The sequence below is a fragment of the Sutcliffiella sp. NPDC057660 genome, from assembly GCF_042800035.1.
In the GTDB taxonomy this organism is placed as follows: domain Bacteria; phylum Bacillota; class Bacilli; order Bacillales; family Bacillaceae_I; genus Sutcliffiella_A.
The window spans coordinates 31,566-146,908 of sequence record NZ_JBHVHV010000010.1 but is presented as its reverse complement, the minus strand read 5'-3'; the positions used below and the strand labels follow the sequence as shown (position 1 = coordinate 146,908).

At 44.0% G+C, this 115,343-nt stretch carries 109 protein-coding genes, 1 other RNA gene and 3 other annotated features (1 of these 113 only partly in view); of the genes, 95 read left to right on the top strand and 15 right to left on the bottom strand.

Annotated elements, in window-relative coordinates:
* The 6 genes from lon to ACFVAD_RS13250 all read left to right on the top strand — a co-directional run.
* Positions 1-807, top strand: partial view of an endopeptidase La gene (lon, locus tag ACFVAD_RS13275; protein ID WP_386640677.1) — the 3' end only. 1,518 nt of this gene lie to the left of the window's left edge; only the last 807 of its 2,325 coding nucleotides appear in the window; its start codon lies off the left edge, out of view; its stop codon occupies positions 805-807.
* A complete protein-coding gene (gene yihA / locus ACFVAD_RS13270; protein ID WP_386640675.1) occupies positions 804-1,388 on the top strand; it encodes a ribosome biogenesis GTP-binding protein YihA/YsxC in 585 nt (194 codons plus the stop codon). Before lon ends, yihA begins: the two co-directional genes overlap by 4 nt.
* 283 nt (positions 1,389-1,671) lie before the next feature.
* Positions 1,672-2,454 (top strand): transporter substrate-binding domain-containing protein, encoded by a 783-nt coding sequence (locus ACFVAD_RS13265; RefSeq protein WP_386640673.1) that lies wholly within the window; start codon positions 1,672-1,674, stop codon positions 2,452-2,454.
* 85 nt (positions 2,455-2,539) lie between these two features.
* On the top strand, positions 2,540-3,202 hold the full coding sequence (locus ACFVAD_RS13260; RefSeq protein ID WP_386640670.1) for an amino acid ABC transporter permease: 663 nt from the start codon (positions 2,540-2,542) through the stop codon (positions 3,200-3,202).
* Between the two features lie 11 nt (positions 3,203-3,213).
* The gene (locus ACFVAD_RS13255; RefSeq protein WP_386640666.1) at positions 3,214-3,945 is read left to right on the top strand and encodes an amino acid ABC transporter ATP-binding protein; all 732 of its coding nucleotides are present in this window, start codon (positions 3,214-3,216) and stop codon (positions 3,943-3,945) included.
* Positions 3,946-4,361: 416 nt separating this feature from the next.
* Positions 4,362-4,505, top strand: coding sequence for a hypothetical protein (locus tag ACFVAD_RS13250; RefSeq protein ID WP_386640663.1), 144 nt, complete (start codon positions 4,362-4,364; stop codon positions 4,503-4,505).
* Here ACFVAD_RS13250 and ACFVAD_RS13245 read toward each other — a convergent pair whose 3' ends face one another.
* Positions 4,506-4,988 carry a LiaF transmembrane domain-containing protein gene (locus tag ACFVAD_RS13245; RefSeq protein WP_386640660.1) on the bottom strand — a complete coding sequence of 161 codons (483 nt, stop codon included), beginning with the start codon at positions 4,986-4,988 and terminating at the stop codon, positions 4,506-4,508. It lies immediately after the preceding gene.
* A 236-nt stretch (positions 4,989-5,224) separates the two neighbouring features.
* Here ACFVAD_RS13245 and hemA point away from each other — a divergent pair, with 236 nt between their 5' ends.
* The 8 genes from hemA (at position 5,225) to ysxE (ending at position 14,099) form a co-directional block, all read left to right on the top strand.
* Positions 5,225-6,595, top strand: coding sequence for a glutamyl-tRNA reductase (gene hemA, locus ACFVAD_RS13240; RefSeq protein WP_386640657.1), 1,371 nt, complete (start codon positions 5,225-5,227; stop codon positions 6,593-6,595).
* 15 nt (positions 6,596-6,610) lie between these two features.
* On the top strand, positions 6,611-7,444 hold the full coding sequence (locus ACFVAD_RS13235; RefSeq protein ID WP_386640655.1) for a cytochrome C assembly family protein: 834 nt from the start codon (positions 6,611-6,613) through the stop codon (positions 7,442-7,444).
* A 28-nt stretch (positions 7,445-7,472) separates the two neighbouring features.
* Positions 7,473-8,405 (top strand): hydroxymethylbilane synthase, encoded by a 933-nt coding sequence (gene hemC / locus ACFVAD_RS13230; protein WP_386640652.1) that lies wholly within the window; start codon positions 7,473-7,475, stop codon positions 8,403-8,405.
* Positions 8,405-9,160, top strand: coding sequence for a uroporphyrinogen-III synthase (locus tag ACFVAD_RS13225; RefSeq protein ID WP_386640648.1), 756 nt, complete (start codon positions 8,405-8,407; stop codon positions 9,158-9,160). The genes hemC and ACFVAD_RS13225 overlap by 1 nt, the downstream gene beginning before the upstream one ends.
* Positions 9,161-10,141 carry a porphobilinogen synthase gene (hemB, locus tag ACFVAD_RS13220; RefSeq protein ID WP_386640645.1) on the top strand — a complete coding sequence of 327 codons (981 nt, stop codon included), beginning with the start codon at positions 9,161-9,163 and terminating at the stop codon, positions 10,139-10,141.
* A gap of 87 nt (positions 10,142-10,228) precedes the next feature.
* Complete coding sequence (gene hemL / locus ACFVAD_RS13215) at positions 10,229-11,518, top strand: glutamate-1-semialdehyde 2,1-aminomutase (protein WP_386640642.1); 1,290 nt, start codon at positions 10,229-10,231, stop codon at positions 11,516-11,518.
* 133 nt (positions 11,519-11,651) lie between these two features.
* The gene (gene spoVID, locus ACFVAD_RS13210) at positions 11,652-12,806 is read left to right on the top strand and encodes a stage VI sporulation protein D (protein WP_386640639.1); all 1,155 of its coding nucleotides are present in this window, start codon (positions 11,652-11,654) and stop codon (positions 12,804-12,806) included.
* A gap of 255 nt (positions 12,807-13,061) precedes the next feature.
* Positions 13,062-14,099, top strand: a complete 1,038-nt coding sequence (ysxE, locus tag ACFVAD_RS13205) for a spore coat protein YsxE (protein ID WP_386640636.1) — start codon at positions 13,062-13,064, stop codon at positions 14,097-14,099.
* 208 nt (positions 14,100-14,307) lie between these two features.
* Here ysxE and ACFVAD_RS13200 read toward each other — a convergent pair whose 3' ends face one another.
* Together ACFVAD_RS13200 and ACFVAD_RS13195 are read right to left on the bottom strand one after the other, a co-directional pair.
* The gene (locus ACFVAD_RS13200) at positions 14,308-15,609 is read right to left on the bottom strand and encodes a protoglobin domain-containing protein (RefSeq protein ID WP_386640633.1); all 1,302 of its coding nucleotides are present in this window, start codon (positions 15,607-15,609) and stop codon (positions 14,308-14,310) included.
* A gap of 148 nt (positions 15,610-15,757) precedes the next feature.
* Complete coding sequence (locus ACFVAD_RS13195) at positions 15,758-15,946, bottom strand: hypothetical protein (RefSeq protein WP_386640630.1); 189 nt, start codon at positions 15,944-15,946, stop codon at positions 15,758-15,760.
* Between the two features lie 186 nt (positions 15,947-16,132).
* Positions 16,133-16,369, top strand: a binding site (T-box leader).
* Positions 16,370-16,619: 250 nt separating this feature from the next.
* Between ACFVAD_RS13195 and ACFVAD_RS13190 the strand changes: the two genes are divergently transcribed.
* From ACFVAD_RS13190 to ACFVAD_RS13175, 4 genes are all read left to right on the top strand, one after another.
* Positions 16,620-19,262, top strand: a complete 2,643-nt coding sequence (locus ACFVAD_RS13190) for a valine--tRNA ligase (protein WP_386640627.1) — start codon at positions 16,620-16,622, stop codon at positions 19,260-19,262.
* 76 nt (positions 19,263-19,338) lie between these two features.
* Positions 19,339-20,640 (top strand): bifunctional folylpolyglutamate synthase/dihydrofolate synthase, encoded by a 1,302-nt coding sequence (locus ACFVAD_RS13185; protein WP_386640624.1) that lies wholly within the window; start codon positions 19,339-19,341, stop codon positions 20,638-20,640.
* 112 nt (positions 20,641-20,752) lie between these two features.
* A complete protein-coding gene (locus tag ACFVAD_RS13180; RefSeq protein WP_386640621.1) occupies positions 20,753-22,489 on the top strand; it encodes a sensor domain-containing diguanylate cyclase in 1,737 nt (578 codons plus the stop codon).
* Between the two features lie 175 nt (positions 22,490-22,664).
* On the top strand, positions 22,665-25,589 hold the full coding sequence (locus ACFVAD_RS13175) for a VWA domain-containing protein (protein WP_386640618.1): 2,925 nt from the start codon (positions 22,665-22,667) through the stop codon (positions 25,587-25,589).
* A 42-nt stretch (positions 25,590-25,631) separates the two neighbouring features.
* Here ACFVAD_RS13175 and ACFVAD_RS13170 read toward each other — a convergent pair whose 3' ends face one another.
* The 3 genes from ACFVAD_RS13170 to ACFVAD_RS13160 are packed head-to-tail and all read right to left on the bottom strand — an operon-like array spanning position 25,632 to position 28,719.
* Complete coding sequence (locus tag ACFVAD_RS13170; protein ID WP_386640615.1) at positions 25,632-27,386, bottom strand: hypothetical protein; 1,755 nt, start codon at positions 27,384-27,386, stop codon at positions 25,632-25,634.
* An 18-nt stretch (positions 27,387-27,404) separates the two neighbouring features.
* The gene (locus ACFVAD_RS13165) at positions 27,405-28,046 is read right to left on the bottom strand and encodes a PilW family protein (protein ID WP_386640612.1); all 642 of its coding nucleotides are present in this window, start codon (positions 28,044-28,046) and stop codon (positions 27,405-27,407) included.
* Positions 28,030-28,719, bottom strand: coding sequence for a type IV pilus modification PilV family protein (locus tag ACFVAD_RS13160; RefSeq protein ID WP_386640609.1), 690 nt, complete (start codon positions 28,717-28,719; stop codon positions 28,030-28,032). The genes ACFVAD_RS13165 and ACFVAD_RS13160 overlap by 17 nt, the downstream gene beginning before the upstream one ends.
* Before the next feature lie 101 nt (positions 28,720-28,820).
* Between ACFVAD_RS13160 and ACFVAD_RS13155 the strand changes: the two genes are divergently transcribed.
* The 30 genes from ACFVAD_RS13155 (at position 28,821) to pheA (ending at position 54,837) form a co-directional block, all read left to right on the top strand.
* Complete coding sequence (locus tag ACFVAD_RS13155; protein ID WP_386640607.1) at positions 28,821-29,198, top strand: hypothetical protein; 378 nt, start codon at positions 28,821-28,823, stop codon at positions 29,196-29,198.
* Positions 29,199-29,232: 34 nt separating this feature from the next.
* Positions 29,233-30,636: a VanW family protein gene (locus ACFVAD_RS13150; RefSeq protein WP_386640604.1), complete on the top strand. Its 1,404-nt coding sequence runs from the start codon at positions 29,233-29,235 to the stop codon at positions 30,634-30,636.
* Positions 30,637-30,669: 33 nt separating this feature from the next.
* Complete coding sequence (locus tag ACFVAD_RS13145; RefSeq protein ID WP_386640600.1) at positions 30,670-32,337, top strand: GspE/PulE family protein; 1,668 nt, start codon at positions 30,670-30,672, stop codon at positions 32,335-32,337.
* Between the two features lie 8 nt (positions 32,338-32,345).
* Positions 32,346-33,395 carry a type IV pilus twitching motility protein PilT gene (locus ACFVAD_RS13140; protein WP_386640597.1) on the top strand — a complete coding sequence of 350 codons (1,050 nt, stop codon included), beginning with the start codon at positions 32,346-32,348 and terminating at the stop codon, positions 33,393-33,395.
* The gene (locus ACFVAD_RS13135; protein ID WP_386640594.1) at positions 33,388-34,596 is read left to right on the top strand and encodes a type II secretion system F family protein; all 1,209 of its coding nucleotides are present in this window, start codon (positions 33,388-33,390) and stop codon (positions 34,594-34,596) included. The genes ACFVAD_RS13140 and ACFVAD_RS13135 overlap by 8 nt, the downstream gene beginning before the upstream one ends.
* A gap of 98 nt (positions 34,597-34,694) precedes the next feature.
* A complete protein-coding gene (locus tag ACFVAD_RS13130) occupies positions 34,695-35,192 on the top strand; it encodes a type II secretion system protein (RefSeq protein WP_386640591.1) in 498 nt (165 codons plus the stop codon).
* A gap of 9 nt (positions 35,193-35,201) precedes the next feature.
* Entirely contained in the window at positions 35,202-35,945 is a 744-nt protein-coding gene (locus ACFVAD_RS13125) for a prepilin peptidase (RefSeq protein ID WP_386640588.1), read from the top strand.
* Between the two features lie 24 nt (positions 35,946-35,969).
* A complete protein-coding gene (pilM, locus tag ACFVAD_RS13120; protein WP_386640585.1) occupies positions 35,970-36,950 on the top strand; it encodes a type IV pilus biogenesis protein PilM in 981 nt (326 codons plus the stop codon).
* 2 nt (positions 36,951-36,952) lie between these two features.
* Entirely contained in the window at positions 36,953-37,627 is a 675-nt protein-coding gene (locus tag ACFVAD_RS13115; protein ID WP_386640582.1) for a PilN domain-containing protein, read from the top strand.
* Positions 37,624-38,349, top strand: a complete 726-nt coding sequence (locus ACFVAD_RS13110; protein WP_386640579.1) for a pilus assembly protein PilO — start codon at positions 37,624-37,626, stop codon at positions 38,347-38,349. Before ACFVAD_RS13115 ends, ACFVAD_RS13110 begins: the two co-directional genes overlap by 4 nt.
* 163 nt (positions 38,350-38,512) lie before the next feature.
* Positions 38,513-39,643 carry a hypothetical protein gene (locus ACFVAD_RS13105; protein ID WP_386640577.1) on the top strand — a complete coding sequence of 377 codons (1,131 nt, stop codon included), beginning with the start codon at positions 38,513-38,515 and terminating at the stop codon, positions 39,641-39,643.
* Positions 39,644-39,812: 169 nt separating this feature from the next.
* On the top strand, positions 39,813-40,370 hold the full coding sequence (locus ACFVAD_RS13100) for a Maf family protein (RefSeq protein ID WP_386640574.1): 558 nt from the start codon (positions 39,813-39,815) through the stop codon (positions 40,368-40,370).
* 57 nt (positions 40,371-40,427) lie between these two features.
* On the top strand, positions 40,428-41,123 hold the full coding sequence (gene radC / locus ACFVAD_RS13095) for a RadC family protein (RefSeq protein ID WP_386640571.1): 696 nt from the start codon (positions 40,428-40,430) through the stop codon (positions 41,121-41,123).
* A gap of 194 nt (positions 41,124-41,317) precedes the next feature.
* Positions 41,318-42,334 (top strand): rod shape-determining protein, encoded by a 1,017-nt coding sequence (locus ACFVAD_RS13090; protein ID WP_386640568.1) that lies wholly within the window; start codon positions 41,318-41,320, stop codon positions 42,332-42,334.
* A gap of 17 nt (positions 42,335-42,351) precedes the next feature.
* Positions 42,352-43,257 carry a rod shape-determining protein MreC gene (mreC, locus tag ACFVAD_RS13085; protein WP_386640565.1) on the top strand — a complete coding sequence of 302 codons (906 nt, stop codon included), beginning with the start codon at positions 42,352-42,354 and terminating at the stop codon, positions 43,255-43,257.
* Positions 43,254-43,775, top strand: a complete 522-nt coding sequence (gene mreD / locus ACFVAD_RS13080; RefSeq protein WP_386640562.1) for a rod shape-determining protein MreD — start codon at positions 43,254-43,256, stop codon at positions 43,773-43,775. Before mreC ends, mreD begins: the two co-directional genes overlap by 4 nt.
* Before the next feature lie 97 nt (positions 43,776-43,872).
* The gene (gene minC / locus ACFVAD_RS13075; RefSeq protein WP_386640560.1) at positions 43,873-44,592 is read left to right on the top strand and encodes a septum site-determining protein MinC; all 720 of its coding nucleotides are present in this window, start codon (positions 43,873-43,875) and stop codon (positions 44,590-44,592) included.
* Positions 44,593-44,595: 3 nt separating this feature from the next.
* On the top strand, positions 44,596-45,393 hold the full coding sequence (gene minD / locus ACFVAD_RS13070) for a septum site-determining protein MinD (RefSeq protein ID WP_386640557.1): 798 nt from the start codon (positions 44,596-44,598) through the stop codon (positions 45,391-45,393).
* Positions 45,394-45,520: 127 nt separating this feature from the next.
* Positions 45,521-46,501, top strand: coding sequence for a glycerophosphodiester phosphodiesterase family protein (locus ACFVAD_RS13065; RefSeq protein ID WP_386640554.1), 981 nt, complete (start codon positions 45,521-45,523; stop codon positions 46,499-46,501).
* Positions 46,502-46,567: 66 nt separating this feature from the next.
* Positions 46,568-46,753: a hypothetical protein gene (locus ACFVAD_RS13060; RefSeq protein ID WP_386640553.1), complete on the top strand. Its 186-nt coding sequence runs from the start codon at positions 46,568-46,570 to the stop codon at positions 46,751-46,753.
* 241 nt (positions 46,754-46,994) lie between these two features.
* Positions 46,995-47,768, top strand: a complete 774-nt coding sequence (locus tag ACFVAD_RS13055; RefSeq protein WP_386640550.1) for a peptidoglycan DD-metalloendopeptidase family protein — start codon at positions 46,995-46,997, stop codon at positions 47,766-47,768.
* Complete coding sequence (locus tag ACFVAD_RS13050) at positions 47,761-48,630, top strand: M50 family metallopeptidase (RefSeq protein ID WP_386640547.1); 870 nt, start codon at positions 47,761-47,763, stop codon at positions 48,628-48,630. The genes ACFVAD_RS13055 and ACFVAD_RS13050 overlap by 8 nt, the downstream gene beginning before the upstream one ends.
* Positions 48,631-48,654: 24 nt before the next feature.
* Complete coding sequence (locus ACFVAD_RS13045) at positions 48,655-50,112, top strand: Rne/Rng family ribonuclease (RefSeq protein ID WP_386640544.1); 1,458 nt, start codon at positions 48,655-48,657, stop codon at positions 50,110-50,112.
* 47 nt (positions 50,113-50,159) lie between these two features.
* Positions 50,160-50,247, top strand: a sequence feature (ribosomal protein L21 leader region).
* A 15-nt stretch (positions 50,248-50,262) separates the two neighbouring features.
* Positions 50,263-50,571, top strand: coding sequence for a 50S ribosomal protein L21 (gene rplU / locus ACFVAD_RS13040; RefSeq protein WP_204416111.1), 309 nt, complete (start codon positions 50,263-50,265; stop codon positions 50,569-50,571).
* Positions 50,572-50,586: 15 nt separating this feature from the next.
* Positions 50,587-50,913: a ribosomal-processing cysteine protease Prp gene (locus ACFVAD_RS13035; protein WP_386640540.1), complete on the top strand. Its 327-nt coding sequence runs from the start codon at positions 50,587-50,589 to the stop codon at positions 50,911-50,913.
* A 12-nt stretch (positions 50,914-50,925) separates the two neighbouring features.
* Positions 50,926-51,216: a 50S ribosomal protein L27 gene (gene rpmA / locus ACFVAD_RS13030; RefSeq protein WP_204416109.1), complete on the top strand. Its 291-nt coding sequence runs from the start codon at positions 50,926-50,928 to the stop codon at positions 51,214-51,216.
* Between the two features lie 232 nt (positions 51,217-51,448).
* The gene (locus ACFVAD_RS13025; RefSeq protein WP_386640537.1) at positions 51,449-51,988 is read left to right on the top strand and encodes a Spo0B C-terminal domain-containing protein; all 540 of its coding nucleotides are present in this window, start codon (positions 51,449-51,451) and stop codon (positions 51,986-51,988) included.
* 131 nt (positions 51,989-52,119) lie between these two features.
* On the top strand, positions 52,120-53,403 hold the full coding sequence (gene obgE, locus ACFVAD_RS13020; RefSeq protein WP_386640534.1) for a GTPase ObgE: 1,284 nt from the start codon (positions 52,120-52,122) through the stop codon (positions 53,401-53,403).
* Between the two features lie 79 nt (positions 53,404-53,482).
* On the top strand, positions 53,483-53,926 hold the full coding sequence (locus tag ACFVAD_RS13015; RefSeq protein ID WP_204416106.1) for an ACT domain-containing protein: 444 nt from the start codon (positions 53,483-53,485) through the stop codon (positions 53,924-53,926).
* Between the two features lie 44 nt (positions 53,927-53,970).
* On the top strand, positions 53,971-54,837 hold the full coding sequence (gene pheA, locus ACFVAD_RS13010; protein ID WP_386640530.1) for a prephenate dehydratase: 867 nt from the start codon (positions 53,971-53,973) through the stop codon (positions 54,835-54,837).
* A gap of 49 nt (positions 54,838-54,886) precedes the next feature.
* Here pheA and ACFVAD_RS13005 read toward each other — a convergent pair whose 3' ends face one another.
* Entirely contained in the window at positions 54,887-55,423 is a 537-nt protein-coding gene (locus tag ACFVAD_RS13005) for a transcription repressor NadR (RefSeq protein ID WP_386640867.1), read from the bottom strand.
* A 16-nt stretch (positions 55,424-55,439) separates the two neighbouring features.
* On the bottom strand, positions 55,440-56,573 hold the full coding sequence (locus ACFVAD_RS13000) for an IscS subfamily cysteine desulfurase (protein ID WP_386640527.1): 1,134 nt from the start codon (positions 56,571-56,573) through the stop codon (positions 55,440-55,442).
* A gap of 150 nt (positions 56,574-56,723) precedes the next feature.
* On the opposite strand from ACFVAD_RS13000, the gene nadB reads away from it, so the two are divergent.
* The 14 genes from nadB (at position 56,724) to yajC (ending at position 70,616) form a co-directional block, all read left to right on the top strand.
* Positions 56,724-58,286, top strand: coding sequence for an L-aspartate oxidase (gene nadB / locus ACFVAD_RS12995; protein ID WP_386640524.1), 1,563 nt, complete (start codon positions 56,724-56,726; stop codon positions 58,284-58,286).
* A 14-nt stretch (positions 58,287-58,300) separates the two neighbouring features.
* Positions 58,301-59,140, top strand: a complete 840-nt coding sequence (gene nadC / locus ACFVAD_RS12990; protein WP_386640522.1) for a carboxylating nicotinate-nucleotide diphosphorylase — start codon at positions 58,301-58,303, stop codon at positions 59,138-59,140.
* 66 nt (positions 59,141-59,206) lie between these two features.
* Positions 59,207-60,310, top strand: coding sequence for a quinolinate synthase NadA (nadA, locus tag ACFVAD_RS12985; protein ID WP_386640519.1), 1,104 nt, complete (start codon positions 59,207-59,209; stop codon positions 60,308-60,310).
* A 148-nt stretch (positions 60,311-60,458) separates the two neighbouring features.
* Positions 60,459-61,952 carry a SafA/ExsA family spore coat assembly protein gene (safA, locus tag ACFVAD_RS12980; RefSeq protein ID WP_386640516.1) on the top strand — a complete coding sequence of 498 codons (1,494 nt, stop codon included), beginning with the start codon at positions 60,459-60,461 and terminating at the stop codon, positions 61,950-61,952.
* Positions 61,876-62,916, top strand: coding sequence for a hypothetical protein (locus ACFVAD_RS12975; protein WP_386640514.1), 1,041 nt, complete (start codon positions 61,876-61,878; stop codon positions 62,914-62,916). The genes safA and ACFVAD_RS12975 overlap by 77 nt, the downstream gene beginning before the upstream one ends.
* A 32-nt stretch (positions 62,917-62,948) precedes the next feature.
* On the top strand, positions 62,949-63,689 hold the full coding sequence (nadE, locus tag ACFVAD_RS12970; RefSeq protein ID WP_386640511.1) for an NAD(+) synthase: 741 nt from the start codon (positions 62,949-62,951) through the stop codon (positions 63,687-63,689).
* 97 nt (positions 63,690-63,786) lie between these two features.
* Positions 63,787-64,530: a YhcN/YlaJ family sporulation lipoprotein gene (locus ACFVAD_RS12965; protein WP_386640508.1), complete on the top strand. Its 744-nt coding sequence runs from the start codon at positions 63,787-63,789 to the stop codon at positions 64,528-64,530.
* An 895-nt stretch (positions 64,531-65,425) separates the two neighbouring features.
* The gene (locus ACFVAD_RS12960; RefSeq protein WP_386640506.1) at positions 65,426-65,992 is read left to right on the top strand and encodes a BofC C-terminal domain-containing protein; all 567 of its coding nucleotides are present in this window, start codon (positions 65,426-65,428) and stop codon (positions 65,990-65,992) included.
* A gap of 259 nt (positions 65,993-66,251) precedes the next feature.
* Positions 66,252-66,866, top strand: coding sequence for a Holliday junction branch migration protein RuvA (gene ruvA, locus ACFVAD_RS12955; RefSeq protein ID WP_386640503.1), 615 nt, complete (start codon positions 66,252-66,254; stop codon positions 66,864-66,866).
* 18 nt (positions 66,867-66,884) lie between these two features.
* Positions 66,885-67,886, top strand: a complete 1,002-nt coding sequence (gene ruvB / locus ACFVAD_RS12950; protein ID WP_386640864.1) for a Holliday junction branch migration DNA helicase RuvB — start codon at positions 66,885-66,887, stop codon at positions 67,884-67,886.
* Positions 67,883-68,083, top strand: coding sequence for a DUF2905 domain-containing protein (locus tag ACFVAD_RS12945; RefSeq protein WP_386640861.1), 201 nt, complete (start codon positions 67,883-67,885; stop codon positions 68,081-68,083). The genes ruvB and ACFVAD_RS12945 overlap by 4 nt, the downstream gene beginning before the upstream one ends.
* Before the next feature lie 37 nt (positions 68,084-68,120).
* On the top strand, positions 68,121-69,149 hold the full coding sequence (queA, locus tag ACFVAD_RS12940) for a tRNA preQ1(34) S-adenosylmethionine ribosyltransferase-isomerase QueA (RefSeq protein ID WP_386640500.1): 1,029 nt from the start codon (positions 68,121-68,123) through the stop codon (positions 69,147-69,149).
* A 21-nt stretch (positions 69,150-69,170) separates the two neighbouring features.
* Positions 69,171-70,310, top strand: a complete 1,140-nt coding sequence (tgt, locus tag ACFVAD_RS12935) for a tRNA guanosine(34) transglycosylase Tgt (RefSeq protein WP_386640498.1) — start codon at positions 69,171-69,173, stop codon at positions 70,308-70,310.
* 42 nt (positions 70,311-70,352) lie between these two features.
* Positions 70,353-70,616, top strand: coding sequence for a preprotein translocase subunit YajC (gene yajC, locus ACFVAD_RS12930; RefSeq protein ID WP_386640496.1), 264 nt, complete (start codon positions 70,353-70,355; stop codon positions 70,614-70,616).
* Positions 70,617-70,670: 54 nt separating this feature from the next.
* Here yajC and ACFVAD_RS12925 read toward each other — a convergent pair whose 3' ends face one another.
* Complete coding sequence (locus ACFVAD_RS12925) at positions 70,671-71,060, bottom strand: TIGR04086 family membrane protein (RefSeq protein ID WP_386640494.1); 390 nt, start codon at positions 71,058-71,060, stop codon at positions 70,671-70,673.
* A gap of 142 nt (positions 71,061-71,202) precedes the next feature.
* Here ACFVAD_RS12925 and ACFVAD_RS12920 point away from each other — a divergent pair, with 142 nt between their 5' ends.
* Positions 71,203-72,483, top strand: coding sequence for an ArsB/NhaD family transporter (locus ACFVAD_RS12920; RefSeq protein WP_386640492.1), 1,281 nt, complete (start codon positions 71,203-71,205; stop codon positions 72,481-72,483).
* 126 nt (positions 72,484-72,609) lie between these two features.
* Positions 72,610-73,266 carry a DUF421 domain-containing protein gene (locus ACFVAD_RS12915; RefSeq protein WP_386640490.1) on the top strand — a complete coding sequence of 219 codons (657 nt, stop codon included), beginning with the start codon at positions 72,610-72,612 and terminating at the stop codon, positions 73,264-73,266.
* A gap of 484 nt (positions 73,267-73,750) precedes the next feature.
* Here the strand turns inward: ACFVAD_RS12915 and spoVB are convergent, their stop codons facing one another.
* Positions 73,751-75,307: a stage V sporulation protein B gene (spoVB, locus tag ACFVAD_RS12910; RefSeq protein WP_386640487.1), complete on the bottom strand. Its 1,557-nt coding sequence runs from the start codon at positions 75,305-75,307 to the stop codon at positions 73,751-73,753.
* 156 nt (positions 75,308-75,463) lie between these two features.
* On the opposite strand from spoVB, the gene ACFVAD_RS12905 reads away from it, so the two are divergent.
* From ACFVAD_RS12905 to dtd, 8 genes are all read left to right on the top strand, one after another.
* Positions 75,464-75,745: a post-transcriptional regulator gene (locus ACFVAD_RS12905; protein ID WP_386640484.1), complete on the top strand. Its 282-nt coding sequence runs from the start codon at positions 75,464-75,466 to the stop codon at positions 75,743-75,745.
* 196 nt (positions 75,746-75,941) lie between these two features.
* On the top strand, positions 75,942-78,194 hold the full coding sequence (gene secDF / locus ACFVAD_RS12900) for a protein translocase subunit SecDF (RefSeq protein WP_386640482.1): 2,253 nt from the start codon (positions 75,942-75,944) through the stop codon (positions 78,192-78,194).
* Between the two features lie 113 nt (positions 78,195-78,307).
* Entirely contained in the window at positions 78,308-79,201 is an 894-nt protein-coding gene (locus ACFVAD_RS12895; RefSeq protein WP_386640479.1) for a cation diffusion facilitator family transporter, read from the top strand.
* Between the two features lie 26 nt (positions 79,202-79,227).
* Positions 79,228-79,527, top strand: a complete 300-nt coding sequence (locus ACFVAD_RS12890) for a LapA family protein (protein WP_386640476.1) — start codon at positions 79,228-79,230, stop codon at positions 79,525-79,527.
* Positions 79,528-80,216: 689 nt separating this feature from the next.
* Positions 80,217-82,562 (top strand): single-stranded-DNA-specific exonuclease RecJ, encoded by a 2,346-nt coding sequence (recJ, locus tag ACFVAD_RS12885; RefSeq protein ID WP_386640473.1) that lies wholly within the window; start codon positions 80,217-80,219, stop codon positions 82,560-82,562.
* A 14-nt stretch (positions 82,563-82,576) separates the two neighbouring features.
* Positions 82,577-83,089 (top strand): adenine phosphoribosyltransferase, encoded by a 513-nt coding sequence (locus ACFVAD_RS12880; RefSeq protein ID WP_386640470.1) that lies wholly within the window; start codon positions 82,577-82,579, stop codon positions 83,087-83,089.
* A 334-nt stretch (positions 83,090-83,423) separates the two neighbouring features.
* On the top strand, positions 83,424-85,619 hold the full coding sequence (locus ACFVAD_RS12875) for a RelA/SpoT family protein (RefSeq protein WP_386640467.1): 2,196 nt from the start codon (positions 83,424-83,426) through the stop codon (positions 85,617-85,619).
* Between the two features lie 16 nt (positions 85,620-85,635).
* Positions 85,636-86,076, top strand: a complete 441-nt coding sequence (dtd, locus tag ACFVAD_RS12870) for a D-aminoacyl-tRNA deacylase (RefSeq protein WP_386640463.1) — start codon at positions 85,636-85,638, stop codon at positions 86,074-86,076.
* A 128-nt stretch (positions 86,077-86,204) separates the two neighbouring features.
* Here the strand turns inward: dtd and ACFVAD_RS12865 are convergent, their stop codons facing one another.
* Positions 86,205-87,974, bottom strand: a complete 1,770-nt coding sequence (locus ACFVAD_RS12865) for an N-acetylmuramoyl-L-alanine amidase family protein (protein ID WP_386640460.1) — start codon at positions 87,972-87,974, stop codon at positions 86,205-86,207.
* A 134-nt stretch (positions 87,975-88,108) separates the two neighbouring features.
* Between ACFVAD_RS12865 and ACFVAD_RS12860 the strand changes: the two genes are divergently transcribed.
* From ACFVAD_RS12860 to ssrS, 4 genes are all read left to right on the top strand, one after another.
* A complete protein-coding gene (locus ACFVAD_RS12860; protein WP_386640457.1) occupies positions 88,109-88,285 on the top strand; it encodes an RNA polymerase subunit sigma-70 in 177 nt (58 codons plus the stop codon).
* Between the two features lie 119 nt (positions 88,286-88,404).
* Positions 88,405-88,671 (top strand) — a binding site (T-box leader).
* A gap of 86 nt (positions 88,672-88,757) precedes the next feature.
* Positions 88,758-90,038, top strand: coding sequence for a histidine--tRNA ligase (gene hisS / locus ACFVAD_RS12855; RefSeq protein WP_386640454.1), 1,281 nt, complete (start codon positions 88,758-88,760; stop codon positions 90,036-90,038).
* Between the two features lie 3 nt (positions 90,039-90,041).
* Complete coding sequence (gene aspS / locus ACFVAD_RS12850) at positions 90,042-91,814, top strand: aspartate--tRNA ligase (RefSeq protein ID WP_386640858.1); 1,773 nt, start codon at positions 90,042-90,044, stop codon at positions 91,812-91,814.
* Between the two features lie 65 nt (positions 91,815-91,879).
* Positions 91,880-92,071, top strand: a non-coding RNA gene (ssrS, locus tag ACFVAD_RS12845) — 6S RNA.
* 356 nt (positions 92,072-92,427) lie between these two features.
* Here the strand turns inward: ssrS and ACFVAD_RS12840 are convergent.
* Complete coding sequence (locus tag ACFVAD_RS12840; RefSeq protein ID WP_386640451.1) at positions 92,428-92,778, bottom strand: sunset domain-containing protein; 351 nt, start codon at positions 92,776-92,778, stop codon at positions 92,428-92,430.
* Between the two features lie 198 nt (positions 92,779-92,976).
* Between ACFVAD_RS12840 and ACFVAD_RS12835 the strand changes: the two genes are divergently transcribed.
* Positions 92,977-93,744, top strand: coding sequence for a tRNA threonylcarbamoyladenosine dehydratase (locus tag ACFVAD_RS12835; RefSeq protein WP_204416055.1), 768 nt, complete (start codon positions 92,977-92,979; stop codon positions 93,742-93,744).
* Between the two features lie 59 nt (positions 93,745-93,803).
* On the opposite strand, the gene ACFVAD_RS12830 is transcribed toward ACFVAD_RS12835, so the two are convergent.
* On the bottom strand, positions 93,804-94,481 hold the full coding sequence (locus ACFVAD_RS12830) for an RsfA family transcriptional regulator (protein ID WP_386640448.1): 678 nt from the start codon (positions 94,479-94,481) through the stop codon (positions 93,804-93,806).
* 196 nt (positions 94,482-94,677) lie between these two features.
* Here ACFVAD_RS12830 and ACFVAD_RS12825 point away from each other — a divergent pair, with 196 nt between their 5' ends.
* A complete protein-coding gene (locus ACFVAD_RS12825; protein ID WP_386640445.1) occupies positions 94,678-95,025 on the top strand; it encodes a VOC family protein in 348 nt (115 codons plus the stop codon).
* A gap of 262 nt (positions 95,026-95,287) precedes the next feature.
* On the opposite strand, the gene ACFVAD_RS12820 is transcribed toward ACFVAD_RS12825, so the two are convergent.
* Positions 95,288-96,556, bottom strand: coding sequence for a replication-associated recombination protein A (locus tag ACFVAD_RS12820; protein WP_386640442.1), 1,269 nt, complete (start codon positions 96,554-96,556; stop codon positions 95,288-95,290).
* 313 nt (positions 96,557-96,869) lie between these two features.
* Here ACFVAD_RS12820 and ACFVAD_RS12815 point away from each other — a divergent pair, with 313 nt between their 5' ends.
* The 6 genes from ACFVAD_RS12815 to recD2 all read left to right on the top strand — a co-directional run bounded on the left by ACFVAD_RS12815 (position 96,870) and on the right by recD2 (position 103,722).
* Positions 96,870-97,544, top strand: a complete 675-nt coding sequence (locus ACFVAD_RS12815; protein WP_386640439.1) for a YczE/YyaS/YitT family protein — start codon at positions 96,870-96,872, stop codon at positions 97,542-97,544.
* Positions 97,545-97,576: 32 nt separating this feature from the next.
* The gene (gene cymR, locus ACFVAD_RS12810; protein WP_386640436.1) at positions 97,577-97,993 is read left to right on the top strand and encodes a cysteine metabolism transcriptional regulator CymR; all 417 of its coding nucleotides are present in this window, start codon (positions 97,577-97,579) and stop codon (positions 97,991-97,993) included.
* A gap of 35 nt (positions 97,994-98,028) precedes the next feature.
* Positions 98,029-99,177, top strand: coding sequence for a cysteine desulfurase family protein (locus ACFVAD_RS12805; RefSeq protein ID WP_386640434.1), 1,149 nt, complete (start codon positions 98,029-98,031; stop codon positions 99,175-99,177).
* Positions 99,178-99,441: 264 nt separating this feature from the next.
* Positions 99,442-100,557: a tRNA 2-thiouridine(34) synthase MnmA gene (mnmA, locus tag ACFVAD_RS12800; RefSeq protein ID WP_386640431.1), complete on the top strand. Its 1,116-nt coding sequence runs from the start codon at positions 99,442-99,444 to the stop codon at positions 100,555-100,557.
* 90 nt (positions 100,558-100,647) lie between these two features.
* The gene (locus tag ACFVAD_RS12795; protein WP_386640429.1) at positions 100,648-101,301 is read left to right on the top strand and encodes a tetratricopeptide repeat protein; all 654 of its coding nucleotides are present in this window, start codon (positions 100,648-100,650) and stop codon (positions 101,299-101,301) included.
* Positions 101,302-101,319: 18 nt separating this feature from the next.
* Entirely contained in the window at positions 101,320-103,722 is a 2,403-nt protein-coding gene (recD2, locus tag ACFVAD_RS12790; protein WP_386640427.1) for an SF1B family DNA helicase RecD2, read from the top strand.
* Positions 103,723-103,768: 46 nt separating this feature from the next.
* On the opposite strand, the gene ACFVAD_RS12785 is transcribed toward recD2, so the two are convergent.
* The gene (locus tag ACFVAD_RS12785) at positions 103,769-104,323 is read right to left on the bottom strand and encodes a hypothetical protein (protein ID WP_386640425.1); all 555 of its coding nucleotides are present in this window, start codon (positions 104,321-104,323) and stop codon (positions 103,769-103,771) included.
* A 173-nt stretch (positions 104,324-104,496) separates the two neighbouring features.
* Between ACFVAD_RS12785 and ACFVAD_RS12780 the strand changes: the two genes are divergently transcribed.
* The 11 genes from ACFVAD_RS12780 (at position 104,497) to ACFVAD_RS12730 (ending at position 114,941) form a co-directional block, all read left to right on the top strand.
* Entirely contained in the window at positions 104,497-104,970 is a 474-nt protein-coding gene (locus ACFVAD_RS12780; protein ID WP_386640422.1) for a PRC-barrel domain-containing protein, read from the top strand.
* A gap of 19 nt (positions 104,971-104,989) precedes the next feature.
* The gene (locus ACFVAD_RS12775) at positions 104,990-105,181 is read left to right on the top strand and encodes a hypothetical protein (protein WP_386640856.1); all 192 of its coding nucleotides are present in this window, start codon (positions 104,990-104,992) and stop codon (positions 105,179-105,181) included.
* 22 nt (positions 105,182-105,203) lie between these two features.
* Positions 105,204-105,359 (top strand): YrzQ family protein, encoded by a 156-nt coding sequence (locus tag ACFVAD_RS12770; protein ID WP_386640419.1) that lies wholly within the window; start codon positions 105,204-105,206, stop codon positions 105,357-105,359.
* Positions 105,360-105,723: 364 nt separating this feature from the next.
* Positions 105,724-106,614, top strand: coding sequence for a nitrilase-related carbon-nitrogen hydrolase (locus ACFVAD_RS12765; protein WP_386640416.1), 891 nt, complete (start codon positions 105,724-105,726; stop codon positions 106,612-106,614).
* Positions 106,615-106,738: 124 nt separating this feature from the next.
* Positions 106,739-108,106 (top strand): NAD(P)-dependent oxidoreductase, encoded by a 1,368-nt coding sequence (locus tag ACFVAD_RS12760; protein ID WP_386640413.1) that lies wholly within the window; start codon positions 106,739-106,741, stop codon positions 108,104-108,106.
* Between the two features lie 33 nt (positions 108,107-108,139).
* Positions 108,140-109,426 (top strand): NAD-dependent dihydropyrimidine dehydrogenase subunit PreA, encoded by a 1,287-nt coding sequence (gene preA / locus ACFVAD_RS12755; protein ID WP_386640410.1) that lies wholly within the window; start codon positions 108,140-108,142, stop codon positions 109,424-109,426.
* 15 nt (positions 109,427-109,441) lie between these two features.
* Positions 109,442-110,866, top strand: coding sequence for a dihydropyrimidinase (gene hydA / locus ACFVAD_RS12750; RefSeq protein ID WP_386640407.1), 1,425 nt, complete (start codon positions 109,442-109,444; stop codon positions 110,864-110,866).
* A gap of 132 nt (positions 110,867-110,998) precedes the next feature.
* Positions 110,999-112,465, top strand: a complete 1,467-nt coding sequence (locus ACFVAD_RS12745) for an NCS1 family transporter (RefSeq protein ID WP_386640405.1) — start codon at positions 110,999-111,001, stop codon at positions 112,463-112,465.
* A gap of 15 nt (positions 112,466-112,480) precedes the next feature.
* Positions 112,481-112,705, top strand: a complete 225-nt coding sequence (locus ACFVAD_RS12740; RefSeq protein ID WP_386640403.1) for a hypothetical protein — start codon at positions 112,481-112,483, stop codon at positions 112,703-112,705.
* Between the two features lie 71 nt (positions 112,706-112,776).
* Complete coding sequence (locus tag ACFVAD_RS12735; RefSeq protein WP_204416023.1) at positions 112,777-113,010, top strand: hypothetical protein; 234 nt, start codon at positions 112,777-112,779, stop codon at positions 113,008-113,010.
* Between the two features lie 320 nt (positions 113,011-113,330).
* A complete protein-coding gene (locus ACFVAD_RS12730; protein WP_386640399.1) occupies positions 113,331-114,941 on the top strand; it encodes a PucR family transcriptional regulator in 1,611 nt (536 codons plus the stop codon).
* Positions 114,942-115,343 lie beyond the last annotated feature (402 nt).

The following is a 115,343-nucleotide window of genomic DNA, read 5'->3' as shown; positions in this document are numbered from 1 at the left end:
CCAAGACAGGCGAAAGAGCATGGGCTTGAGAAAAACCTGCTCCAGATCCGTGATGAAGCAATTCTTTCCATCATCCGCTACCACACGAGAGAAGCGGGAGTCCGTAGTCTGGAGAGACAGCTGGCCTCAATTTGTAGAAAAGCAGCTAAGATTATCGTATCTGGCAGCAAGAAACGTGTCATCATCACCAATAAGAATCTACCCGAATTTTTAGGGAAGCCAAAATTCCGTTATGGGCAGGCTGAGCTTGAGGATCAGGTTGGTGTAGCGACCGGATTGGCTTATACTACTGTTGGAGGAGATACTTTATCCATTGAAGTCTCTTTATCCCCGGGTAAAGGAAAGCTGCTCTTAACAGGGAAGCTTGGCGATGTGATGAAGGAATCTGCACATGCGGCATTCAGCTTTATCCGCTCCAGGGCGAAAGAGTTGAATATCGATCCTGATTTTAACGAGAAAAATGATATCCACATACACGTTCCTGAAGGAGCAGTACCGAAAGACGGACCTTCCGCAGGTATCACCATGGCAACAGCCCTCATCTCCGCTTTGACTGGAAAACCGGTCCGCAAAGAGGTGGGAATGACCGGAGAAATTACCTTAAGAGGACGGGTGCTGCCAATCGGCGGACTAAAGGAGAAATCTTTAAGTGCGCATCGAGCAGGACTTAAGACAATAATACTACCAAAAGATAATGAAAAAGATTTGGATGATATTCCAGAAGGTGTGCGGGAAGATTTGACGTTTGTCTTAGTATCACATCTAGATGAAGTGTTGGAACACGCATTAACAGGAGAGACACAATGAAAGTAACACAAGCAGAAATTGTAATCAGTGCCGTAAAACCAGAACAGTATCCTAGTGACCTTTTGCCGGAATTCGCCTTGGCAGGCCGTTCCAATGTAGGGAAATCATCGTTCATCAACAAGATGATCAATCGGAAAAACCTTGCGAGAACTTCTTCCAAACCGGGTAAAACACAAACATTGAACTTTTATCTGATAAATGAAATGCTTCATTTTGTGGATGTACCTGGTTACGGATTCGCTAAAGTGCCAAAATCTGAACGTGACGCCTGGGGCAGAATGATGCAGACTTATTTGACATCACGCGAGCAGCTTCGTGCTGTTCTGATGATAGTCGATCTGCGTCATCCGCCTTCCAAGGACGATGTTACGATGTATGACTACCTGAAGCACTATGATCTTCCGGTAATCGTTATTGCAACGAAGGCGGATAAGATTCCAAAAGGGAAATGGCAGAAGCATAAGAAGGTAGTAAGAGAAACCTTGGACATGGATCAGGAGGATGAGGTAGTTTTATTCTCTTCTGAAACCGGCCAAGGCAAAGATGAAGTGTGGGGTATTCTTCAAAAGAGAATGAAATAACATGTGAAGCGGTAGGACATTAGTCCTGCCGCTTTTTTTGTATTCCATTTTAAATTTTTTAAAAAGTTATAAAATATAGGTTTATTCAGAATTGTTGAAAGGGAATAGAGAGGATACGGGAGTATGTGGGAGCATCTCTATGTTACATGGGAGGTAGTCATTGCTTTCGAGGGAATATACAGAATTATTAAACGATACCCTCTCAAACCGCATTTGTGGCAGTTTTGTGAAAATGCTACGATTTAACTAGTACATAAAAAAACGTCAAGGGGGATTCAGTAAATTGAAAAAGAGAATATTATTAGTGGTTTTATTCTTATTATCTACTATTCTAGCAGCTTGCGGAGGTGGAAAGACCACATCAGATGAAGGGTACGAACTAGTGGACGACGGTAAGTTTACATATGCAGCTTCCGGAGAGTTCAAACCATTCAGTGTTACGGATGGATCAGGTAAGATGAGCGGCTTTGATATTGAGGTTGCAGAAGCGGTTGCAGAAGAACTGGGTCTTGAACCTGTTCAGAAAAAATATACATTTGCGAGTATCGTGGAAGGTGTGAAAAGCGGCAGGTTCGATGCTGCCGTGGCAAGTCACACCATTACACCGGAGCGTGCCGAGGCAGTGGATTTCTCCAGCCCTTACTACTATTCCGGTCCACAGATTTTTGTTCGTCCAGACAGCGATATTCAAACCTTGGATGATTTGAAGGATATGGAGGTAGCCGTATCGAGAGGATCCACTTATGCGGATATTATGGAAGGTGTCTCTGACAATGTCGTGAACTATGATAGTGATGTTGTCGCATTGGAGGCTCTGAACAATGGCCGTCATGATGCAGTTGTAACAGATTTTGTCACCGGGAGGGAAGCAATCGGTGCCGGAATGGAACTTGAAGGTCGTGAGCTGTTGGAAAGAAGTGAACAGGCAATCGGTATCGCCAAGGGCAATGAAAAGCTTCTTGAAGCGGTAAACAAAGCATTGGAAACATTGCGTGAAAACGGAAAGCTTAAAGAAATCAGTGAGAAGTACTTCGGAGAAGATATCACAACAGAGCCTAAAGAGTAAATGAATTCTTACTTTATTTGATCTAGATGTGTGGTGTCTATATACACCACACATTTTTTAAATCGCCAGAAGGAGAGTGAAAAATATGCCAAGCTTTGCGCATTTTATAGAAGTATTTATGGGTTCTTATGACATGTTCCTTAGAGGAATGCTCAAAACCCTGCAGATTACAGCAGTATCCATCTTAATTGCACTTTTTATCGGTCTATTTTTTGCCTTTTTAAAGATATCCAAAATCAAAGTTCTTGAGTGGATAGCAAACGCGTATATCTATCTGGTCCGTGGAACACCTTTGATTGTTCAGATCTTCGTAATTTACTTCGGGTTGGTGGAGTATAACATCTCGGCATTCTGGTCGATTTCCCTGGCATTGGCTTTTCATAATGGGGCATACATAGCAGAAATTTTCAGAGGTACGATTCAATCCATTGATAAAGGTCAGATGGAGGCAGGGCGTTCCCTCGGTATGACTAGACAGCTGACCATGAGACGCATCATCTTGCCACAGGCCGTCAGAAGAGCTCTTCCCCCACTTGGGAATCAGTTTATTATCGGTCTGAAGGATTCCTCACTAGCGGCATTCATCGGATTCTATGAACTATTTAACGTTGCCCAGACACAAGGGGCAAACACATACGATGTCATGACCTACTTATTGGTTGTTGCCGTTTACTACTTAGTTCTTGTTGGATTGATTGGAATTATCGTAAATATGCTGGAACGAAAATTCTCAGCGAGCGACAGATAGGAGGATAACGGATGAATACAAAGATTGAAGTGAATAATCTAAACAAGTCATTCGGTTCCTTGCATGTACTGAAGGATATATCGATGACAGTAAATAATAAAGAAGTGGTGTGCCTTATCGGGGCTAGTGGTTCGGGTAAAAGTACCCTTCTTCGATGCATGAACTTCCTTGAATTGAAGGACAGCGGAAGCGTTGTGATTGACGGGAAAGAAGTGGATGTCAAAAAGGACAACCTGAACAAGGTCCGTCAAAAAGTGGGAATGGTGTTTCAACATTTCCATCTGTTTCCACATAAAACAGTTCTGGAAAATGTCATGGAGGCACCGATTCAAGTGGAAGGGCTGAAAAAAGCGGAAGCGAAAAAGATTGCATCCGATCTTTTGGCTAAAGTTGGCCTTTCCGAAAAAGAGAACGTGTATCCGAGCAAGCTCTCTGGTGGGCAGAAGCAGCGTGTTGCAATTGCAAGGGCGCTTGCCATGAGACCGGAAGTGATGCTCTTCGATGAACCTACATCTGCACTTGATCCAGAGCTTGTAGGAGAAGTGTTAAAGACCATGAAAGAGCTTGCCGAAGAAGGAATGACGATGGTCGTAGTAACGCATGAAATGGGATTCGCGCAGGAAGTGGCCGATAGAGTGGTCTACATGCATGACGGAAAAATTGTCGAGGAAGGTTCCCCGGATCAGCTTTTCAATAATCCAGAGAATCAGCGGACAAAGGAATTTTTGGACGCGGTACTATAAATCTATAAATCATCACAGAAAAGACCTACAACAATGTTTTGGAAAATTGTCGTAGGTCTTTTTTTGAGGCTCTTTTCATAAAGATTGTTGTTTTTAAGTTTAGGGCTGGGCTAAAGATAAGGTGTCAACTTTAAACTCCCTGTTGGTCTCCGTTCCAGGCGTTCGCTTTCCGCGGGCGGTCTCGGGAGCCTCCTCGGCGCTTTGCGCCTGCGGGGTCTCCCTTGACACGCTGCTCCCGCAGGAGTCTCACTCCTTGCACTCCAACCAACAGGGGTAATAATAGTATAAAATTTATCTTCCTAAAGTTTGAAAAATTGAACTTTATCTCATTTTTTCATTTCAGTAGAGCAAATAATGTTAAAAAACTGAGTTGATTGTAGCGGAGGACACTTGACTCCTGCGGGAGAGTAGAGGGCATGGGAGACCCCACAGGCGAAGCCGAGGAGGCTCCCATCCGTCCCCGCGGAAAGCAAGTGTCCGGAGCGGAAGTCAACGGGCTACATTTGATGCTTACACTTTATCTATATAGCAACAATGAATGCGAAAACAGCCTTTTCTGACTACTTCTTTTTGAATATGAGATAGGCGCCGATAAGGATGAGCACCGCTGGCCAGAAAGTATGTAAGGCGGAAAATCCGTTTTCCACGATTCCGAGCATCTCCATGAGGGTATTGGAAAATAGAAAGAAGCTTGCGATTACAGTCAGCACGACACCTTCAAACAGTCCATTTTTTGTTTTTTGGGAGCGGAGAATAAAACCGATCCCCACGATGAGAATAATAACAGCAAAGTGATCAGGCCAAAATGCCATTTGACCTTTCAGATGAAAATGCAGGCCGACACCCAGGAGCACAAAGCCTGGTAGAATGTTAGCGGGATCGTTCTGCTTGTAAGCTTGTAATAATAATGCAAACCCTGTAATAACGAGAATGGTCGGCCATGTAAAGGTTCCCTGCCATAGTTCGATGTTCATCTGTTCCAATAGGAAATATGCTCCGAATAAGAGCAGGAGCAATCCCGGCAAAAAGCTGTTCTTCTTCATGTTTTCCTCCTTGAAATCAAGCCTGAAACCTTGATTATGCGTAGAATTTCTGTTAATGTACAAGTTGGTGAATAAAAGAATTGTAATGTTTGTAATATATAAGAGAAATGTATTTATTCAGAACGGGTATATTACTTAAAAATGGCAACCATTTGTTCACATTTTAACAGATGTTTCGCCAAACAGTCATGTTATAATTTTTATAGATCATAATTTTCCTGGGGGTGTACGGACAAGTGCATATTATAGTAGTCGGCGTTAATTATAAGACGGCCCCTGTTGAAATCCGTGAAAAATTAACTTTTAATTCAAGCGATCTTGATAAAGCGATGATAGCATTAAAGGATCGCAAATCCATTTTGGAAAATATCATCGTTTCTACCTGTAATCGTACGGAAGTATATGCAGTAGTCGATCAGTTGCATACTGGACGTTATTATATCAAATCTTTCCTTGCTGAATGGTTCGGTTTGGACAAGGAAGAGTTTTCTCCATACTTGAACATCTATGAAAATGATGGGGCAATCGAGCATTTGTACCGGGTTTCCTGTGGATTGGATTCCATGGTACTTGGGGAAACCCAGATTCTTGGACAAATCCGTACAAGCTTCCTCTCCGCTCAAGAGAATCATACAGTGGGGACCCTTTTCAACCAGCTTTTCAAACAGGCTATCACACTTGCAAAGAGGGCGCATTCCGAAACGGAGATCGGTTCGAATGCAGTTTCCGTCAGTTATGCAGCGGTGGAGCTTGCAAAAAAAATCTTTGGTGATCTAACAGATAAGCATGTATTAATTTTAGGCGCAGGTAAAATGGGAGAACTCGCCGTCCAGAATCTTCACAGCAACGGGGTAAAGAAGGTTACGGTCATCAACCGTACATTGGAAAAAGCGGAAAGCTTGGCAAATCGATTTGAAGGAAAAGCGAAATCGATTAAAGAGCTATCCTGTTCGTTGGTAGAAGCGGATATCCTTATCTCTTCTACCGGAGCTAAAGACTTTGTCATTACAAAAGAGGACATGATCTATGTCGAGAGGATCCGCAAAGGTCGTCCATTGTTCATGGTGGACATCGCAGTTCCACGCGACCTCGATCCTGAACTCGATCAACTGGAAAGTGTATTCCTCTACGATATTGATGATCTTCAAGGAATTGTCCAAGCCAATCTTTCCGAGCGCAAAAAAGCGGCAGAAGAGATTGAACTGTTCATTGAAGAGGAAATTGTCGAGTTCAAGCATTGGTTGAATACGTTAGGAGTGGTCCCCGTCATTTCGGCTTTACGCCAGAAGGCTTTGGACATCCAGTCAGAAACGATGCAAAGCATCCAAAGAAAGCTTCCTCATCTGAGTGAGCGTGAAATCAAGGTGCTGAACAAACACACGAAAAGCATCATCAACCAGATGCTCCGTGATCCGATCCTTCGTGCAAAAGAGCTCTCTGCTGAGCCTGATGCACAAGATTCTCTAGAATTGTTTACTAAAATCTTTAATATTGAAGAAGCGGTACAACAAGAGGTCCAAACACAGTACTATGCTGTGAAAAAGGAGAAAAGCACGAGTGCTCCCGTGGGCATTCCGCTTCCTCATGCAGCGACGTTCCAGTCGTAAGAGAGGCCTGAAAATATGCTAGAGATGACAATTGCAAGGCTATATGAGTTTACCATCATTCTTTATGCCTTGAGTGTACTGCTATATTTCATTGATTATCTTCATAATAACCGGAAGGCCAACAAAACGGCCTTCTGGTTACTTGCAATTGTTTGGGTGCTACAAACAATTTTTTTATTTCTGCGCATGATTGATACGGGAAGGTTTCCGATTCTCACCATCTATGAGGGAATGTACTTCTACACCTGGGTACTCATTACTTTCTCCCTTATTATCAACCGGATACTACGGGTAGACTTTATCGTATTCTTTACCAATGTAATAGGGTTCCTTGTCATGGCACTACATACCTTCACCCCCATTCAGCACGAATCACAGGTGGTGGCACAGGCTCTTGTTTCGGAGCTTTTGATCATTCATATCACGATGGCCATTCTTTCTTATGGTGCATTCTCGCTATCCTTTGTCTTTTCGCTTCTCTACATCCTGCAGTACAATCTGTTAAAGCGGAAAAAGTGGGGAAAACGGCTCCTGCGAATACAGGACCTGTCCAAGCTTGACCATATGAGTTATGTACTGAATGTCATCGGTGTTCCAATGCTGCTTCTCTCCTTGATCTTAGGCAGCATCTGGGCCTCCGTGAAGCTTTCAGAGTTTGTGTGGTACGATGCAAAGGTGCTTGGTTCCTTCCTGGTCATTACCGGATACAGCTATTATTTTTATCAGCGTTTGGCCAAGGGGATAACAGGCAAGGCTATTGCTAACTGGAATATAGCCGCTTTTTTAGTGATACTGATCAATTTTTTCCTGTTAAGCAGACTATCAAATTTCCATTTTTGGATTCTATAGAGAACCCGATATAGGGTAAGGAGGATATATGAGAAAAATCATTGTAGGTTCTAGAAGAAGCAAGCTTGCGTTAACACAAACGAATTGGGTGATTGATCAGCTGAAAAGCCTTGGTGCCCCGTTTGATTTTGAAGTGAAGGAAATTGTGACAAAAGGGGATCAGATCCTTGATGTCACCTTATCCAAAGTAGGAGGCAAAGGCCTTTTTGTAAAAGAGATTGAACAGGCGATGCTCGATTGTGAGATCGATATGGCTGTCCACAGCATGAAGGATATGCCGGCAGTTCTTCCAGAGGGGCTGACAATCGGTTGTATTCCTTTCCGCGAGGATCATCGGGACGCGTTCATCTCCAAAGACCATGTTAAATTCGAAGATCTACCTAGCGGTTCGATTGTAGGCACGAGCAGTCTTCGCCGTGGAGCGCAACTATTGGCAAAGCGCCCAGACCTTGAAATCAAATGGATCCGTGGAAACATTGATACTCGTTTGGCGAAGCTTCAGAATGAGGATTATGATGCGATTATCTTAGCGGCGGCTGGACTTGCCCGTATGGGATGGTCAAAGGATGTAGTAACAGAATTCCTTGATGAAGACCTTTGCTTGCCGGCAGTCGGCCAAGGTGCCTTATCCATCGAGTGCCGCGAAAATGATCATGAACTACTGGAAACGTTAAAGCTCTTCACCGATTCCGTGACAGAAAAAGCTGTCGTGGCAGAGCGTGCATTTCTTCATAAAATGGAAGGCGGATGCCAGGTGCCGATCGCAGGCTTTGCATCTGTAAGCCAAGAAGACATGGTTACTCTTACTGTACTGGTTGGAGCTCCCGATGGTTCTGTCCTTTACAAAGAAAGAATTACAGGTACAGACCCGATCCAAGTCGGTCTTGAAGCAGCACAAAGCTTAACAGATCAGGGTGGAAAAATGCTGATTGACCAGGTGAAGAAGGAGCTTGATCAATAATGGACCGTACTTTGCCTTTAGCCGATAAACGCATTCTTATTACAAGAAGCAAGGAGCAGGCATCGTACTTTTCCAAGCAAGTGCAGAAACTCGGAGGGACCCCATTGGAAGTCCCTCTTATTCAATTTTCACTGCCGGACAATAAAGAGGAGGTTTCAGCCGAGCTTGAAGACGCGGCAGCTCATTATGATTGGCTTGTGTTTACAAGTGTGAATGGCGTGAATCACTTTTTTGACTTACATACTGAACCGTTAACGAATAAAATAGCTGCTGTCGGGTCGAAAACGAAGGAAGCATTAGCGGAGCGAGGATATGAGACAAAACTTGTTCCATCATCCTACTCGGCTGAGAATCTGATAGAAGAGATTTCACATAGGCTGGATCCGGAACGGGATACCCTAGCATTAATCCAAGGAAACCTCGCCCGGCCTGTATTGCGTGAAGAACTGCTCCGTTTAGGGTACAATGTTAAACAGATAACCGTGTATGAAAATAAGCCGATATCCCTTACAAAAGAGGATAGAGAGGCTGTTGTGCAGCAGGACCTTGATCTTATTACTTTTACAAGCCCTTCAACGGTTCACAACTTTAAAAAGGCATTTGGTTTGCTTGACGTTCCAGTGGCGGTGATTGGACCAATAACGGAACAAGCAGCGGTACAAGCTGGCTTCACTGTGGCGGTAAATCCGGAAGTATACACCATCGATGGATTAATGAAAGAGATCATCACTTATTTTCAAAAGGAGGATACGTAAATGAAAGACTTACAATTTGCTCGTCATCGTCGTTTAAGAAGCTCGGATAATATGAGAGCGCTGGTAAGAGAAACGCACCTAAATAAAGAGGACTTGATTTATCCCATTTTCATCGTGGAAGGGGAAAACATCAAAAAAGAAGTACCATCCATGCCTGGCGTCTATCATCTTTCCTTGGACCTGCTGAATGCAGAGATGGCGGAAGTTACGGATTTGGGAATCAAATCCGTGATTGTGTTTGGCGTTCCTAATGAAAAGGACGAAGTGGGAACACAGGCCTATCATGACCATGGAATAGTGCAAAAGGCGATTGCGCAGATCAAGGAAAGCTTTTCAGAACTAGTTGTCATCGCGGATACATGCTTGTGCCAATTCACAAGTCACGGTCACTGTGGGATTGTGGAGGAAGGCCAAGTGCTGAACGATCCTACGTTGGATCTGTTGGCCCGTACGGCTGTCAGCCAAGCAAGAGCAGGAGCCGACATCATCGCGCCATCCAACATGATGGACGGATTTGTTGCGGCTATCCGACATGGCCTCGATGAAAACGGCTTTGAACATATCCCTGTCATGTCCTATGCGGTTAAATTTTCTTCTGCTTTCTACGGACCATTCCGTGATGCGGCTCACAGCTCCCCTCAATTCGGAGACCGCAAAACCTATCAGATGGATCCTGCCAACCGTCAAGAGGCACTGCGTGAAGCGGAATCCGATATCATGGAAGGTGCAGACTTCCTGATTGTGAAGCCTGCTCTATCCTATTTGGATATCATCCGTGATGTGAAAAACAATTTTAATGTGCCTGTTGTGGCCTACAACGTAAGTGGAGAATACTCGATGATCAAGGCAGCGGCCCAAAACGGCTGGATCAATGAAAAAGAGATCGTGATGGAAATGCTCGTAAGCATGAAGCGAGCTGGCGTGGATCTGATCATCACCTACTTCTCCAAAGATGTTGCACGTTGGTTGAACGAAAACTAAAGGATAGAGGAAAGCGGTTCTGCCTGTGAGAACCGCTTCCGAATAAAAATGAATAATCCATTCGATAGAAAGAAAGGATGACGAAAAATGAGAAGCTATGAAAAGTCAAAGCAAGCGTTCCAAGAAGCAGTAAAATTAATGCCAGGTGGGGTAAACAGTCCGGTACGTGCATTCAAATCCGTTAATATGGACCCGATCTTCATGGAGCGCGGCAAAGGCTCCAAAATTTATGATGTGGATGGAAACGAATACATAGACTACGTCCTTTCCTGGGGTCCGCTTATCCACGGACATTCCAACGACAGAGTAGTGGAAGCTATCAAAAAAGTAACCGAGTCCGGTACAAGCTTCGGTGCGCCGACCCTGATTGAAAATGAGCTGGCAAAGCTTGTCATCGAGCGTGTGCCATCCATTGAAGTGGTTCGTATGGTAAGCTCAGGTACTGAAGCGACGATGAGTGCCCTGCGGTTAGCTCGCGGCTTTACTGGCCGGAATAAAATCGTGAAATTCGAAGGCTGCTATCATGGGCATGGCGATTCCTTGTTGATTAAAGCGGGATCTGGAGTTGCTACACTTGGATTGCCGGACAGCCCTGGTGTTCCGGAGGGTGTTGCCATGAATACCATCACGGTTCCTTACAATGACCTCGAAAGCATCAAATATGCATTCGAGCAGTTCGGTGAAGATATCGCTGCCATCATCGTAGAGCCTGTTGCAGGTAATATGGGTGTGGTACCTCCACAGCCAGGATTTTTGGAAGGACTGCGTGAAGTAACCGAGAAAAATGGTTCCTTGCTGATCTTTGATGAAGTGATGACCGGATTCCGTGTCGACTATCATTGTGCACAAGGATATTATGGCGTAACGCCTGATTTGACCTGTCTTGGTAAAGTAATCGGTGGTGGTCTTCCGGTTGGTGCGTACGGCGGGAAAGCCGAAATCATGGCCCGAGTGGCTCCAAGCGGCCCTATCTATCAGGCAGGTACCCTTTCCGGAAACCCGCTTGCCATGACTGCAGGCTATGAAACCTTGGCACAGCTGACACCGGAAACGTATAAAGAGTTTGCCAAAAAGGCGGACAAACTGGAAGAGGGCATCCTTGCACTCTCCAAGCAATACGATGTTCCATTGACAGTCAACCGCGCTGGTTCGATGATCGGCTTCTTCTTCACAAACGAAGAAGTAACCAACTATGAAAAAGCGAAAACATCCAACCTGGACTACTTTGCGGCATTCTACCGCGAGATGGCGGACAACGGCGTATTCCTGCCGCCATCCCAATTCGAGGGTCTATTCCTATCCACCGCACATAGTGATGCGGATATCGAAAAAACACTCGAAGCAATTGAAAAGTCGTTCGCGGCTATAAAGAAATAAAGTAATGTACGAAACCCGTCTCCGTGGTAGGAGGCGGGTTTTTTTGACCAAAAACTTATCATATTCCGTCATTTCCTCACATACACCTTTATTGATATAGTAAATTTTTTCAGGTGTGAAAGGAGGAACCCCTTTGTCTTCAGAACAACAATCGTGCTTGCGGTTTTCAGTAGAAGAGTCTGTATGGTTTCAAAAGGGACAGGAAGTAGCGGAGCTCATCTCCATCGCGTTGGATCCAGATATTCAAATCCATGAACAGGACCAATATGTTTCCATCAGGGGAGCTTTATTATTATCAGGAGAGTATCATGCTTTTATGAATGAGGAGGAAGAGGAGGATTATCGTCCTTTTACTCAGGCAAGAGTGGTGCAGGAGGTGGAGGAGCGGGAGGATGGGATATTCGCGTTGAAGCATCGTTTTCCGGTGGATATCACCATCCCGAAAAACCGGATTCAAAGCCTTGATGAGATTTATGTGTCGATTGAATCATTTGACTACAGTGTGCCTGCTCGCGGCTGCCTGCAGCTGGATGCGGAGCTTTCCATTTCCGGGATCTATGGGCATCAGCAAAGTGCACCAGTAGTGGAGGAGTTTGAGCAAGAGGAGGAAGACGGGGAGAATGCTTTTGAAGTGGAGGAACAGTCGGAGCTAGAACCGATGTACCGAAGTGCTCGTTCTGAATTGGATGCGGAAAACGAAGACTTCCACTATGATGCAGAAGAAGATGATGAAGAGGAAGAAATACTCAATCAGGATGAAGTCAATGCAAATACGCAATACAGCTACAATGATTCAGGGGAATATGAGCCGTTTGAAGTGGAGGCAAGAAAGAGTGCTGTAATTGATGAATTGGACTTTCATGCAGACAACTCCTATTATCAGGACGATGAGGTCTATACGGAAGATCCATTTTCGCCGATTTATGCACTTCAGTCTTCTAAACAAGAAGTGGAAGAGGAAGAGGAGGATCCCCAGAATCTTGCATCCTTCTTCGAAAAAAGAAAGCAAAAAGAGAAAGTTGTGGAACAGACTTATCACGAGGAAGAGACAGAAGCGCGTGATGAAAACTCCTTGTCCTTGACGAAGATTTTTGCAGAAGAGGACGGAGAAGAGTTTACGAGGTTGAAAATATGCATCGTGCAACAAGGGGAGTCCATTGACCATATTGCGGAAAGATATGACGTGACCATCCAGCAGCTTATCCGCATCAATCGTCTGTCCACGGAGGACAATGTAAATGAAGGCCAGTTATTATACATCCCTGCGAAAGCAAAAGCAAAATCCTAGTCGGTTAACATAAAACTTTTCAAAGTGGTGAGGGAGGGGGGACCTTTCTCACTTCTTTTGTAGTGCAAGTTCAAAAAGGAGGATAAAAAGAGCAAAGAAGTTCGAGGATGCGAAGGCTCGAGCACCGCAGCGTATGATTTGTAATGTTGCGGAGCGGAGAGGCAAGCAGACGAAGAAATTCTATAGCTTTTTACCGGACTTTTTGAACATCCTCTTTTAGAGATTACTAACCTCAAAAGGAAAGAGAGTAATGTCATGATGACTCAAGTTTATAATCTCGATGAACTGTTAAATCAATACGGGGTTACGGCAGAATATGTGGAAAAACATGGCGAGGTATGGAGGGTTGCCACCAAGAACGGCACATTTGCCCTGAAGAAAATCAGAAAAGAGCATGCCTACCCACTGTTCATGAATATACATTCATTGTACCGGCGAGGAATAAAGACAATTGTTCCGATCTATCAGACGAAGCAGGGCTATTACTTTGTAGAAAATTACTCGGATGCCTACTATTTGATGCCATGGATCGAGGATCAGGAGGAAAGGGAACTGGACTTCAAGGATAGTCTCATGTTCAAAGAGCTAGCCAAACTGCATAGCATGACGGTGAAGGAAAAGGAATATGAGGAAGAGCAGATAACCACCTTCTATGACCGACTATCAGGGGAATGGACGAAAGAGCAGGAAGAGCTGGAGAAGTTTGTGGATGAATGCGAGAAAAAGACGTATATGTCGCCCTTTGAACTGATGGCATGTACGTATGCTCATGAGATCTCCCTGGCCCAAAAGTTTTCCCTGCAAAAGCTGGAAGGCTGGCAGGAGGAAATCAAAGAAACGAAAAAGCATCGCGTGTCCATGAATCATGGCAGGGTTTCCTTTCATCATTTTGTAAAAGATACGGAAGGAAGAGGCTATTTTATCAGCTGGGAACGGGCGAAACAGGGTCCTCCTGCCAATGATCTCATCTCCTTTTATCAGCGGTATCTGCGCACCTACCCGTTATATTGCGATGACTGCATCGACTGGTTCTATGAATATCAGAAAGGCTTCAGTCTGCAGGGGCATGAAAAGAACTTGACCTTAAGCTATCTTTCTCACCCAAAAACGTTCATGCAAACGATCCAACATTTCCAGCAGCCGAGCACCCGGCAAAGAAAACAAGTATCAGAAAGGGAGCTTGTCAAAAGGCTGCAAGGCAGCTATTGGATGGCGAAGAATATTGAGTATGTAGCAGGCAGGATCAATCAGATCGAAGAGCAGAAAAAAAATCAAGAGGCCCACACCGGATAAAAGGTGGGGCCTTCTTTTACTTAGGCTCTTTTCACAAAGTTTGATGCTTGTGTCCGTAAAAAATCGGCTTTTGGATTTTTTACAGCATTTCTCACTTTAAAATTCATAGAGAAAATAAATCTATTACACGGGAAAAGAGCACGAATGCAAGTAATATTACGTGTTTAAGTTAGATATGTAGAAGGAACAATGTATGCGAAAAAAGCCTTTATTTGTCGATTGCTTTTTTCAAAAGGGAATCCGTCAGGGCAGAGAGATTGGTAGTTGTAGCATTAATCTCTTTGAATGCCGTCACGATGCTATCAAGATCCTCTTTATTTTTATTGAAGCGATCCACATAGTTGTCCATTTCCATCTTGACTGTAATAAGTCCGCCCTTAACTTGCTGGATGTTCTGCTGGGACTGCCCGGTAACTTTGTGCATGGAGTCCATGAGGGTGGTTACATTCGAGATCTGCTGGTCACTCTTATCAATGAGCACCTTGATTTTGCTGCTCAGGTCCTTGGAGCTTTCCGCAAGCTTTCGAACCTCGCTTGCCACTACGGCAAATCCTCTTCCTTCGTCGCCTGCACGAGCCGCTTCGATCGATGCATTCAAAGCAAGGAGATTGGTCTGATCAGCGATATTGTCTATTCCCTGAGTCATGGTGATGATCTCTTCAGACACGTTTTTCAAGATATGCATTTCCTCTAGGGATTGGGTGACCTCACGCATGACCTCACCGAAATTATTAACCATTCTTTCCATCTGTTTTTCGTTTTCATGGGTAAGGTTCAGCAGGTTCTTGCTGCTTTTTTGGGTCAGATCCGTTTCCTTAAGAACGGTTTCTGCCTTTAAAGTGACCGTCTGGATCGTCTCCTCGGTGTCGCTGACCGTAATTGCCACTTCTTCACTCATTTTTGTCAGCTCAGTTTGAAGTGTACGATTGGCCTTATTCGCCTCCTCGAGCAGGTCGATCCTGACATGGATATATTCCTCTACGACAAGCTGGGAATCAAGGTTCGTAATATGTGTAAGAGCAGTTATAATCGTCACCAGTTTTTCAGGAGAGTCCTGGAACCACTCGACGACCTTTGGAAGCAGAAGGGTCTGGATCGCTGAGTAGGTTGCCAAGAACCAGGTCACTGGAAGGTGGACACCGTTATGGGTTTGTCCGATTCTCTTTCTCATTTTGAAAAATTCCTCATCAAGCTCTCCACTTAATAAGCTTTGAAAATAGTGACGGAATACAGTTTCCAATCTTTCTTTACTAGAGTTGTTGGATGCAACACGTCTCAATGGCGGCTGTTTATATAAATGCTCGAGCACTTGGCGAAGTACGTCATCAAGAATGGAAAAGACCGCAGGCTTCGCATCCTTTAGTGCTTGAAGATGTTCTTTTGTAAAGCCCATATAATAAAGGCGGCTGGAAAGTTCCTCATCGTAAAGGCGAACTACTGACTGACTGGAGGGAAATTGCATGTTTGCCGAATAGGGTGGCGTTTTCTGTTTTTGCAAAAATGATAGCATGGTATTCTCCTTCGAATAGAAAAATGGTAAAAAATTCTTATATTTATGTATAATTATGGCGGTTCTTAGGGAAATATGCTACAAATAATATGCTGGATTCAGAAAAAAGAGACGATTGGCAACAAGGTCCAACGTCTCGCTTGGTTTTTTAGATCCATTCCAGGTGAAAACATATGGCTATGACAATGCAGATCGCCAGAATTAACACATCAAAAGTTGTTGGGAGAAAAATGGTCCGTATACCCTGAAAAATGCAGATGGGAATAATGAATTGCGCACAGACAGCTCGAACCTGTCTTAACCATGGCGGCAGGGAATAGGGGTTATACTTTCGCATGGATGTACCTCCTCTAAGATGAAGCTGACCAATACTCACTATATAAACACCTTATGATTTACATTGAAAAATAGTGCCCAATTTCGCACAATTATTTTCTTTTATGAATATCTTAATAAAAAGTTGGAGAAGCTTATTGACTATTAGATGCTTTATTTTGTAACATAGAAGGACAATAAAATTAAATGAAATACAGTGACAGGGAAGAGTACAGCACTCGACTCCTTTAGAGAGAGAAACCATCTGCTGAAAGGTTTCTTAGGAAGGTCAGTCTGGAAGGTCGCCCTCGAGTAGTTTCAATGAAATAACAGTAGTTGAAACCGGTGCAGAGCCGTTAGCAAGCTTTGAGTGTACAGGGGATAGTCTATCTATTTCTTGTAAAAAAAGGTGGTACCGCGAAACTTAACTCCTTTCGTCCTTTTATTTGGATGAAGGGAGTTTTTTATTTTTTTAGATTTGTTAAATAAACAAAAGTGTTGTTTTTTTGAATACTAGCTGTTGATTGGAGCAATAGGCGAAGACTCCTGCGGGAGATAGCGGTAGGCTTGAGACCCCGCAAGGCGAAGCATGAGGAGGCTCAAGCACCGCCCCGCGGAAAGCGCAGCCTAGTGCGGAAGTCAACAGCGGCGTTTACCAGGCTTTATTTTTCTATAAATGATGAGGAGGAACAAGGATGGAAATGAAAGAAGTTAATCTTCCGACTAAATACGATCCGCAAACAATTGAAAAAAACCGTTATCAATATTGGCTGGATGGCCGTTTCTTTGAAGCGACCAATGACCAGGAGAAAACACCTTATACGGTAGTTATCCCACCGCCAAACGTTACAGGCAGACTGCACCTTGGGCATGCATGGGACACGACACTTCAGGATATCGTGACACGCATGAAGCGTATGCAGGGCTTTGACGTACTGTGGCTGCCTGGTATGGACCATGCCGGTATCGCAACACAGGCTAAGGTCGAGGAAAAGCTTCGCAGCCAAGGCATCTCCCGTTATGACCTGGGCCGTGAGAAGTTCGTGGAAGAAACATGGAAATGGAAAGAAGAATATGCCGACCACATCCGCCAGCAATGGTCCAAACTGGGTCTTGGACTTGACTATAGCCGCGAGCGCTTCACACTTGATGAAGGCTTATCAAAAGCGGTTCGAGAAGTATTCGTAACCCTTTACAAAAAAGGCCTGATCTACCGCGGCGAATATATCATCAACTGGGATCCTGCGACGAAGACGGCATTATCCGATATCGAGGTTATTCACCAGGACGTTCAGGGTGCCTTCTATCATATGAAATATCCTCTGACAGATGGCTCCGGACATATTGAAATCGCGACAACCCGTCCTGAAACGATGCTTGGTGATACTGCAGTAGCGGTTCACCCGGAAGACGAGCGCTACAAGCACCTGATTGGCAAAAACGTAACATTGCCGATTACTGGCCGTGAGATTCCGATCGTGGCTGACGACTATGTAGACATGGAATTCGGTAGTGGTGCGGTGAAGATCACTCCTGCACATGATCCGAACGATTTTGAGATCGGGAACCGCCATAACCTGGAGCGCATCCTAGTAATGAATGAAGATGGCAGCATGAATGACAAGGCTGGAAAATACTCACGTATGGACCGCTTCGAGTGCCGTAAGCAGCTTGTAAAAGACCTGCAGGAGGAAGGCGTTCTTTTCAAAATTGAAGAGCATATGCACTCCGTTGGACATAGTGAAAGAAGTGGAGCGGTTGTCGAGCCATACCTTTCCACTCAATGGTTCGTTAAAATGCAGCCGCTTGCCGACAAAGCGATCGACCTTCAAAATCAGGAGGACAAAGTAAACTTTGTACCGAACCGTTTTGAGAACACTTACCTGCGCTGGATGGAAAATATCCGTGACTGGTGCATTTCCCGTCAACTATGGTGGGGTCACCGGATTCCTGCCTGGTACCATAAAGAGACCGGCGAGGTTCATGTAGACCACGAGCCACCGGCAGACATCGAAAATTGGGAACAGGATACAGATGTATTGGATACATGGTTCAGTTCCGCACTATGGCCGTTCTCCACAATGGGCTGGCCGGAAACGGAATCACCGGACTATCAGCGCTTCTACCCGACAGATGTATTGGTGACAGGCTATGACATCATCTTCTTCTGGGTATCCCGAATGATCTTCCAAGGACTGGAGTTTACCGGCGAACGTCCATTTAAGGATGTACTGATCCATGGACTTGTTCGTGATGAGCAGGGACGCAAGATGAGTAAATCCCTTGGCAATGGTGTCGATCCGATGGATGTTATCGAAAAGTACGGAGCGGATTCCCTTCGTTATTTCCTTTCTACAGGAAGCTCGCCAGGTCAGGATCTTCGCTTCAGCTTCGAGAAAGTGGAGTCCACCTGGAACTTTGCAAATAAAATCTGGAACGCTTCCCGCTTTGCCCTCATGAACATGGGAGATATGAAGTTTGAGGATATCGACCTGAGTGGTGAAAAATCAGTAGCGGACAAATGGATCCTTACCCGCTTGAACGAAACGATTGAAACCGTAACAAAGCTTGCAGATAAATATGAATTCGGTGAAGTGGGCCGTGCCCTTTATAACTTCATCTGGGATGACTTCTGTGACTGGTATATCGAAATGGCGAAGCTTCCGCTTTATGGAGAAGACGAAGCGGCGAAGAAGACAACTCGTTCCATCCTTGCATACGTTCTGGATAACACGATGCGACTATTGCACCCATTCATGCCATTCATCACAGAGGAGATCTGGCAACAGCTTCCTCATGAAGGTGAATCCATCACGGTTGCAAAATGGCCGGAAGTTCGCAGTAACTTGACTGATAAAGAAGCGGCAGCAGATATGCGCCTGCTTGTTGATATCATCCGCAGCGTACGTAATGTCCGTGCCGAAGTGAACACGCCGATGAGCAAGCAGGTCAAATTGCTTGTTAAAGCGAAAACAGAAGAGATCGCAGGGAAGCTTGAGCACAACCGTTCCTACTTGGAGCGCTTCTGTAACCCTAGTGAACTGACGATCGGTACGAACGTTTCCTTGGATGAAAAAGCGATGACAGCAGTTGTAACGGGAGCAGAGCTGATTCTTCCATTACAGGGCCTCATCAACATCGATGAAGAAATCGCCCGTCTTCAAAAAGAGCTTGGGAAGCTTGATAAAGAAGTGGAACGTGTACAGAAGAAGCTTTCCAACCAAGGCTTTATCGCGAAGGCTCCAGAGAGCGTGATCGAAGAGGAGAAAGCGAAAGAAAAGGATTATGTGGAAAAACGAGAGGCTGTTCAGGCTCGCATTGATGAACTGAAGGGCTAAGAATGTAAAAGTGAAGGCGAATCCGTATCGGGTTCGTCTTTCCTTTAGAAATAAACCGCCAGAAAGGAACTGAAAAATGATCCATACATATGAAGAAGCTTTAGATTGGGTCCATTCGCGATTGCGTTTTGGAATCAAGCCCGGCATAAAAAGAATGGAATGGATGATGGAAAAGCTCGGTCATCCCGAACGGAAATTTAAGACGATACATGTTGCAGGTACAAATGGCAAAGGCTCCACTGTAACCTATATTCGTCATATTCTTCAAGAGGCAGGCTATAAGGTGGGTACTTTCACCTCTCCATATATCGAACAATTCAATGAAAGAATCAGTGTGGATGGAATTCCATTTTCAAATGAGGACCTGGTGAAGCTTGTAAATCTGATCAAGCCTCTGGCAGATGAACTGGAAAACCATGAGCTTGGAAGCCCCACCGAATTCGAAGTGATTACAGCCATGAGCTTCTACTATTTCAGGCATATGGCAGAAGTGGACATCGCCGTGTATGAAACAGGTCTTGGCGGTAGATTCGATTCTACAAATATCATCACCCCGCTCGTATCCGTCATCACCAACATCGGTCATGACCATCAGGCGATCCTAGGGGACAGCATATCCGAAATTGCTTTTGAAAAAGCAGGGATCATCAAACATGGCGTTCCGGTAATTACCGCGGTGTCCCAAGAGGAAGCAAGAGGAGTTATTGTTGAAGTTGCAAAAGAGAAAAAGGCTCGTCTCTATCAGCTATCGCAAGAGCTGAAAATCAGCAAATACGAAGCAACAGTACAAGGTGAAAGCTTTTCTCTTTACACACCGTTTGGAGACTTGGAGAAGCTCAAGATTTCCATGAAAGGTCGCCATCAGGTGGATAATGCTTCACTTGCAGTCATGGCATGTGAGTATGTGAAAAACTATTATTCCTTCTTTATTGAAGAGGAGCACATCCGCCAGGGGTTGGAAAAGGCGTTCTGGGCTGGAAGAATGGAAGAGATCTCGCATAACCCACTTGTGGTGCTGGATGGAGCACATAATAAAGAAGGAATAGAAAAGCTCGCTGAAACGGTAAAGGGTCGATACAAGGATAAACATGTTCATATCCTGTTCACGGCATTATCCGACAAACCATTGGATGAAATGATCAGCCTATTGGATGAAGTCGCCGATACCATCACTTTTACTTCCTTTGATTTCCCTCGGGCAGCGGGTGCAGAGTTTCTCAGTGGAAAAAGTAAGCACCCTAGAAAAAGAGCGGTTGAATCATGGAATGGTGCTTTGCAATCCATCCTTTCAGGGCTTGGTAAGGACGATTTACTGCTCATAACAGGGTCCTTGTATTTTATTTCAGAAGTAAGGACTAATTTCACAGAAAACGGGTAATGAAATTAAGGGAGAATTATCCTATTTTTGTTGTGACAAAGTTTAGAAAATTTGATAAAATTACATTATTGCATTATTTTTTGAAAAATCAGGTAGGAAGGGAGGGGTAAGTATGGCACCCCATGTAGTAAGTGGGACGATGAAAGCAGCGATTTGGACATGCTTCTTTTTGTTTTTTCCTTTGATTCTTTGGATAGGATATAAACTTTCTCCTATAGTTATAGAGGAAATGCCCTTACTTCATCTCGTAGGGTTTGCAATTCTGCTGATCATACTTGCCCTCATCCCGATAGTGGTAGGTGAGGTCCCGCTGTTTCTGACTCAGGGAGTGTCTCTGGCAATCCTGCTATCCTTTGGCCTTTTTGCGGAAATGGTCCTAACGCTCATATCCGTCATAGCGCTGATGTTAAAAATACGGGTGAGCAAGGATAACCTTCTTAGAATACCAATAAATCTATTAATGTTTTCTACGATCTCTCTTATTTGCGGAGCTGTCTATTACGCACTTGGCGGAGGACATGGGGACACAAGACTTCTGCAGCCAGGTGTAATCGTACCGATCCTTTCCCATGAATTGATGTATTTCACACTGAACTCCATTGCCTTGTATATGATACAAGTATCAATCTATAAAAGGAAAAGCAGTTTTATAACTCCTGACACCAAGTGGGAAGCGGTAACCAGTATAATTGTGTTGCCCGTTGGACTGATTCTCTATGTGCTTTATGAGCAGTTAGGTATCGTTGCCATATTCTACGTAGGTCTGCCATTTGTCGTATTGACGATGATCCTCCAGCTCTACCATTCCAGCCAGAAGGTGAACAAGTACCTCCAACAGGCAGCAGGGGTCGGCCATCAGTTGACAGAACGCCTTGATACGCAAGGGGTGCTGGATGTATTCCTGGACAAGGTCTCAACCTTGTTTCCTGTGGACTATGCTGCCATTGTTGATGTAAACGGGGAAAACACCTTGAAAATCCTCCGTGTAATCGACAACCAGAATTTTGTGGCAGTCAATACCGAAATGAATATAGATAACGAGGAACTTTTGTCCTATATATTAAAACGGGGAAAAAGCCAATGCTATATTACGAGAAAGGAATGGAAGCATTTTTCAAACACGCATCTGCATCCTTCCCTTCAAAGTGTCATGTGCGTCCCGGTATCTCGAAATCAAAAGATTGAGGGAATCGTCGTACTGGCCAGCACCACTAAAAGGTCGTATGATAAATCCCAGCTGATGATTGCGGATATCCTGGCCTCGTACTTCGGGGTAGCAATGGAAAAGGCCCGCCATTATCAAGAGACAAAGCGAAAAAGTGAACGTTGTGCCCTGACGAAACTTTATAATTATCGCTATTTTGAAAGTGTACTGGAAAAAGAGTATGCCAGCTTGGACAAAGGGGATCTTTCATCATTATCCCTGATTCTTCTGGATTTGGATCACTTCAAGAAAATAAATGATTTATACGGCCACCAAAGCGGTAATGAAATACTGAAGCAAGTGGCAGATCGACTTGTAGGGATCGTAGGGGAAGCTGGCACTGTTGCAAGATACGGGGGAGAGGAATTCGTCATCCTGCTTCCAGATATGGACAGAGGAAAATGCTTTGAGCTTGCAGAAAGAATCAGAGTCAACCTTGCCAACAGATCCTTCGCGTTGAAGCAGCACATCCGGGATTCCCATACCGTCCAGCTTGTCAAAGTTACTGCAAGTATCGGCTTTGCGACAGCACCTGATGATGCAGAGGATACACTGGATCTTATCCGCCATGCAGACCGTGCGATGTATGTCGGTGCGAAGCAGGCTGGGAGGAATAAGGTGGCGGAGTATAGGAAGACGTCTTGAAAAGAAGGAGCTATTCCGTAATGGAAGAGTTCCTTCTTTTGTGTCGTAATAACATAAATTAAGCTGAAAAAAATGTAGAAAGTAGAAAAAATTACAAATAATATTGTAGTTTTTAAGACATGTTCTGATATAATTGTAGCTATATAGGAAAATGTAACTAGAAGGGTAGGTTAAGATGAGAAAGATAAGCAAATTTCTAATAGGAATAATGGTCATACATATTATGCTTACTGGTTTAGCCCCATCATCGGCCCTCGCAAACAGTCCAACCAACCAAGATCAACTCTCATTATCAATAAATAAAGTGGAACCGGCACGAAAAGAATTGGTTCTTCAGCAAGAAGGAAATAATAATGTAGCCAGAACTTCCCTGAATTTTGAAGTGATGCGGAATGGAATGCTTACCGAAAATCCAAGGAAGCCTTTGGATGTGGTTTTTGTTTTTGATAGATCCGGTTCCATGAAAGAGAAAATTGATTCTAGCACAACAAGACTCGATCGTGCTGTTCAATCGATGAAAACTGCTGCTGCTGTTTTTGAGACAGCAAACATAAATAGAAATCAAAAGGACAGATATGGCCTGGTATTGTTCAATGATGAAGTGGAAAGTAAATTTGTAAATGGCAGTGAATTGACAACTGATTTTTCAAAACTATTAACATCAATAAATAATATACAAGCAGTTGATGGAACTAACTATAATGATGCTTTGATTAAGGCTGAGGAAATTCTAAAGAAAAATAAAGATGCCAGCAGAGACCAGTTAATTATTTTCCTTACAGACGGTGAGCCGACTATATTAAAAACATATGATATGCCGGAAGGGAAATATGCCGAAGCGGAAGTAGAACGGTACAGATGTGGTTTCTTTAATTTATTTTGGTGTACTCGAGTCGATTATGGCAAGGATTATCCTTATGAAAATCTAAAAAACCATAAAGAGGATACTATTACTAATTTTTCTGTATATACCGATAACTCCTCTGGAATCTCGAAACAAACATTTAAATTTAATAATAAAACATTAGGTTTTAAAGATCATGCAAAGGTATATATTGAGAATCATACAGAAAAAACAGCAGCTAAAATAAAGCAAAGTCAAATTTTAATTTATCCGGTGGGCTTTGGAGAAGCTAACAAATCATACTTGGATAAATTAGCAAGTGTAAATCCAAGCGGCCTACCAATGACCAAAGTAGCCACAGGTGATAATCTGAATCATATTTTTGAAGAGTTGATCAAAGATATTGATACACCTAAATTGGAAAAAGTGCAATTAGAAGTAAAATTACCATCAGGTGTTAACGCTGTGAATGCAGAGGGTATTAGAGTGGAATCAGGCAAAGCAATTGTTACACCGCCACTGGGTTCAGTGAAATATGAAGTCGGACAGGCACCTGGTCTTGTTCAATTTCCAAATCTTCCAGTGTCGTTCACCAAGGAAGGTGTTTATGATTTTGAAGTTCTATTAAAATACCAGAATATCTTTGGGGTAGAAAAGACTGTGCCGTATCCTAAAAAAGTTTCTGTAACAGTACAGAAGCATATTGCTCCAACCTTCGTACTGAAACTAGGATATGAAACTGATGCCATCGTCAGCAACAATAGCATTAAACTGCAAAAGTCCAATATTATGGAAGAAACTCATGATAAGATGAATCTCACATATACTTTAAATCCAGTGGCAAGTCTGCCAATTGGAAATAAGGGAACTTTAAAAGATATTGTTTTAAAGCAGGTAATACCAGCGGGTCTTAAAGCTTCGTTAACAGGAAATATGACAGAAACTGTATTGGAGGATGGAAGCAGCATTGTAACCATCCCGATTCAAAAAATTGACTATGAATCTAAGAATACAGGCATGTCATTTTCCAAAAATGAAGTAAAGCTATCACTTGAAATTAAGGGTGAGTACGGTTTAAGAGGCCAACCGATACCAAGTCCAACTGTTGAATTTATGGACAGTGGAATGCAAAATGAGAATAGAAATGCCACGGTCACGACAAGATTTTCAGAATTGGTAGATTTCACGGTTAAACTTACGGATATTGATATGAAAGCACATGAAGAATACAGGGGAAATAATATTGGAACTATTGGAAAGTATATTAAAAGCTCTGATCAGTTGATTGCAATCACTTCACTTAAAGGGCCGGATAATAATCAGATTCAATTACCAATAAAAGCGATGGAGTTCGGAGAAAGCAAGAATAGTATTATTATCACCTATAAAGATAATGTCACCAGCACAATATGGTTAAAGCCTAGTATCGCTGTCAAATTAAAAGATAGTAACGAAATTCTACCAAAGGAACCTAACGGAAACTATGAACTGAAGCAACAGGCGTTTGTAGTCTTTGATTCTATTGTTCAGGGTGAGGGGAGCGTATATGAAGTACAATCCAAACGTCCTGGGCAATCACGATATTCTGATTGGACGACCATAAATCCAGTTCCATATCAGTATGAAGTCAAAGAGACAGGTGTTACAAAGCTGAATGTGAAAGCTAGTGGAGGTTTTGTAAGAGGTGCCTACGAAGAAGAAATTACGATTAATTACAGCGAGTTTGATTTATCCTATGAAAAAGAGATGTATGTCGGCACAACCCAGCTCATTAAAGTCCTTGGATTTTTGACAGGACTTGTCATGGAATGGAGCTCGTCGGATGCAAGTGTAGCTTCAGTGGATAAGAATACCGGTGAAGTGACTGCAAAAAAGGCTGGAGATGTAACCATTACCTCCAGCATCAAGGGATTGCCTATTAAAAGGGAAGCTAAAATTAATGTAATTAATTTACCTGCGTATTCCCTTGTTTTCCAAAAGCCGTTTTACAAAACGAAAGTAGGACAGCCCCTCAATCTTCAAGGGCAAGTGCATTTTACCCCTGACCATCTGAACGGGAAAAAGAAAGTGGAGGTTATCTGGGAGTCCAGTGATCCTAATATTTACACTATTGACCAAGATGGGAAAGGGGAAGGAGTAGCAAACGGGATTGTGGTAGTGACTGTGACCTCCATAGAAGACCCTGAAATAACAGCTTCCACCATAGTAAAGGTTGGAGATGGAGACAGCGATAATACAAACAATTTCAGATGGTAATATACAAAGGGTGTCCCATTAAAGGGGCACCCTTTGTATATATTAATTAATTTCAGCATCATCGACGATCACTCTAAGCCTGTCTGCCACGGGTAATCTGGAAACTTGGCTTACCAGTACGTTAGGATCATGAACAACCTGGAATCGAGTTTTTTTATTGTTTTGGTCTACTGATATACTTGGTTCAAGATTGAAGGTGGATGGACGGATATTACCGCGTATCGCATTAATTTCGAGATTCTTCTTAGCGAAAACGCCGCCATTTATGTGAAATCTTGATCCAACCCCATATAAAACTGCGCTATCATCTGTATAGAAGAACGCTTTTAGTGGTGGTACACTTTCATTCGTCATGTCATAAATGTTCTGATTTTCCAATTCAAAAGAGAAGGGAGTAAACTCATTAATTCTTGTAATGGTAAGTGTTCCTTTGGAGAATAGTACAAGTTGTTTATCATCCTCGATTCCTAGAATGTTGGTGTTGGAAATCATGCTTTCACCATACGAATAAATCGTGGCATCAAATTTCACAGTATCATTTTCGGAAGCTCCAATAGACTCCTCATTACCCTCAATAATAATATCTCCATGAACGACCACGGTTCCTTTAATATTGATGGGCGTGTTATTCGAATTTATGATAAGATCCCCTAAGACTGTCATGTCCTCATTAATCTCAATGCTGTTATTTGCTCCGGTAGTTAACGATAGATCACCAGCAATCACCATTTTACGGTTTAATTTCAAAGGCTTTAAGCTGCTGTTTATTTCTAAGTTTTCATGAAAAATAAATTTTGGAGATTGGTTAATAACACTGTCATCCAGCAACAAATTATCATCCAATAAATTCAATTGCTCTTTATCAGGCTGTTGGGTAAGTGTTTCTACGACTTTTTTCATGACTTTCGTTGATGAGTCCTGCCGATTATCTGTTGTCAGATCGTCTTCAACAATAAGTGGGTTTGCATATTCTGTTCCAAGCAGAAGTTCATTGATTTTATCCAAATAAGTCTGATCAAAGTTCACTTCTGAAAAATCCACTTCACGGGAGAATACATCAGGTTTGCGATCTAAGTAGAAAAAGCTCGGCAATACTTGGTCCTGCTCCAAGGTTGCCGAATTAATCTCAATAGGCCCTCCAGTAGATATATCCCATAAAGTTAATGTATGAAGGACATTAACGTTACCATCCACAGCAAGAAATGGTGTTTTGGAGGTGGAGTTTCCGGATGCATCAATGAAATCGGCTTGATTTTTGACGAAAAAATCATTCGCGATAATATCCCCATCTACATTCGGGGAACCATTGATATGCAGCTGGCCATCGTTTTTGCCTTTTCCAAATGATCCCAAGGAGTAATCAAGGAAGCTTGGTGCAGGGGAAATGATAATTCGCTTACTGATTACTTTTCTAGAAGTATCATCTCCGGAAGTGATAGAAAAACGGTAGATTCTTGTAAATAAATCATTGTAATCGGTAATATAGTTCTTTGTTATATCTTCTCCATGGAAATCCGTTAGTTTATTTAGTTCCCCAAGTAGAGTGTCAAGCTCTCCTTGATAGGACCCATTCTTCAGCGCAGCGGTATCAAGCTCTATGGTTGTGACTTTTTCTTTAAACTGTGTTGTAACATAATCCAACTGCTCCTTGCCGGAATAAACATTCTCATAGCGATCCAGTTGGATTTGAGTTCTCAAAGCTCCTCCCAACGCAACTGTAAGAATGGAGATGCCTAATATCATAAAGATGGATACTGTGATCAAAACAACTAATAGACTTGCTCCCTTTTCATTCATATAAGCACCTCATCTAAATTAAAAACCGAATTCACTTTTGAACTCTATCGGTTCAACGTAAAGCCTATTATCTTCTTGACTGTATATTTCGTGAGCAATTCTGAATTGGACGGTTATCACTCCACCATTACATAAATCCTTGCTTCTGGATGTACAAGACAACGTGAATATCGGGCTTTCTACACCATTTCTTTCAATCGGAATAAGTAGAAAATTTTCCTCGTTTATCTTCATATCCTTTTTTTCAGCTATAGGCTTTTTGACAGAGAGATAAAGATTCATACCCTGATTAGATGGCGCATCCATAATTTTAATAACGGAATGGCGTTTCACATCTACATTGTTTGAGCTGTAGGTGACGAAATCTTTGTCATTGACGGTTAACTCATTCAATACGGCGATTGAAAGTTCGTTGCTGCTTTCGTTGAAGAATACATCTGATGGTTCATGTGAGTAGAACTCATTAAGAACAGTAGCTACAATAAAATCCGCCTCTTCTTTCAGTTGACTTTCGATTGCAATTTTTTTATAGAGGTTTACGCCGGTTATAAATACTCCATAAATGGAACTAAGAGCAATTCCACTGATGACGATAGCAGCCAATAGTTCATAGAGAGTGAGACCTTTCTCGTTTTCTTTCAATCTATCGAATAGTTTCATGTGATAAAACTCCTTGAATGACAATGTCTTCCCGGTCTTCGTTCCAATTGAGTATCACAAATACTCTTAGAAGGTTCTCTTTTGTATAATCACTTGGTTCAGATAGGGTGTTTGTATCATAATTAAGAAAGTAGTTCCTGACACTTTCAGGGACATGAGCGAGTGTTGGGTCATTTTTGGAAAATAACTCCTGCAATTCCAATATGTCTTCATGTTTATTATATTTTGTTACAAAAATACTGACTTTCCTGTCATCTTCGTAGGTTATATTGTTAATGAGCGGTATAAGAATGGATAAGCAACGTGAAGAATCATCAAATAAGGGTACATTATCAATACTGGACAAATCTGAGGAGGATGGACTTTTTGTCAATATGGTGACTTTGTCTGTGCAATGATCAGAACCAATCTCCACTAGGTACGGACTATTTGGATTTGTTGTTGATTCGTGCATCAAATAACCTTCCATTTTGGAAAAATCCTGTTTTTCCACATAGTTCATGACGTTTCTGGCAACCTGTGTAGCCACTGTTTTTGATTCATTTTCTTTCACATAGCTAAAACTATTTTGAAAAAAACTCATCATCCCGATCACTACGACAGAAAGTATGGTCATGGATATTAATACTTCCAATAATGTGAATCCGCTATCTTCTTTAAAAAGTTTTTTCATCTATGATTCTCCTATTTCAAATTACCTATATTTATTATACAATAACAATATCTTACTTACTTCTACAAATTTTGTAAAAAATATAGAAAAGTGGTGCAAATTTGCTTACATACTTAGTTGGCTTACTTGTTTTTTTGATATTCTTTGCAATTTTATTTAAGTTTTCCTTTGGATTCAGCCTTAGGGGAAGGATAACAATCGCATCTATCATTCTAGTTGTAAGTGCGGCAAGCTTTTCCGTACAAGAAATTTTCACTCCATGGCATTCACTCTTACTAATCATTCTTCTGCTTTTACTAGCTACGATATTTCTTCAGAATCGATCCTTTTTGTACCAAGACACAACAACTGAAAAAAATAATGCACCATATTTGGAAAATAGTGAAGTTCCAATGAAGGATTCCTCTGATCAGATGCCTGTGACCAGGGTTTCAAGAAAAAAATTGGAAAAGCTGTCCGATGATTTGACTTTAAAATAATGGAAGATAGAGAGTTCAGTAATCTGGGGGGAAAATGATGCGAGGTCTGAAGCTTTTCGCAGTGATGATTGTAGGTACTCTACTTGTGTTTTTAGCAGGGCAATTTGGTCCATCTCTTGTTGAGAACAAGTTAGTAGCAAAGAAATTTCAGAGTGAAACATTAATAGGAACGGAATTGGTTGAAAATAAGTCCCGGACTGAAGCGATTAAAGAGCTTGAAGAGGCAGTGGAAGCTTGGAAAAATAAGGGGACCATCTATCTGGAATGGTCTGGTGATCTTTCTTCCATAGAAAAGTCTGTTTTTGAGTTCCATATTGAAAAATCAGTGGAAGAAGCGATTGATGGCAATGGGAATAACCTCATCGTAGACCTGCCAGATTCCGTTTTCCTGAAGGAAGTGGAAGAAGTTACAGGTGGCACTGAGATGAATTCTGAGATTGACCTGGAAAAGCTTAAAAATGATATTGTCTCAGTTGCATCCAAATTGATCAAAGAAGACCAAAGCTTTTCTATCTCAGATTATCTATTAGAATCCGCCAATGGAAATGTGACACTTCATGAAGTGTCCATAAAAGCAGAAGGGAAACTATTGGAGGAGTTAGATTCAGTTACTACAATCGTATTAGATCCAAATGGAAGCTTCTCATTTGAAGCATGGTTAACAGAAGAAGGAATTTCATTAAGTGCAGATAGTGGCAGCATATTAGCTTCTGTTCTCTACCAATTGGCTTTGCCGACGAATATAGATGTTGTGGAAAGGCATATCTCGAAGGAATTACCGGGATGGGCTGAAGCAGGATACGAAGCCTCGTACAATAAAGGGGTTATGGATCTGAAGCTATTTAATCCAAACAATTTCCCTCTAACAATAGAGCTTAGTAGATCCATTTCAAGCATTACAGGCAGCCTTACTGGTCAAGAATTACCCTTCGTCTATGAAGTTATTGAAGAAAAGATGGAAACTTACGAACCTAAAAAAATTGTCCAATATTCCCCACTGGTAAAACTGAATCAGAAGCAAGTAAAGGAGCAGGGGAAAGCTGGAGTATATGCTGTAATTGTAAGACAGATCTCTGACAGTGATGGTAATGTTATGGAAACAAAGCAGATTGCTCAGGATTTTTATGCACCCATTCATAAGGTGGAGGTACACAGTTTATCCAATCCGGTTGCAACCACCCCTGTCAGCCCTACCAATCCATCTGTTAATACACCTGGATCCAATACTGATAACAATACCGGTGGGACTAACAATGGCACTTCCACTGGAAACACGAATAACCAAGGTACGACTAATGGCAGCAACTCCAATAATAATTCTAATGGTAATACCGACACTACCAATTCCAACGGAAACAATTCCAATAACAATAATAGCGGAAACAATGACTCCAATGATGACGATGATGATGAAAATGATACTCCTGGTGGAAAGTGAAACAATAATATGCAGCGTAAAGGATGACCGGCAATGATAGAAACAAGAAAAAGATTGGGTGATTTATTGGTTGATGCAGGAATTATAACTGCTGACCAACTACAACTAACTCTTAAAGAAAAGGCGAAGGGGCAAAAAATCGGGGACGCATTGCTGCAAAAGGGATACATTACTGAACAACAGCTAATTGAAGTGTTGGAATTTCAATTGGGTATTCCTCATGTGAGTTTGTTCCGCTATCCATTTGATGAAAAATTGATGCATGTCATTTCAAAGGATTTTGCAAAGCGAAACTTGTTAATTCCATTGAAAAAGGAACATGACAGATTATTTGTTGCCATGGCTGATCCAATGGACTTTTTTTCGATTGACGACCTTCGTCTTTCCACAGGATTTGAAATAGAACCTGTCATTGCAACAAAGGATGATATATTACGTTCCATAAATAAATACTACGAAGTAGCGGATACCATTGATGAATTTATGGATATTCTGGAGCCTGCATCTTCGGTAAAAGTCGAGGATGAGAGAATCACACAGGATGACTCCCCTGTTGTCCGACTAGTCAATCAGATCCTGCAGAACGCAGTGCAGCAGAGGGCGAGTGACGTCCATATCGATCCCCACGAAACAAAGGTGGTGGTGAGATACCGGGTGGATGGTGTCTTGAAAACAGAACGGACCCTTCCAAAACATACTCAGAACGTACTGATTGCCAGAATTAAAATTTTGGGGAATATGGATATCACCGAGCATCGAGTTCCTCAGGATGGCCGCATCAAAACCAATATCGATTATCACCCGGTGGATGTCCGTGTGTCCACTCTACCGACTGTTTACGGCGAGAAGGTCGTAATGCGTATTCTGGATATGAGCAGTTCTTTGAATGACCTATCTCAGTTAGGGTTTAACCCAAAGAACTATGAAAGATTTATTGATTTGATCACTAAGCCTACCGGCATCATTCTTATAACTGGTCCTACAGGTTCTGGCAAATCCTCTACCTTGTATGCAGGTTTAAATTACTTGAATAGCGAGGAAGTCAATATCATTACCGTTGAGGATCCGGTGGAATATCAGCTGGAAGGAATCAATCAGATTCAAGTAAATACGAATGTCGGCATGACTTTTGCAAAAGGGCTTCGTGCCATCCTACGCCAGGATCCAAACATTATTATGGTTGGGGAAATCCGTGACAAAGAAACAGCTGAGGTGGCAATTCGGGCATCTCTTACGGGGCATCTAGTCTTGAGTACACTTCATACAAATGACTCTATCAGTACGATTACAAGACTGATAGATATGAAGGTGGAACCGTTCTTGGTGGGATCTTCAGTCAATGGGGTTTTGGCTCAAAGGCTTGTCCGAAAAGTTTGCAGAGATTGTATGAAACAGGATGAACCGACTGTACGGGAGAAAGAGATCTTTGCAAAAAGAGGGTTAACCATTGAATTGATTTCAAGAGGCAAAGGGTGCGGTACATGCAATATGACAGGCTATAAAGGACGACTTGCAATCCATGAGTTACTCGTTATCAATGATGATATGAGAAAGGTCATCATGAATAACCAGCCTATTTCAAGAATCCGTGAATTGGCCTACGAAAATGATACTGTATTTTTAATTGATGATGGACTTATGAAGGTCAAACAGGGACTGACGACAACAGAAGAAATTTTGCGTGTCGCCCTTCAGGAATAGGTGAGAACATGATTGATAAATTACAGGAATGGCTGCATGCGGCCTATGAATATAAAGCATCCGATATCCATTTATCCGTCGGAGTGGCACCGGTGTTTCGAATTAATGGTGACTTAAAAAGGTATGGGGAGACCATTCTATTGCCTGAGGATACTCATGCAATCGCGAAGGAAATGATTCCGGGCTTTATGTGGTCAACCTTCGAGGAGAAAGGGGAACTGGATTTTTCCTATAGTTTGCCTGGTATCTCAAGGTTCAGGGTGAATGCGTACAAACAACGCTCATCAATTGCACTGGCAATTCGTATTATCCCTACATGTGTTCCAAGTTTGGAAAATTTGCAGCTTCCAACTATACTTCAAAAATTGGTTGAAAAGCCGCAGGGACTTATCCTGGTTACAGGTCCTACAGGTAGTGGGAAATCTACGACACTGGCTTCCATGATTGATTACATGAATCGGACAAGCAAAAAGCATATTATAACCCTTGAAGACCCAATTGAATACTTACATAAGCATAATTTATGTATGATAGACCAGCGCGAAGTGGGTTTTGATACAAAATCTTTCGCCAATGGGTTGCGGGCATCCTTGCGTCAGGATCCCGATGTAATCCTGGTAGGGGAAATGAGGGATTTGGAGACGATTCAAACTGCTATCACTGCCGCTGAGACAGGGCATCTTGTCTTGGGTACCTTACACACCACAAGTGCTCCTTCCACCATCGATCGGATCATTGATGTTTTCCCTGGACCACAGCAGCCACAGATTCGGATCCAGCTCGCTTCGGTCCTTGTGGCCATCGTATCCCAGCGGCTTTTTCCATCCATGGATAAACAAAGCAGGAAGGTTGCAACGGAAATACTCATAAACAATTCCGCTGTCGGAAACCTGATCAGAAATGAAAAAATCCATCAAATCCAAAATGTCATGCAGACAAGTAAGGCCCAGGGCATGCACACGCTTGAGATGAATATTAGAGAGCTAATTCAAACTGGACAGATATCTAGAATATCAGCGGAAAGCTATTTACAGGAGTCGGTCAGCTACAATGCCTAAGTTTAAATATGTTGGTAGAGATAAAAGTGGTAAGCGGGAAGGCGCGGTCATCAGTGCGTCCAGAAGGGAAGCTTTTGTAAAACTGAAGGAAGAAGGGGTACGGGTTCTTCAGATGGACGAAGTACCGGAGTCCATCTTTACTAAGGATATCACGATAGGAAATCCTGTTAAACTTCGTGATTTTGTCGTGTTCCTGAGGCAATTCTCGACGCTTATCCGAGCAGGGGTACCAGTCGTCGAAGCTACGCATGTATTGGCTAATCAGACAGAGAGCAAGGTGTTGAAACGCTCTCTTCTTGATGTAGAAGAAGAGCTCAGACAGGGTAACTCCCTTTCAACAGCAACAGCAAAATATCCGAAAATCTTCTCTGCAATGTTCATCAATATGATAAAAGCAGGGGAAGCAAGCGGAGCCATTGATGACACATTGGACCGACTGGCAACACAATATGAAAAGCAGAATGAAACAAAACAGAAAATCATCTCCGCCCTCACCTATCCGATGGTGCTCGGGGTGATTGCAATTGCCGTTGTAATCTTCTTGCTGGTAGGGGTAGTGCCGACCTTTGTCGCGATGTTTGCCGACTTCAGTGCGGATTTGCCGTTGATAACACGATTTGTTTTAGGAGCAAGCGAATGGATGCAAGTGTTCTGGTGGGTGATTTTACTGTTCTTTGCTCTTTTTGCCTCTGGGATAGGTTTTGCAAGGAAGCAGAAACAGTCAAAATATTACCTGGATTATTTTTTACTGCGTATGCCCATTTTCGGGAAACTACTACAGAAGGCTTCGATTGCGAGACTGACGAGAACGCTCAGTTCCTTGCTTACGAGCTCTGTACCAATCCTGCAGGCAATCTCCATTGTAGAAAAAATAGCGGAAAATGAAGTGATAGCAAGGGTGCTTGAGGAGGCGAGGGGATCTTTGGAAAAGGGAGAATCACTCACAACCCCGATGAAAGCGCATTGGGCTTTCCCGCCGCTTGTCACCCAAATGATATCCATTGGTGAAAGCACGGGATCACTGGATAGCATGCTAGAAAAAATCGCGGATTTCTATGAAAAAGAAGTAGATAATGCAACAGACCGATTAAAGAGTTTGATAGAGCCCTTGATGATTGTCGTGCTCGCAGTCATAGTAGGGACTATAGTCACGTCCATTCTAGTTCCAATGTTCGATATTTTTAACCACATTCAGTCATAGAATGCTGTAAAATCTTATTGAAAATTGTAAGATAGTATAATAGAATTATAGTATACAAAAATTTCTACATATTTCCAAAAAGGGGAGGAATATTAAAGATGTTACAAAAATTCAGAAATTTGTTAAAAAATGAAAAAGGGTTAACTCTTATCGAGTTACTTGCTGTTGTTGTTATTTTGGGTATTATTGCGGCGATCGCGATTCCTAGTATTGGTGGATTGATTGATAATAGTAAGAAAGATGCCCATGTTGCGAATGCTCAACAGATGGCAAGTTCGGCTAGGTTAGCTATTACAGGGGAAGATAAATACCAAACTGGTACTTGGTATGTAAGTTTGAACTATTTACAAGCTAACAAATATATAGAAGTTCTTAAAGATCCGGATAAGACTGCAAATGGATATAAAAAAGGTACCTCTACAAAAATTGTTGGTACAGTTGCAGAATTAGGTACTTCAGGTGATCTATCATATGTGGTTGTTGAAAACGGCAAGCCTACGGAGGTTCTATTAGTAAATAGTACACGCGGTATTAGAGGAACTACAGCTACAGATACAGTTTCAATTGACAGTATATCTAGAGATACTGTTAAGTAACTATTAAATATGAGTATTTTCACATTTTTCACCGCCCTCCTCCTAGGCTCCTTCTACAACGTAGTCGGCCTTCGAATACCAAAGGGCATGTCAATTGTGGCTCCGAGGTCACATTGTACAAGCTGTAAGCAGACATTGACGGGGATTGATTTGATTCCCGTCCTTTCATATGTTTTTTCCAAGGGGAGATGTCGGTACTGTAAACAGGCCGTGTCTCCTATTTATCCATTATTCGAGCTTCTGACGGCTGTGCTATTTGTCCTATCACCCCTTTTGATGGGGTGGACCTACGAGCTGGTCATTGCCTGGACCCTCATTTCGATGCTGATTATCATCGTCATTACTGATATTCACTATATGCTCATTCCAAATAAGATACTGTTATTCTTCTTCTTTTTATTTATTTTTGAAAGAATTTTCATTCCGTATCAGACCCTTCCGAATCATCTGATTGGACTGGCGGTAGGTTTTGCGATACCTGCACTTGTTGCCATGCTTTCCAAAGGTGGTATGGGTGGAGGGGATATCAAGCTGTTTGCTGTCCTGGGATTTGTATTGGGATGGAAAATGGTAATCCTTACATTCTTTCTTGCTTCCCTTGTGGGGATGATTGCAGCCCTTACAGGAATGCTGTTCGGTAAGGTGAAAAGGGGTGTACCGTTTCCGTTTGGACCCTCGATAGCAGTGGCGGCACTCATCAGTTATTTTGTAGGTGAGAAAATTTTGAACCTGTACTTTTCTCTACTCTTCTAGTAAATCAAAAAGGAGTTCTACTGAATGGAATTTTCGTTTTTACAGCCAAAACATAATAATTTTATAAATATTACGTTTCGTGATCATGTTATTAGAATGGTAGAGTTGAAGAGTTTGAATCCTTTGACGGTAAAGCGGACAAAGGAACGATTTTTGCCGCCGAACATCGTGCGTGATGGGAAAATTGTCGATGAAAATATCTTTCGTCTCATTTTCGAGGAATGTGTGGAAGAATGGGGATTGAAGCGGAAGCATGTCAGATTTGTCGTTCCTGATCAGTTTGTGGTGACAAGAAAGCTTAGCATTCCTTCGAATGTGATGGATGATGAGATTATCGGACACTTGTATCTGGAGCTTGGTTCCACCATTCACCTTCCATTTGAAGATCCGGTGTTTGACGTTCATGTTCTGCAGCGTTCCGAGAAAACGGATCTCGTACTATTCGCTTCACCGGAAGAAATGGTGACTCAGGTTTCATCCATTTTTGAAGAAAACAAAATGAAGCCTACTGTGGCGGATGTGTCTTCCCTTTGCCTTTACCGACTCTACTATGAGTTTGGACAGCGGAATGAGAATGACCATCTATTAATCATTCATTTTGATATCAGTTGCATTACGCTTAGTATTTTTATGAAGCATGCTCCAGTATTCGTCAGAACCATCGCCATCCCAGCTGACATTAAGATATGGGAAGTGTCTGAGACGAATACGAGAATGGAGTGGGCCGGGGATATTATTCAGTTTAATGTATTTTTGGAGGATTTCATCAAAGAAGTGGAACGGATCATGAACTTCTTCCGTTACTCTTTGAACCAAGGGACTGATGAAGTGAAGAGAGTTCTCCTGTATGGGGATCATCCTAATTTCCCATTGGTATTGGCAAAGCTGAGAGAACGGATTACTGTTCCGGTTGATACATATGAGCAGGATGTCTATACACAAGATCAAGAGGTTGTTGACCCGAAATTTTATTTCCCACTCGGGTTAGCGTTAAAAGAGGTGTAGGAATGAAAACGTTAGTAGATATAAACCTATTGCCAAGAAAACAGGCGCGTAACATTACGACTCCTCTTGTTTATGGAATTTGCGGATTCTTTGTTCTTTTTGTGGTCATTCTTCTAGTTATCTTTCAGCATCTTGTCAGCCAGGATATCGCAAGGGCTGAAAGAGGCCTTGAAAATGTCCAGACGCTGCGTGAGGCAAAAGAGGAATCCATCCGGACACCTCAGAACTCCTCCTCCGCACAGCGCTTGGAGAATACGGTTCAATGGGCAGAGGAATATCCAGTGGAAATGGTTCCTGTCATGCAGGAGCTTGTAAGGATGTTACCGAGCCGTGGATTTGTTCAGAGCTTCTCCTATGCAGAGAGAGGGGCATTGAATGTAACGGTCCAGTTCGATCAATCCAAAGATGCAGCCTATTATCTATATCATCTGAACGGAAACAGCTATTTCCAGAATGTCAACCTATCAAGTGTTTCCACAACTACTGTCGGTGAGGAAGATGACGCTGATGTATTGCCCCGATATATAGCACAGTATAGCCTTGAATTTGACAAGGCTGCAATAAAGTCAGAGGAAGAGGAAACTCCGGAAACTGAGGGTGAAGAAACCGAATCGGATGAAGAGGATACAGAAACCGAGACGGATTCGGAATCAGAGGATGGAGGCGAGGACCTATGATCATTGAACTTCAGAGAAAGCACTACATCATCTTTGCCTCTGTTGTGGCGTTGCTCGTAATGGGAATCATCCTTTTCTACTATTTAAGCTACGCACCGAAACAGACCTTGGTGGAGCAGAAAAAGCAGGAGATTGAAATTGAGGAGCAATTGATTCAAGTCCTGGACCAGCAGCAAGAATCGGCTGGAGCAGGCTTGGGAAATACAATGGAACTTCAGCGGAAGATTCCTGTCACCTCCTATGTGGAACAGCTGATTCTCGAACTTGAGAAAGCGGAAGTGGTCTCCAATTCAAAAATCATGAATATGACTTTTGGGGATGCGGACTTTTCAGCGTCAACTACGACTCTGGATGAGTATGTGGAAACAAACAGTTCCACTAACACAGAGGGCACAGCGGAACAACAGGCCGAACAAGCCTTTTTGCCTGAAGGGTTAAAGAAGGTAACCGTCAATTTATCCGTCGAGTCCGAAAACTATGAAGATCTCACTACCTTCCTTGAGGAATTGGAAGGTTTGACGCGAATCACCCAGATCGAATCGGTTGCTTTCACAGGACTTCCTGAGTTGACTTCCATTGCACAGGAATTGACATCGCTCACATATTCGGTTCAGTTATCAGCGTTTTACCATCCGGAGCTAGCGGACTTGATGGAAGATCTGCCTCCGATTTCTGCACCGGAACCGAGTAATAAGACCAATCCATTTCTCGACAATGAGTAAATTATTTCCGAGGAAACAGTCGAAAGCCCTAATGTTAGGGTATTGTGTCGGAAAACAATTAGGACAAGACGACAAAAGTCTTGTTCTTTTTTTTATGCTCTATGATAGGATGAAACAAATCAAATCCAGACATATTTTGTCATTGTAAATGGAGGTGGAAATATTGGACAAGAATCATTTACATGAAGTGAAAATACGAATTAACGGAAAGGAAAAATCATTTCATCATCATTCAAAAAGAAAGAAAGGGAAAAAACAATCAGGAACACCTGTGACAAGCTACCAGGATCATGTACAAGAAGATATCCATATGGAAGAGGGCGATTTGCCCCTGATTATTGTGGATGAAACGGCTGCAGCTGCAGAAAAGAAAGAGGAAGAAGATTTCGAATGGGTTCTTCCGAAAGAGCCGGTTAAGCAAGAGAAGAAAACAACATCAGGAAAAGCTTCCTATATAGAAGATTTACGCCAAGTCAATAAACCAAACGGAAAGAAAACGCGTCCCTTTTCCTTAGGCAAGAAGAAATTGTCCCCTCCATCCTTTTCAAAACAACTAATTTTATCTATCGTGATGGCAATCGGTATTGGAACTTGTTTAGGCTTTCTAATTCTCGCAATCATGAATATTTCATCGGATAATCCATTGAATCCTGCCCAGCCTGTTGCTGGATCTGTGTCAGAACAAGCCGATAAAGATGATACCGGCACAACTGGAAAAAGCGGCGAACAAAGTGTAACCATTCCTGAGCAAGGTGTAGCTGTCCTGCAGGGTGGGGCTTTATCGAATATGGAATCTGCAAATGCGACGATTGAAACGTTCAAAAGCCAGGGATTTTCAGCTGTTGCTGTCGGTAATGATACCATTTATGTATTGGTGGGGGTCGGACAAACGGTCGAAGGAATGAAAAGGCTTGGTGCGATGGCAACCGATAAAGGGTTGGAAACCTATGCGAAGGATTTTTCGATCCCGGAAAGAACTTTCAACTCCCTTACCGCTCAGGATGCGACAGTTCTTCAAGAAGGTCAAAGCCTATACACGGAATTGGCTGCAGTCTCCTCCTCATTGCTCCAGGGAGGTACACTTGATAGCGCTGCAGTGGAAAAAATGAATGGACACTATGAAAAAATCTCGGCAGTCAAAGCGGAAGAAATGACAGATGGCCCTAAACAATGGAAAGACCTTCTTGTTGGTGCGTATCAGCACATTCAGCAATACCAAACCTCCAAAGAAACCTCGGAATTGTGGGATGCCCAACAGAAATTATTGGAAGCTACTGCCTTTCTATACCAGTAAAATAACCTTTATAAGAACGGGTTCCCAAAATAATGTTTTGGGGCCTGTTTTTATGTGGAAATGCATGTTTTGATTCTAGTGGATATTTGTTTGTTCCACGGCTGAATTTTGTGATACGATAAGTCTGTATCTCTCTTGTATGAAAAATTCCAGGAAAAGGTGATATTGCATGAAGCCTCTAATTTTAGCCTCAGGATCCCCCAGAAGAAAGGAGCTTCTCCAACAAGTAAAACTCTCCTTTGAAGTGAAGGTCAGTACGATTGAAGAGACCTTTGACCCCATGTTAGATCCAGAAGAAATTGCAATGAACCTGGCTCTTCAGAAGGCCGAAGATGTTGCCAGGGAGAATAGGGAGTCTGTTATTATCGGCGCAGATACCATAGTGGTCCATGACGGTTTGGTTCTTGGAAAACCCAAAGATGTAGACGAAGCAACATACATGTTAAAGCTGCTGAGTGGCAACACTCATTATGTAATCAGCGGAGTTGCGATTGTCAGTGGAAATAGGCATATGACATTTTTTGAAAAGACAGCGGTTACGTTTTGGGAGCTGACGGATGAGGAGATAGATTACTACATCAGGTCAGGGGAGCCGATGGATAAGGCCGGAAGCTATGGTATTCAGGAAGTGGGAGCCTTGTTTGTGAAAGAGATCCATGGTGATTATTTTTCTGTGGTTGGATTGCCTTTGTCTAGAACGGTTCGTGAACTGAAGAGCTTCTTTTAGTGCGGTAGATTGCCCTTATGCTTTTATTACAAATTAAAGCATAAGGGGGTAAAAAGAATGACAGCACCAACTACATCGCTAATGATAAGAGACTTCCCGGAAGACGAGCGCCCAAGGGAAAGGCTGATACAGGATGGGCCGCAAAGCCTGTCCAATCATGAATTGTTGGCTATTATGCTTCGTACGGGTTCAAAGGACGAATCCGTCTTGCAGCTTGCAAACCGGTTATTGACCACTTTCGAGGGATTGAGGCTGTTGAAGGATGCTTCCGTTGATGAAATGATGAGCATCAAGGGGATCGGCAGTGCCAAGGCAGTACAGATAATGGCTGCAGTGGAGCTGGGTCGGCGCATTCATCGGCTTCAGTATGAAGACCGCTATGTGATACGATCGCCGGAGGACGCTGCTAATTATGTAATGGAAGATATGCGGTTTTTAACGCAGGAGCATTTTGTCTGTTTATACCTCAACACCAAGAATCAGGTGCTCCATCAGCAGACCATTTTCATCGGCAGCCTGAATGCCAGCATCGTGCATCCCCGTGAAGTGTTCAAAGAAGCTTTTCGTCGTTCGGCAGCTTCCTTTATTTGCCTTCATAACCATCCTTCAGGAGATCCGTCGCCGAGCCGAGAGGATATTGATGTGACAAAAAGGCTCAACGAATGCGGCAAACTGATCGGAATAGAGCTTTTGGACCATTTAATCATCGGCGACCAGAAATTCATCAGTTTAAAAGAAAAAGGCTATATGTAAGTACTATGCTTTTTTCGTATCCTACGCTATAATATTACTCATGAGTTTGGAAGGGACTTTTCTTTCCAAGCTTTATCTTCTTAAAACTACATTATCCACATGTTAATGAAATAAATGAGGGCAATTCTGTCCGCTTTTATCACTTTTAACCACACCTAAAAAGCATTTAGTTTCAGAAAGGGAGATACACATTTATGTTTGGAACGAGAGATCTTGGTATTGACTTGGGAACAGCCAATACACTAGTTTTTATTAAAGGAAAAGGAATTGTTGTGCGTGAGCCGTCGGTCGTGGCACTTCAAACCGATACGAAGCAGATTGTTGCTGTAGGGAACGATGCGAAAAATATGATTGGCCGTACACCGGGGAATGTGGTGGCGCTTCGTCCGATGAAGGATGGAGTTATCGCTGATTATGAAACAACTGCAATCATGATGAAATATTATATTAAGCAGGCGTTACGCAACAAAAGCGCTTTCTCACGTAAGCCATATGTGATGGTTTGTGTCCCATCCGGAATTACGGCTGTTGAAGAGAGAGCTGTAATTGATGCGACTCGCCAAGCAGGCGCGCGCGATGCATATCCGATTGAAGAGCCTTTTGCAGCTGCAATCGGTGCGAATCTTCCTGTATGGGAGCCTACTGGTTCCATGGTGGTTGATATCGGTGGCGGAACAACAGAAGTAGCAATCATCTCCCTGGGAGGGATTGTGACAAGCCAGTCAATCCGCGTTGCTGGGGATGAAATGGACGATGCCATCATTGCTTATATCCGTAAAAACTACAACCTCATGATCGGGGAAAGAACGGCTGAAGCGCTGAAGCTTGAAGTGGGATCTGCCGGTGATTCTGAATCAATCGAACCGATGGATATCCGCGGACGTGACTTGTTGACCGGACTTCCGAAAACAGTCGAAATTTCCGCCAAAGAAGTGGAAGAAGCATTGAAGGATACAGTTACCGCAATCGTTGATTCTGTTAAAGCTACATTGGAGCGTACGCCACCTGAGCTTGCCGCAGATATCATGGACCGCGGAATTGTTTTGACAGGTGGGGGCGCGTTGCTTCGTAACCTGGATAAAGTAATCAGTGATGAAACGAAAATGCCGGTTATCATTGCAGAAAATCCATTGGATTGTGTGGCAATCGGAACAGGTAAAGCTTTGGATTATATTGACGAATTTAAGAAGAAATCAAGAGATTATCGCTAAAAAGAAGGTGTTAAGTCATGCCGCAATTTTTCCTCAATAAGAGGTTGATCATTTTGTTGGTGAGCTTAATTATTCTAGTGGCATTGATTGGTTTCTCCTTGAAAGAACGGGACCAATTGACTTGGCCTGAACAGTTTGTAAAAGACTCGACAGGCTTTGTGCAATCCATCTTCTATCGGCCCGCACATTATGTTGCGGGTTTCTTTGAGAATGTAGATTACTTGAAGAATACGTATGAGGAAAATAAACTTTTGCGTGCTAGACTAGAAGAATACGCTATGCTCGAAACGAAAGCGCACAAGCTTGAACAGGAAAACGCAGAAATTAGAGAAGTAATCGGTGAGCTGGACTCGCTCAGGGATTACGATCCGCTGCCTGCAACGGTTATCGGACGAAATCCTGATCAGTGGCGCGAGCAGATCATTGTGAATAAAGGGAAACAGGACGGTGTGGAAAAGGACATGGCTGTTATCACAGCTGGCGGCTTGATCGGTAAGGTGAAGCATGCAAATCCTTTCACTTCTTCCGTACAGCTGTTAAGCTCCCTTGATCCGAAAAACCGCATATCCGCCTATATCCAGGGAGATGAAAGCATCTTTGGATTGATTGAAGGGTATGATGATGAAAAAGGTGCACTTTTGCTGAAAAGGATTCCTCATCAGGCGGAAGTGAAAGAAGGACAGACTGTATTGTCCTCTGGACTTGGTGGAATCTTCCCGGAAGGCCTGATTATCGGGGAAGTGACGGAGGTCGTTCCGGATGAATATGGGCTGACTCAAATGGCTTACATAAAGCCGGCAGCAAATTTCTATGATATCAGTCAAGTGATGATCGTGAAACGTACGTTAATATCCGGAGATCAAGAACCGGTGGAAGAGTCTGTTGAAGAAGAGGAAGCAACAGAAGAGGGGGATTCTGAGTGAGGAAATATGTCCTACCAGCCCTTATTCTTTGCTTGTTTGTTTTGGAAAGCATGACGGTTGACATGTTTTTTCTGGGGAACATCAATGAGGATTGGGTCATCGTCCCCAGGTATGTACTGATCACCCTGATTCTTTGCACAATCTATACAGGTTCCTATATCGGGATCATTTTCGGGATGGTATTTGGACTTCTTTATGATATTGTTTATACGGAAGTATTGGGGATATATTTATTTGCTTATCCTGTTGCCTCCTATTTTGTATCGAAGCTGATGAGAGCGTTGCAGGCTAATATTTTCATTGTTTTTTTTATGATCCTATTAGCTGTTGCAGGAGTAGAATATCTGGTGTACAGCATTCATACTCTTATCGGAACTGCCGATATTGCTCATCAGAAGTTCCTTGCCGGCCGACTGGTTCCGACTTTGATTTTTAATGCCATTTTTTCGCTGATCTTCATTTTTCCATTGAAATTGTTCATGGAAAAGCTGGCATATGAACAAAAGGATGAACTCTGAGAAAGCTGTCTATTTTAGTCAGCTTTTCTTCTACATACTTTATCTAGTATTCTTTTTTTATTTTTTATGCGCATAGGAAAAAGGAAATAGAAGGGCTATGTCGAATTATATACTTGTTGAGGTGAACGTCGTGAATAGACAAAAACAACAGTATGTAACCATTAAGGGCACGAAAGAGGGCCTAACTCTGCATCTCGATGATACATGCTCGTTTCCAGAGCTTTTAGCTGAAATAGAAGCAAAATTAGCGTCGAATAGCAATCCGGATGATTCGCCTTTACTTGGTGTAAGACTAAAGGTCGGGAATCGTTTTTTAACCAATAAGCAGCAAGAGAAATTACGCAATGTCATTCGCAGTAAAAAGAATTTTATTGTCGAAGAGATTGAGAGTAATGTCATTACAAAAGAACAGGCCATACAGTGGAAAGAAGAAAATGAAATTGTCCCAGTAGCAAGAATGATTCGCTCAGGACAAGTCCTGGAAGTTAAAGGAGATCTTCTCTTGATTGGTGATGTGAACCCGGGCGGAACGGTGAAAGCGGGCGGCAATATCTTTATATTGGGAGCCCTGCGTGGAAATGCATATGCTGGTCTATTGGGAAATAATGAGGCTGTCATCGCTGCAAGTCTCATGAGACCGTCGCTGCTTTCCATCTTTGAAACGATAAATCGTGCGCCGGACTTAAGCGAACAGCTTGAGGGAAGCAATGAAATGGAATGCGCCTATATAGATAAGAATGAACAAATTATTATAGATCGCTTACAGTTGCTTTCACATCTAAGACCAATGTTAACAAGGCTTGAAAGGAGAATGTAATAAGTGGGAGAGGCTATCGTAATTACGTCTGGTAAAGGTGGAGTCGGCAAAACGACAACTTCTGCAAATATAGGAACCGCTCTTGCCTTAGCAGGAAAACGTGTATGTTTAGTAGATACAGATATTGGACTCAGAAATCTGGATGTCGTAATGGGACTTGAAAACCGTATCATTTATGATTTAGTTGACGTTATTGAAGGACGTTGTAAAACACATCAAGCCTTAATCAATGATAAACGCTTTGAATGCCTGAAACTCCTTCCAGCTGCACAAACAAGTGATAAAACAGCTGTAAAGCCGGAACAAATGAAAAAGCTTATAAACGAACTGAAGCAGGACTACGATTACATTATCATAGACTGCCCGGCAGGAATCGAGCAAGGCTTCCAGAATGCCATCGCCGGGGCAGATCGGGCAATAGTTGTCACCACACCGGAAATTTCTTCGGTACGTGATGCAGACCGCATTATCGGCCTTTTGGAAAAAGAAGATATCGAGCCGCCTAGATTAGTAGTCAACCGTATTCGTAACCATATGGTGAAAAACGGGGAAATGCTGGATGTGAATGAGATCGTCTCCATACTTGCCATTGATATCATCGGTATTGTTGCAGATGACGACAGTGTGATACGGGCTTCCAATAGCGGAGAGCCGATTGTCATGGATCCTACAAGCAAAGCATCCATCGCATATCGCAACATCGCCCGCCGCATCCTTGGTGAGTCGGTTCCATTGCAATCCTTGGAAGAGGAAAACAAGGGTGTCATGTTTAAAATCAAGAAATTCTTTGGAGTTCGTTAATCCAGGTGAGAAACCGCCCCTCAACAGAAAGGGGCGGTTTCTTTTGTTTTACGGAAGTTTTTGCTAAGATTGGTGTAAAATATATACATATCCTATTACGAGCGCTAGGAAGGAGCAGTACTACTACATGAGGGCAAGAAAAAAGGTTTTTAGAAATATATTGCTGGCACTTTTCCTATTAGGCATCCTGTTTTTTATCACGAATACCTCCATCTTCTCCGGTCCTGTGGAAGAGGAGCCGTTGCTATTGGCGCATCGCGGTGTCCATCAGACATTCAGTATGGAGGGGATCGAAAATGATACTTGTACCGCTGAACGGATATTTGAACCGGAGCATGAATATTTGGAGAACACGATTCCATCGATGAAGGCCGCCTTTGAAGAGGGAGCGGATATTGTTGAGCTTGATGTGCAGCCAACAACCGATGGAGAGTTTGCCGTTTTTCATGACTGGACCTTGGAGTGCCGCACCGATGGGACAGGCGTGACAAGAGAGCACACGATTCATGAGCTCCGGGCGCTGGATATCGGATACGGCTATACTGCCGACAATGGCAAAACCTATCCGTTCCGTGGAAAAGGAGTAGGCCTTATGCCGACGCTCGGGGAGGTGCTTCAGGCTTTCCCGGATAAAGAACTGCTGATCCATATTAAGAGTGATGATCCGGAAGAGGGCAAGCTTCTTGCAAAGTATTTGAAGGATTATGATTTTGTTGGGAATAGCTCGAATATCAGTGTTTACGGTGGGGATAAACCAATCGCTGCCTTGAAGGAAGAAATGTCTGTGATTCGGGTCATGTCAATGGCAACGATGAAAAGCTGCATGTATCCATACATTGCAATCGGCTGGACAGGCTATGTTCCTGAATCGTGTGAAAACACCCAGCTGCATATTCCCGAGAAAATCGGGCCGTGGCTTTGGGGCTGGACAGGGAAATTCTACGAGCGCATGGATAAAGTGGACACAAGGGTCATCATCGTCGCCGGTGATGGCGGTTTCTCTGAAGGCTTTGACAAAGTCGAGGATCTCAAGCGCATACCTGAGCGTTTTACCGGTTATATCTGGACCAACAGGATCGACCTGCTTGGTCCGGCGATGAAGGATTAGGAGTATTGAAGAAGCAGGCAGGAATAAGTTCCCGTCTGCTTCTATTTTATGGAGTTTTGGTGGGAGATGAATTTGGATCAAAATGGAAAAAGTTCGATAGAATCGGAAAAATCATCGATAGAACCTCAAAAAAGTTCAATAGAAGTCGAAAAAAGTTCAATAGGAGCTGAAAAAAGTTCGATAGACCTTCAAAAAAGTTCAATAGACGCCGTAACACCATATTTCAGGCTGGAAGGACCGGTATTTCTTTAGCTGTGCCCTGCCGGAAAGTCTTCTTCTAGCGATTCCAGCCAGTCTTCTAGCGTTTACGGGCCAACTTCTAGCGATTCCCACTAAACTTCTAGCGATTCCCACTAAACTTCTAGCGATTTCAAAATCGCTCAATTTTTTATGATACCACCCCTCCCTCCCCCAAAAATCTCACCCATATCGTCATAACCCCAAAGGACAAGTCATAAAATGGTACAAACATAATAGGGGGAAGGGTGTTTGTATGAATGATCGGTTGGATGAGATAAGAAGAAGAGCTGCGAAGAGAAAAAGGGTAAGACAAACGCAGCACACCAAGCGTAATCAGGTGTCCTCGTATGTGATGCGGGATGAGGAAAAGTACGGCAATGCCAGTTATACCTCCTATGAGAGTGGTCCTGATGGTAACAGGGAGCATCCTTTGTTCAATAAAGAGCTCTTTCTATTTAAGATTTTAACCTCCGCCATCCTTGTGCTGGTGGTGGGGATCATGTTCCAAAACCAGTCGCCTGTGCTTGAAAAGCCGCGCGAATTTGTGACAAGTACGATGAAGCAGAGCTTTCAATTTACAGCTTTCTCATCCTGGTATGAGGGGCAGTTCGGCAAGTCATTGGCCTTGCTTCCTTTGCCGCAGGATACAGAAAAGGTGCAGGGCGGTGAGGAATATGTGATGCCTGCATCAGCGAAGGTATATGAAAGCTTCGAGGCGAATGGACAAGGGGTCATGGTCGAAACGATGGCGAATTCCAGTGTGGAAGCGATGGACGGGGGACGTGTGACTTTCGTGGGAAAGAAGGAAGATACGGGCAAGACAGTGATCATCCAGCATAACGATGATACTTATACTTGGTATGGGCAGCTTGGGGAAGTGGATATCAAGCTTTATGATTACGTGAAGACCGGACAGGTGATAGGACGTACGACCACACTTGAAGATGGCTCAAAGGGAATGTTTTATTTCGCCATACAAAAAGGCAATGATTTTATCGATCCCATGCAGGTGATATCATTTGAATAATAAATGGCTCAGGCTATTTCAAAAAATCCATATACATCCGATTTTCTGGCTGATGATCGGCCTTGCCATCCTGACGGCAAATTTCTGGGAGCTGCTCATCCTCTTCATTATTGTAGTGGTGCACGAACTGGGTCATAGTCTGGCTGCCACCTACTTTTCATGGCGGATCAAGCAGGTGTTGATTCTTCCTTTTGGAGGGGTGGCTGAAATGGAGGAGCATGGCAACCGCCCTTTGAGGGAGGAGTTGATTGTTACCCTTGCAGGGCCGTTGCAGCATATTTGGCTCGCGGCCGTAGGATATTTTCTTTTTACGGTGAATGTTCTATCGCAAGAAATGTGGGAGCTGTTTTTTACATTCAACCTGATGATTTTTCTGGTGAATCTACTTCCAATCTGGCCGCTTGACGGCGGAAAACTGATGAGCATTGCATTGAGCAAATTTTCGTCCTTTGCTACCTCCCATGAGCGGACCCTGCAATATTCGTTTGTGTTTTTGAGCATTTTTTTCCTTATTTACCTGGTTATTGATCCTCTGCATCTGAATATGTGGATCATCTCCCTGTTTCTATTTTACTCTCTGTTCTCGGAATGGAAGCAGCGTCATTTTGTATTCATCCGCTTTTTGTTGGAGAGGTATTATGGAAAGACGAATTCCGTTTCGAAAATTACACCAATTGTCGTGGATGAAACGGAAAAGATTCATCAGGTCCTGCAAAAATTCAAGCGGGACTGCAAGCATAATATCATCGTGATGAAAGGCAATAAAAAACAGACGCCGCTGGATGAAAACGAGCTTTTGCATGCGTATTTCAAGGAGAAGTTGACGACAATCGATATTGGGGATATCCTTTATTCATACTAAATATTGAAAGTCGAGGCTATTCCATTGACTGAGCTTATTATGAATCTGCGTGCAACGGAAAAGCGGGTTGCCGTGAAAGAGCAGGATAAAATAGTAGAGCTTCTTATTGAAAGGCCTACTACCGAACATATAGAAGGAAATATATATAAGGGTCGTGTTGTGAATGTTTTGCCCGGGATGCAGGCAGCCTTTGTCGATATTGGACAAAAGCAGCCCGGGTATCTTCACCGCGACCATTTGTGTTCCTATCAGTTATCGCCGCTTTCCAAACCGGAAAAGGAAAAGCGTGGCATCTCCCATTTCGTCCATCAGGGGGAAGCGGTGCTAGTGCAGGTCGCAAAAGAAGGCGAAGGAGCAAAAGGACCAAAATTGACTGGGCTGGTTGAGTTTCCGGGAATACATATCGTCTATCAGCCTTTTGGAAAGTTCAAAGCCATTTCTAAAAAGATGAAAGAGGAAAGCCGTAAGCAATGGAGGGAGCATCTTTACAGCTGGTGTACAGAAGAAGAGGGCGTGATACTCCGTTCTGCTGGTGAACATGCACCTGTGTCTGTGGTGGAGGAGGAATTAGCGGCACTGCAGGAGCAATACTTGGATGTGCAGGCAAGAATGTCCTCCTCCCAAATTCCTGGGCTTCTGCATAAAGAAGATCATTTTCTGGCAAAACTGCTCAGGGAAATTCCGAAAAGTGAGATCATGCTTATGGAAGTGGACGATGCTCCAACCTTTCAACTCCTGAAAAAGCAGGGCTACCCGGTGCGCTTTTATGATGGGAAGGAAGATATCTTTGCACGGAGGGGCATCGATCAGGAGCTTGAAAAAGCGTTAAAGCGGATCGTCTGGCTCCCAAGTGGCGGCTACATCATTATCGAGCATACGGAAGCGATGACGGTAGTGGACGTCAATACCGGGAAATATGTCGGGAAGACCGGATTGGAGCAGACTGTACTGAAGACCAATCTCGAAGCGGCAAAGGAAGTGGCGAGGCAGCTGAGGCTCAGGGAAATAGGCGGGATTGTCATAGTCGATTTCATTGATATGGCGAGTGCGGAAGAGCAGGAGCAGGTGCTTAAGATAGTCCGGACTGAAGTGAAAAAGGACCGCTCCGTTGTCCGTATAATCGGGTTCACCGAGTTGCACCTTCTGCAGCTGACACGGAAAAAGATCAGGGAGCCGTTGACTGGGATGCTTTTGCAAAAGTGTGATCCCTGCCATGGCAAAGGGACGGTTTATTCTTCCGAGACCCTCGCTTTTCAACTGGAGAGGAAGCTCCTTGAGTACTATCGCTCGGATGTGGAGGCAATTATCGTCCACCTTACAGAGGATGTCAAAAACATCTTGGATAAGCTGCCTGATCCGGCAGAGCGTTCAGGCGTGGAAATACACTATGTAAAGTTAGCGGGCAAGCCGGGTTATGAGATTGTTTTTACAGGTTCCATTCCCGATGCAAAAGATCGTCTTAAATCGCTGGAACCATATTGACATTAGGCTTTCAAGTATGCTAAGATGTTCTTTGTTAGTTTGTAGCACCCGTGCTACAACCGCACAGTCCAGGTTCCTTATAAATATGGGCGTTTTCGTTACATATACCTGACACTGGCGAGTCTGAGTCTATTGAGGAGGTGCAAGAGAATGTACGCAATTATTGAAACAGGTGGTAAGCAAATCAAGGTTGAAGCAGGTCAAGCGATCTACATCGAAAAACTTGGTGCAGCTGAAGGCGATACTGTAACTTTCGACAAAGTTCTTTTCGTTGGTGGCGACAATGTTAAAGTTGGTAGCCCACTAGTAGCAGGAGCAACTGTTACGGCTAAAGTTGAAAAGCAAGGCCGTGCGAAGAAGATTACTGTATTCAAATACAAAGCTAAGAAAAACTACCGTAAAAAACAAGGTCATCGTCAACCTTACACTAAAGTTACTGTTGATGCTATCAACCTATAATTTTAAGGTGATTGGATGATTAAAGTTACAATTAAACGAAACGATCAACAAGCTATCGATTCGTTTACCATAACTGGACATGCCAACTTTGCCAAAAAAGGGTCGGATATCGTGTGTGCGGGGGTTTCCGCTGTATCGTTCGGTGCAGTAAACTCCATTATATCACTTTTATCTGTCACCCCACAAATTGAGCAAGGGGCAGATGGATTTCTTCGTTGTACGGTTCCCCGGGATCTGGAAGAATCGACTAAAGAAAAAGTACAGCTGCTGCTCGAAAGTATGGTCGTATCTTTAGAGACGATTGAACGTGATTATGGAAATTATATAACCATTTCTAAATAGGAGGTGGAATACATGTTAAGATTAGATCTTCAGTTCTTTGCTTCCAAAAAGGGAGTAGGTTCTACTAAAAACGGTCGTGACTCTCAATCAAAACGTCTTGGCGCTAAGCGTGCAGACGGTCAACAAGTTTCTGGTGGTTCTATTTTATACCGTCAACGCGGTACTAAAATTTACCCTGGACTAAACGTTGGACGTGGTGGAGACGATACGTTATTCGCGAAGGTTGACGGAATCGTTCGTTTCGAGCGTTTAGGCCGTGACCGCAAACAAGTTAGCGTATATCCTGTTGCTCAAGAAGCATAATCCTCAGAAAAAACTCTAGCCTGACATTAGGTTAGAGTTTTTTTATTACAAACGAGGATTCATCAAAAACTAAACAGCAGCTTCATCATGGACCAACAAACTATAATGAATTCTACACCTTTTGTCGAATTCCTGCCGGGGTCTGGCCCCTCAAGTGCCCCTCAAGGAAGTTTATATGCTATAATCTTATACATATAAGAAAGTTTTGGAATTTTTACTGGGAGTATGAAAAATGATGAAAAAACGAGGCACGTTGGAGGTTCTGCGCCATTCCCGGCATGATTGGCTGAATCGGCTGCAGCTGATTAAGGCGAATATGTCGCTTGAGCGTTGGGACCGGGTAAATAACCTAATAGATGAAATTGTACTGGAGTCCAATCATGAGTCCGGTTTAACCAACCTGCATGCGTCTTTGTTTGCAGAATTTCTTATCACCTTCCATTGGGAGCCACGCCTGTTTTCCATGGAATATGAAGTGATAGGGGATGGAGGGTTGAATTTATCCGATTATGATGAAACCCTGTACAAATGGATTACGTCCTTATTCTCACTTATAGAGACGATTGTGAACAAAAAGGCGGAAAACCATTTATTCTTAAGCATGCATATTGAGGAAAAGGAAATTCGTTTCTTTTTCGAATTAAGTGGAATAATAGAAAGCACAGACAAGTTATTAACCTGGATAGAAAATCAGCCAATCAGCTTTTTGGTTGAAGAAAGCCACGTCTCATCACTGGGAAGCGAGATACAGATCCGCTTTACCTGTGAATAAAGCTTTTATAATGATAACAACGAAAACATCCTCCCATGGGGCAGTTTTCTTTTATAATGATTTCGTTTAATTATGATTATGTATCGCAGGCCGAAAGATGGCTTTGCATTTTTAGATCGGAGTGAAAATCAATGTTTGTCGATCAGGTCAAGATTTATGTAAAAGGTGGAGACGGCGGGAACGGAATGGTTGCCTTCCGTCGTGAGAAATACGTACCGGATGGTGGACCAGCCGGAGGAGATGGCGGAAAAGGTGCAGACGTTATTCTTCAAGTGGAAGAAGGACTGCGCACACTGATGGATTTCCGTTATAAGCGTCACTTTAAAGCAAACCGTGGAGAGCACGGAATGTCCAAAAACCAGCACGGAAGAAACTCGGAAAGCATGATTGTCAAGGTTCCGCCTGGAACAGTGGTCATGGATGATGATACAAAAGAAACATTGGCTGATTTAACTGAGCATGGCCAGCAATATGTCGTGGCAAAAGGCGGCCGTGGCGGTCGTGGGAACACGCGCTTTGCAACACCTAGAAATCCTGCCCCGGAAGTTGCCGAGAACGGTGAACCAGGTCAGGAGCGCTATGTTGTTCTTGAACTGAAGGTGCTTGCTGATGTAGGTCTTGTAGGATTCCCAAGTGTAGGGAAATCAACACTTCTCTCTGTGGTATCTGCAGCAAAACCGAAAATTGCCGAATATCATTTTACTACCATCGTGCCGAACCTCGGAGTGGTGGAAACGGAAGATGGCCGAAGCTTTGTCATGGCCGATCTACCTGGATTGATTGAAGGTGCTCATCAAGGGGTGGGGCTAGGACATCAATTCCTTCGTCATATTGAACGTACTAGGGTCATCATCCATGTGATCGACATGGGCGGTCTTGAAGGTCGTGATCCGTACGAGGATTATGTGACAATCAACGAGGAATTGAAGGAATACAACATGCGTCTGACTGAACGCGCGCAGCTTATTGTTGCCAATAAAATGGATATGCCGGATTCAGAGGAGAACCTTGCTGCCTTTAAGGAGAAGCTCGGTGATGATGTGAAGGTATTCCCGATTTCAGCTCTTACGCGCAGCGGGTTGCGCGATCTTTTATATGCAGTGGCAGATGAGTTGGAGCATGCGCCGGAATTCCCACTTTATGAGGAAGAGGCAATTGAACAGCGCGTTGTTTATAAGCATGAGAAAGAAGAGAAAGGCTTCCGTATTACAAGAGATCCGGATGGTGCCTATGTTCTTTCCGGTGCAGAAATTGAAAAGCTGTTTGTGATGACAAACTTTAACCATGAAGAGTCGATCAAACGATTTGCCCGTCAGCTTCGTGGTATGGGCGTAGATGAGGCACTAAGAGAACGTGGTGCCGAGGATGGCGACTTGGTACGCCTTCTTGAATACGAATTCGAGTTTGTAGAATAGAGTGACTTTTTAGAGGGGGAGAAAGCACCCCCTCTTTCTTTACATAGGAAAATCCATATGGAACAAGGAGAGATGGTAGATGCTCGAGGAGAAGTTTTATTTAGTGAGGGAGGATGTACTGCCTGAAGCGATGAAAAAGGCACTAGATGTAAAAGAAATGCTTGCCAGGGGAAAGGCTGATTCCATTGCGGAGGCGGTACAGCGTGTAGATCTCAGTCGCAGTGCCTTTTATAAGTATCGCGATACCGTCTTTCCATTTCATACAATGGTAAAAGAAAAAATCATGACCTTGTTTTTCCACTTGGAAGATCAGACAGGGGCCTTATCAGAACTACTGGCAACCGTTGCTTCCGTGGGATGCAATGTATTGACCATACACCAGACCATCCCGCTTCAAGGAAAGGCAAATGTCACATTATCCCTCGACATGTCAGGCTTAAAAGGGGATATACATGCTTTACTTTCCATGCTGAAGCGATTAGAATTTGTAGATAAAGTAGAGATACTGGGAACCGGAGCATAAGCTTAGATTTCACACACAGAGACTAGCAGAGGAGAGGCACACTAATGAAGGACAGAATCGGATATTTAGGACCTAAGGCAACTTTTACAGATATGGCAGTAACAAGTTTTTTTCCGCAGGGTGAGAAAAAGGCCTATGCCACGATACCTGCGTGTATGGATGCGGTATTGAATGGGGAAGTGGATTACGCAGTTGTACCATTGGAAAACGCAATAGAAGGCTCTGTTAACGTCACACTTGATTACTTGATTCATGATTGCCCTCTGCCTATCGTTGCGGAATTGATTGTCCCGATCAGCCAGCATCTGCTGGTGCACCCGGATCATGTGAAAAACGACGATCCGATTGAAGTGATCTATTCGCATTCCCATGCGATTGCACAGTGCCATAAATTTTTACATAAGAAATACCCGAATGCCGTATATGAAACGACGTCTTCCACAGCTTCCGCGGCAAAGCTGATTTCGGAGCACCGACTATCCAAACGTTCAGCGTGCATTGCCAATAGCTTGGCGGCAAAAGAGTATAAGCTCTGCTTGTTAGCGGAGAACATACATGATTATGAAAATAACCATACAAAGTTTATTGTCCTGCATAGAGATCAAGCCATGATTACTGACAAACATTCCTCACATCATGTCGACAGTGAGAAAACGTCACTCATGGTGACATTGCCAAGCGATCAATCCGGTGCTCTGCATCAGGTGCTGTCCGCTTTTGCGTGGAGAAAGCTGAATCTTTCGAAAATCGAATCACGTCCCATGAAAACGGGCTTAGGCAACTACTTCTTCATTATTGATATCAACCAGCTCATGGACGAGGTACTCCTTCCAGGGGCAATCGGAGAGCTTGAGGCATTAGGCTGTTCTGTCAAGATCTTGGGAAGCTACACCAGTTATTTGTTGAAATGAATAAAAAGGAGCAAGTTCCTGTTGACAGGAATCTGCTCCTTTTTGTTGGTTACTCGATCAGCATTCCGGCATCCTTCAGCGCTCTGCAGGCCGCATCCAGTTTTTCCTCCGATTCCGCTTCTAGGGTATGTAGGTGCGTTCCATCTGTCAGTTGGGATAGATACGCAGCTTTCGTTTCATGGATTTTTTTAATGAAATCATCCACTTCCGAACGGGTGCTTACCATCACGGAAGCGGTAAGATCCCCATAGACGGGATGCTCGATTTTCACATCCTTGATTGTGACACCGTGATCTACTATGATATAAAGTTCTTCCTCGGTTTTCTCTGGTGGATGAAAAGAAACGATGATGCGTTCTTTTTTTCTTTGATCCCCCGGCGGCTTCAAGTAGACATAGCCTTGACTTGTTGCAAGAATGGGCTCATTTTTAGCCTTTAACAGGGAGATGTCCTGGACAATCACCTGACGGCTCACATTCGTCCGGCTGGCCAGTTCTCCGCCGGTTAACGGCTTATCTTCCGTCTGCAGCCAGTGTAAGAGGAGTTCTCTTCGTTCTGCCCCGAGTACTTTTTTCTCTTGATTCATTTGTTTTCGCTCCTTATTACCCATTGGTTTCCTCCACAATTTCCTTTAAAGCCGCAACCACTTTTTCCACATCGTTCAGTGAAGTATCCTTACCAAAAGAGAGTCGAATGAATTCTCGTGCTTCTTCGACGGATTTTCCAGTAGCAAGCATGGTTCGTGATGGGTTCTGTGAGCCCATCTGGCAAGCACTCCCGGTGGAAATCGCAATCTGTCTGCGATTGCACTCGAGCATCACATGCTGTCCTTCCAAGCCCTCCAGGCGAAGTCCGATGATATGCGGCAAGCAATTGGCTTGTTCCGCTTCTACGTGAACAGGCAGCCAGTGCTGCTTTAGCTTTCCCATAAATGCATCGCGCAGCTTCTCGTGCTTTACCCTGATGGTTTTCATGTTTGCGTGTATAGATTGTGCTGCTGCGGTAAAGGCCGCGATACCAGGTACGTTCACCGTTCCAGGTCGCATCCCACGTTCATGGCTCACCCCGGCATATTGGGACTGCCAGGAAACAGCCGGGTTGATATACAGCGCGCCAACGCCCTTTGGTCCATATATTTTATGTGAAGAGATGGACAGGCTGGAGAGACGCAACTTTTCTACGTCTATAGGTATTTTACCAAAAGTTTGTACCGTATCACTATGAAAGAGGATATTTTTCTCCTGAAGGATTTTTCCCACAGCCTCCAATGGCTGTATGATTCCTGTCTCGGAGTTGGCATGCTGGATCGAGACAAGGCAGGTTTCCTCTCTGATCTCTTTCTTCAATTGCTGCAGTGATATTAATCCATTATGGTCCACATCCATAAATGTTACCTGATAGCCAACATCCTCGAGCTGCCCGATAAGGTGGTAGATAGAAGAGTGCTCCGTTGGTGTGGTAATGATATGGTTCCCTTTTTTCTTGTTTCCTTTTAAAAGGGACCGTATGGCGAGGTAATTGGACTCGCTGCCACCGCTTGTAAAATAAATCCCTTCTTTTTTTCCATTGATCATTGCAGCCATTTCAGATCTGCACGTTTCCAGGAGCTGCTGACTTGAGGTGCCGATATCATGTAAGCTGCTGCTGTTGCCAAAGTAGGCTTGAGATACGTGTTGGAATACTTCCAGCGATTCAGCGCTCATTGGCGTAGTCGCAGCATAGTCTAAATAAATCATAAGTAAACTCCCTTCAGAATAGGAGATTAAAACTGCAAAAAAGCTGGTAAATCTTGCAGTCTAGTTCTCTCGTAAAAATATTTCTTGTCATTAGTTTAAATTTATGTAAATATAGGTGTCAAGACACTTATGTATACAGGGGGTTTTTTTGTGTCTCCAAACTATGGTGATGTCATTGTTGTCGGGAGCGGATTGTCTGCTTTATTGACTGCAAAGTACTTAAGTAAGCATATGAATGTGATGGTTTTCACAAAGTCTAATAAATATGAAAATAATTCTTTTCTGGCACAAGGTGGAGTTGCCGGTGCGATAGCTGATACGGATACATGGCAAGAGCATTTTCACGATACGATTCTTGCCGGATGCAATCATAATGAAAAAGATTCAGTGGAGCTGTTAACGAAGCTTGGTCCCCGTATGCTTCAAGATTTAATGGAGGCAGGAATGGATTTTGATAAAGATGAACATGGCATGCTTTCGCTTGGTATGGAGGGGGCGCATTCACAGAGGAGGATTTTACACGCTGGTGGAGATCAGACGGGGAGAAGGATGATGCAGTGGCTCCATTCCCAAATCCTGCACTGTGTTCAGATTGTCGAGCAGGAAACGGTCATTAAAGTACTGAAGGAAGATGATTGCTGCTGTGGCATAAAAACAGTCAATCGTTTTGGAGAACGAAAATCCTATTATGCTTCCCATATTGTTTTTGCAACAGGTGGAGCAGGCGCGCTTTATTCCTATACATCCAATGATCCAAGCGTGAACGGCATGGCGCTGGCGTTGGCCTACCAAGCGGGTGCGACTCTTACAGATCTGGAGTTTATGCAGTTTCATCCCACCATGCTGCATGTGAATGATAAGGTGATCGGTTTGGTATCTGAAGCGGTTCGTGGGGAAGGGGCATATCTTGTCAACGATCAAGGGAAAAGGATCATGCAGGGCATCCATCCACTTGAGGATCTAGCACCGCGGGACATTGTTTCCAGGACCATTTTTCAGGAACTCGATCGTGGTGGCAAAGTATTTCTAAATATAGAGAACGTAATAAATTTTGAAAAGCGTTTTCCTACCATTTCGTATATGTGCACAATCCAAGGCATTTCATTAAAAACTAAACTTCTTCCAGTTGTACCTGGGGCCCATTTTTTCATGGGAGGAATCAGAACCGATCTGAATGGCGAAACGTCACTTAAGGGTTTGTATGCAGTGGGCGAAGCTGCATGCAACGGAGTACACGGTGCAAATAGGCTTGCCAGCAACTCACTGTTGGAGGCCATTGTCTTTTCCAAAAAACTGGCCGAACACCTGTTAAATAAACCGATGGGAAACTGTCATGAGAAATTGATAGATGAACCTTTAGCTAAAGCCAAACCCGACAAGCCGTTCTTAGCGCTCCCTGCTAAAAGCGAGCTCCAAGCAATGATGATGAAGCATGCGGGAATAGTACGGCATGCAGAAGGGCTGCAGAAGTTGAAGGGATGGCTTGAAGCGTATCAGCCATATTGGCAGGACATTGATCGGTTGGAAATGAATCTGTCCCTGGAAGAAACGGAACTAATTTTCATGCTGCAGATCAGTCATCTGATTGCATCAGCTGCAATGGAAAGGGAGGAGAGCAGAGGGGCCCATTGCCGCTCTGATTACCCTCAGGCAAGCGAGGCTTGGCTTCAAAAAAGGATAAGTCATCAGGAAAAAATAAAGGTGCTTGTATAAAGGAGAGGAAAGTATTGAATCCGTTCAAACTGCAGGATATGCTGCGTGATTTCTTTAAAGAAGACATTGGAGACAGGGATCTGACCTCAGAGGCTCTATTCGGCGAGGATGCTACGGGTGCCGGTAAATTCATCGCAAAGGAAAACGGAATCTTTGTGGGGGAGTCCATATTAATAGAAGCATTTAAGCTTCTGGATCCCGAGACTTCTATCACCATTAATAAGAAAGATGGAGAGCGAGTCGAAAAGGGGGAAACAATTGCAACAGTTCATGGCAAAATGCGGGTTCTTTTAAGCGGGGAGCGTGTTGTGCTGAATCTGTTGCAAAGACTAAGTGGAATAGCCACCTTGACCAGAACGGCAGTGGATATGCTTGACAGTGAAACGACTAAAATCTGTGATACAAGAAAAACGACTCCAGGGCTGAGAATGCTGGAAAAGTATGCAGTTGTCTGTGGAGGCGGCTCCAATCACCGCTTTGGTCTGTATGATGGTGTCATGATCAAGGATAATCATATTGAATTCGCAGGCTCCATAACGGAGGCGGTGCATCGGGCACGTCAAAGAATTGGGCATATGGTGAAGGTGGAAGTGGAAACGGAAACAAAGGAGCAAGTCATGGAGGCGGTTAGCGCAGGAGCGGATATCATCATGTTTGATAACCGGACACCACAAGAGATACAGGAATTCATTCCATGCGTCCCTGACGGTATCGTTACTGAAGCATCAGGAGGTATCACCCTTGAGAACCTGGCAGGCTATCGGAACACAGGCGTTCATTATATATCTTTGGGGTTTATCACCCATTCCGCACGCTCGTTGGATATAAGCTTTAACGTAGGATTGAAAAAATAAAGTCTTTTCGGACCAAAAAACAAACATTTTTACGAAAATAGCCGAAAACAGAAGGGGAAGATTGATATGAATATCCTGGACTTGATGAAAAAAGATAATAAGATGCTTCCCTCTCGCTACCTGGAAATGTCGAGAGAGGAAATGAGAGAAAGGGTACTTGAAATTAAACGGAAGCTTGGAGCAGACTTGTTTATACCGGGTCATCACTATCAAAAGGATGAAGTGATCGAGTTTGCGGATGCTACCGGAGATTCCCTGCAGTTGGCCCAGGCTGCAGCCAATACGACCGCATCCTATATTGTGTTCTGCGGCGTACATTTTATGGCAGAAACGGCTGATATCCTCACAAAAGAAAATCAGGTGGTCGTCCTGCCGGATATGCGGGCAGGCTGTTCGATGGCGGACATGGCAGATATTCATCAGACAGAGCGAGCTTGGGAAAAGCTTCAGCAGATTTTCGGGGATACGATGCTTCCCCTGACCTACGTCAATTCAACAGCTGCAATTAAAGCGTTCTGTGGAGAAAGAGGCGGAGCTACTGTAACCTCCTCGAACGCACACAAGATGGTGAGCTGGGCATTCACTAAAAAGGAGCGGATCCTCTTCTTGCCGGATCAGCATCTAGGAAGGAATACGGCCTTTGATCTGGGAATCCCACTTGAAGAAATGGCAGTGTGGAATCCGGTAACAGACGAACTGGAATTTACCGGGGATCCTTCCACTGTAAAAGTGATTCTTTGGAAAGGGCATTGCTCCGTCCATGAAAAGTTTACGGTGGAAAATATCCGGGGCTTAAGAGAGGAAAAGCCTGACATGACCATTATCGTCCATCCGGAATGTACAAGGGAAGTGGTGGAGCTTAGCGACATGGCTGGCAGTACAAAGTACATCATTGATACGATCAATCAAGCGCCATCCGGAAGCAAATGGGCTATCGGGACCGAAATGAACCTTGTAAACAGGATCATCCAGGAGCATCAGGATAAGGAGATTATATCCCTTAACCCTAATATGTGCCCATGTCTGACAATGAACAGAATCGACCTGCCTCACCTTTTATGGGCGCTCGAATCCATTGAGGACGGTAACGTTATAAATAGAATATCTGTAGAAGAAACTGTAGCAGAGAACGCTATTTTTGCTTTGGAAAAAATGCTGGAGAATGCTTAATATATGAGGGGTATCCAAACTATTTAGTTGGATGTCCCTCTTTTTTATCATATATTTTCCTTTTGTCGCATAAGTTGAGGTGAAGAATAGTGGCAAAATGCCCACTCGACACATAGACTGTAAAGACTTTGCTAAGGAGGGAAAACCCTTGAAAATCCATATCGTACAAAAAGGAGATACATTGTGGAAGATTGCCCAGAAATATAATGTGAATTTCGAACAGCTGAAACAAGCGAATTCACAGTTAAGCAATCCTGACATGATTATGCCCGGAATGAAAATAAAAGTGCCAATGGCAGGTGTAGCCGTAAAAAAAGAAAACCAGGTGTTGGGAGTGACAAAAGAAGCCCCTAAAACAATGGGTGTAAAAGAAGCCCCTAAAACGATGGGTGTAAAAGAAGCCCCTAAAACGATGGGAGTAAAAGAGGCACCGAAGCCACAGCATCCTTACAAGGAGATGCCGAAAAAGCCGGCAGTAAAGGAAGAGCAGATCAAAGAGGCGCCAAAAACACCTTATGTGCCTAAAATGCCTCAATTGAAACCTTATTTTCCGGAAATTGATGTGAATAATTACAATATCAATGTTCCAATCAATCAAATGCCAAAAATGCCAAAGATGCCAGAAATGCCGAAGATGCCAAAGATGCCAAAGATGCCAAAGATGCCTGTAGCGCAACAGGAAGAAAGTCCAGAAAGTCCTGAGCCGCAAGTAATGGGTGTCGAATCACCGCCGCCAGCACAAGCTCCAATGATACAGCCGGAATTCTGTTATCCTGCATCACCTATTCTTCCAGGTTCAGGTTTGTGCCCACCGTATCATCATGGACATCACGGCGGATATGGGATGATGCCTGGAATGGGAATGCCGATGGGTCAAGGAATGATGCCAGGAATGTCAGGAATGATGCCAGGTATGCAGGGAATGCCGATGGGTCAAGGTATGATGCCAGGTATGCAAGGTATGCCGATGGGTCAAGGTATGATGGAGGAGTCACCGGATTGGGATATGGGTCAAATGCAGCAGCTTCAACAGATGGGACAAATGCCTCAAATGGGGCAGCAGCAGATGGATCCTTCCCAGGTGGCAGGTGTTCAAGATCAAATGGGCGGACAAATGCAAGAGATGCAAGGGATGCAAGGGATGCCAGAAATGATGCCAATGCAGGGAATGCCGATGGGTCAGGGAATGATGCCAGAAATGATGCAAATGCAAGGTATGCCGATGGGTCAAGGGATGATGCCGCAAGGAATGCCGATGGGACCTTGGGGTGGAGGACCTTGGGGCGGAGGATATCCGTGCTATCCTGTTTCCCCGGTAGCACCTGGTTCTGGTTTTGGTCCGATGGGAGGTTTTCCACATGGCGGAGGGCATGGTCAGCAAGTAGCAGGAGCTTCTGATGGTGACTGCGGTTGCGGGCCATCCCCACAAGCAATGGGATACAGATCACAGGTTCCTTATGGATATCAGCAAGCACCTTACGGAATGCAGTATCCTGGATATGGTGTACCACAAGCAGGCTATCCGATGTCCATGCCTGGATACTACGGTCCTCAGGGTTATGGATATGGACCTTCCAATGAAGAGGATTTCCGCAATACTGAATCCGACTTTGACGGTCCGGAATCTGATGATGAGGCCTGAAGAAAGATTTTCTAAAGACGATTTCACTCGAAATCGTCTTTTCTTCCGTCTTTTTCAGGATAATGGGATACAATCTTCTACGCAAATAAAGGAAAATCTATTTAAAGTACAAACAGACACAGGTACGTTCATCCTAAAGGGGATAAGTGATTTTCAGAGTGTCCAATCCAGCATTGTCTTGAATCGGTTCCTCATAGAGAAGGGATTCCTCAGGGGTTTGGAGTATATGGAGCTGTCAAACGGACTCCATTATATGTTTGAAGGACAGCTAGTATGGACGATGACGAGATATATTCCGCCTAAACGGCCTTTTTCCTTTTTAAGGGAAGAGGACAGATTGGATGGAGTGGAAGTTCTGAAGTCATTTCATCACTATTCGGCAAAGCTTATCCCGGTTCTAAGCTCGTTTCTAAAGAGGGAGAATCTGCTGATGAAATGGGAGGCGCGTCTGGAAAAATTCGAGCAAAATCTTCCAATATTAACTCAATGGTTTAATTCCACTTCATTTAGTGAAATTGTATACTATAGCAAAGCGTCGCTGGAGCAATTAAAGATGGTCGATTTTACAATGGAGAAATCGGATGAAGTGGTTCTTCATGGGGATGTTGCAAGTCATAATTTCGTGAAAAGTACGGATAATAAGACGTATTTAATTGATTACGATCTGATTTCCATCGGTCTAGCGGAGTGGGATGATGTGCAATACGCAAGCAGAATACTGCCGTTCATCAAATGGGATAAGAAAAAGTTTTTCCGGATTCCCATATTTCAATATTATTTGAAGCACCCATGGTTTTGGATTGCTTTGGCCTTTCCGATGGATATCCTTCGTGAGGGAAATCAGTTTTCAGAAACGGTGCAGAACCACTCCATGCCCCAAAGCTATACAAACCTTTCCTTTTTCCTAAGCAGCTGGAATCTGCGCAAACAATTTTTGACGAATTTTCACAACATGATACAATAATGAATATTGTCAATTGGAGGGAAGATTACGCAATGGAAGAAAATATTTCTAAATTAGTGCAGTGGATTCAAGAAAAAGTTAAAAATGCAGGATTAAACGGTGCAATCGTTGGTGTAAGTGGAGGCATTGATTCGGCTGTTGTTGCCCATCTCATCAAAAGGGCATTTCCTGATGCATCCCTTGGTGTCATTATGCCATGCAAAAGTGATCCTAAAGATCAGGAGTATGCGATGGAAGTAATCGAAAGCTGCGGAATAAGCCACACTACAATCGATTTGTCCCAAACGCATACTGTCCTTTTTTCCGAAATGGAAAAGAGGTTGAAGGAAAAAGGAGATTGGAAAGAGGAGACAGCAAGACTAGGTGATGCCAATACACGCGCACGCCTTAGAATGACTACCCTATATGCTGTTGCCAACAACTATGGCTATCTGGTGGTTGGTACAGATAATGCGGCTGAATGGCATACAGGCTATTTTACGAAGTATGGGGATGGCGGCGTTGACTTGGTGCCACTGGTTCATTTTACAAAAGGTGAGGTTCGTGAGATGGCAAAAGTTCTTGGCGTACCGGAGTCCATCATCAATAAGCCACCTAGCGCAGGTCTTTGGGAAGGACAAACAGATGAAAATGAAATGGGCACAACCTATAACATGATCGACAGCTACCTCAAGGGAGAGCAAATTCCTGAAAAGGACAAAGCGATTATTGATTCCATGCATAAACGCACAGAACATAAACGTCAATTGGCATTCGCTCCTCCAAAATTTTAAGTGTTGGTGGGAACTGACAAAATAAAAAACCCCTTAATCAGTCAAGCTAAGAGGGAGTACACTTTGTACTCAACTGACTGGTTAGGGGGTTTTTACATTGAGGAAGTCTGTCTTAACGGTTACTTCAGCGGCATTTTTGCTGGGGGGACTTACAGGATGCGGCGGCGGTAACAGTGCTGCTGATAACAGGTACTATGAAGAAACAAGTCCTATGGGGTATTACACAAGTGAGCACAACCCGAATGTAAACAATGACCGTAACCGCCCTGCAACACAAGAAGAACGAGGTAATGCTCGTATCATGGATGATAACGACGGTCCGCTTAACGAGATCATGGATCGCGCAGTCGTGTATGGTGAGCGTCGCAACAACGACAACAACAATCGTAATACCGCTTCTCCTGCAACCAACAGAGGAAAGCAGTATGATCATGAGCGTCTATATAGCCGCAGCGATAAAAATTATCATGGACAGCTTGACGGTGTCCATAATATCGCTAATCCGTCCTATTATAACAACTATAATGGACGTCTAACGGAAAAGCTTGCTGATCGCGCTTCCAAGGTGAAAGGTGTGAAAAATGCACGTGCCGTAACCTATGGGGACGACATATTGATCGCTGTGGAACCAAATAAAGACGCAAACGAGCAGCAATTAACCAAAGACGTACGCCGAGCAGTCAAACCGCTAGTCAACGGAAAAGACTGTCGCGTCGTAGTCGACGATGGAACATTTCACACAGTACGACAACTAGACAACGACCTGCGTGGCGGAGGACCGGTCGACGACATCAACTCCGAAATCAAAGACCTCATCAACACCATGGTCCCAGGCCGCTAACCCAAGAGGCAGACACCCGTCTGCCTCGTTTTTTTAACCACACCCCACCAAATCATAAGTCTCAAAAAACAAAATAAAGCCAAAGAGCCCCCAAGGCTCTTCGCCAAAACCACACAACATAGACAACAAAAAAAGTAAGTGGTCTGACCCTCTCCCCGTCCCAAAATAAAAACCACACTGAAAATACTCCCCTCGCAACCTAAATCCAAAAAAAACAGCGAGGGGTCAGACCCTGGTCTTGTGCATCCCTCCCCAGCAATACCTCCAAAGCCATCTACCACAACACCCCCACCAAACCATAATCCCCAAAAAACAAAATCAGCCAAAGAGCCCCCAAGGCTCTTCGCCAAAACCACACAACATAAAAAACAAAAAAAGTAAGGGGTCTGACCCTTCCCCCGTCCCAAAATAAAAACCACACTGAAAATACTCCCCTCGCAACCTAAATCCCAAAAAAACAGCGAGGGTCAGACCCTGGTCTTGAGCATCCCTCCCCAACAATACCTCCAAAGCCATCTACCACAACACCCCCACCAAACCCTAAATCCCCAAAAAACAAATTCAGCCAAAGAGCCCCCAAGGCTCTTCGCCAAAACCACACAACATAAAAAACAAAAAAAGTAAGGGGTCTGACCCTCCCCCCGTACCTATATAAAAACAACTCTGAAAATACTCCCCTCGCAACCTAAACATCAATAAACCTGCGAGGGTCAGACCCCGGTCTTAAGCATCCCTCCCCAACAAACCCACCAAACCCACCAAACCCTCCATCCCTACAAAAAAACATTTAACCCCAAAAGACTAAATCCCCAAAAACTGGTCAAACTAAAAAAGACAAGACTAGCTTAATAACCTAAAGAACTAAATCTTATAGAATGTGAGGGGGCTATCCAAGATGAAACCCATCATTCCAAAGCAATTCTGGCTGATGATCACAGCATTTATCACAACATGTGGAGCACTTTACAGCTTTTCCACTTATCAAGGTGCCGCCGATGAAAACGAGATTGTAGAAGAAGAAGTATTAGAGGAAGTATATGAAATCAATGGACCCTTAACGCTAAAAGTTGTGCTGGAGCGCATTTATCTAGATGGAGAAGTGAGCGAAGAAACGTTGCAGGAAACCGTATGGGCGATGGAGGATTTTTGGGCGGAATACGATAATTGGCAAGTGATAGACTTAAATGAAGAACAGATTGTGTTTCAGCAATATATTGATGACATTTCCCCGCTATTGAAGACAAACGGCTATTTCGGCATATCCAATGACGGTGTTCTTACGATATATGAAGGAAAGCCGACTGAGGCATCCAAGATCATTCAGTCCTTTTTCCAGATCGATGTAGGGAAACTGGAAAGCCATCAGCATGAAAAGTTAAAAGGGGGAATCAGGGTGGTTTCCAAGGATGAATATGTACAGGTGCTGGAAACATTCAAGCCATATTCCTCACAAAAACAATAAGGCTCTTTTCGTGAAGTTTATTGCTTTTGTCCGTTAAAAATCGGCTTTTTGATTTTTTACAGCACATATCCCTGTAGAATTCAAAAGAAAATAAATCGATTACACGGGAAAAGAGCACATTAACAGGCTGGCAATTTGCCAGTCTGTTTTTCCCGTTGATTGGAACGATAATGCAATCCTCTCCGATAATCCAATGCTGCTTTTCTAAAACTTATGGTAAAATGGAGAGTAGATGATTTTAAAGGAGAGTTTTGTACCATTGATAGATTTCATTAGAGGCTTTGTGGAATATGTATCACCGGAATACGTGGTAGTGGAGGTGATGGGAGTAGGCTATCAGATTCACGCGCCAAACCCGTTCAGCTATACTGTGGATCGTGATAAAGAAGTGACTATTTATACATACCAGCATGTGAGAGAGGATATCCTTGCTTTATACGGCTTCAAAACACGGGAAGATAAGAACTTGTTTATGAAACTGTTGAATGTAACAGGGATCGGTCCAAAAGGGGCCCTAGCCATCCTTGCATCCGGACAGCCTGCACAGGTGGTCCACGCAATAGAAAATGAAGATGAGAAATTCTTGATCAAGTTCCCTGGCGTCGGGAAAAAGACGGCAAGGCAGATTATCCTTGATCTAAAAGGAAAGCTGAATGACTTGGTTCCAAGTGCATTTCCGGATCTTTTTCAACCGGGAGTCGATATGCCGGCTACTGGCAGTTCGAATAATGTGGCACTTGAAGAAGCGATGGAAGCCCTGCAGGTTCTTGGATATGGTGAGAGGGAAATCAAAAAGATCATGCCTGCACTGCAAAAAGAGGAGCTATCCACAGATCAATATGTCAAGAGAGCGTTACAGCTACTCCTAAAGTAGAGGGGTGAATCATAAATGATGGATGACCGTATGGTGTCACAAGACGCAACCATGGAGGATCAGTCACTGGAATACAGCCTGCGTCCCCAGACATTGCAGCAGTATATCGGACAGGATAAAGTCAAAGAGAATCTGGAAGTCTTCATTCAGGCCGCGAAAATGAGACAGGAGACCTTGGATCATGTGCTTCTTTACGGACCGCCAGGCCTTGGGAAAACGACGCTTGCCGCGATTATCGCCAATGAAATGGGCGTGCAGTTGAGAACAACCTCAGGACCGGCAATCGAGCGTCCTGGGGATCTTGCCGCCATCCTTTCCTCCCTTGAGCCGGGAGATGTGTTATTCATAGATGAAATACACCGTCTTCATCGCTCCATCGAGGAAGTCCTGTATCCTGCAATGGAAGACTATTGCCTTGATATCGTTATTGGCAAAGGCCCAAGCTCCAGGTCTGTACGTCTGGATCTGCCGCCGTTTACCCTGGTAGGGGCAACAACGAGGGTTGGATTGTTGACCGCTCCGCTCCGTGACCGTTTTGGTGTACTAAGCCGCTTGGAATATTATAATGAAGAGCAGCTTACCGAGATCTGTATGAGAACGGCCCAGATCCTAGATATCGGCTTGGAAATGGATGCAGCAACCGAAATCAGCAGAAGAGCACGTGGAACACCCCGTATCGCCAACCGCCTATTAAGGCGTGTCCGTGATTTTGCACAGGTATTGGGGAAAACGACGATAAATTCATTCTTGGCAAAAGAAGCATTGGATCGCCTACAGGTGGACCGGCTCGGGTTGGATCATATCGACCATAAGCTGCTCATGGGGATCATTGAAAAATTCCGAGGCGGACCGGTCGGAGTCGACACAATTGCCGCAACTATAGGGGAGGAATCCCACACGATTGAAGATGTGTATGAACCCTATCTTCTTCAAATCGGTTTTCTCCAGCGAACGCCGAGAGGACGGGTTGTGACGGATCTTGTTTACCGTCACTTTGACATGGAGGTGCCAAAGGAATAATGGAACTGCCAAAGATGCTGATGGTCGTTGGTGCTGTGCTGTTGCTAGTAGGATTTTTGTGGCAGGTTGTCGGCAAGATTCCCGGAGATATCGTCGTGAAAAAAGGGAACTTCACGTTCTTTTTCCCGATCATCACCTCCATTATCATCAGCATAGTACTGAGTCTCGTCTTTTATTTTATTGGACGTTTTAAGTAAAGATTCACATTGAATTGCATAGAAAAAAGGTGAAAGTATGAAAATAGATTTATTTGATTTCCATTTGCCGGAGGAGCTAATTGCGCAAACACCTCTGGAACAAAGGGAAGCATCAAGATTGATGGTATTGAACAAAGAAACCGGCGCAATCAAGCATGAAGCGTCATTCCGCTCCATTTTGGAGTACGTAAAGTCAGGGGACTGCCTCGTTTTGAATGATACGAGAGTATTGCCTGCGAGACTTTTCGGGGTAAAAGCCGAAACGGGAGGCAAGATTGAAGTGCTCCTTTTGAAGCAAATCGAGGGTGACACATGGGAAACGCTTATCAAGCCGGCTAAAAGAGTTAAGGCTGGTACTGTCCTCTCCTTTGGTGACGGCAGATTGACCGCTGTATGTGTGAGTGAAAGTGACCATGGCGGCAGACAGCTCGAATTCCGCTATGAAGGGATCTTCTATGAGGTCCTTGAAAGCCTCGGGGAAATGCCGCTGCCACCATATATAAAGGAACAGCTTGAAGACCGTGACCGCTATCAGACGGTTTTTGCAAGGGAAACGGGCTCAGCTGCAGCGCCGACAGCAGGCCTTCATTTTACGGAGGAATTGTTGGAGGAACTTAACAACCGTGGGGTGCACACTGCTTTCATTACCTTGCATGTCGGGCTTGGGACATTCAGGCCGGTCAGTGTGGATACGGTGGAAGAGCATGATATGCATGCGGAATTTTATCAGATAACAGAAGGTACAGCACGACTGTTGAATGAGGTTCGTGCAAAAGGCGGCAGGATTATAACCGTTGGAACGACCTCCACAAGAACCTTGGAGACGATTGCACGTGACCATGGCGAATTTGTGGAAGCGAGCGGCTGGACGAACATCTTCATCTATCCGGGCTATGAATTCAGGGCAATTGATGGAATGATCACAAACTTCCATCTGCCGAAATCAACTTTGATCATGCTGGTCAGTGCCCTGGCAGGTCGCGAGCATGTGATGAAAGCCTACGAGGAAGCAGTAAACGAAAGGTATCGCTTTTTCAGTTTTGGAGATGCTATGCTAATTTTATAAGAGAGTACTAAGGAGAATCCAATGACAGCAATCAGATATGAACTAATCAAAACTTGTAAGCAGACAGGAGCACGTCTAGGTATCGTGCACACGCCACACGGTTCCTTTGAAACACCGGTCTTTATGCCGGTAGGAACCTTGGCGACAGTAAAGACGATGTCACCGGAGGATGTTAAATCCATGGGTGCCGGCATCATCTTGAGTAATACGTATCATCTCTGGCTTCGTCCCGGAAATGAGATCGTCAAGGAAGCGGGCGGTCTTCATAAATTCATGAACTGGGATCGTGCCATTTTGACAGACTCAGGAGGATTCCAGGTATTCAGTTTGAGTGATCTTCGTAAAATTGAAGAGGAAGGCGTTCACTTCCGCAATCACATGAATGGGGACAAGCTTTTCCTATCTCCTGAAAAAGCGATGCAGATCCAGAACGATCTGGGCTCCGATATCATGATGGCATTCGATGAATGTCCTCCTTTCCCTGCAACACATGAGTATATGAAAAAATCGGTAGAGCGTACATCCCGCTGGGCAGAACGCTGTCTTAAAGCGCATCAGCGTCCACAGGATCAGGGATTATTCGGGATTGTCCAAGGTGGGGAGTATGAAGATTTGCGTAAGCAAAGTGCACAGGATCTTGTGTCCATGGACTTCCCAGGCTATGCAGTCGGGGGACTTTCAGTTGGAGAGCCAAAGGATGTCATGAACCGTACACTTGAGTTTACCACGCCATGGCTGCCTACTGATAAGCCTCGCTACCTGATGGGTGTTGGTTCACCGGATTCCCTTATTGATGGAGCAATACGTGGAATTGATATGTTTGACTGCGTGCTGCCGACTAGAATTGCACGTAATGGGACATTAATGACAAGTGAAGGGCGTCTTGTTGTGAAGAATGCGAAGTTTGCACGTGATTTTGGTCCACTAGATCCTGAGTGTGATTGCTATACTTGTACAAATTATTCCAGAGCTTACATTCGTCACCTAATCAAATGTGACGAAACTTTGGGAATTCGCCTTACAACTTACCATAACCTATATTTTCTGGTAAAATTAATGGAGCAAGTCCGTCAAGCAATCCGAGAAGATCGCCTTGGGGACTTCAAAGAAGAGTTTTTTGAGAAATATGGATTCAATAAACCGAATGCCAAAAACTTCTAAAACTTCTTCCCAACTATTCACACAAAGAAAGGAGGACTATAAATGCAAGATATTCTTGGAGTAATTTGGCCTTTACTACTAATGTTTGCTATTTTCTACTTCCTTTTAATTCGTCCACAGCAGAAGCGTCAGAAGCAAGTGCGTGAAATGCAGACAAACCTGCAAAAGGGAGATAAAATTGTTACAATCGGTGGGTTGCACGGAATCGTGGATGCACTGGATGAGGACAAAATCGTCCTGAAAACAGGTGACGGATCTCGTCTTACATACGATCGTCAAGCGATCAGAGATGTAAACAAGGACTAATAGTAAAAGAGCATGCTCAATCCATCAAATGGAGTGATGCATGCTCTTTTTTTATTAAGCTTTGGAAATTTTCCCGCCGCTCAGGTTGACCCCAATGATACCGCCAAGCATGGCAACGGCGATAAAGCCCAAGTGGAAGAAAAGCTGATTCATTGAAAAAAGTGAATCGTTACCCAGATACTGAAACAGGAAAATGATGAGCGAATAAGCCCCTCCTGTCGCACCTCCAAGCATCCAGCCTTTTTCCCTGCCCTTGCCTCCTGATACGAAGCCGCCAATAAAGAGGGTTAAAAAGGAAAGTGTCAGAATGATCCAGGCTACACTAGATTCCTGGAGGGATGTAAAACGAAGCAATAAAGAAAAAAGCAGGCTTGTTGCTATAGCGAATATAAAAATTGTAATAAGGCCATACATGATGGCGAGTCCCAGTCTTTTTGATTCCATTGTTCTTTCTCCTCTCTTTGTCCAACATGGTAAGTAATACAAGCATATTCACCAGGAGAAAAATATAGAATACAAATATTTTCTGGGACATGCGTCATACAATGTAGAAGGGGAGAGAACGGAGAGGCTGGGTGGAAGAACAATGCTTACGATAATGACTTTAATCATTTTTATCCTGACGTATGTGGTAATCATGACAGAAAAATATGACCGGGCCGTTATAGCTTGTATCGGGGGAGTGGGAATGCTTATGGCCGGCGTCCTCACAACAGATACCGCTTTTTTGACGTATATGGATTGGAACACGATTTCGCTGCTTTTCTCCATGATGGTCATCGTGACTATCACCAGTCAAACCGGGATTTTTGAATACATTGCAATTGTCTTGGCAAAAGCGGTCAATGGGAGGGGGATCCCTCTTTTAATAGCAGTTTCTGTCCTTACAGCATTCGGTTCCGCTTTTTTGGCGAATGTAACGATTGTCCTTCTACTGGTTCCAATCATCCTGACCTTGACAACTATGCTTGGATTGCCGGCTATCCCTTATTTGGTTGCGGTGATACTTTCTGCAAATATCGGGGGTACTGCTACTTTGATTGGCGATCCACCGAACATCATGATAGGGCAGGCGGTGGAACATTTGACCTTCAATGCTTTTCTGATGCATCTTGCTCCAATTGTTTTCATCATTTTTTTATCCACAATGGGCGGGCTTATTTTGCTGTATCGGAAAAAATTGAAAGTAAGCGCAGAGCTTCAACAAAATCTCCGGTCGCTGAAAGCAGAAGTGAACTGGAACTTCACGCTGGTAAAGTCCCTTTCCGTTCTGGGGATTACCATCGCTGGATTTATGCTGCACACTTTCCTCCATCTTGAGCTGACAACGGTGGCGATGGCAGGTGCCCTGCTGCTCCTGTTTTTAACGCATGACGTGTATAAGCCGGAGGAGATATTCAAAGAGGTGGAATGGGGAACTCTATTCTTTTTCATGGGGCTGTTTCTATTGGTCGGAGGACTGGAGGAAGTGGGTATCATCGACGAACTGGCAAGGGGAATCATTTTTACTACTGAAGGGGACTACAAAACGACTGCCCTTTTGATTCTTTGGCTGACCGGGCTTCTTTCTGGTTTCGTGGATAACATTCCTTTTGTCGCTGCCATGATTCCTGTAATCAGCGAATTCGAGGACTATGGGATGACGAATCTGGACCCGTTATGGTGGTCGCTTGCGCTTGGTGCCTGCTTGGGAGGCAATGGCACCTTGCTTGGTTCATCGTCCAATTTGGTGGTGGCAGGCCTAGCAGCAAAATCCAATCATCCGCTAGGTTTCCTTTCCTTTATGAAGATTGGACTAACTGTAGTGATTTTCTCCTTAATAATCTCGACTGTTTATATATACTTCAGGTATTTAATTTATTTTTAGGCTTCATGCGAAAACATCCGTTATCTGTACTTGGAAAATCCTGTTTGACATGAAAATTCCTTTCTTGCAAAGACTATCCCTAACATGTTTTTTGGAGCTCGTTGCAAAAGGAGGCGATCATTCTCTATGGAGGAGTACGTAATCATAATCGCGCGGACTATTTTTCTTTACATCGTGATCCTCTTTATCTTCCGGGTGATGGGGAAGCGGGAGATTGGGGAATTGAGCGTACTCGATCTGGTCGTCTTTATCATGATTGCGGAGATGGCGGTAGTTGCCATTGAGAATCCGAAAGACGAATTGATGGTCGCCCTATTGCCAATGTTGATCCTGATGGGCATCCAAATCATCCTTGCATTCATATCGCTCAAAAGCCAGAGAATACGAGAGCTGATTGATGGAAAGCCGAGTGTCATCATTAACAATGGAAAAATTGATGAAAAAGAGATGAGGAAACAGCGCTACAATTTTGAAGATCTACTCGTACAGCTTCGGGAAAAGAATGTGAAAAACGTGGCGGATGTCGAGTTTGCCATATTGGAGGCATCCGGAAAGCTCTCTGTCTTTGAAAAAAACAAAGACAGGGAAAATAAGGAGGAGGGCACACTCAATCTGCCATTGATCATGGACGGTGCAATCCAGGATGAACATCTACAGCAGATCGGGAAAACCAACCTTTGGCTTCGACAGCAACTACGAAATCTGGGATATAAAGATTTTAGGAAAATTTCCTACTGCAGCTACAATGACGGCGTATTCTTTATTGATTTAATAGACGAATAAAAGACAGTGGCGAGAAATTCTTAAAGAGGTCCGTTTTCAGGTGAAATCAAATTAATTGACTAGGATCAAGTGGGTTCGCACTTATCGGTTGGGAGATCAGGTTAAGCACTAGAAAGGATTGATAGACGGAGAAATTCCGTTTAATTAGTCATTACTATTAAAAAAGGCTGAAATAGACGGAGAAATTCCGCCTATTGCCTCGAAAAATTCGAAAATTGGTGATTTTGCTGTGCATAAGCGTAAAAACTCCCCTTAATTCCCCCGAAACAAGCTACATTCTGCATTTAACCGGAAAATCTCCTCTTATTTTTCTTTTTCTGGTTCTTCGAGAAAGGACAAGACATTTTATATAAAAGATTACGACGAACCGAATCATCTGTGACAAAGGTTTTATTTATATATTGTATACCTAATAAAGAAACTCGCCAATTACTACGGCGAGTTTTACTTTTTTATATACGGTTTAAAAAATTCGCCACTGTTTTTATTTGACTATCCACCTTCTCAAAAACGGTACCCGCGCAAGCTCCTCCCTTTTGACAAGGCCGAACAGGAACAAGAGGGCGATATAGAGCAGACAGGTAAGGAAAATGAAGAGTAAGCTTCGTTTCCCAAGGGTCAGGTCGAGCAGCCAATGATCGAGCATCCATTTACCACTGATGGTGCAAATACCCATGGTGATGAAGCTTTTTACATAATCCCGGACGTAAAGGGAATAGGAGAGGACCTTCATGATGGTGGCCATATGAAGCATCGTAACGAGCATCATGCCGATCACGATTCCGAGTGCCGCCCCCATGATACCGAAGCTTGGCTTACTGGCCAGCACGAAGATCACGCCGGTTTTCACCAAAGCCCCGATAAAGCTGTTGATCATCGCGGCCTTTGCCAGATCGAGCGCCTGCAGCGTTGCCTGAAGTGGTCCTTGGAAATAGTAGAACAGGAAAAAAGGAGCCATCACTTTAATATATATGGCCGCTTTACTGCTTCCGTACATGAAGAGCATGATGGGATCGGCAAAAACAAAAAGCAGGACAACGGCTATTCCACCTGAGACAAAGGATAATCTCAGTGCCTGCTGCAGGCGATGTTCGATAAGAATCGAGTTTTTTTTCGCTGCCGCCTCACTAATGGCAGGAACTAGGGCAGTCGATAAGGAATAAGTAATAAAGGATGGCAGCATGAGAAGCGGAAGTGCAAAACCTACTAATTCTCCATACTGCTTTGTAGCAAGTGACGTGGCTACCCCCGCAATTGCCAGACTTTGTGCCACTACAATAGGCTCAAAGAACCATGCGATGGAACCGATCATCCGGCTACCGGTTGTCGGGATGGCAATCCGCATCAAATCGTTGAATGTTTGTTTCCCTTCTCCCACATAGCTGAAAAATTTCTTTCGCAGCCGAAAACTCTTTTTATTTTTAAAGACAAATACCATGTAAAGCAAGGATATCAACTCACCTGCAACGGCAGAAAGCATCGCCCCTGCAGCGGCATATTCGATCCCGTATGGAAGCAGTGCCTTTGTACATGCAGCAACAAGCGAAATGCGGACCACCTGCTCGATAACCTGGGAGATGGCGGATGGTTTCATATTCTGCCTGCCTTGGAAATAGCCGCGCAATACGGAGGATATCGCAATGATCGGGACAACAGGTGCGATGGCAAGCAATGGATAGTACGTTCTTGGATCTGTGAAGAGATTTGTGGATAGATAAGGAGCCAGAAGAATCATGGCCGGTGTAAAGATGATGCTCAAAGTACCGGTAGTGGCAAGCGAGACGATCAGAATCTTCTTTATCTTGCGGTGGTTTCCCTGTGCTTCCGCTTCGGCGACAAGCTTGGAGATGGCAACCGGCAGTCCGAGCTGTGTAATGGTAATCGTAAGAACGAGAGTCGGAACAGCCATCATATAAAGACCTACGCCTTCCTCGCCAATAAATCTGGCAACCACAATCCGATTAATGAACCCCAGAATACGGGTGATGAATCCGGCTACAATGAGGATCAGCGTTCCCCTTAAAAAGGTTTGCTTCGTCATGCTATAACCTGCCTTCTCAATTAACGTCATATCGTATACAATTATCTATATGCTTGTACATAGGCCGAGCATGACAAGGAATTGGTCGCTTTTTAAAGGGAGAGGCATGATGCACTTGTACATTTCTATGTAGAAAATAAAATGGAGGTACCTTGAATGATGAAAGAGACGAACTATCATGCGTATGATCTTTTCCGAAGCGACTTGACACCTGTTTTGCAAAGCAAGCTGGAGGAATTCCAGCTGTTTGGCTATGATAAAGTGACCGAGGATGAATTATGGGAATGTCTGACACGTAAAACATGGAAGCGCCCAGAGACGAAAATGCTGCATCAGCTTGTTAATGATGTGTATGGGCTTTCCATTACCGATTACATGAGCTATATCACGATTGAAGCGTATAAAGCGCCTAACTTTTTTCAGGAACAAAGGGATTAGAACCAGTTTCAACAAGAATTGACAGTAGGAAAGAGTTAACTCATAATGGTACATGATGGCAAAATATTGGCTTTATTGATATTCCAACTATTGCACTTTTCTTTACATATAAACACAAAAAAAGTCCAAGTTTATGCCAAGTGTCCGTAGTAATAAATAACACTCACCAGTGGTAAAAGCAGAAGGAGGATTTATAGTGGTTAAAAGAGGACGGATAGTGGCTTTCTTTTTACTTCTCATTCTATTAGGAAGTGTAATAGGAGTATTTACAAAGCCTATCGCAAACGATATCAAGCTTGGTCTTGACCTGCAGGGTGGATTTGAGATTCTGTATGAGGTAAAGCCCATCAATAAGGATGCGGCATTAGACCGGGAGACGCTCGTCAGTACGGTAAGCGCTTTGAATAAGCGTGTAAACGTATTGGGTGTAAGTGAACCTAATATTCAAATTGAGGGTGATGATCGCATCCGTGTTCAGCTTGCTGGTGTAGACGATCAGACGAAAGCAAGGGAGCTCCTCTCAACGGAGGCTAAATTATCTTTCCGTGATATAAATGATAAAGAACTGATGAACGGATCGGCACTTGCCGAGAATGGTGCAACACAATCTTTTGATTCCAACAACCGCCCAAGCGTGGCATTAAAACTGAAATCGGCAGATCAGTTTGCGGATGTAACACGACAGGTGGTAGAGATGGGGCCAGGGCAGAACCTTATGGTCATCTGGCTTGATTTTGAAGAAGGAGTAGACTCCTATGAAGCAGAATCGCAGAAGCCTGACCCTAAATTCCTTTCTGCTGCTGGAGTGGATGAAGTTTTCAATACCACTGAAGTTCAGATCCAAGGTGGAAACTTCTCGGTGGAATCGGCAAAAGAGCTGGCTGAGCTTTTGAATGCAGGATCACTCCCAGTTGAATTGGAAGAAGTATATTCCACATCCGTTGGAGCGAAGTTCGGTGAAGCTGCCCTTCAGAAAACGGTATTGGCAGGAGCAATCGGGATAAGCATCATATTCCTTTTCATGCTTTATGTGTATCGTCTTCCTGGATTCGTGGCAATTATCACGTTAAGTGTATATATTTTCTTGATTCTGTTAGTGTTTGATCTGATGAATGGGGTCCTAACCCTTCCAGGTATCGCAGCACTCATTTTGGGTGTCGGTATGGCAGTTGATGCCAACATTATCACGTATGAACGTATTAAAGAAGAACTGAAGCTTGGTAAAACACCTATGTCCGCATTCAGGGCAGGGAACCGCAACTCCCTTTCCACTATTTTGGATGCGAACATCACTACCCTGCTTGCAGCGGCTGTAATGTTCGTATACGGTACCAGTTCTGTACAAGGGTTCGCAACCATGCTTATTGTGAGTATCCTGTTAAGTTTTCTTACAGCAGTTTTCGGAACACGTCTTCTTCTTGGATTGTGGGTGTCCAGTAGAGCGCTGAACAAGAAGCCGCACTTATTTGGAGTGAAGAAGGCTGACGTTCTGGATATCAATATGACAGATGAACATACAGAACCTCCAAACCGTTATGAAAATTGGGATTTTGTAAAACACAGCAAAAAGTTCTTTATTTTCTCGGGAACGATGATTGTTATAGGTATCATTCTCCTTGCGGTATTCCGCCTGAATCTGGGAATAGACTTTGCAAGTGGAACACGTGTGGAAATAATGGCCGATTCCAGTCTTTCCGCAAAAGAAGTGACCGAGGAATTGACTGCGCTCGGATATGAGCCTAAAGATGTCGTATTGGCAGGAAATAATAATGAAATAGCTGTTGCAAGATATTTGGACAGCTTTACGCAGTCGGAAGTAGCAGAGATAAAAACATCCGTTGCAGATAAATACGGGTCAGAGCCAAATGTCAGCACAGTTTCTCCTACAGTAGGTCAGGAGCTTGCCCGAAATGCTTTTTTCGCGGTACTGATCGCTGCGATCGGAATCATCATCTATGTGACCATCAGGTTTGAGTGGCTGTTTGCTCTTGCCGCTATCGTGGCACTCTTCCATGATGCATTTTTCATGGTCGCATTCTTCAGTCTTGTACGATTGGAGGTGGATATCACGATCATTGCTGCAGTCCTTACCATTGTCGGGTATTCCATCAATGATACGATTGTTACCTTTGACCGGATCAGAGAGAATATGAAGAAGAAAAAACGGATCAAAACTTATGAAGATTTGGCTGAGATTGTCAATAAAAGCTTGCAGCAAACGTTCGTCCGTTCCATTAATACGGTCATTACGGTTGTCTTTGCAGTAATCGGTCTGTTGATCTTCGGAAGTGAATCCATTACAGGCTTCTCTGTTGCCTTGCTTGTAGGTTTGGTGGCAGGTACTTATTCCTCCCTGTTCATAGCGGCACAGCTATGGCTGATCTGGAAGCATAAACAATTGTCCAAACCGAAAAAGGTCCAGCTTGAAGAAGCGGAGCCTGAAGTATAAATCCTATGAAAAAATGCCGCAGAAGCAATTTCTGCGGCATTTTTTATATATAGTAAAATATAGAGGAAGTTTCGGGTACAATAGAAGAAGCATGAAAAAGAGAGGTGTGCGTCTTGGACCATAATGAGCGCTTTAAAAAAGCGGAATTTGCCGCGTTGGTAGGTGTCGTGGGGAATATAGTGCTTGCCATTCTCAAAGGATGGGCCGGTGTTGTTGCAAATAGCCGCGCACTAGTTGCGGATGCAGTCCATTCCGCTTCAGATGTAGCAGGCTCCCTAGCGGTATACATAGGACTGAAGGCTGCCAAACAGCCACCGGATGAAGATCATCCTTACGGGCATGGCAAGGCGGAAAATATCGCAGCCATAATTGTTGCTGTCCTTTTGCTGATTGTTGGCTTCGAAATAGGGAAATCCTCCTTCGCAGCATTCTTTGAGCCTATCGATGCACCAAAGATGCTGGCCGTGTATGTCGTGATTATTTCCATTGTCGTAAAAGAAGCGATGTTTCGCTATAAGTATAATTTGGGAAAGAAAATAAAGAGTGACGCCATTATTGTCAATGCATATGAACATAGGTCTGATGTGTTTTCTTCCATTGCAGCCCTCATAGGGATCGGGGGGGCGATTTTCGGAGATTATATCGGAGTGGATTGGCTGGTCTATCTTGATCCGGTAGCAGGTCTTTTTGTAGCCGCCTTGATCATGAAGATTTCGTGGCAGCTGGGTTCAGAGTCCATCCACAATACGATGGATCATGTCATGCATGAGGAAGATACAGATGAGTTCAGAGAAGTGGTGACTTCCGTTCCAGGTGTCCTTAAGATTGATGCATTGCATGCGAGGGAACACGGACATTATGTCATTGTGGACCTGAAAATATCTGTGGACCCTTACATAACGGTAGAAGAAGGGCATAAGATAGGGAAAGATGTAAAGGCGAAACTGCTTGAAAACCGTGAAGTCCAGGATGTGTTTGTGCATATCAATCCCTATTCGGAATCTTGATCACAGGATTTGAAGGAGGAGTGAATATGAAAAGTCAATGGTATCTATTAGCCGGATTTATCTTTACCATCATAGTGGCAATCTTTGCTGTACTCAATGTAGCGCCTGTGGAAGTTAACTATTTGTTTGGAACAGCGGAATGGCCCCTCGTATTGGTCATTCTATTCTCCGCATTGATGGGAATCGTCATTGCCGGTTCCATCGGTGTGTACCAGGTAATCAAGCTGAAGCGGAAAATGCAAGCCAAGCCAAGGCATATGGAAAAACCTTCATCAGAAAATGTGAAGGTGCCCAATAAAACCGAAGAAGAGAAAGGTACAATTTGAGGTAGGTAATTAGCTTATGACATTAACAATTTTTCAGTGTCTTGCAGTCCAATTTAGTTGGGCTGCATTTTTTATTGGATGGCGATGGCTACCCAGAAATAACTGAGTGTACTATTTGACTCCCTGTTGATTTCCGTTCCAGGCGTTCGCTTTCCATGGGGCGATGCTTGAGCCTCCTCGGCATAGCCTGCGGGGTCTCAAGCCTACCGCTATCTCCCGCAGGACAAGGAAGGCTGCGGCAGCGATACATCGCACGAAGAAAATGCTCGCATTTTCGAGGAGTCTCACACCTTGCACTCCAATCAACAGGGGCAGTATGTGACGCATAGCGGCTACACTAAATATGTCTCTTAGTGTAACTTTTCGCATTGGGATCTCTATTTAATGTCTAGTGTTGATTTTTTAAGAATCTAGCTGTTGATTGGAGCAATAGGCGAAGACTCCTGCGGGAGATGGTGTTCAGTGGAGACCCCACAGGCGAAGCCGAGGAGGCTCCACTAACGCCCCGCGGAAAGCGTAGCCTATTGCGGAAATCAACAGCGGTGTTTATCAGAGACAAAAACTCCATTATTTTAAAACCCGACTCAAACAAAGAAACGCCATGCTCCCTAAAGTGAATAACTCACTTTTCCCAATTGAAGGGAGCCCCTCTCTCTAGTATAATAAGTTAGGCTAAGGGAGGAATTCGTTTGCTAGCTTCTAAATCACGTTGGAATGTAAATAGGCCTGACCAAGAGCAGGTACGGAATTTGGCGGAAAGCCTGAAAGTGGCGCCTCTTATTGCTTCTCTCCTTGTAAACAGGGGACTGGATGATTACGAGACCGCAAAAAGCTTTTTGAATACAGAGACCCAAGAATTTCACGACCCCTTCCTGTTGGAAGACATGGATAAGGTCGTTCAGAGAATAGAAACGGCAATACAGAATGAAGAAAAGATTTTGGTGTTCGGCGATTATGATGCCGATGGAGTAAGCAGTACCACTGTGATGGTTACAGCTCTGCGAGAAAAAGGGGCGTCGGTGGACTTCTATATTCCAAACCGTTTTACAGAAGGTTATGGACCAAATGAAACTGCTTTCAGGCAAGCTAGTGATAACGGCTATTCTGTCATTATCACAGTCGATACCGGAATTTCCGCTCTGCATGAAGCGGATGTTGCAAGAGAGTTGGGTATCGACTTGATCATCACCGATCACCACGAGCCTGGACCTGTTCTACCGGATGCGTTTGCCATGATCCATCCAAAGAAAGAAACGTGCTCTTATCCATTCAAGGATCTTGCTGGAGTTGGAGTCGCCTATAAAGTGGCCCATGCACTACTCGGGAAGAACCCGGAGCACCTTCTGGAAGTGGCGGCTATAGGAACGATTGCTGACCTGGTCCCTCTGGTGGATGAAAACAGACTACTGGCTTCCAAAGGGATCAAAAAGATGCAGCAGACCAAAAGAGTCGGATTAAAGGCCTTGCTGCAAAAATGCGGGGTAGAACTCCATACCATTACAGAAGAGACAATCGGGTTCTCCATCGGACCAAGAATCAATGCGGTTGGTCGCCTCGACAATGCAGACCCAGCCGTCCACCTGTTAATGACAGAAGATGCGGAAGAAGCAAAAGAGCTGGCCGAAGAAATGGAAGCATACAATAAAGAAAGACAGCAGATTGTCACGCAAATTACAGAAGAAGCGATCAAACAGGTTGAGGAAATGTACCCTCCAGATGAGAATTCATTTCTTATCGTAACAGGACATAACTGGAATGCCGGAGTCATCGGTATTGTGGCCTCAAGGCTGGTGGACCGTTTCTATCGACCGACCATCGTGCTTAGCCTTGATGAAGAAAAGGGTCTTGCAAAAGGTTCGGCGCGATCCATACCGGGGTTTGACCTGTTCGAAAACCTTTCCACTTGCAGGGATATTCTCCCTCACTTTGGCGGACATCCGATGGCAGCTGGAATGACATTGAAATTGGAAAATGTGGACGAGCTCCGCAATCGAATGATGACGATTGCAGATACCATCTTGACGGAGGAAGATTTCACCCCTATTACTGAAGTGGATATCGAATGTGAACTGAACGAAGTAACATTGGAAACAATCGAGCAGTTGGAGAAGCTTGCTCCATACGGCGTTGCAAATCCGAAGCCCAAAGTATTGGTGAAAGGTGCATTGCCGCAACAGATTCGTCAGATAGGCAACAAAAGTAACCACCTTAAGCTTGTCATCGAAAAGGAGGGAAGCTCGCTGGATTGTGTCGGGTTCGGATTTGGGGAAACCTATCACCATGTATCTCCAATTGCGTCCCTGGATGTTTTGGGGGAGCTTGCCATCAATGAGTGGAATAATTTCCGAAAGCCCCAGCTTTTTGTAAAGGACCTTAGAATTGCAGAGTGGCAGCTGTTTGATATTCGTTCAGCTGGTCAGCTGAATCAAACCCTGCAAGGACTAGATAAGAAGAATTTACAAATACTTTTCTTTAATACTGCAACATTGGAAGAAGTGAAAATAGGAGAGGAACATCTTCCTTATCTTAAACATGTTGAGCCAGGAACAGAAATCGATGTAGAGGATAAACATATCGTGCTGCTGGATATTCCGAACGAAGAGGAAACACTTGCAAGCCTTTTGCGAAGCTCTTCACCGTCCCGGATCTACGCTTCTTTTCATCAAAAGGAAAATCATTATTTTTCCACGATCCCGACTCGCGACCACTTTAAGTGGTATTACGGCTTCCTGTCCAAAAAAGCTCCGTTTGATTTGAATAGGTATGCCGAAGAAATCGCGAAACATCGAGGTTGGTCAAAAGAAACAATAGATTTCATGTCACAGGTGTTTTTTGAACTAGAATTTGTTACAATAGACAAGGGCTTTATCGCATTAAACAATGCAGCGAAAAAACGGGATTTTGAAGAGTCTCCGACATATCGCAAAAAGCAGCAGCAAGTGATGCTTGAAAACTTGTTTTTATACTCTTCATATAAACAATTAAAAGCGTGGTTTGATCAGCATCTAACCAAACAGTGCACTGTTCATTCATAGGAGGAAAAAAGAAGATGGATTTAAAGAAATATATTACGATTGTTCCTGATTGGCCAAAACCGGGTATTCAATTTAAGGACATTACGACATTAATGGACAATGGTGATGCATACCGCTATGCAACAGACCAGATTGTTGAATATGCTCGTGAAAAGCAAATTGACCTTGTTGTCGGACCGGAAGCTCGTGGATTTATTATCGGCTGCCCGGTTGCCTATTCTTTGGGAGTTGGTTTTGCTCCTGTACGTAAAGAAGGAAAATTGCCTCGTGAAGTTGCGCGAGTGGAATATGGCCTTGAATACGGAAAAGATGTTCTGACTATTCACAAGGATGCAATCAAACCAGGTCAGCGTGTACTGATCACGGACGATCTGCTTGCAACCGGAGGAACAATCGAAGCGACCATCAAGCTAGTGGAAGAGCTGGGCGGAGTGGTAGCTGGAATTGCGTTCCTGATCGAACTGTCCTACCTGGACGGACGCAGCAAGCTGAATGACTTTGATATTTTAACATTGATGAAATACTAAAATTTATACGGACTAGAGCAACTCATCCTTGCTCTAGTTTTTTTCATATTTTTCCCCTCCCATTCTATCTTCTCGACGTGCAAAATCATCGATTTGTTAAATTTTTCACAGAAAAAGTATGAATTTTACAGGGATTCCTAAAAAATCTGTCGACAAATCTTTATTTTTGCTACATAAGCCCTTTACATCTACTTGAAATTTCATGATAATAATTACAATATATTTTTATTTATAAACATTAGAGTAATCTGTCTATAATGAATAAGACTTGGAACGGAACAAGTTTTCAAATACTTCATACAAATAAGAGAAAGTCAAAAAGGTGAGTAGAAATATGGCAAATGAGCAAGTGTTAACTGCAGACCAGGTGATAGATAATGCGAGGCGCTATTTAAAGAGCGAGGACATCGCATTTTTAGAAAAGGCTTATGAGTTTGCTAAAAATGCTCATGCAGAACAGTATCGTAAATCAGGTGAGCCTTATATTATCCATCCGATACAGGTCGCAGGCATCCTTGTCGACCTTGACCTAGATCCATCTACCATTGCGGCTGGGTTTCTTCATGATGTTGTCGAAGATACAGCCATCACATTGGATGAGATAAAGGAAGCATTCAATGCAGAGGTTGCCATGCTGGTGGACGGCGTAACCAAGCTGGGTAAAATCAAATACAAATCCCAGGAAGAGCAGCAGGCCGAAAATCATCGGAAAATGTTCGTCGCCATGGCACAGGACATCCGCGTGATTCTCATTAAGCTGGCAGACCGCCTTCATAATATGCGGACATTAAAGCACCTTCCGCAGGAGAAGCAGCGCCGGATTTCCAATGAAACCTTGGAGATTTTCGCACCGCTTGCTCACCGTCTGGGGATTTCAAAAATAAAATGGGAGCTTGAGGATACTGCCTTACGCTACCTTAACCCCCAGCAATACTACCGCATCGTCAATCTGATGAAGCGCAAGCGTGCCGAGCGTGAGCTGTATATCAAGGAAGTAATGGGAGAAGTGACAGAACGACTCGAGGAAGTGGAAATTGAAGCGGATCTTTCCGGCCGTCCGAAGCATATATACAGCATCTACCGCAAAATGGTCATGCAAAACAAGCAGTTCAGTGAAATCTACGACCTGTTGGCGGTGCGCATCATTGTGAACAGCATCAAGGACTGCTATGCCGTCCTTGGAATCATTCACACATGCTGGAAGCCGATGCCTGGCCGTTTCAAGGATTACATTGCCATGCCTAAACCGAATATGTACCAGTCTCTTCATACGACCGTCATCGGACCTAAAGGGGACCCGCTTGAAGTGCAGATCCGCACATCTGAAATGCATCAGATCGCAGAGTACGGGATTGCTGCGCACTGGGCGTATAAAGAGGATAAGGTGGCAGATGAACGTTCCACTTTAGAAGAAAAGCTTACATGGTTCCGCGAAATTCTGGAGTGGCAGAATGATGCGACCAATGCCGAGGAATTTATGGAATCTCTGAAAATCGATCTTTTCTCCGACATGGTATTTGTGTTTACACCAAAGGGCGATGTTATTGAGCTTCCATCGGGATCGGTTCCAATCGATTTTTCCTATCGCATACACTCGGAGATCGGGAACAAAACGATTGGTGCAAAAGTGAACGGGAAAATGGTCACCCTTGATTATAAATTAAAGACCGGTGACATCATCGAAATTCTGACCTCCAAGCATTCGTATGGTCCGAGCCAGGATTGGCTGAAGCTTGCGCAGACTTCCCAGGCCAAAAACAGGATCCGTCAGTTCTTCAAAAAGCAGCGCCGCGAAGAGAATGTTGAAAAAGGCCGTGATCTGGTCGAAAAAGAAATCAAGAATATGGACTTTGATTTGAAGGAGATCCTTCAATCAGAGAACATTAGCAGAGTAGCTGAAAAGTTCAATTTCATGAACGAAGAGGATATGTTTGCGGCAGTCGGCTATAACGGGATCACCGCCCTGCAGGTGGCCAATCGACTGACAGAAAAGCAGCGCCGCAAACGTGATCAGGAACAGCAGATTACAGATATAACGGAAAATGCCGAGAAGAAAAAGACGGTACCCCAAAAGAAGAAAAAGGATGCTGGTGTCGTCGTTCAAGGCATAGACAGCCTTCTGGTGCGCTTGTCCAAATGCTGTAATCCGGTTCCTGGCGACGAAATCGTCGGTTTCATCACTCGTGGACGCGGGGTATCGGTCCATCGTGCAGATTGTGCAAACGTTGTTGCGGAAACGACCGACCGCATCATTGATGTAGAGTGGGAAGGCGACATGAAAGAAAACCGTGAGTACAATGTGGAAATAGAAATCACAGGGTACGATCGCAGAGGCCTCCTGAATGAGGTGCTGCAGGCGGTCAATGAAACAAAAACGGATATCAACGCCGTCTCAGGCAAATCGGATCGCAATAAAATGGCAAGCATTCATATGGCCATTGCCATCCACAATATCAGCCACCTGCAAAAGGTCGTGGAACGCATCAAGCAGATTCCAGACATCTATGCGGTACGAAGAATAATGCAGTAAGTGAGGGTTTTCCGGTATGAGAGTAGTATTGCAACGAGCGAAACGGGCAGAGGTTCGAGTAGAAGGAAACGTAGTGGGACGCATTGACAAAGGGCTGATGCTGCTTGTAGGCGTGACCCACGAAGATAGCTTGGAGGATGCTGCATTTGTGGCGGACAAAATCGTGAACCTCCGGATTTTTGAAGATGAAAATGATAAGATGAATCTTTCCCTGTTGAACGTAGGTGGAGAGATCCTTTCCGTCTCACAGTTCACCCTGTACGGTGATTGCCGCAAAGGGAGACGTCCAAACTTTATGGACGCCGCCAAGCCAGATCATGCAACGAAGATATATCAAGCATTTAATGGTAAGCTTCGCGAAAAGGGTGTAAAGGTTGAAACCGGCGAGTTTGGTGCCATGATGGAAGTGGATTTCATCAATGATGGTCCTGTGACGCTGATAGTGGAAAGCAAATAATGTAGAATTGATGCCGGTTGCTGCTCAGAAATGAGTGGCAGCTGGCATTTTGTTTTATCCACAGAAAATTCATCACATATAAAAAACAAGCGTTGTTGCCGTAATCCGGCATAACGCTTGTCTTAAAACTATCTATCACGGAAATACTGGGCCAATCCCTGATATATCCCGGTTGCTGCTCTTTCCTGGAAGTCGCTTGATAAAATGGTCAGCTCTTCGCCGCGGTTACTGATATAGCCAAGCTCAAGAAGAAGCGATGGCTGCATATTTTCTCTTAGTACGAGGTAATTCTCCTGTCGAACATTCCGATCACGTAAATTTGTTAGTTGAATTAAAGATTGATGAACATAATCAGCAAGCTGCTGATCGGCGCCGCCATAATAGAACGTTGTCGTCCCTGTTACACTCGGGTCATCAATGCTGTCATAATGGACACTGATGAAAACATCCGCTCCATGATGATTGGCGGTACGGGCTCTGGCGGGCAGGCTTACAAACGAATCGTTCTGCCTAGTCAGGTAGACGGTGGCTCCTGCTGCTTTCAGCTTGTCCTGCAAAAGTCTGGATGTTCTTAGGGTAAGATCCTTTTCATAGGTTCCCTGCACGCCGATGGCACCAACATCTTTTCCACCATGACCTGGATCAATGACAATTACTTTATTCCGTAGATACTGTTCAGACCCCGCTCTTGTGATGGTAGGTGCCTGACCCTTTGTGGTAACGATCCAGCCCGCTACATAGGCAATAGTGCCATCTGATAATTCGATTTGGTACCAATCATTTTCTAATCCTTTAATGGAGAATGTTTCACCCTCATTTGCCCGGTAGACGACTTTCGCAGTTGTATTTGGTTCACTTCTGATGTTCGTTCCGTTATCCAGGATGATGATGCTTCCTTCTCCTGTAAGATTGGCAGGATTGACAGATGGGGATTTTCTCTCCAGAAACCATCCTGCCACCCAGCCTGTATTGCCGTTTGCGTATTCTATTTCACACCAGCTATTCTGTTCACTGATAATCGTGACATCGGTTCCCTGAGAGATCTGATCTACAATTTTTCCGTTGAGATTAGGCTCACTCCGAACATTTAACCCGGAAACGGAAATGGTGGCAGCTGATCTATCCTTCTTCTTGGAAGGGGTGTCTATGTTGCCGTTATGTAGTTCTGCATAATCTGAATGAATCCATCCTGTTTCCCCGTCAAAGGAGATTTGCAGCCAGTCGGATTTTTTGTTTAAGACGTTTACCAGCGTTCCGTTAGCCAGGGTACCGATTACCTTGCTTTGAGTGGTTGGTTCGCTGCGGATGTTCAGTCCATCAGTTGTAACGGTTGCTGTTTGGGAATTGTTTGCATCCTCTTGGTTTTCCTCGTCTGTTGTTTCTTTTTTCTTCTTTTTTGTCTGGATACTAACAAATTCACTGGATACCCAGCCTTCCAATCCGGTTGTGCGGATTTTTACCCAGTTCTCATTCTGGTCCACAAAGCTTACAGAATCTGAGCTTTGAATAAAACCGACCACGTTAAAGCTTGTGCCAGGACCTGAACGGACTCGAAGGTCATCGGTTAACACCTGAACCACATCGGTCGATTCAGAGTTCCTTGAAGGTGAAGATGATTGCTCCTTGTCGGTCACGAGGTAGGAAGCGACCCAGCCCGCTTTGCTGGAAGTAACCTGGATTTTTACCCATTCGCCTTTTGAATCAACGACAGGATAGGTCTCACCCCGCATGACTTTTGAAATGATGAGAGAATTGGCATCCGGCTTTTCCCGGACATTCAGGACATCCGTAGCCACCTCAATTGTCCCAGCAGCCTCGGCGGAAGGGGGGTGGATGGTTGTGAAAATAGTAGAAAAAAGTAAGAGTCCGATAATTGAGATATGTAATTTTTGAAGCAATAGTACAGCCTCCTATTCTAAAGGATAACCTACTTATTTCTGCATCAAGAATAAAAAATCCTCCTTTTAGTGAAATTTTTTTCGAAAAACGGGGAGACTAGTAGTCAGTGTTTATGAAAAAGGGGCGAACATCGATGAAATTTAGTGAGAAGAACAACCATGCTTATGGAAGCAGAGATGTTTTTGGTGTAAGCTTTCACGATTTTATAGAAAAAGAGAAGGATTCCACCTATGTAGAGCTTGCATCGGAGTTTGGTATTACTGTACGTGATGTGAAGGCATTAAAAAAACACCTGAATCGATTTCAATAAATCCTTGACAACTGCTTTTGAATCTATATATACTAGCAAGTATTAAACTTACACTTTTATCAAGAAAAGCTTGCTTGGAAAAAGCAGCTGGTGTAAGACTGGGTTTTACATAATTATAAAATGTTCCAATGATGGAGAACAGTAGTTGGGAATACACATGGAAAGAGAAGAAATGCCCTGGGCTGAAAGCATTTCCCCATGATGACTTAATGAATGAACACTCCTTAGGATTCTCTCTGAAAAAGCATGGTGGTTCTCACCGCTCTACTAGGAGAAGGACGTTGCAGGCGTTAACTGCTATGAGTGGAGGCATGCATTCATCGTTTTTTTGATGAACGTTGCTTCAATTAGGGTGGCACCACGGGAATTCAACTCCCGTCCCTTGTTTAACGATTGTTAAGCAAGGGGCGGGAGTTTTTTGCATTTTAAAAAGGGGTCTGGCCCCATTTGGAAATAAAAGGAGGAACCGGTCATGACGATTCAGATACCGCGTGGTACGCAGGATATTTTGCCTGGTACGGTGGAAAAGTGGCAGTATATTGAGGCGAAGGCGAAGGAGATTTGCCAGCTTTATAATTATAAGGAGATTCGTACTCCGATTTTCGAAAGCACGGAGTTGTTCCTTCGTGGAGTCGGGGAAACGACGGATGTGGTTCAGAAGGAAATGTACACATTCGAGGATCGCGGAGGCAGAAGTCTTACGCTCCGTCCGGAGGGAACGGCATCCACTGTCCGCTCTTATGTGGACAATAAAATGTTCGGGTCCCCGAATCAACCGACAAAGCTTTACTATGTTGGTCCGATGTTCCGCTATGAAAGACCGCAGGCTGGGCGTTTTCGCCAATTTGTCCAGTTCGGAGTGGAGGCATTAGGCAGCAATGACCCTTCCATCGATGCGGAAGTGATCGCTTTGGCAGTGGAACTCTACACGAGCCTCGGACTTAAAAACCTGAAAGTGGTCATCAACAGTCTCGGAGACAAAGAAAGCCGTCAAGCACACCGTGATGCCCTGATCCAGCACTTCCAGCCTCGCATTGACGAGTTCTGTGGAGATTGCCAAGGCCGTTTGGAAAAGAATCCACTTCGCATTCTGGATTGCAAAAAGGACCGTGAACACGAATTGATGGCAACGGCTCCATCCATTCTGGACTATTTGAACGAAGAGTCCAAGGCATATTTTGATAAAGTGGTAGCTTACCTATCTGCGCTTGGCATTCAATATGAAATTGATCCAAATCTTGTACGTGGACTGGATTATTACTACCACACTGCCTTTGAAATCATGAGCACCTCCGAAGGCTTCGGTGCCATTACCACTCTATGTGGGGGAGGCAGATACAACGGTCTGGTCCAGGAGATAGGCGGACCGGAAACGCCGGGAATCGGTTTTGCACTAAGCATTGAACGCCTGATTTCAGCAATGGAAGCGGAAAAGGTGGAATTCCCGATTGAAGAAGCGATAGACTGCTATGTGGTCGCTTTGGGGGAAAAGGCAAAGGAAACAGCGGTAAAGCTTTTGTTTGATTTAAGAAAAGCGGGCATTGTTGCTGAAAAGGACTATCAGGATAAAAAGCTGAAAGCGCAGTTCAAAGCAGCCGATCGTTTAAAATCCAAGTATACGATTGTGTTCGGTGAAGATGAACTTGCAAAAGGAGTTGTTTCCATTAAAGAAATGGAAACAGGTGAACAACAGGAAGTAGCCTATGAAGATGTGGTCACATACCTATCGGAAAAGAAAAGCGGGGAGAGATAAATGATGCAAGCGAGAACTTATTTTTGTGGAGAAGTGCCCGAAACATCCATTGGAGAAGTAATTGAACTGAAAGGGTGGGTGCAGAAGCGCCGTGACCTTGGAGGACTTATATTCCTTGACCTTCGCGACCGTACGGGGGTGGTGCAGATTGTATTCAACCCGGATGTTTCCGCTGAAGCACTTCAAACAGCAGAGAATGTACGTAACGAATATGTACTTTACATCAAAGGGAAAGTGGTTGCCCGTGACGCAGCGACAGTAAACCCCAACTTGAAAACAGGTGCCATTGAAGTTCACGCAGAAGCGATTGAAGTATTGAATGCAGCGAAAACTCCGCCTTTCGTTATTGACAACAAAACAGAGGTAAGTGAGGATATCCGCTTGAAATACCGCTACTTGGATCTTCGCCGCCCGGTCATGTTCGACACGCTGAAAATGCGTCATGACGTAACAAGATCGATTCGCGAGTTTTTGAATGACCAGCAGTTCATGGAAGTGGAAACGCCAATCCTGACAAAAAGCACGCCTGAAGGTGCTCGTGACTATCTAGTGCCAAGCCGTGTTCATCCTGGCGAATTCTATGCATTGCCGCAGTCACCGCAGATCTTCAAACAGCTATTGATGGTTTCCGGTGTGGAGCGCTACTACCAGATCGCCCGCTGCTTCCGAGATGAGGACCTTCGTGCCGACAGACAGCCAGAGTTCACACAAGTCGACATTGAAACATCATTCCTTTCCCAGGAAGAGATTATCGGAATGATGGAAGATATGATGCGAATGGTCATGAAAAATACGAAGGGTGTGGATGTACCGGAAAACTTCCCACGTATCACGTACCAGGATGCGATGGATAGATACGGTTCCGACAAGCCTGATACCCGCTTTGAGATGGAGCTTGTGGACTTGTCCGAGCAAGTGGCAGAATGCGGATTCAAAGTGTTCAGTGCTGCCGTGGCTAACGGAGGACAAGTAAAAGCAATTAATGTAAAAGGTAAGGCCGGAAACTACTCCCGAAAAGACATTGATGCACTGACCGAATTTGTTTCCGTATATGGTGCTAAAGGACTGGCGTGGCTAAAAGTTGAAGTGGATGGGTTAAAAGGACCTATAGCGAAGTTCTTTAATGAAGAGGAGCAAGCGAGCTTCATTCAGACGCTTGGTGCTACAGAAGGTGACTTGCTGTTATTCGTAGCTGACAAGAAATCTGTCGTAGCAGATGCACTAGGGGCACTTCGTATGAAGCTTGGAAAAGAACTCGGCTTAATCGATGAAAGCAAATTCAACTTCCTTTGGGTAACGGATTGGCCGCTTCTCGAGTATGATGAGGAAGCGGGACGCTATTTTGCCGCACATCATCCATTTACGATGCCTGTTCGTGAAGATCTAGCTTTGCTTGAGACCAACCCGGGTGTTGTACGTGCACAAGCTTACGACTTAGTGTTGAACGGATATGAGCTGGGTGGGGGATCCCTCCGTATTTACGAACGCGACATCCAGGAAAAGATGTTTAAAGTGCTTGGTTTTAGTCCTGATGAAGCAAATGAGCAGTTCGGATTCCTGCTTGAAGCATTCGAATATGGCACGCCTCCACATGGCGGAATTGCCCTTGGCCTTGACCGCCTGGTGATGCTGCTTGCCGGCAGAACGAACCTTCGCGACACCATTGCATTCCCGAAAACGGCAAGTGCAAGTGATATCCTGACACAAGCCCCAAGTCCGGTTGCAGGTGGGCAATTGGATGAATTACATTTGTCACTGGCTGTCAAAAAAGAGTAGATTTTCCCATACGGTGAACTCTTGCAAACAAAAAATGCGTGTGTTATGATACTTTCAAGAAGTCGCAAGTCCTGATGTGTTCGTCGTATAACCTATTGTTTTGACCGAACAATAGATTATACGGGAGCTCAGAGTTTTCGTCGCTGCGTACATGCCTCCTAACGCAAGAGGACGTACAAATGCATGAAACAGAGCACCCACCTGCTGTGAGCGGGTTCAAAACGAAGGCATCAAACGACGGCACGATTGGGACTTGCCTACATACGGATTTAAAACCGACATTCCATGTTATGGGGTGTCGGTTTTTTGTTTAAATTGAGAAGTGAAGTAACTATCCTCATGTGGATGAAGCCAGCCCTTGATTGGGTGTATACATGGACTTGTTAGAATGTTAGCTATTTATGTTAGAATGATTAGAGAATTTGTTAGAATTCAGAATCAAATTGTTAGAATGAAATGAAATGTTGTTAGAATGCCCTTCCATATGTCAAAAAATAAGTCTGATTTTCCAAAATACCCACGCTAATTACCTAAAAATACACCTAATTCATCTGATTTCTATATAAAAAAGAACGATCCAGTACAGATCGTTCCACCTTTTATCTATCAGTTGTCATCTCGCTGATTTGCGATATCCTTTTTCTTGCGCCTCGGCTTCTGTATGAAACCATTCAACAGGTGTTGTCCTATTATAGAAAACTCCGCCAGGCATGTGGTAGATGTACTCGCCGCGGGCATTTTTATTCCCTTTTATCAACGGAGCATTTTCATCTGTAACGTCAGTTTTCTCTTCGACCTCTGTTTGTTCCAGTGTAGCAGCAATTGCAGACAAGGTCTGCTTGACTTGAAAGGAGATAGTCTCCTTTGCAATCATTTCTTTATTGGATTTGTTCATCTTAAATAATGTCAAAACTCCGCTGCTGATCACCAAGAGGAATGATAAGGCCTTAAACAATTTTTTCATCACAGACTCCCCGCCTTCAATAAAAATAATTATCAGGTTACTATTCCCTCTATTATAAGGCATTTAAACCTTTTTCGTCATAAAAGAAATTCCTATACGACTACTTGCATTTCCCTTAAAGTATGTTATATTCGATTTCGGGTACAATTCTAAAAAGCCGATAAGTAAAGCTACAAGATATAAATGGAGTTGATAGATATGCTACACCAATTTTCACGAAATGAACTTGCCATAGGTAAAGAAGGTTTGGAAACACTGAAAAACAGCACGGTTGCAGTATTGGGAATCGGGGGAGTCGGCTCATTTTCTGCAGAAGCCCTTGCTCGTTCAGGAGTAGGACGACTTATTCTAGTTGATAAGGATGTTGTCGACATTACGAATGTAAATCGTCAAATCCATGCATTGGTTTCAACTGTTGGACAGCCGAAAGCGGACTTGATGAAGGCGAGGATTGCGGATATCAATCCCGAGTGTGAAGTAATCGCTTTAAAAATGTTTTACACAGATGAAACATATGAAGAGTTTTTCAGCTATGGTCTGGACTATGTGATTGATGCTTCCGATACCATTTCATATAAGATCCATCTGATGAAAGAGTGCTTGAAGCGTAAGATTCCTATTGTTTCCAGTATGGGAGCGGCAAATAAGACGGATCCGACACGTTTTAAAATGGCTGACATTTCCAAGACACACACAGATCCGATTGCAAAAGTAATTCGTACAAGACTGAGAAAAGAGGGAATCCACCGTGGAATCAAAGTGGTATTCTCCGACGAAAGCCCGATCATCATCCGTGAAGAAGTAAGAAAGACCGTTGGTAATGACCAGGCGCAAATTCGCAAGGCAAAAATGCCTCCTTCCTCCAATGCATTTGTTCCTTCTGTAGCAGGACTGATTCTTGGCGGTTATGTCATCAATGATCTTTTGAAAGACATTCACATCCAGCGTGTAGGCGGGAAGCAGTAATAAAAGAAAAGGATGACTGAAGAGCATGAAGCTCCTGCAGTCATCCTTTTTTATTGGTTTTACATTACTTCATTCTGTAGCGCAGTCATCTTTTTCGCACGATCCATGATTTGTACGAGCATTTCATAATCATCATTGATGACGCTTTGCATTTCTTCCAGTTTCTGTATCTGGTCCTCCAACATTGCAATCCTTCTTTTCAACAGGTGATTTTCGTTTTTCAATCGCTCCTGTTCAAGATGAGAGCCTTGTCCGGTTTGCTGTTCCCGCTTCAGGTTTTGCATGAAATAGATACAGTCATCCAAAGTGATGCTTTTTTGTTTTACTGGAAGTGGCTGGTATAAATCGGAATCCTCTTCCTCCTGAAGCTGTGCTTGTAGGGAACTGGGAACACTCCATTGTGCAGTGGGGCTGCTTGGAGCAGGAAGCCATTCCATTTCCAATGGCGGCTTTGTTTTGATCATTTTTTTGCTTTCTGTTGAATCCACCTTTTTCAATTTATCCAATGCCCGTTTGCGTTCCTTTCGTTGCTTTTTGGCAATTGCAACTGCAGGCTCGTATTTTTTGCGGACCTCTGCATTCCACCTGAACCCGCAGGCTGCAGACGTACGGTTCAATTTATCTCCCACCTCTTCAAAAGCTGCTAACTGTGTACCGCCATCTCTTATGTATCTCAATACGGTTTCTGCTAATAATAGATCATCCTCATGGGACCATGCATCCTGTCGAACTTTCATTTCAGACACTCCTTTAAAACGGACGTTTTTTTACCATCATGGACAAAATGTTGGGATAATATACGCACTTATGCAGTTGAGGTAAATGTGCAACTTCCGAATGGATTGGGTATGTAGTATCCAAGGGATGAAAATAAAGGAAAATGTCCTTTTCAGGAGAAATAATAAACTATAGAAATGTTGGGAGGGCTATGAAATGAACAAAGTGGTAGGATTTGAGATCAGCAGCAGGGATCCTGAGTTAACGACAAAGTTTTTTGAGGATGTATTCGGTTGGGAGTTAGGCGAGCCGAATTATGATTATTGGCCGGTTGTGACTGGCAAGGGTGCAAATGTGATGAGTGGTGGAATTGCAAAAGGTCCGGAAGATCATCCACATGGAACGAGGATTAGGATTGAAGTGGATTCGATTGATGAAGCATTGGCCATCGCAAAGGTAAAAGGGGCCGAAGTAGTCAGGGAGAAGATGGAATTTGATACGTTCTATCTTGCCTACCTGAAAGAGCCGACAGGAATTGATATTGGATTGATTGAGCAGAAGTAAAAAGAAATGGCTTGCCGCATATTCAGGCAAGCCATTTCTTATTAGGCTATTTTCCTAAAGAATTTTGTTTTTAATATAGGGCTGGGCTAAGGATAAGGTGTCAACATTAAACACCATGTTGGTCTCCGTGCCAGGTGTTCGCTTATCCTAAGGCTCCCATCCGTCCCCGGGGAATCTTGTATCCGGAGCGGAAATCAACGGGCTTCATTTGATGCTTATATTTTTTCTATTTAACAACAAAGAATGCGAAAACAGCCTTTTATCATTTCTTTTTCGTCTTTAGGTAGATTTGCGCCAGAGCCGCTTCGAATTTACTTGTTTCCTTAGGTTTGTAGTATGATTTGTTCTTCAGTTTGTCAGGCAGATATTGCTGTGCCACCCAACCGCCCGGGTAATCATGGGGATAGAGGTAATCCACTCCACGCCCCAATTTGGCTGCACCCTTATAATGGGCGTCCTTCAGGTGGGCAGGCACTTCTCCGACAAGTCCTTTTCTGATATCGGAAAGTGCCTCATCCAATGCTTTATAGGCCGAGTTGGATTTCGGGGACAGGCAAAGCTCGATGACTGCGTTCGCCAAAGGGATTCTTGCTTCAGGAAAGCCAAGCCTTTCAGCAGCTTCAATCGCTGCGAGAGTCCTTGCTCCTGCCTGTGGATTGGCAAGGCTGATATCTTCATAGGCTATGACGAGTAACCGTCTTGCAATACTAACAAGATCGCCGGCTTCAATCAATCTTCCCAAATAGTGAAGCGCGGCGTCCACATCGCTGCCGCGGATCGATTTCTGGAGGGCTGAAAGGACATCATAATGCCCATCGCCGTCTTTATCATGATAGAAGCTCTTTTTTTGCAAGCATTCTTCTGCGGACTGCAAATCTATCTCAATAATTCCTTCTTCATTTGGAGAAGAAGATAATACTGCAAGTTCGAGCGCATTCAATGCGGAACGAACATCTCCTCCGCAACCATTTGCAAAGTGTTCCATCGCGTCACTGCTTACTTTCACCTTATAGTCGCCAAGTCCTCGGTCGGAATCTTTGAGAGCCTGCACAATGACATCCTTTATTTCCGAAACGGACAAAGGATGCAACTCGAAAATCTGGCACCTGCTTCTGATAGCAGGGTTGATTGCATGATAGGGGTTGCTTGTCGTTGCTCCGATCAGCACGATACTGCCACTCTCCAAATGTGGTAAAAGAAAGTCCTGTTTCGCCTTGTCCAAGCGGTGAACCTCATCCAAAATCAATATGACCTTTCCTGACATTTTCGCTTCCTCTGCAACGATTTCCATATCCTTTTTATTATGGATGACGGCGTTCAACGTTCGAAACGCATATTGTGTGCTGCCGGCGATGGCCGTTGCAATCGATGTCTTTCCTATTCCGGGTGGACCATACAAGATCATCGAGGAGAGGTGTTTAGCCTTTACCATTCTCTGAATGATTTTGCCTTCCCCAACCAAATGCTCCTGACCGACCATTTCCTCTATCGTTCTAGGCCTCATACGAAAAGCCAATGGTTTGCTGCTCATAAAAAACACCTTCCTGCTTGCTTTAGCATCTTTTTCTATTACCCACTCTACCACATATAATGTCATGGTTAGAAATGTAAAACCTCGCATTCTGTGCTATAATGGGATAGATTTTATCAACAAACAAGTATATACAATAATACTTGTTCAAAAAGGAGGATAAAAAGAGCAAAGAAGTTCGAGGAAGCGAAGTCTCGAGCACCGCAGCGTATGGTTTGTATACGTGAGGAGCACAGAGGCAAGCTGACGAAGAAATTTGAAGCTATTTTTACCGGACTTTTTGAACATCCTCTAAAAGAAGGGTAGCGAATATATGCAAGGTGAGCGGAGTATAGGCAGAAGCTTATTTTTGGCGAAATGGTCCATTTATTTTATTGGTTTGTTGATTATGTCATTTGGGATCGTTCTGATGATCCGGGCGGACCTTGGCAGTGCACCATGGGATGTTTTTCATATCGGCCTCTTTTACCAGCTTGGTTTAACCATCGGTACATGGTCAATTATTGTAGGGTTTTTTATTTTGGCCATTTCTTCTTTGATTGTAAAAAGGCTCCCTTCCGTCGGTGCTTTTTTGAATATGCTGATGGTTGGAATATTCATTGATATGTATCTTTTCATTCCATACTTAAAGACACCGAACTCCATTATCGGGCAGCTTTTCATGCTGATTCTGGGTGTATTGGTGATTGGTATCGGTATTGGAGTTTATATTTCTTCCCGTTGCGGAGCCGGTCCAAGAGATAGTCTGATGATTGCTTTGACGGAAAAGACGGGCTTAAAAGTGCAATATATTAGATTAGCGATGGAATTAATAGTATTATGTGTAGGGTGGCTTTTAGGAGGACCCGTGTTTATCGGGACAATTCTTTTCAGCTTCACGATTGGTCCGATTGTTGGATGGACACTTCCTTCCTGCCAGAAAACTACAGATAATATTCTTTATAAAATACAGCACAAAAATGATAATAATTTGACTATGCAATTATAAGGTATTGGAAAGTAAGAATAGGGGTGTAGGGAATGAAGATTTCAACAAAAGGACGTTATGGATTGACCATTATGATCGAGCTAGCGAAAAATGTGGGGGAAGGCCCGTTGTCGTTAAAGACAATCGCTCAAACACATGACCTATCCGAGCACTATCTGGAGCAATTGATTGCACCACTAAGAAATGCAGGTCTTGTAAAAAGTATCCGTGGTGCTTACGGCGGCTATATTTTAGCGGATGAACCCGAGAAAATTACAGCGGGTGACATCATTCGGGTTCTCGAAGGCCCGATCAGTCCCGTGGAAGTGCTAGAGAACGAGGAGCCTGCCAAGCGTGAGCTTTGGATCAGAATTCGTGATGCGGTAAAGGATGTATTGGATAACACGACACTTGACGACCTGGCTAACTATTCCGGTGGAGATCAGGAAGCTTATATGTTTTACATTTAAAGGACAACATTATATAAAGAAAGGAGGCGTGCTCATTGAAAAGAGTCTATTTAGATCATGCTGCAACCTCTCCCATGCATCCGGCTGTTATTGATAGTATGCTTCCGGTAATGAAAGAGGAATTCGGCAATCCGTCGAGTATTCATCAGTTTGGCCGTAAAACGAGGCATTATGTGGATGAAGCGAGGAACATTGCTGCAAGAAGCATCGGTGCGAAGGAAAATGAAATCATTTTTACGAGCGGTGGAACGGAAGCGGATAACCTCGCAATCATAGGTGTGGCTCGAGCAAACAGAAGCAAGGGCAATCATATCATCACCACGTCCATTGAGCATCATGCCGTGCTGCACACTTGTGGACAGCTCGAAAAAGAGGGCTATCAGGTGACTTACCTCCCTGTTGATGAACACGGGCTGGTAGACATACAGGATGTCGCGAAAGCTCTAACAGATGAAACGATCCTTGTGACCATCATGTTTGGAAACAATGAAGTGGGCACAATTCAGCCGATGAAAGAGATCGGGGAGATGCTTCAGGACCATCAGGCTTATTTTCATACCGATGCCGTTCAGGCGTTCGGACTTTATTCAATAGATGTGAATGAGCTAGGGATTGATTTTCTATCCATGTCCAGCCATAAAATCAATGGTCCCAAAGGCGTCGGCTTTTTATACGCCAGAAACGGTACCAGCTTTACTCCATTGACCTATGGAGGGGAGCAGGAACGTAAAAGACGCGCGGGTACGGAGAATGTGGCCGGAATTGTCGGCCTTAAGACTGCCATTGAACTGAGTATGGAGCAGGGTGCGCAGAAAGCGGTCCAGTATCTGGAGTTCAAGCAATCGATGCAGGAAATTTGGGAACAGGAAGATGTGCCGTTCGAAATCAACGGTACGGTTGAACAGTCATTGCCTCATGTCATGAATGTTTATTTTCCAGGAACAAATGTGGAGTCCCTACTTGTGAACCTGGACCTGTCCGGTGTAGCGGTTTCCAGCGGCTCAGCCTGTACGGCTGGCTCAATCGATCCGTCACACGTCCTTGTCGCGATGTTCGGAAAAGACTCAAATCGCATTGCTTCTTCCATCCGCTTCAGCTTCGGCTTAGGCAATACGAAAGAAGATATCATCCATGCTGCCAAGGAAACGGCAAAAGTGGTAAAAAGGTTGACAAGGAAAAAATAAGTTCTTCTTATAAAATCGCTAGACTATTGTGATTTTTTGAGCTTGCTAGCTGTTGATTGAAGCAATAGGCGAAGACTCCTGCGGGAGGTAGCGGTAGGCTGGAGACCCCGCAGGGCGAAACCTGAGGAGGCTCCAGCATCGCCCCTTGGGTCGCTGCGCCTAGTGCGGAAATCAACAGCGGAGTATGAGGGGTCAATCATCTTAAAAACGAAACCATTACAAAAAACGATTATAAAGAATAGAAAAAAATACGGGGTGATCAAAATGAATAAAGCACCAAAGGATACCCGTGTAGTAATAGGAATGTCTGGTGGAGTGGATTCCTCTGTAGCAGCACTTCTTCTAAAAGAACAGGGCTACGATGTAATCGGTATTTTCATGAAAAACTGGGACGACACCGATGAATTTGGCGTATGCACAGCAACAGAGGATTACAACGATGTAATCCGCGTCTGCAACCAGATCGGTATCCCTTATTACGCGGTGAATTTCGAAAAACAATATTGGGACAAAGTATTCCAGTATTTCCTGGATGAGTATAAAGCAGGTCGCACACCAAATCCTGATGTCATGTGCAACAAGGAAATCAAGTTCAAGGCATTCCTTGAGCATGCAATCGACCTTGGAGCGGATTATTTGGCAACAGGCCATTATGCACAAGTCGAGTTCCGTGACGGTGAGTACAAAATGCTGCGCGGACTTGATGAAAACAAAGACCAAACCTACTTCCTTAACCAATTGGGCCAGGAGCAGCTTTCCAAAGTCATGTTCCCGATAGGAAACATCCAGAAATCCGAAGTACGTGAAATAGCAAAGCGTGCCAACCTTGCTACAGCAACAAAAAAAGATAGCACAGGAATCTGCTTTATCGGGGAACGCAACTTCAAGGAATTCCTGAGCGGATTCCTTCCTGCACAGCCAGGCAATATGCTCACGATGGATGGGAAAGTGATGGGCAAGCATGATGGATTGATGTATTATACCATCGGACAGCGTCATGGCCTCGGTATCGGCGGAAGCGGTGATCCATGGTTTGTTATCGGCAAGGACCTGGAAAAGAACGTTCTTTATGTTGGCCAAGGCTTCGATAACGAGCTTCTTTATTCCGATTCCATCATTGCTGCTGACGTCAGCTGGGTATCTGATAAGGCACCTGAAGATGGAATGGCGTGTACAGCCAAATTCCGTTATCGCCAACAGGATAACAAAGTACGAATTGAGCATCTTGAAGACAACAGAGTGAAGGTGATCTTCGATGAGCCGCTTCGTGCGGTTACACCTGGTCAAGCGGTCGTTTTCTATAATGGGGACGAATGCTTAGGCGGCGGAACGATTGACCATGTTTTTAAAAACAATGAAAAACTCTGGTATGTAGGATAAAAGGAAAACCTCTACTTCTAAATGGGAGTGGAGGTTTTTCCTGTGTTATACTTATTGAAGTAAAATAGCCATAAAGAGGTGCAAACATAGATGAAAGACAATAATGCATTGGGAATTCAATTTTTGCAAGAAGGAAAATATGAAGAGGCGCTGGCTGCTTTTTCGGAAGAGATAGAACAGAATCCGGAAAACGCAGTGGCGTATGTCAACTTTGGAAATGTGCTAAGCGCAGTGGGAGAACTGGAAAAAGCGATGAAGTTCTTTGAACGAGCCTTGTCCAAGGATGAAAACATGGGAACAGCATATTATGGTCTCGGTAATGTCTACTATCAGCTGGAAAAATGGCATGAGGCGAAGGATCATTTCGAGCTTGCGATGAAAAAGGGTGTCAATGACAGCGACATCTATTTCATGCTAGGCATGACATTGCTGCAGTTCGAGCAACCAAAACTTGCACTTCCATACTTCCAGAGAGCGGTCGAACTGAAGCCTGAGGATACGGAAGCAAGATTCCAATATGGGCTATGCCTTGCAGGCCAAGGGTTGATCAAGGAAGCGACAACTGAGTTTGAACTGGTAGTGGAAAGTGATGAAGAACATGCAGACGCCTACTATAACCTAGGTGTGGCATATGCCTATCATGAAAACAGGGATAAGGCGATCGTAATGCTAGACAAGGCACTGGATGTACAGGCGGATCATATTCTGGCAGCGCATGCAAAGAAGATTTTGACGGAAAATTAAGGGACGGAGGGAAATCCCATGAAGGACCAGAAGCAGCAATCCTCTCTCGACTTGTTCGAGGAACATGAAAAATTTATAAAAGGCTCTCATCTCGTCACCATTTTCCACAACGAATCCAATATGTATTCCGTTGTCCGGATCAGAGTGACGGAGACGAATGTTCCATATGAGGAAAAGGAAGCGGTCGTGACTGGGTATTTCCCTCGTATCCATGAGGATGAAACCTACATATTTTTCGGGACGATGAAAGAACATCCCCGTTTTGGACTTCAGTTTCATGTTGAACACTTCCGCAAAGATATCCCGCAAACACGTCAAGGTATTGTGCAGTATCTATCCAGTGATTTATTTTCGGGAATCGGAAAAAAAACCGCAGAGAAAATAGCGGATGCACTTGGTGAGAATGCGATCTCCAAGATTTTGGAGAATCCCTCTGTCCTTGATTCAATCCCAAAACTGCCTGGGGACAAAGCGAAGCTGCTCTATGACTCCTTAATGGAACATCAAGGACTTGAACAAGTCATGATTGCCCTTTCGCAATTTGGTTTTGGACCGCAGCTCTCCATGAAAATATATCAGACCTATAAAGATGAAACAATCAGCATCCTTCAAAAGAACCCCTATCAGCTTGTCGAGGATGTGGAAGGTATCGGGTTTGCAAGGGCGGATGAGCTCGGCAGCCACTTTGGTATATCCGGTAGCCATCCGGATCGTATAAGGGCAGGATGCTTGTACATGCTTGAGCAGCATTCCATGTCGGAGGGGCATTGTTTTGTTTCGGAAAATCAGCTGGTAGAAGCTGTGTGGAAGCTTTTAAACGAGAAGCAGCAAGGATTGGTTGTGGATTCTGACATTTCTCGGGAAATTCTGCAGCTGACGGAAGAGGGCAAACTGAAGTCGGAAGAGGGACGTGTCTATCTTCCGAGCCTCTACTTTTCAGAGCAGGGACTTGTCACTAATATCAAAAGAGTGATGGAGCAAAACCAGTATTCGGAGCAGTTCCCGGAGTCCGAATTTTTATTGGCTCTGGGTGAATTGGAAGACCGGTTGAAGGTGCAATATGCCCCTTCCCAGAAAGAGGCAATCCAGCAGGCATTGATGACTCCGATGCTCCTTCTGACAGGAGGACCAGGAACTGGGAAAACAACTGTCATTAAAGGGATTGTGGAGCTGTATGCGGACCTTCATGGATGTTCGCTTGAGCCGAACGATTATTCCAAGGACGATCAGTTTCCAATCATGCTGGTGGCCCCAACAGGCCGTGCGGCGAAAAGGATGAGTGAAGCAACCGGCCTGCCTTCTCTTACCATACACAGGCTGCTTGGATGGAACGGCTCCGAAGGATTTCAGCATGATGAAGAAAATCCTATTCCGGGTAAGCTGCTGATTGTCGATGAGGTATCGATGGTGGACATATGGCTTGCAAACCAATTGTTCAAATCACTGCCGGCAGATATTCAAGTGGTGCTGGTAGGGGATGAAGATCAGCTTCCTTCTGTTGGTCCGGGACAAGTATTAAAAGACTTATTGGCTTCACAAGCAATTCCGACAGTGAAATTGACGGATATCTACAGACAAGCGGATGGAAGCTCCATCATTGAACTGGCGCATAGCATGAAGGATGGTGTGGTGCCGACAGATATAGCGGTTGCCAAGAAAGATCGGTCCTTTATCAAATGCGGGCAAGCCCAGATAATGGATGTGGTCAAGAAGGTCTGTGCCAATGCTCAGAGCAAAGGCTACACCGCTCGCGATATCCAGGTGCTGGCACCAATGTATCGCGGAAATGCCGGTATTGACAAGCTGAATGAAATGCTGCAAGAGCTTTTTAACCCTAAAAGTGATGGACGTCGTGAACTGGCCTTCGGAAATGTCGTTTATCGATCAGGGGACAAAGTGCTGCAGCTCGTAAATCAGCCGGAAAGTAACGTATTCAACGGGGATATTGGGGAAGTTGTATCCATTTTTTATGCCAAAGAAAACACAGAAAAGCAGGACATGGTAATCGTATCATTTGAAGGAAATGAAGTTACCTATACGAAACAGGATCTTGGTCAAATTACACATGCGTACTGCTGTTCCATACACAAATCACAGGGCAGTGAATTTCCAATTGTGGTGCTTCCGATAGTAAAGAGCTATTATCGGATGCTTCGCAGGAATCTGCTTTATACAGCGGTGACCCGTTCAAAGCGGTTCCTCATTCTATGCGGGGAAGAGGAAGCATTGAAGATAGGGGTAAGGCGGGCTGATGAGCAAGCTAGACAGACATCCTTAAAAGAGAGGCTGAAGACCAAAGCTTCTGTAGAAGTTCTGGAAGAGGAAGTGGATGGAGCTATACTTGCGGAAGTCCCTTTTTGGAAGGATGCCAGTATCGGCATGGAAAATGTAAGTCCATATGATTTTATGGATGAAGAATAAGAAGGCTAGTCCCCAAAAGGACTAGCCCATTTTTTGTTTGGATAAGTTATTGCCTGATTTGAGCGACAGTGAAAGTAATTGGTCCGTATACAAATAAAGCGCCGCCTGGTGTTCCTAATTGTGCTGTTAGGAAGTAAGTGACACCTTCTTCGTCATTAGGAAGTACATCCACAAACTGAGCAACTGCAGAAGTGGCATCATCATTGCCTTCAGAATCGATTTCCACAATACTTTGATAAATAATGTTGGAAGGGGCTATGGTACCACGGTAGATTCTAGTAACCAAATCGACAGGAGTGGCTGAGTTGTTGTTTACATGAAATAGTGCATTAAGCCATACCGGGTCGCCTTTTTTAACACACTCGAGAGTTGCTGCTGCTACAGTGGAAGGCTGAGGATTCAGTCTGAAATTAAGAGGTAGGGGAAGATTAATGATAGGGTCCGCTACATCGTAGGCAAATCCTACCAGTTTTGCATCCTTCTTTTTGTCTGCCTTGCAATCATGCTTGTCATCGTGTTTTTTGTCGTGCTTAAAAAAGGAGTCTTTGTTTGCTTCCATATGTTTTTCGTCACTTTTGAAGTAGTAAAAGCATTTTTTCATAAAGATTCACCTCCTTTCCTGAAGATTCAATATATCTTATTCGTTTTTCGAAATACTGCTTGTTCAAACGTGGAATTGTGAGCCTGTTTTTTGATTTAAATGGAAAACCTTTCGCTGTATGACATTGTTCTCCGAGACGAAACCTATTAATGTTCGAAAAGAGGTGGGTTTCTTTGAGAACATTTTCTCGAGTGGTAGGGATGCTAATATATGATAAGGCATCAGGTAATAAGATCGGACGGATTACAGACTTTTGCATAGTTGAACCCGGACAGGTAAAAGGACTCATTATCGATGGAAAGGGCGTAATCCATCGCAAAAAATTTCTTCCATTCGAGTATATCAAGTCCTTTGGAGACGACGGTATCATGGCGGAAGCGCATGAACTTTCCTCCGTTAAGAAGGAGGATGGCGAAGTTTTTTTTCTCCATTCTCATGGAATCAAGGGGAAATCCTTCTTGACTGGAGAAGGTAACAAGCTTGGGCTCCTTGATGATGTATACTTTGAGGAAGAAACGGGCACAATCGTAGGATATGAAGTAACGGACGGCTTTTTCGCAGATATCGCAGAGGGGAAAAAAATTATTCAGCACCCCCTTGACCTTATCATCGGAAAAGATTCTGTCGTCGTTTCTGTATCAACCTAACGAGAGGTGTTCGATGGTGATTCTTTGTTGTCCTAATTGCAAAAGTAAAGATATCGGAAAAATCGGTGTGAACCAATTCTATTGCTGGGGCTGTTTTATTGAGCTTTCTGTCTCTAAAGGTGTGGTCCATACTCATCAAGTAGAAGAGGATGGAACCCTAAGTTCATTGGATGATTTGTTTCATGAAGACGATCGACAAATCAGCATGTAACTAATAGTTGGGAGTGAGTCGCATGAACAGAGCAATGTCTTCTTTGTTAATGATAGGCTTGGGGGCAGCTGCGAGCCGTCTAAGTAAAAACAATGATGTACAGAACTTTCTTGGGGATATGACTTCCAAACGCAATATGAAAAAAATGAGAAAACGCGCCAAGCGGATGTTTTCTTGAGTTAAGGCTCAGTTAAAGAATAGTGTTGATTATCTGTATCTAGCTGTTGATTGGAGCAATAGGCGAAGCCCGAGGAGGCTCCAGCACCGCCCCGCGGAAAGCGCAGCCTAGGGCGGAAATCAACAGCGGTGTTCAATGTAGCCAAAATAAATAATGAAACCCGTCCTGCTAATGGCAGAGCGGGTTTTTTTGATAGGAAAGACCCTACCTCACTTTACACAATGGACAGTCTCACCTCTTCATCATTTAACATTATGTATAGTGAAAAAAGACAAGTAAGGAAGTACAATATACATAAAGTTCAAATAATTCTAAAAATTAAGTGAAACGCAGGCTAGTTGCATTCTTCAAAGGGGGTAATGGGATGTCTGACAAAGTGATGATTGGCTTGATTCAAGCTTCCAATGATGTGGACGGCACGGAACCGGTGGAGGTTCATAAAAAGGCAGCCATTGAGAAGCACATTAAATTAGTAAGAGAAGCAAAGGAAAAAGGGGCGCAAATAATCTGCTTACAGGAGATTTTTTATGGTCCTTATTTTTGTAGTGAACAAAACCCGAAATGGTATGAAGCGGCAGAAGAAATCCCGCATGGACCGACAACCAGGCTATTTCAGGACCTGGCTAAGGAACTGGGAGTGGTCATTGTTCTTCCGATCTATGAACGCGAAGGCATAGCCACCTATTATAACACTGCAGCAGTAATCGATGCCGATGGAAGCTATCTTGGCAAATACCGCAAGCAGCACATCCCTCAAGTTGGTGTTGGAGATCAGGGGCATGGGTTTTGGGAGAAGTTCTATTTTAAACCAGGGAATCTTGGATATCCGATTTTTGATACAGCCTATGCGAAGGTCGGCGTCTACATATGCTACGACCGCCATTTCCCGGAGGGCGCTCGCCTCTTAGGCTTAAAAGGAGCGGAAATCGTTTTCAACCCATCTGCGACGGTTGCAGGTCTCTCCGAATATCTATGGAAACTCGAACAGCCTGCACACGCAGTTGCAAACGGCTATTATGTAGGTGCCATCAACCGTGTCGGAGTGGAGGGGCCATGGAAAATGGGAGAATTCTATGGACAGTCCTATCTCGTTGACCCACGTGGTTCCTTTGTTTCGATTGGGAGCCGTGATCAGGATGAGGTGATAATCGGGGAAATGAACAAAAAACTTATCCGTGAAGTGAGAGATGTGTGGCAGTTCTACCGTGACAGAAGACCGGAAACCTATGAAGAAATGACAGCGCTTTTGCCGTAAGGGCAATAAAGGGATGACTCTTTCGTAACAATTGTGAACCTGATTCCTTCATCTGAATGAAGGGGACACATGAAAAAGAGTGATCTCTTTTTTACGATGTTCGAAAAAGAAAGGAGATGTCCGATTGAAAACTGTCAAAAGGATTGACTACGATAACTTATCTTTAAACTTCCTGGAAGTGAAGCCGGTACTCACTGACCGAGAAGCCCTCGAAGAAGCGAATCGGTGCCTGTATTGCTATGATGCCCCATGTGTTGTCGCCTGTCCGACAAGCATTGATATCCCTTCTTTCATTAAGAAGATTGCTTCAGGAAATCTTAAAGGCTCCGCCAAAACCATCATGTCGGCAAATCCTGTTGGTGCAAGCTGCTCGAGAGTATGCCCCACAGAGGAGTTATGTGAAGGTGCATGTGTGCTGAATCATCATACAAAGCCGATCATCATCGGAGATCTTCAGCGGTATGCCACCGATTGGGCAATCAAAAACGAACAGACTCTTTTTCAAAAAGGCACACCTAATGGCAAGAAAATTGCGGTTGTTGGTGGCGGTCCTGCAGGTCTATCCTCAGCAAGGGAGCTTGCCCTACTGGGATTTGAAGTGACCATTTTTGAAGCGGAGGCGGAAGCTGGGGGCCTTAATACCTATGGAATCGTTTCATTCCGCTTGCCAAAGAGCGTTTCGTATTGGGAAGTGGATCAGGTGAAAAGCCTGGATGTGGAAATCCGTACCAATACAAGAGTGGGTGTGGATATAGGTGTTGATGAGATTCTGGCGCAGTATGATGCTGTAATCCTTGCTATCGGAATGGCGAGTGTTCCGATGCTTGGAATTGAAGGAGAAAACCTTTCCGGTGTCTATGATGCGATAGATTTTGTAAAAGAAACAAAAACAAAAGCAATTGGAGATCAATTCAAAGGGAAGAATGTGGTCGTAATAGGTGCAGGCAATACTGCGATAGATGGTGCAACCTGTTCGGTCAGGCTGGGTGCTGAAAATGTGAAGATTCTTTACCGCAGAACGCAGGATGAAATGACAGCCTATGATTTTGAATATGAATTTGCCAAGCAGGATGGTGTGGAATTCAGATGGCTGACTGCCCCGAATAGAATTATTGGCAATGAAGCAGGTGAAGTAACGCATATTGAGTGTGTCAAAATGGAGTTAAGTTCACTGGGTGAAGACGGACGCAGAAGACCTGTTAAAGTGGTGGGCTCGGAATATATGCTAGAAGTGGACGCAGTGATCAAGGCGATTGGACAGACAAGGTATACATCTTTAATTGAAGAGTTCGGTTTGGAACACGATGGAGGAGTCGTAAAGATAGATCCTCACACCCATGGCACTTCAAACAGTAAAGTATTTGCCTGTGGTGATGTTATTTTCGGAAAAGGCCAGGGGGAAGCAATGGTGGTGACGGCTGCCCAGCAAGGCAAGCAGACGGCCTATGCCGTATACGAAAGCTTAGTGAAGCAAGTAATAGAGACAGCCTGACAGAGTAAACAAACCTAGTGAGGGGGGAACAGTTTGGCAGATTTATCGATTAATTTTGCAGGCATTAAATCACCGAATCCTTTTTGGTTGGCATCGGCACCGCCTACAAATTCAGGCTATCAGGTGCAGAGGGCATTTGAAGCGGGATGGGGTGGAGCGGTTTGGAAAACCCTTGGCGATCCCATTATCAATGTGTCCTCCCGTTTTGCAGCCGTAAGCTTCAACGGACAACGAGTGGCGGGATTCAATAATATCGAACTGATAACAGATCGCCCTCTTGAGGTGAATCTGAAGGAGATTGCAGAAACGAAAAAAAGATTTCCAGATCGCGCACTGATCGCCTCATTGATGGTGGAGCCCAAACAGGAAAAATGGCATGAAATCGTCAAAAAGGTGGAAGCGGTAGGTGTGGATGGACTGGAGCTCAATTTCGGTTGTCCGCATGGAATGGCAGAACGGGGTATGGGTTCCGCGTCAGGGCAGGTACCGGAATTGGTGGAAAAGCAGACCTACTGGGCGAAGGAAGCTGCACAAACACCGGTAATCGTGAAGCTTACCCCAAATATTACGGATATCACAGTAACGGCTGAAGCTGCAGTAAGAGGTGGTGCAGATGCAGTCAGTATGATCAATACCATCAACAGTCTCGCGGGAGTCGATCTGGACAGCTGGAACACGATTCCCCACGTAGCAGGAAAAGGGGCCCATGGAGGATATTGTGGTCCGGCAGTTAAGCCTATTGCACTGAATATGGTTGGAGAATGTGCGAGAAACCCTCGGATAAATGTACCTATTTCAGGGATGGGAGGAGTATCCGATTGGCAGAATGCGGTTGAATTCATGTTGATGGGGGCAACAGGAGTACAGGTGTGCACTGCTGCCATGCACCACGGATTCCGGATTGTGGAGGATATGATAGAAGGACTCTCTCATTATTTGGATGCAAAGGGAATTCAGTCGGTGATGGAGCTTGTCGGGAAGTCTGTTCCGAAGTATTCGGATTGGGGCAACCTCGATCTGAATTATAAAATAGTGGCCCGAATTAATCAGGACACCTGTATCAACTGTAACAAGTGCCATATCGCCTGTGAGGACACATCCCACCAATGTATTGATATGTTGAAGGACCCGAATGGGAAGCCTTTTTTACAGGTCAGGGAAGAGGATTGTGTAGGCTGTAACCTCTGCTCGATCGTCTGTCCGGTGGAAGATGCGATCACGATGGTGGAGCTGCCACACGAACAGCCGCCAATGACATGGAATGATAGGCAGTCTGCATTAGGTTTGTTAAAGCAAATGGAAGTGGACACGGTTAAATAAGGGGGAAGAATGAATATGGCAAGAAAAAAACTGATCAAGAACGGTGTCATCGTAACAGCGAGTGATAGGTATGAGGCGGATATTTTAATCGAAGGAGAAACCATTTCGGCTATCGGGCATCATTTGCCTGCTGGGGATGCAGAGGTTATTGATGCAAAAGGCTGCTTCGTATTTCCGGGAGCCATCGACCCGCATACTCATTTGGATATGCCATTCGGTGGAACGGTTACAAAGGATGATTTTGAATCGGGTACCATGGCGGCAGCATTTGGAGGGACGACCTCAATCATCGATTTCTGCCTCACTGAAAAAGGAAAACCATTGAAAGATGCTATCCAGACCTGGCACAACAAGTCAAAGGATAAGTCTGTCATTGATTACAGTTTCCACTTAATGATAGGGGAAATCAATGAGAATGTGCTTGCAGAGCTTCCATCTGTAATACAGGAGGAGGGAATCACCTCCTTTAAGGTTTTTATGGCCTACAAAAATGTATTTCAGGCTGATGACGAAACGTTATTCCGTACATTGGTCGCTGCCAAGGATTTAGGTGCACTGGTGATGGTGCATGCGGAAAATGGGGATGTAATTGACTACTTGACGAAAGAAGCACTAAAGAAAGGAAACACCGACCCTGTCTTTCATGCTTTGACCAGACCTCCGGAAGTGGAGGGGGAGGCTACAGGGAGAGCTGCCCAGCTAACTTCCCTAGCAAAATCCCAGCTGTATGTGGTGCATGTTTCCTGTGCCGAAGCAGTGGAAAAGATTGCAGAAGCAAGAAACAAAGGTGTGGATATCTGGGGGGAGACCTGTCCTCAATATTTGGCGCTGGATCAAAGCCATTTGGAATTGCCTGACTTTGAAGGTGCCAAATACGTCTGGTCCCCGCCATTGCGTGAAAAATGGCACCAGAACGTACTCTGGAATGCCCTGAAGAGCGGTCAGCTGCAGACGCTTGGTTCTGATCAATGTTCGTTTGATTTTAACGGACAAAAAAGTCTCGGTAAAGGGGACTTTACGAAAATTCCGAATGGGGGACCTATGATCGAGGATAGAGTGAGCGTCCTATTCTCTGAAGGCGTCAAGAAAGGCAGAATCACGATACATCAGTTTGTGGACATCGTTTCTACCCGAGTGGCAAAGCTATTTGGGATGTTTCCGAAAAAAGGGACGATCGCAGTCGGAGCAGACGCTGACATTGTATTATTCGATCCGAATAAGGAGCGCGTCATTTCGGCAGCAACCCACCACATGGCGGTCGATTATAATGCCTTTGAAGGTATGAAGATTACAGGAGAACCTGTCTCCGTCATGGTACGGGGAGAATTTGTCGTTCGCGACAAGCAGTTTGTAGGAAAGGCCGGCAGTGGCCAATATATCAAACGGGAAAAATATGGAACAATGAAAAAGTTGAAGCAGAACGAGACGCTCTCTATCTGACCCACCTACCCTACAATCACATGCAGATGACCTTCCGATTGCTTGACCTACATCATTTTATTGGGTCAGGCAATTGTTGTTAGAAGCTCTTTTGATCTTATTTTGGATTAATAATTGAGGGGTGCTATGTTAATGAAAAAGAATTCAAGTTATTTAAAGTCTCCTGATCTACTGCCTATTTCACATGATGGCAGAAAAATCGGGACGCTCGGGTTTGCAGTGATGTGGGTGGGAATGGCAGTGGTATTGGCTGCATTTGCAATCGGAGGAGCAGGGGTTCAAAACCTGTCGCTTGGCTGGGTGATACTTGCCACAATAATCGGAAGTGTCGGGATAGGACTATTTATGACTATCACCGGTGATATCGGGATAGAGCATGGACTCAGCTTTCCGGTTTATATGCGTGCCCCATTTGGAACGCTAGGTACTCATATTCCTTCCATTATTCGTGGGCTGACAGCTTCCTTTTGGTTTGGGATAAACACGTTCTTCGGAGCTACAGCAATGAACGCCATCCTTGATACGCTTTTCAATTTTGATAACTGGTTTGTCTGTTATCTAATTTTTGCAGCTGTACAATTGATCAATACTGCCCTGGGGATAAAGGCTGTTGAACGATTTGCGGATTTGGCTGCACCGATCATCATTATCATATCAGCATGGATGTACACCACTTTATCCGACCGGGCACTTGAACAGGGAAGAGATGTATGGACGTGGATTGAAAGTCCTGTCACTGGCGGTGCCGCTTTTACGGCCTTCTTGGTTGTCATATTCAGTAACATGGGTTTCTGGGCAACACTTGCGGCAGATATTCCATCCATATCGCGCTACATCAAGGCACCGAAGTATGAACGAAGCTGGTTGAAGAGAAACAAGTCCAGTATTGTCGGAAGCGTCATTGCCCTGCCGTTGACTCAGACGTTTATGGTGATCATCGGGGGAGTGGCCTATATCGCTGTCTCCAATTATGATCCGGTGGTAGCTTTGCAGGAAGCGGCTTCAGGCATCGTACTTGGTGTCCTTTTACTGATGATCATCTTCGCACAGTGGTCGACCAACGCCTCTGCCAATGTCATTCCTGCCGCAACAATCTTCTCCAATGTTGGCGGCCCGAAAGTTCCGTTCTGGGCGGGTGTATTTATCGCCGGTATTGTTGGCAGTATCGTACAGCCTTGGAGTCTATTTGACATTTTGATTCCACTTTTATTGATTGTCGGTGGAATTTTGTCTGCCATAGTTGGAATTTTATTTTCTGATTACTATCTTCTAAGAAAAAGAAGAGTGAATGTACCTGACCTTTATGAAGAGAACGGTCAATTCAAGTATTTCCATGGAGTGAATTTGGCAGGCTTCATTGCCTGGATTGCAGGGGGGACAGCAGCCTATTTCTTGACCAACTATTCATTTATCGTTGGATTCATAGTAGGTGCCGTGGTCTATTATGTACTTGCGAAGTATTGGTACTTCAATATGTATCAGCAGGCGGAAATAATCGATCCGGATGATGAAAAATACCTTGGAATCACAGTAGGAAGAGATTGGGTCATTACAGAAGGTAAGAAAGAAATGGAGGAGCCAAAAGAGCTTTCCAGTTAATGAAGGAGGAAGAATATGAGCGATTATCAGCAATTTCTGGCAGAACGGGATAAGATTGATTACTTTATAGATAAAGGGTTCAGAATAAAAAATGTCGAAGAGAACCTGGAGGGCGCTTTTCTACTTCTGGAGAAAAGGGGCGGCACCGATAAACAGGAAGAAGCCTTACACATTAAACATGCAGATTCCAGAAAATACTTCGCCTCCCTTTTGATTCGCCAGTTGCAAAAAGAAAACTAGAAAAACCCTCATAGATATAGAGAAATTGGAATAAAATCTTGTAAACTGCACCGTGAAAGGAGCGTTCAGTAATGGAATATCAATTGAAGTGCAAAGAAAGTGCCTATCCGTGTGAAGTGACGATTGATGAGGATAATAACCGTTTCACAATCCGCAAGGCCGATTCCAGTGGAGAGTTTTTCAATTCGCCTGAAGAGCTGGTCAATTGGATTCTGGAAAACTGGGATTCCAGTGATTTCAATGACGAAGGTGAATTTCAGGAAATGGTCAAGGAGATCCAGTTGAATTTTCCAATAAATAATTGATAACAAAGGCTCTTTTCTTAATGTTTGTTGCTTTACTCCCGTAAAAAATCGGCACTTGGATTTTTTACAGCATTTCTCTCCACATTATTCAAAGTGATAAAGAATCTACTACACTGAAAAGAGCACGAAGTCCAGTAATATAACGTGTTTACTTTGAGTACGTCAAGCAACAATTTATGCGAAAATAGTTATAACAAAAGGTGACGGAATCCTGAATCGGGGTTTCTGTCACCTTTTGTTTATTCTTGTCAGAATATTTACATAATTAAGTCGATGGAATGCGTTATAATGAATGTAAGCAATAAAAATGAGGTGAATACATGAAAGGCATGCTATCCTTGCAGGAAATAATGCAACGAACGCATTTTGAGAAGGCAGAGGTAATCGCAGGTGAAAAAGGTATGAACCGTTTAGTCAAATGGGTCCATGTCGTGGAAATCACCTCCATTGAAAAGCTGTTGAATGGCCAGGAGCTGATCCTCTCCACAGGTGTATCCTTCGGTGACAATCCGGCCGCCTTCCATTCTTTTGTGCAACAATTAATCAACTGCCATGCAGCAGGACTTTGTATTGAAAAGGGCAGGTACACCTCGACAATTCCAGCGGAGATCATTACCCTTGCAGATGAGCACCACTTTCCTCTCATTCTTTTTCATGAAGAGGTGTCCTTTGTCGAAATAACGCAGGATATACATTCCATCCTGATCAACCAGCAGTACAAAAAGATATCAGAGCTCGAAATGTATGCCCAAAGCCTAAACAAAAAACTTCTCACAATCTCCCATGAAGAAGAAATTCTTTCCTACCTCCATGAACATATTGGCACCCAGATTATCTATGAAAAAGAGAATCAGGATGTTTATTTTATACCAAGTGTTCCAATTCATAAACGCAAAGAACTAGTAACTGCTCTTTCCAATGATAACGATGAAAATCTCCATATACAGCAGCCGATACAAGTATTGGACAAGCAATATGGAATGATACACCTCTATTCCAAGAATCGTCCTTTAAGTGAATTTGATCTGCTCATGCTCGACAGAACGGTAACAGCACTTGCACAGCATCTATTGCGCGGTCTATATGTGGAGGAAAAAAGAAGACTCGAAGAAAGCGAGTGGCTCAGAAGCTGGTTGGATGGCGGCCAGTCCCTTGAATCCATCAGAGAGTTCCTGTCCCGGCATGACTCCGTTTTTGTGAAAAACGGCGTGGTCCTCCTATGCGAAAAAAATGGCTTGGACTCTCCTTCTCTAGATAAAACCTATTTAACTCTATTGTTCCGTTCCATATTCGAGCAGCAGGGATTCTCAGTATTTTTTACGGAAATGAAAAATACCCTCACAGTCATCCTGCTTAATCGAAGAGATGAAGGAAGATGGAAGGAGCGGGTAAAGGAGGGGATATCTAACCTGATCGCCAAGCAATGTGATAAGAATGGAAGGACATTTCTCAGATTGAGTGTTGGGAAGTATGTTCATGGACTTGAACAGATGTCCAAGAGCTATTGGACTGCCTGGGAAGCGATGAAAATACAGGAACAGCTCCTTCACGGGGTATATTCCTCCTTTTTTGAAGACTTACATATCTATCGGCTCATTTCCTATATGCAAAAGCAGCAAGACCTGAGGGAGTTCGTGATGGAGTATCTTGAACCGGTTATTGTTCATGATCAGAAACACAATGGTAAACTGCTCGAGACGCTGAAGGTCTATCTTTCGTGCAATGGTTCGAAAAAGGAGACGGCCAATCAGCTGTTTATTGTGCGGCAAACCCTATACCATCGAATTCAAAAATTGGAGACCTTGCTAGGGGAGGACTTCATGCTTGCGGAGAAGAGGCTGGTAATCGAATTCATGATTATGGTGTATGAGTATCTTAACTCGACGAATGATTATTTTGAAGAGGGAAACAAATCGACCTCTAATCTCTAAGGTATGGGGAAATGCTGTAGATTTAGACTTCATCCAGATGATGAGGTCTATTTTGTTGCCTGTAATACGAGGTGGATGTCTATTAGATGGTAAAAATAATAAGTCTCATTTAAAGTTCGATGACGTGCTTTTTGCATCTCGAAATCGAGTAAAAGCTCATCATAAGGTCGATGACGTGCTTTTTGCACCTCCAAAGCAAGTGAAAAGCTCATCATAAGGTCGATGACGTGCTTTTTGCATCTCGAAAGTAAGTGAAAAGCTCATCATAAGGTCGATGACGTGCTTTTTGCATCTCGAAAGCAAGTAAAAAGCTCATCATAAGGTCGATGACGTGCTTTTTGCATCTCGAAAGTAAGTGAAAAGCTCATCATAAGGTCGATGACGTGCTTTTTGCATCTCGAG

Bases quoted from the DNA above. Each gene is read 5' to 3' on its own strand.
- yihA (WP_386640675.1), top strand. From the start codon at position 804: ATGAAAGTAACACAAGCAGAAATTGTAATCAGTGCCGTAAAACCAGAA.
- ACFVAD_RS13260 (WP_386640670.1), top strand. From the start codon at position 2,540: ATGCCAAGCTTTGCGCATTTTATAGAAGTATTTATGGGTTCTTATGAC.
- ACFVAD_RS13255 (WP_386640666.1), top strand. From the start codon at position 3,214: ATGAATACAAAGATTGAAGTGAATAATCTAAACAAGTCATTCGGTTCC.
- ACFVAD_RS13250 (WP_386640663.1), top strand. From the start codon at position 4,362: ATGGGAGACCCCACAGGCGAAGCCGAGGAGGCTCCCATCCGTCCCCGC.
- ACFVAD_RS13245 (WP_386640660.1), bottom strand. From the start codon at position 4,988: ATGAAGAAGAACAGCTTTTTGCCGGGATTGCTCCTGCTCTTATTCGGA.
- ACFVAD_RS13235 (WP_386640655.1), top strand. From the start codon at position 6,611: ATGCTAGAGATGACAATTGCAAGGCTATATGAGTTTACCATCATTCTT.
- hemC (WP_386640652.1), top strand. From the start codon at position 7,473: ATGAGAAAAATCATTGTAGGTTCTAGAAGAAGCAAGCTTGCGTTAACA.
- ACFVAD_RS13225 (WP_386640648.1), top strand. From the start codon at position 8,405: ATGGACCGTACTTTGCCTTTAGCCGATAAACGCATTCTTATTACAAGA.
- hemB (WP_386640645.1), top strand. From the start codon at position 9,161: ATGAAAGACTTACAATTTGCTCGTCATCGTCGTTTAAGAAGCTCGGAT.
- hemL (WP_386640642.1), top strand. From the start codon at position 10,229: ATGAGAAGCTATGAAAAGTCAAAGCAAGCGTTCCAAGAAGCAGTAAAA.
- ysxE (WP_386640636.1), top strand. From the start codon at position 13,062: ATGATGACTCAAGTTTATAATCTCGATGAACTGTTAAATCAATACGGG.
- ACFVAD_RS13200 (WP_386640633.1), bottom strand. From the start codon at position 15,609: ATGCTATCATTTTTGCAAAAACAGAAAACGCCACCCTATTCGGCAAAC.
- ACFVAD_RS13195 (WP_386640630.1), bottom strand. From the start codon at position 15,946: ATGCGAAAGTATAACCCCTATTCCCTGCCGCCATGGTTAAGACAGGTT.
- ACFVAD_RS13190 (WP_386640627.1), top strand. From the start codon at position 16,620: ATGGAAATGAAAGAAGTTAATCTTCCGACTAAATACGATCCGCAAACA.
- ACFVAD_RS13185 (WP_386640624.1), top strand. From the start codon at position 19,339: ATGATCCATACATATGAAGAAGCTTTAGATTGGGTCCATTCGCGATTG.
- ACFVAD_RS13180 (WP_386640621.1), top strand. From the start codon at position 20,753: ATGGCACCCCATGTAGTAAGTGGGACGATGAAAGCAGCGATTTGGACA.
- ACFVAD_RS13175 (WP_386640618.1), top strand. From the start codon at position 22,665: ATGAGAAAGATAAGCAAATTTCTAATAGGAATAATGGTCATACATATT.
- ACFVAD_RS13170 (WP_386640615.1), bottom strand. From the start codon at position 27,386: ATGAATGAAAAGGGAGCAAGTCTATTAGTTGTTTTGATCACAGTATCC.
- ACFVAD_RS13165 (WP_386640612.1), bottom strand. From the start codon at position 28,046: ATGAAACTATTCGATAGATTGAAAGAAAACGAGAAAGGTCTCACTCTC.
- ACFVAD_RS13160 (WP_386640609.1), bottom strand. From the start codon at position 28,719: ATGAAAAAACTTTTTAAAGAAGATAGCGGATTCACATTATTGGAAGTA.
- ACFVAD_RS13150 (WP_386640604.1), top strand. From the start codon at position 29,233: ATGATGCGAGGTCTGAAGCTTTTCGCAGTGATGATTGTAGGTACTCTA.
- ACFVAD_RS13145 (WP_386640600.1), top strand. From the start codon at position 30,670: ATGATAGAAACAAGAAAAAGATTGGGTGATTTATTGGTTGATGCAGGA.
- ACFVAD_RS13140 (WP_386640597.1), top strand. From the start codon at position 32,346: ATGATTGATAAATTACAGGAATGGCTGCATGCGGCCTATGAATATAAA.
- ACFVAD_RS13135 (WP_386640594.1), top strand. From the start codon at position 33,388: ATGCCTAAGTTTAAATATGTTGGTAGAGATAAAAGTGGTAAGCGGGAA.
- ACFVAD_RS13130 (WP_386640591.1), top strand. From the start codon at position 34,695: ATGTTACAAAAATTCAGAAATTTGTTAAAAAATGAAAAAGGGTTAACT.
- ACFVAD_RS13125 (WP_386640588.1), top strand. From the start codon at position 35,202: ATGAGTATTTTCACATTTTTCACCGCCCTCCTCCTAGGCTCCTTCTAC.
- pilM (WP_386640585.1), top strand. From the start codon at position 35,970: ATGGAATTTTCGTTTTTACAGCCAAAACATAATAATTTTATAAATATT.
- ACFVAD_RS13115 (WP_386640582.1), top strand. From the start codon at position 36,953: ATGAAAACGTTAGTAGATATAAACCTATTGCCAAGAAAACAGGCGCGT.
- ACFVAD_RS13110 (WP_386640579.1), top strand. From the start codon at position 37,624: ATGATCATTGAACTTCAGAGAAAGCACTACATCATCTTTGCCTCTGTT.
- ACFVAD_RS13100 (WP_386640574.1), top strand. From the start codon at position 39,813: ATGAAGCCTCTAATTTTAGCCTCAGGATCCCCCAGAAGAAAGGAGCTT.
- radC (WP_386640571.1), top strand. From the start codon at position 40,428: ATGACAGCACCAACTACATCGCTAATGATAAGAGACTTCCCGGAAGAC.
- ACFVAD_RS13090 (WP_386640568.1), top strand. From the start codon at position 41,318: ATGTTTGGAACGAGAGATCTTGGTATTGACTTGGGAACAGCCAATACA.
- mreC (WP_386640565.1), top strand. From the start codon at position 42,352: ATGCCGCAATTTTTCCTCAATAAGAGGTTGATCATTTTGTTGGTGAGC.
- minC (WP_386640560.1), top strand. From the start codon at position 43,873: ATGTCGAATTATATACTTGTTGAGGTGAACGTCGTGAATAGACAAAAA.
- ACFVAD_RS13065 (WP_386640554.1), top strand. From the start codon at position 45,521: ATGAGGGCAAGAAAAAAGGTTTTTAGAAATATATTGCTGGCACTTTTC.
- ACFVAD_RS13060 (WP_386640553.1), top strand. From the start codon at position 46,568: ATGAATTTGGATCAAAATGGAAAAAGTTCGATAGAATCGGAAAAATCA.
- ACFVAD_RS13055 (WP_386640550.1), top strand. From the start codon at position 46,995: ATGAATGATCGGTTGGATGAGATAAGAAGAAGAGCTGCGAAGAGAAAA.
- rplU (WP_204416111.1), top strand. From the start codon at position 50,263: ATGTACGCAATTATTGAAACAGGTGGTAAGCAAATCAAGGTTGAAGCA.
- ACFVAD_RS13035 (WP_386640540.1), top strand. From the start codon at position 50,587: ATGATTAAAGTTACAATTAAACGAAACGATCAACAAGCTATCGATTCG.
- rpmA (WP_204416109.1), top strand. From the start codon at position 50,926: ATGTTAAGATTAGATCTTCAGTTCTTTGCTTCCAAAAAGGGAGTAGGT.
- ACFVAD_RS13025 (WP_386640537.1), top strand. From the start codon at position 51,449: ATGATGAAAAAACGAGGCACGTTGGAGGTTCTGCGCCATTCCCGGCAT.
- obgE (WP_386640534.1), top strand. From the start codon at position 52,120: ATGTTTGTCGATCAGGTCAAGATTTATGTAAAAGGTGGAGACGGCGGG.
- ACFVAD_RS13015 (WP_204416106.1), top strand. From the start codon at position 53,483: ATGCTCGAGGAGAAGTTTTATTTAGTGAGGGAGGATGTACTGCCTGAA.
- pheA (WP_386640530.1), top strand. From the start codon at position 53,971: ATGAAGGACAGAATCGGATATTTAGGACCTAAGGCAACTTTTACAGAT.
- ACFVAD_RS13005 (WP_386640867.1), bottom strand. From the start codon at position 55,423: ATGAATCAAGAGAAAAAAGTACTCGGGGCAGAACGAAGAGAACTCCTC.
- ACFVAD_RS13000 (WP_386640527.1), bottom strand. From the start codon at position 56,573: ATGATTTATTTAGACTATGCTGCGACTACGCCAATGAGCGCTGAATCG.
- nadA (WP_386640519.1), top strand. From the start codon at position 59,207: ATGAATATCCTGGACTTGATGAAAAAAGATAATAAGATGCTTCCCTCT.
- ACFVAD_RS12975 (WP_386640514.1), top strand. From the start codon at position 61,876: ATGGACCTTCCAATGAAGAGGATTTCCGCAATACTGAATCCGACTTTG.
- nadE (WP_386640511.1), top strand. From the start codon at position 62,949: ATGGAAGAAAATATTTCTAAATTAGTGCAGTGGATTCAAGAAAAAGTT.
- ACFVAD_RS12960 (WP_386640506.1), top strand. From the start codon at position 65,426: ATGAAACCCATCATTCCAAAGCAATTCTGGCTGATGATCACAGCATTT.
- ruvB (WP_386640864.1), top strand. From the start codon at position 66,885: ATGGATGACCGTATGGTGTCACAAGACGCAACCATGGAGGATCAGTCA.
- queA (WP_386640500.1), top strand. From the start codon at position 68,121: ATGAAAATAGATTTATTTGATTTCCATTTGCCGGAGGAGCTAATTGCG.
- tgt (WP_386640498.1), top strand. From the start codon at position 69,171: ATGACAGCAATCAGATATGAACTAATCAAAACTTGTAAGCAGACAGGA.
- yajC (WP_386640496.1), top strand. From the start codon at position 70,353: ATGCAAGATATTCTTGGAGTAATTTGGCCTTTACTACTAATGTTTGCT.
- ACFVAD_RS12925 (WP_386640494.1), bottom strand. From the start codon at position 71,060: ATGGAATCAAAAAGACTGGGACTCGCCATCATGTATGGCCTTATTACA.
- ACFVAD_RS12920 (WP_386640492.1), top strand. From the start codon at position 71,203: ATGCTTACGATAATGACTTTAATCATTTTTATCCTGACGTATGTGGTA.
- ACFVAD_RS12915 (WP_386640490.1), top strand. From the start codon at position 72,610: ATGGAGGAGTACGTAATCATAATCGCGCGGACTATTTTTCTTTACATC.
- spoVB (WP_386640487.1), bottom strand. From the start codon at position 75,307: ATGACGAAGCAAACCTTTTTAAGGGGAACGCTGATCCTCATTGTAGCC.
- ACFVAD_RS12905 (WP_386640484.1), top strand. From the start codon at position 75,464: ATGATGAAAGAGACGAACTATCATGCGTATGATCTTTTCCGAAGCGAC.
- ACFVAD_RS12890 (WP_386640476.1), top strand. From the start codon at position 79,228: ATGAAAAGTCAATGGTATCTATTAGCCGGATTTATCTTTACCATCATA.
- ACFVAD_RS12880 (WP_386640470.1), top strand. From the start codon at position 82,577: ATGGATTTAAAGAAATATATTACGATTGTTCCTGATTGGCCAAAACCG.
- ACFVAD_RS12875 (WP_386640467.1), top strand. From the start codon at position 83,424: ATGGCAAATGAGCAAGTGTTAACTGCAGACCAGGTGATAGATAATGCG.
- dtd (WP_386640463.1), top strand. From the start codon at position 85,636: ATGAGAGTAGTATTGCAACGAGCGAAACGGGCAGAGGTTCGAGTAGAA.
- ACFVAD_RS12860 (WP_386640457.1), top strand. From the start codon at position 88,109: ATGAAATTTAGTGAGAAGAACAACCATGCTTATGGAAGCAGAGATGTT.
- hisS (WP_386640454.1), top strand. From the start codon at position 88,758: ATGACGATTCAGATACCGCGTGGTACGCAGGATATTTTGCCTGGTACG.
- aspS (WP_386640858.1), top strand. From the start codon at position 90,042: ATGCAAGCGAGAACTTATTTTTGTGGAGAAGTGCCCGAAACATCCATT.
- ACFVAD_RS12840 (WP_386640451.1), bottom strand. From the start codon at position 92,778: ATGAAAAAATTGTTTAAGGCCTTATCATTCCTCTTGGTGATCAGCAGC.
- ACFVAD_RS12835 (WP_204416055.1), top strand. From the start codon at position 92,977: ATGCTACACCAATTTTCACGAAATGAACTTGCCATAGGTAAAGAAGGT.
- ACFVAD_RS12830 (WP_386640448.1), bottom strand. From the start codon at position 94,481: ATGAAAGTTCGACAGGATGCATGGTCCCATGAGGATGATCTATTATTA.
- ACFVAD_RS12825 (WP_386640445.1), top strand. From the start codon at position 94,678: ATGAACAAAGTGGTAGGATTTGAGATCAGCAGCAGGGATCCTGAGTTA.
- ACFVAD_RS12820 (WP_386640442.1), bottom strand. From the start codon at position 96,556: ATGAGCAGCAAACCATTGGCTTTTCGTATGAGGCCTAGAACGATAGAG.
- ACFVAD_RS12815 (WP_386640439.1), top strand. From the start codon at position 96,870: ATGCAAGGTGAGCGGAGTATAGGCAGAAGCTTATTTTTGGCGAAATGG.
- cymR (WP_386640436.1), top strand. From the start codon at position 97,577: ATGAAGATTTCAACAAAAGGACGTTATGGATTGACCATTATGATCGAG.
- mnmA (WP_386640431.1), top strand. From the start codon at position 99,442: ATGAATAAAGCACCAAAGGATACCCGTGTAGTAATAGGAATGTCTGGT.
- ACFVAD_RS12795 (WP_386640429.1), top strand. From the start codon at position 100,648: ATGAAAGACAATAATGCATTGGGAATTCAATTTTTGCAAGAAGGAAAA.
- recD2 (WP_386640427.1), top strand. From the start codon at position 101,320: ATGAAGGACCAGAAGCAGCAATCCTCTCTCGACTTGTTCGAGGAACAT.
- ACFVAD_RS12785 (WP_386640425.1), bottom strand. From the start codon at position 104,323: ATGAAAAAATGCTTTTACTACTTCAAAAGTGACGAAAAACATATGGAA.
- ACFVAD_RS12770 (WP_386640419.1), top strand. From the start codon at position 105,204: ATGAACAGAGCAATGTCTTCTTTGTTAATGATAGGCTTGGGGGCAGCT.
- ACFVAD_RS12765 (WP_386640416.1), top strand. From the start codon at position 105,724: ATGTCTGACAAAGTGATGATTGGCTTGATTCAAGCTTCCAATGATGTG.
- hydA (WP_386640407.1), top strand. From the start codon at position 109,442: ATGGCAAGAAAAAAACTGATCAAGAACGGTGTCATCGTAACAGCGAGT.
- ACFVAD_RS12745 (WP_386640405.1), top strand. From the start codon at position 110,999: ATGAAAAAGAATTCAAGTTATTTAAAGTCTCCTGATCTACTGCCTATT.
- ACFVAD_RS12740 (WP_386640403.1), top strand. From the start codon at position 112,481: ATGAGCGATTATCAGCAATTTCTGGCAGAACGGGATAAGATTGATTAC.
- ACFVAD_RS12735 (WP_204416023.1), top strand. From the start codon at position 112,777: ATGGAATATCAATTGAAGTGCAAAGAAAGTGCCTATCCGTGTGAAGTG.
- ACFVAD_RS12730 (WP_386640399.1), top strand. From the start codon at position 113,331: ATGAAAGGCATGCTATCCTTGCAGGAAATAATGCAACGAACGCATTTT.